Below are 111537 nucleotides of genomic sequence, written 5' to 3'. Positions count from 1 at the left end.
CGCCCCGAGCGCAGGGCCGCCTCGACGAGGGTCCGCTGGATCGCGTCGCGCTGGGCGTGGCTGCCGCCGAAGGTGTGCAGGCGGTGGCGGACGGGGAGCAGCAGGTCGACGGCCGCGGCGTGGTCCTGCCGGCCGTAGGCGATCAGTGCGCGGCACACCGGCAGGCCGATGTCCGCGGTCATCGCGCGGTTGCTGACGCGGGGCTGTCCGGCCAGCCACTTCTCCCGGTCCCCGACCAGGCGCTCGGCCTGCGCGAGGCGGCCGGCGCCGACGTACGCCATGACCGCGTGGGCGTCGTTGAAGGCGTAGTGCGGACCGTCCTGGCGGCGCTCCCAGGCGTCCGCGAGCCGGGCCCAGCGAGCGGTCTGGATGTCCTCCGCCAGGTACAGCCGCCACAACAGGGCGGCGGCGTCGAGGAGTTCCATCGCCACACCGGCGGAGCGGTCGTGGTGCAGTGCCGCGTCGTAGATGCCGAGGACGCGGGCGGTGTCGCCGGTCTCCAGGGTGAAGAGGGCGTAGTGCCACCAGTTGTGGACGGTGAGCAGGGTGCCGCTCGACCAGTCGTCGGTACGGGCGTCGAGGAACCGGATCCCGTCGGCGAACCGTCCGCGCATCTCGTAGGTGTGCACCACGCCGTGGATCCCCCACACATCGCGCGGGTGCCGCGCCAGGGCCGCCATTCCGACCTCCTCGGCGCGCTCGTAGTGACCCGACTCCTCCAGGCCGAACGCGTACATGCCCAGCAGCGGCCCGTGGTGCGGGTCCGCCTCGTCCCAGGCGTCCAGCGCCCCGCCGATGCGGTCGCGCAGGCGCTGGGCGTCGCCGGTGAGGAAGTCGTGCTGATGCCCGGCGAAGAGCGCCAGCGCGTCGCGCGGGAAGGCGACGGAGAGCTCGCCGAGGATGCTGCCGGCGCCGTGCAGGTCACCGTCCAGCCACGCCGTCGCGGCGGCGAGGTGCATCCGCTCCCGGGACGTCAGCTTCCCGGTGTCCAGGCCGGCGCGGAAGCCGGCGAAGGCGTCGCGGGCGGCCGCCGCGTCCTTCTCCTCGGTCCCCAGGACGCCCAGGTAGGCGGCCAGCGTCTGGACGGCCGCCGAGCGCGGCGCGGCGGCGAGCGCCGCCCGCGTCGTCTCCATCACTTGCGGGCGGAAGAAGAGCAGGTCGTCCAGGGCCTGTTCGTAGTGGGCGAGGGCCTCGGCGCCGGTGTCGGTCATCGGGTGTCCGTGCCGGTCAGTTGTCATGGGTACCTCCGGTGGGGCGGGCGGCGCATGCGCACGTCCAGCCATGGTCCCCGGCCGGGCAGCCGCCCGTGCGGCCCTTTCACACGACTGGCCGAACACCTTCCGCGACGCGGCCCGGCGCGGAGCCGAGGCACCCGTGGCGGGCCCGTCCGACGGGGGCCCGGGCCCGGGTGGCCCGGATACGGACCGCGCTCCCCCGCCCCGGCGGCGGCCCGGCTCGTACGGCGTTCCGGGCCTGCCCCGCCCTACTCCCCGGCGCCCCCGCCCGCACCGGCACCCGCTCCGGAGCGGCAGTCCGGGTGGCCCCAGCCGTCCGGGTTCTTGGCGATCGGCTCGCCCGCGCCGTAGGAGCGCCCGCAGCGGCAGCGGCCGGGGAACTTGGCCTTGAGGGTGCGTGTGGAGCCGTTCGCCGAGCCGGCGGTCCGCGAGGTGCCCTTCGCGGTGCGCCGCCGCGGCGAGGACGCGGAGTCCGCGCTCGCGCCGGTGGCGCCGCGACGGCTGCCGGCGGGCCGGGCGGTGTCCGGCGCGGCCGGCGGCTCCGGGGAACCGAGCGCGGTGCCGGCGGCCTCCTGCAGCAGCGCCGCCTGGCTCGCGGCCCGGTCGGCGAGGTCGTTGAGCCGGTCGCCGTCCACCTGGTGCGCGGGGACGTAGCGGAACTCCACCTCCCGGCCCGTGAGCAGCTCGTCGATGCGCATGACCAGGTCCTGGTTGGCGACCGGCTTGCCCGCGGCCGTCTTCCAGCCCTTGCGCTTCCAGCCGGGCAGCCAGGTCGTGACGGCCTTCATCGCGTACTGGGAGTCCATCCGGATCTCGATCGGCACGACCGGGTCGGTGGCCGCCAGCAGCCGCTCCAGTGCGGTGAGCTCGGCGACGTTGTTCGTCGCGGTGCCGAGCGGGCCGGCCTCCCAGCGGAGGACCGTCTCCCCGGCGTCGGCGAGCACCCATCCCCAGCCCGCGGGACCGGGGTTTCCCTTCGATGCACCGTCACATGCGGCGATCACGCGTTCAGCCATGGGCGGGATCATGCCAGGCGGCGCGGTGCCGGTCGAAGTCGCGTCGGTGGGCGGTAGGTGCTAGGAGCGTTTTCCCGTGGCGCGCACCCGGGCGCCCCTACGGCAAGGCCCGGCGCGGGCGGCGTCCGGCGTGCGCCGTCCCCGCGGCAGCTCCTACGCTGGAACGGAAGGCCCCGGCCTTTCTCCCCTCCGGCCGGGGCTGAGAGACGTCGGCCCGGCCGCGTCCGTACGGCGCGGGCCAGGAGGCGCCCACATGTACCGTTTCGTGGAGAACGACCAGTTCAACTACGAGATCCTGCTCGCGCTGGGTTCCGCCTGGCGGCAGGGCGCGGACGTGGGTGAGGTGCTGGCCGCCGCGTCCGCCGTGGCCCGGGCCCCCTCGCCGGACAGCGCATCGGACGGGGCAGCCGCACTCTGGGTGTCGACCTGGACCGCACTGGCGCGCACGGCGCATGCACAGGCCGAGAAGTGCGCGGCCGACGGGCACCCGGTGAGTGCCCGGCAGGCGTTCCTGCGGGCGGCCGGGTATTTCGGTACGGCTCTGGTGGCCGTCGACGGGGTCCCCGACACCGAGGCGCGGCTGCGGGAGCTCTTCACGGCACACCGCGACTGCTTCGACCGGTTCGCCGCCGTGGCGGACCCGCCCGCCGAGCGGGTCACGGTCCCGTACGAGGACCGCACGCTGCCCGGCTACCTCTTCGGTCCGCCCGGCGGCCCGGAACGGCTGCCGACCGTGATCGTCAACAACGGCAGCGACGGCCCGGTGTCCGCCGCCTGGACGCTGCTCGGCGCGCCGGCCGTGGCGCGGGGCTACCGCGCGCTGCTCTTCGACGGGCCCGGCCAGCAGTCGATGCTCTTCGAGCACGGGGTCACCTTCCGTCCCGACTGGGAGAACGTGATCACTCCGGTCGTGGACTTCCTGGTCGCGCGCCCGGACGTCGACGCCGAACGCCTGGTGCTGGCCGGTATCAGCCAGGCCGGCTACTGGGTTCCGCGCGCGCTCGCCTTCGAGCACCGCCTCGCCGCCGCCGTCGCCGATCCGGGCGTCGTCGAGGTCGCGGAGAGCTGGTGGCACCAGCTCGGCCCGGACCTGCGCGCGCTGTGGGAATCCGGCGACCGGGACACCTTCGACCGCGTCATGAACGAGGCCCTGGAGGAGTCGCCCGCGCTGGCCGCCACCTGGCGCTGGCGGGCCACGCCGTACGGGGTCGACTCGCCCTTCGACCTGCTCACCGAGGTGGCCGAGTACACCGTGGCACCCGTGGCACACCGGATCACCACCCCGCTGCTGATCACGGACCCCGAGGGCGAGCACTTCTGGCCCGGTGCCTCGCAGCGCCTGTACGACGCCCTGCCGGGCCCCAAGGAACTGGTGCGGTTCACCGAGGCCGAAGGCGCCGCCCTGCACTGCGAGCCGCTGGGCCGCGCGGTGTTCGAGCAGCGGGTCTTCGACTGGCTGGACGCGCGCCTGGGCCTGGGGGCGGACGGCTGACGCGGGGCGGCCCCCGGCGCCACGGTCAGTTGCCGGCGGCCTTCTCCGGGCGCAGCTCACTCGGCCGTACGATCACGAAACCCTCGCCGTCGAGGCGGAGTTGGACGGCCTCTCCGGAGCCGCCCCGCAGCATCGAACCGACGCTCTGCGAACGGTGCAGCGCGGTCTGCAGGCTGCTGCTCCAGCCGACCACGGCGTCGGTGTCGACGAAGACCGGCGCCTGCGGGGACACGGGTATGACGATGGGGGTGCCCTCGCACACGATGCCCAGCTTGCCCTGTCCGCTGAAGACGGAGTTGAAGAGCCCGCCGCCGACCATGCCGGCGCCCTTGACGACCTTGATCTCGTAGCTCAGGGACGGGTCGAAGCACAGCACGTTGCGGCCGTTGACGGAGAGGCCGTCGCCCGGCTCGATGTCCACGATGAAGCAGTTGGCCGCCTCGTGCGCGAACCACACCTCGCCGCGCCCCCGTACGGCCATCAGCGCCAGCCCCTCGCCGGTGACCGCGCGCTTGAGGAACTTGCCGACACCCTGCCCCTGCTTCTCGAACCGAAGCTCACCGCGGAAGGCGACCATCGAGCCCTGCCGGGCGTAACACTCCCCGTCCAGCGCGTACTTGATCGACTTGGCGTTCTGCTGCGTCATGCCGGGGGCGGCGGCCTGTGTGGCCATGTTCTCGGAGGCGAAAAGCTCACTCTTCATGGCCGGAATACTAGGCCGCCGCCCCCGGAACCACGGGCCGGGTCACGCCCGGGCCACCGGCCCCTCGGCAGAGGAATCAGTAGAAGAAGAGGTGCAGGTCCTCAAGCGATCCGGGACCGGTGAAGAAGGCTTCCGCGTCGGCCAAGTCCCGCTCGAATCCCGGATGCAGGTCGTTGAGTCTCTCCTCCAGGCTCTGCTCCGGGAGGGACCCGCCGGCCCGGTCGGCGGCGTGCCGCTGCTGCACGGCGGTGCGTATCAGCGCCTTCCACCGTTCGCCCTGTTCGGCGAGGGCGTAGATCCCCGACAGCAGGTCAGCCATGCCGACGGGCCCGGTGGCGGCCGAGGCGTCCGTGCCGGCAACGGGAAACAGCTCCCACCCGCCGGCCCGCGCGGCCAGCCGGCACACCCCGGCCCAGTTGGCGAGGCGACCCACCCTTACGTGCACGGGCTCGCGGGTGTGTGGCGGCAGGTGCCCGCCGTGCAGGGCATTGGTCGCTGCCCGTACGTCGGCCAGCACCTGCCACTCCACCTCGTCGAGCACCCACGCGCCGTCCTGCTGGGCGTCGATGGCCCTGGACAGCCAGTTCCAGGCGGCGGCCGAGCGGGACGCGTAGGCGGCGGGATCGTGGGTCTGCGGCTGAGCGGTTTCGGACATGTGCTTCCTGGTCGGGCCGCCCGGCCGGTGTGCGGGGCGGAAGTGAGGGGGTGTGACGCATGGGGCCACGGCTGCGGCCGATTCGTACGGCAGACCGTCAACTCCGCATGCACTATCACCTAGAAGTCTGATCTTCGCGTCGTACGGAGCTGGAGCGGCGGTCGGCGGGGAAGCAACTTCCCCGTACACAAAGGCGGCTCGGACGGCTCGCAGCCGTCCAGTGCGTTCCCGCGGACCTGAGGCTGCCCCGGGCCGCTTCCACCACCAGTAAGGAGACCGACCGATGGCTCACCGGATCAAGAGTGTTCTCGTGACCGCCGGCGCCTGCGCTGCCCTCCTCGGCGGTGCCGGTCTGGCCACCGCCGACAGCGGGGCACAGGGCGCAGCAGTCAACTCGCCCGGTGTCGTGTCCGGCAACGTCGTGCAGATCCCCGTCCAGGTGCCGGTCAACGTCTGCGGCAACTCCATCAACATCGTCGGGCTGCTCAACCCCACGTTCGGCAACACCTGCGTCAACGACTGACACCCCTCCCGCACAGCGCGCCGGGCCACCGGCCCGCTCGCGTGGTGCCGGCCCGGGCGGGCCTCCGGAATGCTCATTCCGGAGGCCCGCCCTCGTTGCTGGGGTCCGGACCGGCATCCTTCCCGTCCCCTACCGCTCTGTTTCACCCGTGAATTTTTGCCCCGGGCAGCCCGGACCCGGGCAGGCATCGTGCATCGACGCAACCCGCGGTCGCCCCCGCCCCCTACGGTGCCACCCGTCCGCACGGCGGCACCGGACCCGTTCGACCCCCTAGGCAAGAGCGCTCTCAAGTAGCACGATCGACTGTAAGGCGCAAGCCTCGTCCCGACGTGGTGGGTCCCGGGATGCCCCCGCCGCGCGGGTACGGCCCGCACACCACGAGATCTCTCCACCCTGAGCGCACCGGCGCCGGTGATTCGACACCGCGGCCACCCGACGCGCCGGTGCGGGAAGCGACATCGTCATGAAACTGCTCGCCGAGCGGCGGTCGGAGGCAGACACCCGGCCCCACGACCTCCGCTCTCCCCCACTCGCCACCGACCTCGGCCTGCTTCTCCTACGGCTGTCCGTAGGACTGCTCCTGGCCGGCCACGGCGCCCAGAAACTCTTCGGCCTCTTCGGCGGCTCAGGGCTCGCCGCCACCGGCAAGGGATTCGCCGCCCTCGGCTACCGGCCCGGTGAGGTCTACGCCGGCGTCGCCGGAGCCTCCGAGCTCCTCGGCGGTCTCGGCCTCGCCCTCGGATTCCTCACCCCCCTCGCGGCTGCCGCACTGATCGGCGTGATGATCAACGCAATGGTCCTGGCCGTCCCCAAGGGCGTCTGGGTGGTCACCGGCGGTCTGGAATATCCGCTCTGCATCGCCGCCGTGGCCCTCTCGATCGCCGCCATCGGGCCCGGCCGCTTCGCTCTCGACCGGTTCTTCCGCTGGCGGGACGGCGGACTGATCTGCGCGGCCGTCGCCCTCGGGGCCGGGGGCCTCGGCGCGGCGATCGTGCTGCTCGCGACCTGACCGCGCATGGCCGCACACTGCGCTCACACGGGGCGCACTGCCCGCCAGGGCCCTGCCGCCGCCCGAAATCCCGGTGCGGTGCGGCGGGCGCCGGACTATCGTCGGCGCCCATGACGCCTTCTCGTAATCGCCCGCCTTTCGATGCGGATGAACGGACGCAGCTCGTGGGTTGGCTCGACATGCAGCGCGCGATCATTCAGTGGAAATGCGAGGGGCTGTCGGAAGCGGACGCCCACCGTGCCGTGCTGCCGTCCTCGCCCCGTATGACGATGGCGGGCCTGGTCTCCCACATGAGGTGGGTCGAACACCTCTGGTTCGAGGTGCTGTTTCTCGGCCGCCCGGCCGTCGGCCCGCTGCTCGACGACGTGACCGAGGACGCCGAGATGGACGTCGACGGGATCCCGCTTCCGCGGCTCCTCGACGAGTACGCGGCGCAGTGTGCGGTATCGAACGAGATCATCGCGGCGCATGCGCTGGAGGACGCGGGCAAGCACCCGGAGTACCGTTCCGCCGCCGCGTCACTGCGGTGGATGCTGCTCCACATGATCGAGGAAACCGCCCGGCACGCCGGGCACATGGACAGCATCCGGGAACTGCTCGACGGGGAAAAGGGCTACTACTGACACTGCCGCAGGAACGTCGCGTTGTCCGGCGTGCGCCGCATCTTCTCCAGCAACGCTTCCAGGTTGGCCGAGCTGTCCCCGCCGTGCAGAGCGCGCCGCAGCCGGCGCGTGGCGGTCAACTCGGCCGGTGAGCAGAGCAGTTCCTCGCGGCGGGTGCCGGACGTCGTGACATGGACCGCCGGGTAGAGCCGCTTGCCCGCGAGCCCGCGGTCGAGGCGCAGCTCCATGTTGCCGGTGCTCTTCAATTCCTCGAAGAAGTAGTCGTCGGCCCGGGAGCCGGTCTCCACCAGGGCCGTGGCGAGGATGGTCAGCGAGCCGCCCTCCTCCGCGAGACGCGCCGCGCCGAACAGCCGCTTGGGGCCGTACAGCGCGGCGGCGTCGACACCGCCGCTCAGGGTCCGGCCGCGGCCGTCCGAGCCGGCGGCGTTGTTGTGCGCCCGGCACAGCCGGGTCAGGGAGTCGAGCAGAATGACCACGTCCTGGCCCTGCTCGACGAGCCGTTTCGCCCGTTCCACGGCCAGGTCGGCCAGCGCGATGTGTTCCTTCGCCGGCCGGTCGAAGGTGGCGGCCAGCACCTCACCGCGTACGCGACGGCGCATGTCCGTGACTTCTTCCGGGCGTTCGTCGATCAGCACCACCATCAGCAGGCATTCCGGGTGGTTCTCGGCGATGGCCGCGGCGAGTTGCTGCAGCAACACCGTCTTTCCGGTCTTGGGCGGGGCGACGATCAGTCCGCGCTGCCCCTTGCCGACGGGCGCGACCAGGTCGACGAGTCGCGGCGTCAGCCCGCCCGTCGGGGTTTCCATGCGCAGACGCTCGCGCGGGTGCAGCGGCGTGAGGTCACGGAAATGCGGTCGGCCGCGGGCTGCTTCCGGCGCACGGCCGTTGACCGATGCGATGCGGGTGAGGGTACGGGGCCGTTCGTACTCGCCGACGACGAAATCGCCTTTGCGCAGGCCGTTCTGGCGGATCAGCGCGGCGGACACCCGGACGTCTCCGGATGCGGCGGGGCACTCCTGCGTCCGCAGCACGCCCCCGCCCTGGCCGGCGTTCGCGACATCCAGCACACCGGAGACGGTGCGGGAGGACGCCGGCGCGGCAACGGGATCCGGGGCCACGGCCGTTGCGGTCGAGCGGTCCTTTTCGATGGTCATGGTGGTCATGGGTGGTTTCCGTGTCCTTTCAGGACGTGGGTTCCTGGAACGTCAGGTGAGGGAAGGAAGCCGGCGGAGAGAAGCCGGGGCGGTGAATGCACGCCCCGCAGGCGGGCAAGGAAGGCCCGCGGCCGGCGAGAGTGGTGAGCGAATTGCGCGGCATGCCCTGCACGGGCCTTGCCTGCGTCATGAAGGAGCGCGAAAGAGAAACGCGCGAAGGGGAGCCAGACAGTAGTGGCGCGCCAGTTACGGCGAACGTACGTACGCTCCACTCGCACTGTACCACTACCACGGCCGGCGAGCTTCGGTCCTATGCTGAGGCGCCATGTTCACACCTCAGGGCCCCACGTTCCGTGAACTCGCCGTCCAGGCGCTGTCCTCCGTCGAGCACGGCTACGACCTGCTCGCGCCGAAATTCGACCACACCCCGTTCCGGACGCCGGACTCGGTACTGGGCCCCGTCGCGCGGGTGCTGCGCGGGCTCGGGCCGTTCGACAGCGGCCTCGACCTGTGCTGCGGCACCGGCGCGGGCATGGACGTGCTGCGGCAGGTGTGCCGGGAGCGGGTCACCGGTGTCGACATCAGCGCGGGGATGCTGACCGTGGGCCGCGCCCGCGCCGAGGCCCGTGAGCGTGGCGGTGACCGCACCGGTGGACCTGTGCCCACCGCCCACGAGGCGCCCGGACGGGCGGCCACGCCGCCGCGCGAGGAGTGGGTGCGGGCCGATGCCCGGGCGCTCCCCTTCGGGCCGGCCTTCGACCTCGCGGTGAGCTTCGGCGCGTTCGGGCACTTCCTGCCCCGTGAGCGGCCGGGGCTGTTCGCGCAGGTCCATTCGGCGCTGCGCCCCGGCGGCCGGTTCGTCTTCCCGATCGCGGCGCCTTCCCGGCCGGGCTCACTCGCGTACGGGACCCTGCTGGCCTTCGACGTGGCGATGCGGGTCCGCAACGCACTGTGGCGTCCACCCTTCGTCATGTACTACCGCGTGTTCCGTCTGGGCGACGTACGGGCGGAGCTGGTGCGAGCCGGGTTCGAGGTGGAGCTGTACGCGCTGCCGGAGCTCGGCCGCCGACCGGACGGGAGCCCCCGCTGCCGCTTGGTGGCGGCCACCAAGGCCCGGTGAGCCGGGTCGCTCGGGGAAAGAAGCCCGTGCGACGGAACCAAGGGCAACGGCCCCTGGACCGGAACTCGTGGCCAGGGGCTCGTGCGGAGCGGCGTGGTACGGGCCGGCAGCTCAGTCGGCCGCCTCGCAGGCCGCGGCCAGGCGTCGCAGGGTCAGCCGCATGCCGGCACGGTTGCGCGCGGCGCGCTGCACGGCCGGCGTGCCGGTGAACACCAGGCCCAGCAGCTCGGCGAGGTGACGGCGCCAGCCGTGGCGCCGGTGGTCGATCCAGTATTCGGTGACCTGCGTGCCGTGCCGGGTCGGCGTCAGCCGGTATCCCCAACGCGCCACGGGCAGGCCGAACGTGGTGACGTCGAAGGCGAACTCCCGGCCGGGGTCGGCGGCGACGACGTGGCAGACGGTGAACCAGACCCACAGGGCTCTGCGGTTGAAGCCCACGAAGCGGTCGCCGCGGGACCACACCCGCCAGACCTCGGGGCTCCACTCGGCCATCCGCCGGCTGTCGGCGAGCGCCGCGTACACGGCGTCCGGCGGGCAGCGCATCTCCAGGGATTCCGTCACGTCCCACTCCCGTGCACGTACGGTCATCGTGTCCCCTCCGGTGACGTGGTGTGGTGCGTGGGCACCGAAGTGCCGCCGGTCCGGGCCGCGGTGACGACCGCCGCGGCATCCCGCACCTGCCGGGCGAGTGCCTCGGTATCGGCGAGGCTGCTGACGTGTCCGCAGCCGGGCCGGACGATGAGGCGGCCGTCGCGGCAGGCGCGGAGGAAGCGCCGCTCGTCGCGGCGGAAGTGGTCGCGTTCGCCGTTCACCAGCCATACGGGGCCCGGGTACGCCGCGAGCGCGGCGAGCGGGTCCATCGCGCTGACGGCCCTGACGATGTCGGGCACGGCCCCGCAGGTCAGGCCGCCGGACACCATGGCGCGGGCCTGGCGTCCCGGGAGGGCGCGGCGGAATGCGAACGCGCTGAGGCGGTTGGCCTCGTGCGGATACCGGGCCGAGGCGCGCGCCGCTCCCCGGTAGACGGCGCCGAGCAGTCCGCGGGGTGTGGCGGTGCAGCCCATCGCGACCAGGCCGAGCACCCGGTCCGGATGGCTGCCGGCCGTCGCCACGGCGACGTAGCCGCCCAGCGACAGGCCGACGACCAGTGCACGGCCGCCGAGCGCGTCGATGGCATCGGTGACGGCCGCCACCGCGCCGGGCAGGGTGAACGGCTCGCCGCGCCGGCTTCCGTGGCCCGGCAGGTCGGGCGCCGCCGTGGGATGGCGCGTTCCGAGGGTGTCGATGACGGGTTGCCACATCGTGCCGCTGACGCGCATGCCGTGCACGAAAACGAGGGGCAGCCCTGTTGTGTCGGTCTTCATGGCCGGCACGCTACCTCAAATGCAACGCAACGTTGCGTTGTTTTTCGATGCTAGTCTCTCCGCATGAACGAGGAGCGAGGGCAGGACGGGACGCGGCGCAGCGGCGGGCCACGGAAGGCGCAGGAGATCTTCGATGCCACGTTGGACCTGCTCGCGACGAAGGGCTACGAGGGCCTGACGATCGAGGGCGTCGCCCAGCGGTCCGGGGTCAACAAGACGACGCTCTACCGGTGGTGGCCCTCCAAGGGGGCGCTGCTGGGGGCCGCGCTCATCGGGACGCGGCGGCTCGGCCTCGAACCGCCCGACACCGGGAGCCTCCAGGGCGACCTGGAGGCGCTGCTGCGGACCGTGGTGACCCTGCTGACCGTCCCGCCCGGTTCAGGAATCGCCGTCGCCACCTTGGGCGCCGTCACCCAGAGCCCCGAACTCGCGGTGCACGTAAGGGAGTTCTTCACCGATCGACTCGCCCGGGAGCGACCCCTCTTCGATCGCGCCGTGGCGCGCGGCGAACTCCCTGCGGACACCGATCCGATGCTCCTGGTGGACCTGCTGGCCGGGGCGGCCTGGCTCCGCGTCGTACTCCGGCAGCTGCCCGTGGAGGGGGACTTCGTTTCCCGCGCGGTGCGCACGGTCCTCAAGGGGGCTTCCACGGGCGCGTGATGCCCTCTTCCCCCTTACACCGGCGCGGAGTTACCGCTTCCCGCCCGGCACCCCCTACCTGACGCCGCCTCCGTTTCGATTGCCCTTAAAGGGACTGTTTCACCATCAACTACAACTTTACCGAATCTTGGTGTAGTTGAATCAGATTTCACTCCAGTCTCAAACGCAACAGCGGCGAATGCAACATTCCGGCGCCCGCCGCGGCACCGCCACGCGCCGCGGGCACCGCCATGCCGTGCGAACGAATCTGGGCGAAGGCACGAGAGGCAACGCAAGATGGCAAAGAGGAAGAACAGCAGAGTGATCCGGCAGGGAAGCCGGCTGATGGCGCTGTCCGCGGCGTCGTTGGGGCTGGTCGCCGCGATGGCCGTACCGGCCGCCGCGGAGGACGGGCCCACGCGGGCGCAGCTGATAGCCGACTGCGCTTCCGGCGAGGGGAAGTGCAGCTTCAACGAGCCGACGCTCGGCAAGGCGTACCTGGGAGACTTCCACCAGGTCTCCGACTCGCTCTACAACTGCAGCACTTCGGACGCCACGCAGTCCATGGGCTGGTCGGACACGGTGGGCTCGACGGACTCCGCGGGCGTGTCGGTCACCGCCGGCGGAAAGATCGCCGGCCTCATCGACCTGAGCGTGACCGCGACGTACAGCCACACATGGTCGAGCTCGCACACCGAGAACAGCTCGCTGGGCATGACGGTGAAGCCCGGCGAGGTGGGCTGGATCTCCCGCGCCCAGGTCATGCAGACCGTCTCGGGCACCTGGCAGACGCATTACGACAGCCCGAAGTGGGGGCACTACTTCTGGTTCGTTCCGGACACCGTCACCGGCCCCGCGCCCAACGGTACGGACGGACGGAGCAATGCGGTGACGGTCAAGTCCCGCAAGATGACGGCCTCGGAGAAGGCTTCCTGCTCATCCGGCGCCAAGAAGGGCCGGTCGTTCGTGGTGCAGCACTGACCTCCGGTGCCGTGACCGGCTGACGAGGCCGGTGGCGCCGAGTCGCCGAGTCGCCGCGAGCGTGTTTCCTGGCCGGTCCCGGGTCCCGGGGCGGGCCGGGAAGCACCCGGCGGGTGAGTACGGGGGTACTCCCGTACGGGGGCCCGCCTCTGCTATTTGACCAGCACCTCCACCGTACGGCCGTCCGGGTCGGTCACGATCTGCCGGCCCGCCGGCCGCGCGGGCCGCGCCGCGGCGGCGTCCTTCGCGCTCACCACGAGCCCCAGCCTGAGGGAGCCCGTCGCGAGACGTGCCGAGGACGCCGGGTACAGCTCAAGGACCACGCCCTCGCCCAGGACGGCTGCGTAGTGCTCGGGCCCCTCGCCGTGCCGCTCCCGTTGGAAGGTGAGGCCGAGGCCGGCGTAGAAGTCACGGCACGCCTCCAGGCGTTCGGTGTAGAGGACGACAAGGCCGATGCACACGAGAAGCTCCTTGGAGGTGGGCCGGGTCCCTTATCTTCGGGCACCGGCGAGGACTTTCGGGGACGGCCGGGAAGGTGGCCACCCGGGGGCGCGCCCGGGGCCGGCCGAGGAGCCCGGGGCCGGGGCTTCCGGGGCTGACGTTTCCGGGGCCGACGGCAGCGCCACATTTGGCCGTCCGTGGCGTTACGGAGACCTGAAGGGCCGTCATTTCGGCCATCTCGCCCGGTTGCCGCTCCGCGTCGACGGGTGCTGTCCCTACAGTCCCGCCATGACGCATGGGCATGACACGACCGGCGGCCGGTGCCGGGGCGTACTCGGTCGATCTCGTGCTCCGGGAGTGCGTGCGTTTCTCCCGGACGGGGCCGGGACGGGAGCGCCCGGACGGCGGAACGCTCGCCGCACGAGGGGGACGGGACCATGACGACCATGGCGGCGCGGGTACCGGGCGAGCAGGGCGCGTCGAAGCCTACGGACGCGGGAGCGGGCGGTGCCGCCGGCGCCGGCGGCACCGTCAAAGTGCTGGTCACCGACCTGGACGGCACCCTGCTCGGCGGTGACGACACGGACCGACGGCGGCTGCGGGCGGCGCTCGACCGCCATCCGGAGGTGACGGTGGTGTTCGCCACCGGCCGCTCACTGCCGTCGGTCGAGCAGATCCTGCGCACCGATCCGCTGGTGCCCCGCCCCCGGTGGATCATCGCGGACGTCGGCGCGAGCGTGATCGACGGGGCCGACCGGAGCCGGGTCACCGCACTGGAGAACCGGCTGCGCCGCGGCTGGCCCGGACAGCGGCGCGTACGGGCCCGGTTGGCGCGCTTTTCCGAGCTCGTCCACCAGGACGGGATCGTGCAGGAGGGCCGCTGCTCGTTCTTCCTCCGTCCCGAGCGGTTCTCCGACGAGATCACCGACGCGGTGCGGGAGCTGGGCTGCGGCTGGACGTATTCGGCGGACCGCTACTTCGACGTCCTGCCGGAGGCGGCGAGCAAGGGCCACGCGCTCGCCCTGCTCGCCCGGGAGCACCAATGGCCCCTGGCATCGGTGCTGGTGGCCGGGGACTCGCTCAACGACCTGTCGCTGTTCGAGCTGGGGGCGCACGGCGTCGTCATGAGCGATGCGGAGCCCGCGCTGCGGGAGCGGGTCGCCGACCGCGACGGCGTCCACCTGGCCGACCGTCCGGGGACGGCCGGCATCCTGGCCGCTTTGGAAAGCCTGGGCTGGGTCGAACGTCCGCGCCCGGTCGTCGTGGGGTACCATCGTCCGCCGGTCCGCTGGGCCGACGGGCAGTGGCGCCAGCCGCTCAGTCCGAACGGCGTACTGCCCACCCTGCAGTGCCTGTTCCGCCCCGGCGGGCCGGACGCGGTCTGGGCCACCGCGCTGGTCGAGGACGGCGATACGCCCCACGAGGGAGCGGCGCGCCCGCTGCACCCGACCGGCTTCCCGCTGGCGTTCCTCCCGGTGGCCGCCGCCGACTGGACCGCGTACTTCCACCGCGCCTGCAAGGAGACGCTGTGGCCGGCGCTGATGTCCCAGCCCGAGCGGATGCGGTTCAGCCCCTCGGCCTGGCGCCACTACGAACGCTTCAACGCCCGGTTCGCCGATCACCTCAGCGCTCACGCGGCGCGCGGCGCCACCGTCTGGCTGCACGACTACAACCTCTGGCTGGTGCCCGGCTTCCTGCGCGCCGCGCGGCCGGATCTGCACCTGGGGCTGTTCCACCACACGCCGTTCCCGCCCCCGGACGCCTTCGCCCGTATCCCCACCGCCGGGCAGTTGAGGGCCTCTCTGCGCTGCCTGGACTGGGCCGGTTTCCACACCGCCGCGTTCGCCGGCCACTTCCGGCAGGTGCTCGGCGGCGACCGTGGGACGCCCCGTACGGGAGTACACCCCCTGGGCATCGACCGGCCGGCCGTCGAGGAGCTGGCCCGCGCGCGGCCCGCCCGGCCCGCGGCGCCGCCGTACCGGCCCGGGTCGTCCCGGCCCGCGCTGGTCCTGTCAGTGGAACGCCTCGACTACGCCAAGGCCCCGCTCCAGAAGGTCCGTGCGGTGGCGGCTCTGCTGGCCCAACGGCCCGAACTGCGGGGGACGTTCACCTTCCGTCTCGTCTGTCCGCCGCCCGAGCCGGGAATCCGCGTCCATGACACCACCCGCGCGGCCCTCGAACGCGCCGTGGCGGAGGTCAACGGCCGCTGGAGCACCGGCGGCTGGGAGCCCGTCGTGCACCTTCCCCGGGCGCTGTCCTTCGGCGAGGTGGTCGACCACTATCTCGCGGCGGACGTGTTCTGGGTGACGTCCTTGCAGGACGGGATGAACCTCACCGCCAAGGAGTTCATCGCCAGTCACGCCGCCACCGGACGGTCCGGGGTGCTGATCCTCTCCCGGCACACCGGAGCGGCCTGCCAACTCGGCGCCGCGGCCCTGCTCACCGACCCGCGTTCCGCCCAGGACCTCGTCGACACCCTGCGCCGTGCGCTGGCGATGTCGCCCGGGGAACGCGCCGCGCACCTGGCCCACTTGGCCAGGCTCCTCGACGACCCACCACCGCTCCGGTGGGCCCAGGAGATCATCGCCGCCATCCGGCGGCCGGCGGTGACGACGCAACCGGAGGAGGCCGGGGCCGTGGTCCACTGATCCGCTCCCGACATTCCGCCGGGACAGACTCCCCGCTCCACGGTGCGCAGGCGTCAACAGCGGGTATCACCACCGGGAATCCGCATTTTGCGCTCCCGGGAGCTGCTCATGAAGCACACCCATCCCCTGCCCGGCGACATCGGACTCACACAAATCTCAGGCGTCTCCGGCCGGTTGATCCGCTTCGGACAGTGGATCAACGGTGACGGTTTCGCCGACTACGAACACGCCTTCCTGGTACTGCCCGACGACCAGATACTGGAGGCCGAACCCGGCGGTGCCCGTATCCGCCCGCTCACCGACTACGGCGGCGCCAACGTGCTCTACGTGTGCCCGGAAGGGCTCACGGAGCGGCAACGCGCCGGCATCTGCACGGCGGCGACCCGCTACGTCGGGGTGCCCTACAGCTTCCTCGACTACGGCGCGATCGCCACGCACCGCTTCCACATCCCCGTGCCGGGGCTGCGGCGCTACATCGCCAACACCCGGCACATGATCTGCTCCCAGCTCGTCGACCAGTGCTATCTGGACGCGGGTGTCCATCTGTTCGCGGACGGCCGCTGGCCGGGCTATGTGACGCCGATGGCGCTGTACCAGCTGCTGGCCCGCTGACACCGGCCGGCAGGCACCACGGCACGTGCCACGACAGTCACCGGCGCGCTCCGGAAGGCCCTCGCTGTGCGTGGGGCCCCAACGGGGCGCGCCATCTGATGTCGCCGTCCTGGCGGTGCCCGGTGGGAGCGAGTCCGGCGGCGGTGGCGACGGCCGCGGACGCGTGATGCCCGGGGTGGATGTGGGCGATGACGTCGTCCACGGGCCGCTTCCGGAGCCAGCCGACCAGTGCGCGGGCGGCTTCCCCGGCGATGCCGCGCCGCTGCCACGGGGACCCCACCACCCAGGCGAGTTCCGCGACCGTTCGCCGGCCTTCGGTGGTCACCGTCGCCTGGACCGTGCCCACGAGGCAGTCCGGGCCGCGGAGTTGGATCACCCAGTTGCACCAGGAGACGGCGGGGTCGGGCGCTCCGGCGACCAGGCGGGTGTAGCGGGAGCGCAGGGCGTCCGGCGTGGCCGGGGTGCCTCCGATGAAGGTGTGCAGGGCGGGGTCGGACAGCACCGCGGCCATCTCGTCGGCGTGCCCGGTCCGCAGCGGGAGCAGGGTCAGCCGGTCGGTGTGGATGATCTCGGCTTCGGTCGTCATGCGGTGCGGTGTCCCCGGTCGTGCGGAAAGCGGAGAGCGGCGCGGGGTGCCGCGGAGGACGCCGGAGCCGCGGGCTTCCGGCCGCTGCTCCGGCGTTCCCGCCCCGGTGGCCGGGTCAGGTTCCGGCCTTGCGGCCGTAGACGTACACGTCGTCGCCGGTCTTCAGCAGGGACCAGTACTTCTTGGCGTCGCCGCTGCGCATGTTGACGCAGCCGTGCGAGCCGGGGGCCGACCAGACGCTGCCGCTGATGGAGTGGAACGCCTGTCCCCCGTCGAAGAACTGGCTGTACGGCATGGCCACGTTGTACAGGTTCGACACGTGGTGCAGATGGCGCCAGTAGATCTTCTTGGCGCCGGTACGGGTCTCGTAGCCGTCCCGGCCGCTGCGGATCGGCACCGGGCCGAAGACGAGCCGCGAACCGTCCTGGATCCAGCTGAGCTGGCGGGTCAGATCGACGCAGGCGATGCGCCCCTTGTTCGTGGGGCACTTGTGGGCCTTGTTCGGGTTGTTGCCTGCGGCCTTCTGCTGTGCGACGAGGCTCATCACGCCCCAGGTGACCGGGCCGGCATAGCCGATGTTGGGGGTGATGCCGTGGCTGGTCTGGAAGGCGCGGATGGCCCGGCAGTCGGACGCCGACTGCCGACCGTCCACCGGCAGACCGAGGAACTTCTCGGCCTGCTTCTGGTACGGGCCGCGGGCCGCCGTGCAGGAGGACGTGGTGGCGGCCTCGGCGGTGGAGCCGAGGGCCACCGTCAGCGGCACGGTCAGCGCCGTGAGGGCGAGTGCCGCGCCCGCTCGGCGGCCGGCGCGGGTCCGCCGCCCTATTCGCAGGTTCAGTCGTCGTTTCATGCACCGTATGACTGTTTGCCCGACCCGTCGGTTGCAGGCGTGACCGACCCGATATCTCTCGTTCGCGGCAGCCGGTGGCGCCGCCGGAGCCGCCTCCCACCATTCGCCACCGGGGCTTGCGACCATGGGCGGGCCGCCGGGGGCTGCCGCGCCCTCCCGCCGCCGTTAAGGAGCCCTGATGACCGCCAGCACGGACCTGCTCGTCGACGCCTTCGGCCGTATCCGGGAGGCCGTGGAGGAGGCCGTGGACGGACTCGACCCCGACGAGATCGCCAGCCGGCCGGCCGAGGAAGCCAACTCCGTGGGCTGGCTGGTCTGGCATCTGACCAGGATCCAGGACGACCACGTCGCGGGGGTGGCCGGAACCGAGCAGGTGTGGACGGCGGACGGCTGGTACGAACGCTTCGGGCTGCCGTTCGCGGCCGACGACACCGGGTACGGCCACTCCCCGGAAGAGGTCGCGGCGGTGCGGGACCTGAGCGCCGAGCTGTTGACCGACTACCACGAGGCCGTCCACGACGCCACGGTGCAGTACCTCGCCGGGGTCGAGGACAAGGACTACAAGCGCGTCGTCGACCGCGCCTGGTCCCCGCCCGTCACCCTGGGCGTCCGGCTTGTCAGCGTCATCGCCGACGATCTTCAGCACGCCGGACAGGCCGCCTACGTGCGCGGGCTGCTCGGCCGCTGAGACGCCGGCCGCCGCCCTCTCATGTCGCGCGCGGCAGGCGGTGCAGGTCGACCGCGGCCAGCCGGCCCCCGCGCACCTCGGCGGTCATGTAGGTGCAGTACGGCTGGCGACGGCGGTCGGTCGGCGAACCGGGGTTGAGCAGGCGCAGCCGGTCGTCGGCCAGGGAGTCCCAGGGGATGTGGCTGTGGCCGAAGACCAGCACGTCCAGCTCGGGGAACCGTTCGGCGCACCGGCGCTCCCGCCCCTGTGCGGGGCCGGTCTCGTGCACCACGCCGAGCCGTACGCCGTCCAGTTCCGCGTACGCCACCTCCGGCAGCCGCGCCCGCAGTTCCGGGCCGTCGTTGTTGCCGTACACCCCGATGAGCCGCTGGACACGGGCCTCCAGCAGGTCGAGGGTGGCGGTGTCGACCCAGTCGCCGGCGTGGACGACGACGTCGGCGCGCGGCAGGTCGTCGAGCAGCTGCGGGGGCAGCGCCTTGGCGCGCTTGGGGAGATGGGTGTCGGAGAGGAGCAGGAGGCGCACAGGGCCGACGGTAGCCGTCCGGGGGGGGCGGGGTGCCACGGCGCGCGGTCAGCGTTCCTGCGCGGTCGGCCGCACGGCGATCTCGTTGATCGCCGCGTGCGCGGGCCGAGTGACCATGAAGATGACGCAGCGGGCGACGTCCTCGGCGCGCAGCCAGGCGTCCTGCGGCAGTCCGTGCGCCGAGGCGGCCTGGCTGCCGCCGACGGTCAGCTCGGTCGCCGTCATGCCCGGTTCGACCAGCCCGACCCGCACGCCCCGGGCGGTCACCTCCTGGCGCAGCGCTTCGCTGAAGGAGCACACCGCGTGCTTGGTGGCCGAGTAGACGCTGTTGTCCTTCCGGGGTACCCGGCCGGCCACCGAGCTGACGTTCACCAGATCGGCGACGCCGCGGGAGCCCTCGCGCGCGGCGCGCAGCAGATGCGGCAGCGCGGCGTGCGACATCCGCAGCACCGCCTTGAGGTTGAGGTCCACCATCCGGTCCCAGTCCGCCGGGTCGCTGTCCAGCGCGGAACCGCGGACGCCGAAGCCCGCGTTGTTCACCAGGACGTCGAGCCGCCCGTAGCGGTCCACGGTCTTCTCGACCACGCGGAGCGGCTGCTCGGTGTCGCTCAGGTCGGCGGGTACCGCGAAGGGCGTGCCGCTCCCCTGCTCGGCGAGCGTCGCCGTGAGGTCCGCGAGCCGGTCGGCGCGCCGGGCCACCAGGGCGACCGAGCAGCCCTCCCGGGCGAGCGCGAGGGCGGTGGCGGCGCCGATGCCGCTGGAGGCGCCGGTGACCAGCGCCACGCTGCCGGCGAGCGGTGCCGCGCCGCCGGCCGGGTCCGCCGGGCGGTCGGGTGCGCCGGGTTCGGTGGCCATCCGGTCACTCCTCACGATCGGCGTCCGGTCAGCCTGCGCCGCACGCCGGGTGCCACCGTGGCGTGCGCTTCTCCCAATGCACCACGGGAGGGTCGGCCTGTCCATTTCGTCCGGAAGCGCCACGGCCACGCGGCCGCCCGCCGCCGCGCGGCGGGATGCCGTGCGACGGCGGGCGGCGCGCCCGGTCGTGCCCCGGGCGGTACGCCGGTCATTGCCCCGGGCGGGGCGGCCGGTCACTGCGTGGCGAGCTCCCTCGGCAGGTGGTGGTGCTGGAGGAAGCTCTGCAGGCTCCGGTCCCAGGTGCGGGCGAAGCCCTGGGCCAGTTCCGAGGTTCCGCGGACCGGAACGGGCAGGTGGAGTTCCGGGGCGAAGCCCATCATGCGGGCAACGGTCCGCCAGAGCCGGGCATCGGTCGTGCGGCCGACGGCGGCGTGGTGCACGGCGAGCAGATGCGCGGCGAGTTCGTCGCCGGCGCCGGCCGCGAAGCGCCACCAGAACAGGGCGCTGTCCCACCTGTCGAGGGTGTAGAGGAGGCAGGCGAAGGTGCGTGCGCCGGCTGCGTCGTAGTCGGCGGCGAAGGCGCCCAGGGTGTCGATGTCCTCGGACCGGAGCACGACGTTGCACAGCCTCCGGGCCTCCGCGAGGACGGCCGCGGCCGGGATCGCGGGGGCGAGGATGGGGGTGGGGCGGCGGCGCCGGCGGCCGCGGGCGGGCGCGGGGCGTACGGGCAGGGGGCGGATGTCGCCCACCGCACCGCGGGTGACAGGTTCGGGGTCCTTTCCCGTCCCGTCGGCGATGCGGGCGGCCAGGCGCCGGGTGAAGGCCACCGGGTCGTGATCGGCGAACTCCCGGTGGAACGCCTCGGCTTGGCGTCGTAGCAGGTCTTCGAGCATCACGCGTCCTCTCCGGTTCCGCAGGAACCGTTCGTCATGATCTCTTTGAGCCGTTGCAGTCCGATGCTGGTGCTGGCCTTCGCGGCACCGGGCGTGGTGCCCAGCCGCTCGGCGATCTGGTCGTACGACAGGCCCGCCAGGTGGCGCAGGCGTACGGAGTTGGCCTGCAGGGGCGCGGTGGACTCCAGCGCGTCCAGCGCGAGGTCGAGTGCTTCGCAACTGCGCAGCTCCTGGAGGTAGGCGGTGTCGGGCGGGTCGGCGTAGGGCTGCACGCGGCTGTTGCGGATCTCGCGGCGGTAGAAGTCGGAGACGACGCCGTTGAGGATGGTGTACGTCATGGCCTTCGGATTGACGTGGGCGAGGATGCGCTCCCACTTGGCGTACATGCGCCGGCCGGCCTCCAGGGTGGCCTCTTCCGCGTCCCGGCGATCGCGGAGGCGGGAGGCGGCGACGGCGAGCAGGGCTTTCTGTTCCCGCTGGAAGAAGACCTCGAAGTCCAGCGGCAGGTCGGTCGGACTGGCCAGGGGGGACTGCTCGTTCACCGGCCCTCCTCGCAGCCACGGCCCGTCGTCGGCGCCGTTGGCGAGGACGGAACGGCGGCGTCCGGAAAGTCGGCACGGCGGGCGCCGGCCTGGAGGACGGCGCCGCGCGGCAGCGGTACGACGGCGAGACGGGCGGTGGCACGGTGCTCGGCACGGGCCTGCGAGGCGGTGCGCACCACGCGCCGGACAAGGGCGTCGAGTCCTGTGGCGGTCAACCGGTAGACGCCGACCAGTGCCAGCGCGTACCAGGGCCATGAATGCCGCAAGTGCTCCACGAGCCCTCCCTTCTTGAGAGTTGCTGCCCCCGCGTCGTTGCGGAGGCCGGAACGCGGACGGCGTTCCTGCCCCTCTCACCGATGGGAGGGGCCCTCAGGGTTAATCAGGCTGCATACATAATCAGCACAAAGTGATCGATCAATTGCACACTGTGCTTCCGACCTGCACTTTCCTTTTCAGAGAGTGATCAACGCCACATTGACGGACGGTTTAATCACCGGTAACTCCCGTTCGAAAAACGGGGGTTCGCCCTCGCAACGAAGGCGACGGGGTGTCAGCAGCGCACGGTGCGCGGTCACGGCACGGACGACCGGCCACGGCCGGGAACGCCCCCGGCCCGGACGAACCGTTGCACTGCCCGGAGGCCCGTGCGCGGTGCATGCGGACCTGCGCAGCGCATGCATCAAGCGCCCCGGATGCGCTCGGCGGACACCCCCGCCACGGGTGAGTGATCGCCCCGCACCGGGCCGGCATGCACCCGCGGGGTGCCGGGTGCGCCCCCGCCGGTCGCAGCGGGCGCGCCACCGGCAGGCATGCCCGCGCTCCGGGAACAAGGGGGCAGGCCGGGCCGCGGCGGCGCTCCCGCGCGCTCTGCCGATGCGATCTCGGTGCGTGGTTGTCTCGTCCCGGTCGATTTCATGACGTCACCCGGAAATCGCGGTAGGGCACTGCTCGAACGCGATTTCCGAGAGGGCGTCACGTTTCCTGAATAGCCGCCAGGGAACTGCGCGGCGAGCGACGGGAGCACACGCATGGAATTTCCTCAGGTATCGGAATCGAGTGCCCGCAGCGAATTCCGGGGGTACGGGGTCCGGGGCCTCACGGCGGCCGCCGTACTGCTGGCGGCCGGCGCGCTGAACGTGGCCGCCGAGCAGCCGGCCGAGGCCGTGACGAGCGGCACCTGGGACCGGCTGGCCGGATGCGAGAGCGGAGGGAACTGGCGGATCGATACCGGGAACGGCTTCTCCGGGGGACTGCAGCTGGCCCACTCCACCTGGCACTCGTTCGGCGGCCGGGCGTACGGGGCGCGAGCCGCGCACGCCAGCCGGTCACAGCAGATCCGCGTGGCGGAGCGGGTGTTGGCACGGCAGGGCTGGCACGCGTGGCCGGCCTGCTCGGCCCGGCTCGGGCTCAACGGCATCCCCCGGCACACCGCCCCCCGGGCCGCCGCTCCGCGTCCGGCCCCGCACCGGCACTCCCCCGCACCGGACCGTGAGCGGCTGCGGCACCCGCAGTTCCACGAGAAGCGGTACAAGGCACCCCGCCACCGGAGCGCCGGCGGCACGATCGTCGTGAACGCCGGGGACACCGTGAGCGGAATCGCCAGCGCCCACGGATTCCGCTGGCAGGATTTCTACCGGGCCAACCGCAAGTTGATCGGCGGAAATCCTGACCTGATTTTCCCCGGCACGCGACTGGCCGTACCACGCACCGACGGAAACTGAATGCCGGAGTGACGCCGGCCGCGCATCCGAGGGAATTCCCGGGCATTGCGTGAACGAGGGGTAGCAGGCCGTCCGTGGCGCCGCGGACGGCCTGCCCGCATGCCTCACGCGGGGGCGCGGCGCCTAGGCCGTCGCGTACACGCGGGTCGCGAACTCCGCGATCTGCCGGTCGCTCAGGTTCTTGGCAAGGTTGGCCTCGGTGATCATGCCGACCAGGCGGTGGCCGTTCTTCACGTCGATCACCGGCAGGCGCTTGATGTGGTGGTTCTCCATCGTTTCCAGAACATCCGCGGCGTCCGCCTCGGCGTCGATCCAGTGCAGTTCCCCGCCCAGGGAACCGGCCTGGACGGTCGCCGGATCCACACCTTCGGCACAGCAGGTGATGACGATGTCGCGATCGGTGATCAGCCCCATGAGCTTGTTGTTGTCACCGCAAATGGGGAGGGCTCCCACATCGAGATCGCGCATCATCCTGGCCGCGTCCTGAAGCGATTCATGGGCACCCACGCAGCGCACTCCGCCGGTCATGATGTCGCGGGCTTGCAGTTTGCCGGCCATGGTTCCTCCCATATCAGGAGCGTTGTTGCCTCGCCTTCGATGACATCACGAATGGGTCCACGACGCTTCCCGAGACCCACCCGGACCAGCCATGTTCGACGACCGCCGGACCCGGCGCGGCCCGCGGGCGTAGGGTCGGCCACCGTGATGGCGAATCCCTTCTTCGAGCCGAGCGATCTGCCCTACGCGCTGCCGCCCTTCGCACGGATCCGGCACGAGCACTATCTGCCGGCTTTCGAGCGCGGGATGGCCGAGCAGCGGGAGGAGATCGCGGCGATCGGCAGCCGTACCGCGCCCCCCACGTTCGAGAACACCGTGGAGGCGCTGGAGCGCAGCGGCGCGGTGCTGGGCCGGGTGAGCCGGGTGTTCTTCAACAAGGCCGGGTCGGACACCGACGACGCGCTCCAGGCGCTGGAGGCGGAACTCGCTCCCCGGCTGGCCGCGCACGACGACGCGCTGCTGCTCGACCCGGCGCTGTTCGCCCGGCTCGACGCGCTGTACGAGGCGCGCGAGGACCTCGCCCTCGACCCGGAGCAGGTACGGGTGCTGGAACGGCACCACACCTTGCGGGTGCGGGCCGGGGCCCGGCTCGCACCCGACCAGCAGCGGCGGCTGCGCGAGCTGAACGCCGAGATCGCCGCGCGGTGCGCCGAGTTCCGGCGGAACCTGCGCGCCGCCACGGCGGAGGCCGCGCTGGTGCTGGAGCGCGCCGAGGAACTGGCCGGACTGCCGAGCGACCAGGTGGCGGCGGCCGCCGAGAACGCGCGGGCGCTCGGCCGCCCCGACGGGTTCGTGCTGAGTCTGAAGAACTTCACCAGCCAGACCGAGCTCGCCACGCTCGACGATCCCGCGCTGCGCGAGCGGCTGCTCGCCGCGTCGCTCGGGCGGGGCACGGAGTGCAACGGCCCGGTCGCCGTCGCGCTGGCGCGGCTGCGCGCCGAGCGTGCCGCGCTGCTCGGGTACCCCAGCCATGCCGCCTGGGAGGTCGCCGACCGCACCGCGGGCACGACCGAGGCCGTGGAGGAGATGTTCGGCCGGCTGGCCGGCCCCGCCGTCGCCAACGCCGTGCGCGAGGGAGCGGTTCTGTCGAAGGCGGCGGGCGTCGCGGAGATCGGCGCGGCCGACTGGCAGTACTACGCCGAGCGGGTCCGCAAGGAGCGCTTCGACCTCGACGCGGCCGCGCTGCGGCCGTACCTGGAGCTGGAGACCGTCCTGCGCGACGGGGTCTTCCACGCCGCCAACCTCGTCTACGGGCTCACCTTCACCGAGCGGCCCGACCTGGTGGCGTACCACCCGGACGCCCGGGTCTTCGAGGTGTGCGAGGAGGACGGCAGCGCGCTCGGCCTCTATATCGGCGACTTCCACGCCCGGCCGTCCAAGCGCGGCGGCGCCTGGGAGAACGAGCTGGTGCAGCAGTCGCATCTGCTCGGCCACCGGCCGGTGGTGGTCAACAACCTGAACGTCGCCCGGCCGCCTGCGGGCGAGCCGGTCCTGCTGACCTGGCGCGAGGTCGGCACGCTGTTCCACGAGTTCGGGCATGCGCTGCACGCCCTGTTCTCGGACGTCCGCTATCCGCTGCTGGCCGGCACCCAGGTGCCGCGCGATTTCGTGGAATTCCCCTCCCAGGTCAACGAGATGTGGGCGGAGCAGCCCGAGATCCTCGCGCACTACGCGCGGCACCACGTCACCGGTGAGCCGATGCCCCCGGACCTGCCGGGCAGGCTGCGCGAGGCGGAGAGCTTCGGGGCCGGCTTCCGGGTGGTGGAGCACCAGGCCGCCGCCGTACTGGACTGGTCCTGGCACTCGCTGCCCGCGGACGGCGACCTGCCGGACGAGGGGGACGCCGAGGCGTTCGAGGCCGCCGCGCTGGAGCGGTGGGGCCTCGCCCTGCCCGCGATCCCGCCGCGCTACCGCACCGGCTACTTCGCCCACGTCTTCGGCGGCGGCTACGCGGCCGGGTACTACGGCTACCGGTGGGCGGAGGTCCTGGACGCCGACACCGTGCGGTGGTTCCGCGAGAACGGCCGGACGGTCCGCGAGAGCGGGGAGATCTTCCGCCGGGAGCTGCTCGGCCGGGGCGGCAGCGTCGACCCCATGGCGGCGTTCCGCGCGGTGGTGGGCCACGATCCGGAGCTCGGTCCGCTGCTCGCCCGGCACGGCCTCGACGGCTGAGGCCGGGCGGCCGCCCCCCCTGGCTAGCAGGCGACGAACCGGTCCTGCGGCTCGCCGTGGAGGCGCCCGGCCGGCAGCTTGCGGCCGAAGGCGACCAGCAGCAGGTCCGCTCCGGCGCCGGTCAGCGGGGTGCCGGTGCCGAAGGACCAGTCGAGGTCGGTGGCACGGAGCTGGATGCCGGCGAGGTCGGCGCCGAAGAAGCGGGCGGACCTGGCGGTGACGTGGTCCAGGAGGACGCGCAGCCGGTCCTCGGGGACGCGGCGGTCGTGGCCGAGCGCCACGGTGATGTCGAGGCCGTGGACCACGTCGTGGCCGAGCGCGGAGGCGAGCCCGCCGACCGGTGGCGTCCACGGGTGGTGGGCGTTGTCCCGGAGGAAAGCGGCGAGTTGGCGCGGTGACGCGGCGGCGGCGTCCCTGCGGGCGAGCCGGTCGGTCATCCTGTGCAGGCTGCCGCCCGCCCGGACGAGTTCGGCGGCCACCTTGGGGAACGAGTAGCGGAAGCCCATCGACATATGGGCCGCCACCTCCCGCACCCGCCAGCCCGCGCAGAGCGTCGGGGCGTCCCACTGCTCGTCGGGGAGGCCGTCCAACAGGTCGGCCAGTTCCCGGCGTTCGGCCGCGATCACCGTTGTGAGGTCCATGGCTCCCATGATCTTGTCCCCGTTGCCATAAGTCCAAGAGCGGGTTGTTCTCCTCCCCAGAAGCCATGGTTATGGGCGCGTCTAGAATCCCCGTCATGGAACTCCGGCAACTGCGGTACTTCGTCACGGTGGTGGAGGAGGCGAGCTTCACCCGTGCCGCGGCCCGGCTGCATCTGGCCCAGCCGGGGGTGAGCGCCCAGATCCGGCAGCTGGAACGGGAGCTCGGCCAGTCGTTGCTGGACCGCTCCGGCCGCTCGGTGACGGTGACGGAGGTGGGCGAGGCCGTGCTCGCGTACGCCCGGACCGCGCTCGCCGCCGTCGAGGGAATCCGGCAGACCGTGGACGAGTTCACCGGACTGCTCCGCGGCCGGGTCGCGCTCGGGCTGGTCTCGGGGGCGTCCATCGGGGCCTTCGACGTGCCCGCCCTGCTGGCCGATTTCCACGACGACCACCCCCGGGTGGAGATCTCGCTCACCGAGGACACCTCGGAGCGGATGCTCGCCGCGCTGTGCGACGGCGCGCTCGACATCGCCGTGATCGGTCTGGCGGAGGAGGAGCCCCTGCCGGGCGTCTCACTGCAGATCCTGATCGACGTACCGCTCGTCGCCGCGGTCGCACCGGATGATCCCCTGCTCGCTCCCCCGGGCCGCACGAGCGTTCCGCTGGCCGCGCTCGGCGACCGCCCGCTGATCAGCCTGCCGCGCGGGACCGGCCTGCGCGGGGTGCTCGAACGCGCCTGTGCCCAGGCCGGCATCCGGCCCCGGATCGCCTTCGAGGCGGCCGCCCCGCCGGTCCTCGCGCAGCTCGCCGCGCGCGGTCTGGGCGTCGCGGTGCTACCGGCGCTTCCGGAGGAGGCGGCGGCCGGCCTCGGGCTGCGGACGCTGACGCTCACCGGGCCGGAGCCGCGCGGCCGGATCGCGCTGGCGTGGCGGACGGAGGGGCCGGCCGGCCCGGCGGCCAGGGCGCTGCTCGACCGGCTGCGGGCCGCGCTTCCCGCGCCGGGTGGCCGCGGGCCGCGGGGTCACCAGGCCGCGGGGGCGTAGTCCTTCAGGAAGCAGCCGTGGAGGTCCTCGCCGAGTTCGCCGCGGACGATCGGGTCGTAGACCCGGGCGGCGCCGTCGACCAGGTCGAGCGGGGCGTGGAAGCCGTCCTCGGCCAGCCGCATCTTCTCGGGGTGCGGGCGCTCGTCGGTGATCCAGCCGGTGTCCACGGCGGTCATCAGGATGCCGTCCGTCTCCAGCATCTCGCGGGCGCTGGTGCGGGTCAGCATGTTGAGGGCGGCCTTGGCCATGTTGGTGTGCGGGTGGCCGGCGCCCTTGTAGCCGCGGCTGAACTGGCCCTCCATCGCGGAGACGTTCACCACGTACTTACGGCGCGCTGCGGACGCGGCCATGGCCGGGCGCAACTTGCTGACCAGCAGGAACGGCGCGGTCATATTGCACAGCTGGACCTCCAGGAGCTCGACCGGGTCGACCTCGTCGACCTTCTGGATCCAGCTGTTGGTCGCGTGCAGGTCCGGGACCAGCCCGCCGGCGTCGATCGCGGTACCCGCCTCGATCCGGGCCGGCGAGGCGGACCCCGTGGTCAGGGCGAGCGCGGTGACATCCTCGGCGCTGAGCGCCCCGCCGGCGGCGGTCGTGGCGGCGGGCAGGGCCGGGGCTCCGCTGCCGAAGTGGCCGAGGACGAGGGAGGCGGGCAGTTCGCCGGCGGGCAGCGGCGCGGACTCGGCGGCCAGCAGCTGGCCGTACGCCTCGGGTGAGCGACGGACGGTCTGCGCGGCGTTGTTGATCAGGATGTCGAGCGGGCCTTCCGCGCTCACCGAGTCGGCGAGGGCGAGGACCTGGGCCGGGTCCCGCAGGTCGATTCCGACGATCTTCAGCCGGTGCAGCCACTCCGGGCTGTCCGGCATCGCCGTGAAGCGGCGGATCGCGTCGTGGGGGAAGCGGGTGGTGATGGTGGTGTGCGCGCCGTCGCGCAGCAGCCGGAGCGCGATATACATGCCGATCTTCGCCCGGCCGCCGGTGAGCAGCGCCCGCCTCCCCGTGAGGTCGGTGCGGGCGTCGCGGCGGGCCCGGTTCTCCTTGGCGCAGGTCCGGCACAGCTGGTGGTAGAAGGCGTCGACCTCGGTGTAGCGGCTCTTGCAGACGTAGCAGGACCGGGGGCGCTGGAGGATCCCGGCGATCTCGGAGGTCGCGGAGCTGGTGAGGGCCCGGCCCTGGGTCTCGTCGTCGATCCGGTCGGCCGCCCCGGTGGCAGTCGCCTCGGTCACGGCCTTGTCGTTGGCGGTCTTCGCGGCCCGGCGTTCGTGCCGCCTGCGCGCCTTGACCTTGCGGTAGATGCCGGCGGTGGCGCGCCGTATGGTGACCGCGTCGGGGTGGTCGAGCGGCAGCGCGTCCAGCTCTTCGAGCACGCTCAGGCAGACCGCCATCCGCTCCGAGTCGATACCCGTGCCCTCGGCCCGGCCTGTTTCGGTCACCGTCATCGCCGCTGCCGCTTTCCTGGTTTCGTGCCCGTCGCACTGTCGTACGAGCTTCGGCGGAACTGTACGTAAACGGTGGCGGGTCAGCCAAACCGGGGCGGGGCCCGGTGCTCTCCGCACCGGGCCCCGCCGCCTGCTGTGGCAACCGCCGTCAGTCCACCGCGTCGTGGCGGAGTTCGAGGTCGAACTCGGTCCGCCCCTCGGCGCCGAGGTGCAGCGGGGTGGCCACCGGCGGGTAGCCGCTGGCGATCAGCGTGTACGCGCCGCTGTCGAGGTCGGTGAAGACGTACGCGCCGTCCTGGCCGCTGGTGGCGGTGCCGACCACGTTGCCCGCCGGGTCCAGCAGGGTCACCCGGGCGTCGTCCACCGGCCCGCCGTCCGTGGTGCGGACGGTGCCCTGCACCTGGGCGCCGAACGTCAGCCGGACCTCGTACCAGTTCCGGCTGCCGGACGTGACCTCCACCTGGAGGGCGGAGGGGCGGTGCTGCGCGGCGCTGACGGCCAGGGTGTAGCTGCCCGGGGTCAGTTCCGCGAAGGCGAAGCTGCCGTCCTGGCCCGCCACGCCGGACGCGACGACCTCGCCGCGGATGTCGGTGGCCACGACGAGCGCGCCGGGCACCGGATCGTCGCCCTTCTCCTCACGGACCTCACCGGCCAGGCCGGCCGCGCCGCTGAGGGTCAGGTTGTGGGTGAGCGGCTCCTCGCCCACGACGACGGTCATCGCCTGCGGCTGCCGGGCCCCGGCGGAGCCGATCAGCACGTAGGTGCCGGGTCCGGTGGTGGGCAGGGCGAAAGCGCCGTCGGCCGTGGTCGAGGTCCGGCCGAGCTGCCGGCCGCCGACGCTGATCAGGGTGACGGCGGCGTCCGCGACGGGCCGGCCGGAGCCGTCCCGGACGGTGCCCCGGACGGCGGGGCCGGTCGCCGCGGCCGGCGCGCTCGCCGGGGTCTTGGTGAGGTCGGGTGCCGGGTCGGTGGCCGGCGCAGCGGCCGGTGCGTCCTGCGCCGCGGGGGTCCGTTCGCCGTCGGCGGCGCCGGCCGTGCCGTCCGCCTCGGCCTCCGCCTGCGCGCGGGCCTGGAGCCCGGAGATCTGCCGCAGCGGCACCTCCTTGATGAACCACATCAGCAGGAAGGCCAGGGCGACGACGATCGCGCCCATCAGGAAGACGGTGTGCATCGAGTCGGCGAAGCCGCGCTTGAACGGCTCGGCGAGCCGCGGGTCGAGGTGCTGGATGAACGAGGAGTCGCTGAGCACGCCGGAGGAACTGCCGTTTCCGGTGTGCTTGAGCATGTCCAGTACGGGCTTGTTGGCCGGGTCGCGCAGGACCGCGGGGTCGTGCAGCGCGGCCTGGAAGCGCTCGGTGGACGCCGCGCTCCGGAACGCCGAGGAGATCTTGTCCCCGACGGTGCTGAAGAGCACGGACAGGAAGATGGCGGTGCCGGCGGTGGCGCCCATCTGCCGGAAGAAGGTGGAGGAGGCGGTGGCCACGCCCATGTCCCGCGGCGGCACGGCGTTCTGCACGGCCAGCACCAGGGTCTGCATACAGCCGCCCAGGCCGAGGCCGAAGACCAGCATGTAGACCATGGTCTGCCACAGCGGGGTGTCCCACTGCACGCGGAAGTGGAAGAGCAGCATCGCCGCGATCATCAGTGCGGTGCCGATGATCGGGAAGATCTTGTAGCGGCCGGTCTTGGCGGTGATCTGGCCCGACGCGATCGAGGCGATCATCATGCCCGCCATCAGCGGGAGCATCTCCAGGCCCGACTTGGTGGGGCTGGCGCCCTTCACGATCTGGAGGTACTGCGGGATCATCAGCATCCCGCCGAACATGCCCATGCCGATCAGCACGGACAGCAGGCTGGTCTTGCTGAAGGTGCCGTTGCGGAACAGCCGCATCGGAATCAGCGCGTCGTCGCCGATCCACCGCTCGACGAAGATCCAGGCGATGATGCCGACGGCGCCGATCGCGTAACAGGCGATCGAACGGGAGGAGTCCCAGCCCCACTCCCGGCCCTGCTCGGCGACGAGCAGCAGCGGTACGACGCCGAGCGAGATGGTCAGCGCGCCCCACCAGTCGATGCGGTGGTCGCGCCGGGTGTGCGGGATGTTGAGGACCTTGGCGACGACGAACAGCGCGATGATGCCGATCGGGACGTTGACCAGGAACACCCAGCGCCAGCCGGTGATGCCCAGCAGGTGGGCCTGTCCGGCCAGGGCCCCGCCGATCAGCGGCCCGGCCACGCTGGAGGTGGCGAAGGTGCCCAGCATGTAGCCCTGGTAGCGGGCGCGTTCGCGGGGCGGGACGATGTCACCGATGATCGCCAGCGCGAGGGACATCAGACCGCCGGCGCCCAGGCCCTGGACCGCGCGGAACGCGGCGAGTTCGGTCATCGAGGTGGAGAAGGTGCACAGCACCGAGCCCGCGACGAAGATGCTGATCGCGGCGAGGTAGTAGGGCTTGCGGCCGTGCAGGTCGGACAGCTTGCCGTACAGCGGGGTGGCGATCGTCGAGGTGATCAGGTAGGCGGTGGTCGCCCACGCCTGCTGGCTGAGGCCGTGCAGGTCGTCGGCGATGGTCCGGATCGAGGTGCTGACGATGGTCTGGTCGAGCGCGGCCAGGAACATGCCCAGCATCAGGCCGCTGAGGATGGTGAGGATCTGACGGTGGCTCAGGGTTCCTGGTGCGGGTATCGCCTTGGCTTCCGCCCCGGGCGGAGAGGTGGCGGTGCTCATGTACGTGACTCTCCCTGCTCCACGGCGGCACCCTGGTCTCCCCCGGGACCCAGCCGTGTGTGTTGTCGTTCTGCCATGTCCTCGTTGAGGCGGCCCAGCAATCGGATCAGGTCGGCCCGGTCCTGGGGCGACCACGGTTCGAGGAGGGCGGCCAGTTCGGTGTCGCGCTGGCGGCGGTAGTGCTCGAAGGCGGCACGGCCGGCCTCGGTCGCGGTCAGCAGCGACCCGCGACGGTCCTCCGGGTCGGGGCGGCGCGCGACCAGGCCCCGTTCGACCAGCGAACGCACCTGCCGGCTGACGGTGGACAGGTCGAGGAACGCGTCGGCCGCCAGATCGGTGGCCCGCTTGTCCCCGCCGACCACCAGCCGGGCCAGCAGCACCCGGTCGGCGGCGCCTCCGTCGGTCTTGGCGCGCTGTTTCCACGCCGCGATCAGCCGGGAGAAGCGGACGATCTCCGTCCCCAGCCCGGCGGCCGCCTCCTGAAGCCCGGACGAGGCGGTGACCTGCGGGACCGCCCGGCCACAGTCCGGGGCCGTGCCCATACTCATCGTGATGATCCTTCGCGGTGCGGTCTCGTCCGCCGAATACCTTGCTTGCTTGTACCTAGCAAGCTTAGCGGCCGCGGTGGAGTGCCGCGCACCCGGCCGGGGCGCGGGGCGCCCGGCGGGGGGTGCGCGGCGGGCGTTTATGCTCCGGAGTGAACCGACGGCCAGGAGACCGCTGTGCACCTTCCCCCCGAACTCCTCGCGCTGCTGCGCGGGGCGAGTACCTGCTACCTGGCCACGTCCATGCCCGACGGCTCGCCGCAGCTGACCCAGACCTGGGTCGACACCGACGGCGAGCACGTGCTGGTCAACAGCGTCCGTACGCACGTGAAGACCAGGAACATCGAGCGGGACGCCCGCGTGGCGGTCGCCGTCTCCGACCCCGCCGATCCCTCCCGGTACTTCCAGGTCCGGGGCAGGGTCGTCAGGGTGACCACCGACGGCGCGGTCGACCACATCGAGAAGCTGTCGCAGAAGTACCTCGGCCGCCCCTACCCGTGGTTCGGGGGCCGGGACGAGGAGCGAGTGCTCTTCGTCATCGCCCCGGAGCGGATCAGCGGGACGGCGTAGGGCGTCGCTCCCCGGCCGGGGAGGGCGGACTCAGGTCTCGGGGAAGGTGCCGGGCACGCCGAGCGTCCCCGCGACGGCCCGTCAGATGGCCGCCTGGGCGGACGCCAGGTCGATCCGGGGATCGTCCGGCATCAGCCGGATGCCGAAGCCGTCGCTCAGCGCCATCAGCAGCGTGGCGACCTCGTCGGCCTCGCAGTCGGTGAACTCGCCCGCGTCGATGCCCCGTCGGATCGCCCCGCCGATCCAGCTGTGCAGCTGGTCGTAGAGGTCGACGGCGAGCCGCTGTGTGAGCCGGGTCAGGAGGACGGCGTCCCGGGCTCCACGCCGGCGCCGTCCCCGGCCACGGCCGGCCGTTGCTCGAGGCCGGCCAGGTCCCGGGTGAGGGCGACCCGGGAGAGCAGTTCGGCACCCCACAGGACCAGTCCGATGCCCAGCGCCTCGGGGACCAGCCACCAGCCGGTCCGGACCCGTTCGTCGAACAGGGTGACCCCCAGCGACAGGCTCACCAGCGCGTCGCCGAGGGTGAGCACCGGCTGGGAGGCGGTCAGCGGGCCGGACTGCATGGCGTTCTCGAAGAGGAACAGCGCCAGTACGCCGACCAGCGCGAAGCCGTAGGTCGGCCAGGACGCGAAGAACACGGCGGCGCCGCCGGTCTGCCAGGCGTGGGTGGCGTCCTTCATCAGGGCCGCGGTGAGGGCGTAGGCGACGGCCGCGGACGCGGCAAAGCACGCGGCACGTACCCCGCCCGCCCCGTGGCGCAGCGCGCCGCCGACCGCCGTGGCGATCACCCCGGCGCACACCGCGAGGGCCAGGATCCAGCGGCTGAAGGGTGCGTGGTCGGTGCCGATGGTGGGCGCGGCGGCCGCCAGGGCGGAGCCGAGCCCGACGACGATCAGCGTCACGCCCACCCAGCCGCCGCGCGGGATCCGGCCGCCGAGGACCAGCCGGCCGATGAGCAGGGCCAGCGGGAGTTCCAGGACGAAGAGGGGCTGGACCACCGACAGCGCGCCCTGGGAGAGCGCCAGCGCCTGGAAGCAGGCGGCGGCGATGACCGCGAGCATCCCGCCGAGCCAGGCGACGCGGTGCAGCAGATCGACCAACAGGCCCAGCCGCAGGCCGGGGGCGAGCGGGACGGTGCGTGCCGCACGCCGCTGCAGCACCGTGGCCAGTGCGTTGCTGGCCGCCGCGAGCAGTGCGAACAGCACGGCCGGCCATGTGGCCATGCCTCCACCTCCTGCGCTGGTGTCCGCCGCCGACGCTATCCGGAGCGGGCCGCGACCGGTGGGCGACACGGGCGCCGACGGGCCGCAATCGCTGCACCGGAGGGCGTTGCCGGGTGCGTACGGTGACCGCGCGCAAGTGGCAGATCTTCCTCCCGGGACGCGCAGAACCCCAGGTCACCGCCGCTGTGGGCGTGGCCGCAAGTGGCGCAATGTTGCGGCAACACCACGGGTCGGAACCCGTCGGTATGGTCCACCGCATGCAAGCCGAACGCACCCGCCAGCACACGACCCCGGTAGCGGCCGCGCGCCGCCGCCGGCTCCGCGCTGACCGCGCCCGGCAGCTCGCCGACCTGCTGCGCCACCAGATCCTCGGCGGGCGCTTCCCGGACGGCGTACTGCCGCACGAGGAGGTGATCGGCGCCGACTACGGAGCCACCCGCAACACCGTCCGCCAGGCCCTCGGCCTGCTGCGCGCCGAGCAGATCGTGGAACGGCAGCCGGGGGTGGGCACGGTGGTGGTGTGTCAGAAGTTCCCGCACGGGCTGGACCGGCTGATGGGGCTGGCCGAGACGCTGCTCCCGCACGGCCGGGTCACCAACGAGGTCCGCACCATCAGCCCGGTGACCGCCCCGGCCCCGGTGGCGGACCGGCTGAGGATCCCGCCGCGCAGCGAGGTGCTCTACATCGAGCGGCTGCGCCGGCTGGACGGCGCGCCGCTGTCGCTGGACCTCACCTACCTCCCGATGCACCTCGGGCCGGCGCTGCTCGACGCCGATCTGGAGAACAACGACGTGTTCCGGCTGATCGAGGAGGCCGCCGGGCAGCCGCTGGGCACCGCCGAGATCACCCTTGAGGCCGTCAACGCCGACGCGCACTCGGCCGCCGTGCTGGAGGCGCCGCGCGGAACGGCGGTGCTGATGCTCGAACGGCTCACCCATCTCGCCGACGGCACGCCCGTCGACCTGGAGTTCATCCGCTTCCGCGGCGACCGGATCACCATGCGGGGCCTGCTGCACCGCACGGTCTGAGCCCCGCGCCGCCCTCCCCGCCTACCCCCGCTCCCCCTTGCCTTTCCCCTGTCCTGGAGACCGCCATGCCTCTCACCCCCCAACGGGCGGACGTGCCCGTGACCATCGACGAGTCCAAGTGCATCGACGGCTGCACGCTCTGCGTCGACATGTGCCCGCTGGACTCCCTCGCCATCGATCCGGTCGGCAACAAGGCGTACATGCACGTCGACGAGTGCTGGTACTGCGGCCCGTGCGCCGCCCGCTGTCCCACCGGAGCGGTCACGGTCAACATGCCCTACTTGTTGCGATGAGAGGCACCACCCCATGCCACGCACTCCGATCCGACGCACCGCACCGCCGGCGGCCGCGGTCCTGCTCCTCCCCCTCGCCCTGACCGGCTGCGGCGGCGACGCGCAGGCCGGCGACGGCAAGCACGTCACCGTGACCGTCGGCTACCAGTCCAAGACCATCAACACCGTCACCGCCGGGACCCTGCTGCGCTCCCTCGGCTACTTCGAACGGGAGTTGCGGGCGCAGGGCCGGCGCGACGGCACGACGTACAAGGTGGCCTGGCAGGACTACGCGACCGGGGCGCCGATCACCGCGCAGATGGTCGCCGGGAAGGTCGACATCGGCTCGATGGGCGACTTCCCGCTGCTCCTCAACGCCGCCCGCGGCAAGCAGCTGCGGGCCCCGACCCGGCTGGTCTCGGTCACCGGCTACAACCTGCGCGGGGCGCTCAACACCATCGTCACCAAGCCCGGTTCCGGGCTGCGCTCGCTGCCCGACCTGCGGGGCAAGAACGTCTCCAGCAGTGTCGGCTCGGCCTCCGACGGCACGCTCGTCCGGGCCCTGCGCGGGGCCGGGATCGATCCGGAACACGGCATCCACAAGCTCAACCAGCAGCCGGCCGTGGGGGCTTCGGCGCTGCAGTCGGGCAGCGCGGACGCGCTCTCGCAATTCGTGGCCTGGCCGGGCCTGCTCGCCTTCCAGGGCAAGGCGCAGGCGCTCTACGACGGCGGTGCGCTGAACCTGCCCACCTTCCACGGCGTGACCGTGCGGGACGCCTTCGCCGGGCGACGTCCCGGTGTGGTCAAGGCGTTCCTCGCCGCGCAGCGGGACGCGACCCGCTATCTCCAGGCTCATCCGGTCGCCGCCGCCCAGCAGGTCGCCCGGGCGACCGGGCTGCCGCCCGAGGTGGTCTACCTCTACAACGGCGCCGGCGGTGTCGCCACCTTCGACCCCACCCTCAAGCCGCAGCTGATCGCCGCGCTGAAGAAGGACGTACCGGTGCTGCGGGCGGCACGGCTGACCGGGCCGGTCGACGTCGACTCCTTTGTCAACGACCGCTATCTCAAGGCGAGTTACGGCCGCACGTACGCCGCGGCGGTGCGCTCCACGGCACATCCGGCGGCCGACGAGGTGTGGCTGCGCGGCGAGGACCACACGCACTCCTTCACCGGCCCGGCCGGCGTGCTGCGGTTCGTCGCCGCGCACCGCGGCACGGTACGGGCCGCGTATGTGGCCGACGCGACGACCGGCAGCCGCTGGTTCGCCGACAAGTCGATCTGGGTGCGCGACGGCGCGCGGCTGCTGCCCTTCCTCACCCGGGCGACCGCCGACGCCTGGCTCCGGCGGCACCCGGGCGCCCGCCCCGTCAGCTACGCCGCCGCGCTGGAGCGGGCCCGGTGAGCGCGCCCTGGACGCGGCGCGCCCGGCGCGCCGCGGCGGTCCTCGGGGCGCTCGCCCTGTGGCAGGTGCTCGCCCAGTTCCACGTGGACCTGTGGCTGCGGTTCGCGCAGTTCCCGACGGTCACCGAAACGGCCCGCGCGTTCGCCCGGCGGCTCGGCACGGCCACGTACTGGCAGGACGTCACCGAGAGCCTGACCCGGATCGTCACCGGCTTCGCGCTCGCGGCCGTGCTGGGCGTGGCGGTCGGCACCGCCGTCGCCCGCTCGCCCCTGGTGTCCGACCTGTGCGGACCGCTGCTCGAAGTGCTCCGGCCGATCCCGGCGATCGCGCTGGTGCCGGTGGCGATCCTGCTGTTCCCGAGCAATGAGCAGGGCATCGTCTTCATCACCTTCGCCGCGGCGTTCTTCCCCGTCACGGTCGCCACCCGGCACGCGGTGCGGGCGGTGACGCCGGTCTGGGAGGAGGCGGTGCTGACGATGGGCGGCGGCCGGTGGCGCGTCCTGCGGTCGGTGGTGCTGCCGGGCGCGCTGCCCGGGATCCTCGGCGGGCTGTCGGTCGGCATCGGGGTCTCGTGGATCTGTGTGATCTCCGCCGAGATGATCTCCGGTGAGTACGGCGTCGGCTACCGCACCTGGCAGGACTACACGGTGGTCGACTACCCGGGCGTCTTCGTCGGGATGGCCACCATCGGCCTCCTCGGTCGGCTCACCGCGACGGCGGTGGAGCTGACCGGGCGGCGGCTGACGCACTGGGTGCCGCGTACCGCGCACGGTCCCGGCCCGGCTCCGGCCGGCCGGCTGCGGACGCCGGCGGGCCGGGCGACGAGTGGCGGGCCGTCATGACCGGCACCGGGCTCACCACGGCGGCGCCCGCCGGGGCGCCCGCGCAGGGGCTGCGGCTGACGGTGGCCGGCGCCGTGCTCGGCCGGCCCGGCGCCCCCGTCCTGCACGGCCTGGACCTCGAAGTGGCCCCGGGCGAGATCCTCACCGTCGTCGGGCCCTCCGGCTGCGGCAAATCCACCCTGCTGCGCACCCTGGCCGGTCTGCTGCCCCCGCTCGGTGGCCGGCTGAGCCAGGACGGCGCGCCGCTCGGCGGGCCGTCCGCCGACCGTGCGCTGGTCTTCCAGGAGGACGCCCTGCTGCCCTGGCGCAGCCTCCGCGCGAACATCGAACTCCCCCTCGCCATACGGGGGTTGCCGCGCGCGGAGCGCCGGGCGCGGGCCGACGGCTGGCTGGCCCGGGTCGGACTCACCGAGCACGCCGGCCGGCTGCCGCACCGGGTGTCCGGCGGCCAGCGGCAACGCACCCAGCTGGCGCGTGCGCTGGCCGGGCGGCCGCGCGCGGTCCTGATGGACGAGCCGTTCGGCTCGCTCGACGCGCGGACCCGGGCCGGGATGCAGGAGTTGCTGGTCGAGGCGTTGCGCGGCACCCGGGCCACCGTCGTCTTCGTCACCCATGACGTCGACGAGGCGGTGTTCCTGGGCGACCGGGTCGCGCTGCTGGGCACCGGCCGGGTGCTGGACGTACCGCACCCGCGCGAGCGGTCCGCGCACGACGCGCCGGCGACGGTCGCGCTGCGGCACGAGGTCCTCGCGTCGCTCGCCGACGCCCCCACCCCCGAAATCCTCTGAAAGGCCAAGGCATGGAGATCCCCGCACTCGCCGATGCCGAGGAGCGCTCCTGCGACGTCCTCGTCATCGGCGGCGGCACCGCCGGCACCATGGCGGCGCTCACCGCAGCCGAACGCGGCGCGTCCGTCCTGCTGTTGGAGAAGGCGCACGTCCGCCACTCCGGCGCGCTGGCGATGGGCATGGACGGCGTCAACAACGCCGTCGTGCCCGGGCGGGCGGAGCCGGACGACTACGTCGCCGAGATCACCCGCGCCAACGACGGCATCGTCGACCAGTCCACCGTCCGCCAGACCGCGACCCGCGGCTTCGCGATGGTGCAGCGGCTGGAGTCGTACGGCGTGAAGTTCGAGAAGGACGAGCACGGCGCGTACGCGGTACGGCAGGTGCACCGGTCCGGGTCGTACGTGCTGCCGATGCCGGAGGGCAAGGACGTCAAGAAGGTCCTCTACCGGCAGCTGCGGCGCCGCGAGATGCGCGAGCGGATCCGGATCGAGAACCGGGTGATGCCGGTGCGGGTGCTGACCGGCCCGGACGGCCGGGCGGTCGGGGCGGCCGGCTTCCACACCCGCACCGGCCGCTTCGTGACCGTCCGGGCGGGGGCGGTGATCCTCGCCACCGGGGCCTGCGGCCGGCTCGGCCTGCCCGCCTCCGGCTACCTCTACGGCACGTACGAGAACCCCACCAACGCGGGCGACGGCTACGCCATGGCGTATCACGCGGGCGCCGAGCTGACCGGTATCGAGTGCTTCCAGATCAACCCGCTGATCAAGGACTACAACGGCCCGGCCTGCGCCTACGTCGCCAACCCGTTCGGCGGTTACCAGGTCAACCGGCACGGCGAGCGGTTCGTGGAGTCGGACTACTGGTCGGGGCAGATGATGGCCGAGTTCGCGGCCGAGGTCGCGTCCGAGCGCGGACCGGTCTACCTGAAGCTCAGTCACCTGCCCGAGGAGTCCGTCGCCGCGCTGGAGACGATCCTGCACACCACCGAGCGCCCCACCCGCGGCACCTTCCACGCCGGGCGCGGGCACGACTACCGCACCCACGACGTGGAGATGCACATCTCCGAGATCGGGCTGTGCGGCGGCCACTCGGCGTCCGGCGTCCGGGTGGACGAGCACGCCCGGACGACCGTGCCGCGGCTGTACGCGGCCGGCGACCTGGCCTGCGTCCCGCACAACTACATGATCGGCGCGTTCGTCTTCGGTGACCTGGCGGGCGCCGACGCCGCTCAATTCACCGCGTACGAGGGCGAGTTGCCGGCAGATCAACTGCGGGCGGCCCATGAGCTGGTCTACCGGCCGCTGCGCCGGCCCGACGGCCCGCCCCAGCCGCAGGTCGAGTACAAACTGCGGCGCTTCGTCAACGACTACGTCGCCCCGCCCAAGAGCGGCGCCCGGCTGTCGCTGGCCGTCGAGCACTTCGAGCGGATGCGCGCCGACCTCGACGGCATGGGCGCCCGCACCCCGCACGAGCTGATGCGCTGCGCCGAGGTCAGCTTCATCCGCGACTGCGCCGAGATGGCCGCCCGGTCGTCGCTGGCCCGGACCGAGTCCCGCTGGGGCCTGTACCACCAGCGCACCGACCATCCGCAGACCGACGACGACACCTGGCTGCACCATCTGGACCTGCGCAAATCCGCCGAGGGGAGGATGGAGTTCACCGCCCGCCCGGTGGCGCCGTACCTGGTACCGGTCGCGGAGTACACCCCGGTGGGTGGCGCTTCCCGGTTCCTCGGTGAGGTGCATCCCGAGCAGGTCGCGACGGCGGGGCGGCGGGACACCCCTCCGGTGGGCTCGGCGGCGTCCGGGGCGCGGCCCGGAGCCGCGGCGGCGTCCCGTACCGAGGCGCCCGGCGCCCCCTCGCCGCGCCTCCTCGGGCTCCTCGCCCTCGCCGAGGACCAGCCGGACCTCACCGCGCTGCGTCCGTACCTCACCGACGCCGACCCCGCCGTACGCCGCGCCGCCGTCGACGCGCTCACCGAGAGCGTGCCGGCCGGCACCGGCCCGGCGCTGGCCGCCGCGCTCGCCGATCCCGATCCCGCCGTGCGGGCGGCGGCCGGGGCCTCGCTGCGGGAACTGGTCGAGGTGCTCACCCCGGAGCCGGCGTTGCGCGAACCCCTGGCCGCCGCCGTGCACGGCCCCGACCCCGTCGTCCGTGCCGCGGCCCTGGACGTCCTGCGGGCCCTCCGTCTCGGCGACCCGGCCCTGTTCGGCGAGGCGCTCGCCGACCCGGTCGTGGAGGTCCGCATCCAGGCCGTCCGGGCCCTGGTCTCCGTGGACGCCGCCGACGCGCTGCGGCGGGCCGCGCAGGACCCCTCGCGGGAGGTCCGGGTGGCCGCGGCCCACGGCCTGGGCACGGCCGGCGGCCCGGACGGGCCGGCGGCGCTGGTGCACGACGCGGACCCCCTCGTACGGGCCGCGGCCCTCGGCGCGCTGGCCACCACCGGCTGCCCGCCGCCGTACGACGCGCAGGCCGTCACGGCGCTGGGCGACCCGGCCTGGCAGGTCCGGGCCGGCGCCGCCAGGGCCCTGGCCGCCGCCGACCCCGGGCTCGCGGTCCCCGCGCTGCGCGCCGCCCTGTCCGACGCGCACGCGGACGTCCGCAAGGCGGGGGTGCTGGCGCTGCGCGCCCACGCGGGGCACGAGGCCGCCGCCCGGGCGCTGGCCTCGGTCGCCGACGACCCGGACGCCGACGTCCGCGCCTACGCCCGGCTTCCGGCAAAGGGGTGACACACGTTCGGGCCGTACGGGTGGCGTCCGGGGCGGGGCGGTCGGAGGCTGGGGCCGAGGGTGCGTCCGTACCGCGCGAGGAGTTCCCGATGGCCCCCAGCTACCGCAACGACGACCTGAGCGCCCCGCTCGCCGGCGGCGTACTCGGGCGGTCCCCGGGGACGCACGGCACCGAGGGCCGCTGAGCGCCCGGCACGGGCCGCCGGGCAGCACGATGACCGCTCCCTCGTCCGCCTACCCCGCCAGGTGGCCCCGGTACGTCGAGGTCGCTCCGGGGGTCCTGGTGACCGCCGGCCTCATCTGGAACGCACTGTCGCCGCAGGACTATTGGGGCGATCCGATGCTGACCGCGGCCAGCGTGACGGCCGGTGCGCTGCTCACCCTGCGGCACACCCTCGTGATCGGCATCGTCATCGTCGTCGGAGTCTTCGCGCTGACCGTGAAGGACGGTACCGCGCACGACGTCGTGGGCCATCTGGAGCTCCTCAACACCGTGTTCGCCGCGCTCATGGGCCTAGGCGTCAACCGGGTGATCGCCTACCACGGACGGCATCTGGACGTCGTACGGATGGTCGCGGAGGCGGCGCAGCTCGCCGTGCTGCCCGAGCCGCCGCGGCGCATCGGTCCGCTGGCCGTCGCGGCCCGCTACCAGGCCGCGCAGAGCCAGGCCCGGATCGGCGGCGACGCCTACGCCGTGCAGCGGACGGCCTTCGGGGTGCGGCTGCTGATCGCGGACGTCCGCGGGAAGGGAATGGGCGCGGTGAGCGCGGTGTCGGTGCTGCTGGGCGCCTTCCGCGAGGCGGCCGAGGAGGAGGCGGAGCTGCCCGCGCTGGCCGGACGGATGGAGCGCGCGCTGCTGCGGGAGAGCGAGCAGATTCCCCCCCCGGGCGCCACCCTGCTGCTGGTCACCGACGGCGTGACCGAGGCCCGCGACCACACCGGGACGTTCTTCGACCCCTCGGCGCGGCTCGCGGGACACGGCCCCTTCGGGGACCCGCAGGAGGTCATCGACCTCCTGGTGCGGGAGGTCGAGGAGTGGACGGGCGGGCCGCGCGACGACGACATGGCGGTGCTCGCGGTCACCCGCCGGCCGGCCGCCTGAGCGGGGTCGATCCGCGAAACTCCTCGTGGGTTACCGGCTGTAGGGGCCCGGGGATGAGATGATCGGCCAGAGCATCAGCATCCGCCCCGAGCGATCCTCGCTCCCGCGCAGATCGGAGTTGATGTGTCCGAGAACAGATCAGCACTGCTGAGCCAGCGCGCCGCCGTCATCCTTCTCCTCGGCGCCCTCACCGCCCTCGGCGCCGGCGTGCTCACCTGCGTCAACGGCGGCACCCTGGCGTCCGCGACCCTCGTCGGCGGCGCCGCCTTCGGCGCCGGTGTCACCTTCTTCCATACCGTCATCGACTGATTCCACGGTCAACGACCGTGTGCTGTCGGGGCGTTGCGTCCTACAGGAACGCCCCGGTCCGCGAGGTGGCCGCCTGCGCGATCTCCTTGGGCGTGCCCTCGGCCACCACCGTGCCGCCCGCCGCGCCGCCCACGGGGCCGAGGTCGACGACCCAGTCGGCGGCGCGGATGACGTCGAGGTTGTGCTCGATGGTGACCACGGTGTGGCCGGCGTCGACCAGCCGCTGCAGCACGCCGAGCAGACGGGCGGTGTCGGCGGCGTGCAGTCCGGTGGTCGGCTCGTCGAGGAGGTAGAGGGTGCGGCCGGCGATCCGGCGCCCGAGTTCCCTGGCGAGCTTGATGCGTTGGGCCTCGCCGCCGGACAGCGTGGTGGCGGGCTGGCCCAGTTGCAGATAGCCCAGGCCCACATCGGCCAGCCGCTGCAGCCGGTTCGCGACCGCGGGCAGGTCCGCGAAGAGGGCCAGCGCCTCGTCGACGGTCGCGTTCAGCACCTGGGCGATGTCGTGCCCGCCGTAGCGCACCTCGCACACCTCGGGCCGGAAGCGGCGGCCCCGGCAGGCGGGGCAGCGGACCTCGACGGCGGGCAGGAAGTGCATCGGTACGGCCAGCACGCCCGCGCCCTCGCAGCGCTCGCAGCGGCCGCCGGGGACGTTCGCGGAGAAGTGGCCCGGGGTCAGGCCGCGTTCGCGGGCGGCCGCGGTGCGGGCGAACGCGTCGCGGATCGGGGTGAAGGCGTCCGAGTAGGTCGCCGCGTTCGAGCGGGGCAGCCGGCTGATCGGCTGCTGATCGATCGTCACGACCTTGTCCAGGTGCTCCCAGCCGTCGATCCCGTCGTGCTCCGCGGGCGGTTCACTCGCGCCGTGGAAGCGCCGGCGGGCCGCGCGGCCCAGGATGTCGAGCAGCAGTGACGACTTTCCGGAGCCCGAGGGGCCGGTCACCGCGACGAGTTGGCCGAGCGGCAGCCGGACGGTCAGGTCCTTGAGGTGGTGCGCCCGCGCCCCGCGGATGACCAGAGCCCGGCCGTCGCCGGGCCGGGGCGTCTCGGGGACGGGCACGGCCAGCCGGCCGGCGAGGTAGGCGCCGGTGACCGACGCCGGGTTCGCGGCGACCTCGGCGGGGGTGCCCTGTGCCACGATGCGGCCGCCGTCGCGGCCCGCGCCCGGGCCGACGTCCACGACGTGGTCGGCCGCGCGCAGCACGTCGAGGTCGTGCTCGATGACGAGCACCGTGTTGCCCAAGTCCCGTAGCCGGCACAGTACTTCGATCAGTCGGGCGGAGTCGGCGGGGTGCAGGCCGATGGTGGGTTCGTCGAGGACGTAGAGCACTCCGGTGAGCCCGGAGCCGAGCAGCGCGGCGAGCCGCAGCCGCTGGGCCTCACCGGCCGAGAGGCTCGGCGTCGGCTGTTCCGCGGTCAGGTACCCGACCCCGACGTCCACCAGGCGGCGCACCCGCTCGTGCAGGTCGGCGACGACGGGTTCGGTGAGCAGCCACTCCTCGGCGGTGACCCGCCCGCGGAGCGCGTCGAGCCAGCCGGCGAGCGCGACGAGCGGCAGCCGTGCGGCGTCGACGAGGGTCACCCCGGCGACGGTGACGCCCCGGCTCTCGGGGCGCAGCCGGGTGCCCCGGCAGTCCTGGCAGGTCTCCTGGAGCAGCGACCGTTCGGCCTTCTCCCGGTAGGTGGCGTCGTCGATGCGCTGGGCGTAGCGCCGCATCGCGGCCGTGACCACGCCCTCGAAGCGACCGCGGGCGACCGTGACGGGTGGTGCGGTGTCGGGGAAGTGGCGGCGGAACTGCGGACTGTCGGCGCCGTACAGCAGCAGAGCGCGCGGGGCGTCGGGGAGGTCGCGGACCGGCTGCCGGACGTCGAAGGTGAAGCCGTAGTGCCGGGCGGCGGCGTGCAGGGTGGGCAGGGCGCGTTCGGTGAGGGCGGGGTGCCAGCCGAGGACGGCGCCGTCGGCGACACCGCGGTCGTGGTCGACCAGCCGGTGCACATCGGCCCGGACGGTGACGCCGAGGCCGGTGCAGGCCGGGCAGGCGCCGGCGGGTTTGTTGAAGGAGAAGTCGCCCATCACCAGCTCGGGCACGGGCGTCGCGCAGTGCGGACAGGGCAGGGCGGGGCCGGTGGCGTCGGCGTCGTCGTCCTGGATCTGCTCCCCGTCGACGCGGTACGAGGGCGGCAGGAGGTGGCCGCAGCCGGGGCACGGCCGGTGGCCGATCCGCGCCCACAGCACCCGGAGGTAGGTGAAGACCTCGGTGGCCGTGCCGACGGTCGAGCGGGGGCTGCGGTTGGTCAGGTGCTGGTCCACGCTGATCGACGGCGAGAGGCCGGTGATCACGTCGACGGCGGGCTTGCTGACGTAGCCGGTGACCATGCCGAGCGATTCGAGGTACTGCCGCTGGCCCTCCCTGTGGAGGGTGTCGAGGGCGAGCGTGGACTTGCCCGAGCCGGAGAGGCCGGTGATCACGACGAGCTTGTTCTTGGGGAGGTCGAGGGTGACGTTCTTGAGGTTGTGCAGACGTGCGCCCTTGATGTGGATCGAAGCAACCATGGCTTCAAGCGTGTCATTGAACCGTCCATTGAAGGTTCTGAGCCGCTCGCATCGAGGGAGGGGCGCCACGATGTGGCATGAACAGGCAATTCGGTGCGGGGCGCGTGCGTTGTGGCCGGCCAACCTTCAAACCGGGGCGGAGGCCCCATGAGCGCGGGACGCACCGGGGGCAGTCCCGCGCGCCCGTGCGGGTCCGTGAGGCCCGTCGGCCTGCTGACTCCGCAGGGTGACCGAAACACCCGTTTCCGCAGCCGCGGCTGCGGCGACGCCCTGCGGCCCGGCCTGGTGCGGGGCGATCCCGGGTCGGGCGGAATTCCCGGCGCCGCATGCGGTGCGCCGCCGCACCGGTGGTGCCAGACTTGAGACAGCGCGCCCGGCCGCCGGCCGGAGCCCTTGTCGCCGAGGGGAACATCATGACCTGGGCATCTTGGACCACCGTCGGGATCCACTCGCTGCCCAACGCGGTGCGCACCGAAGAGATCGGCGTGATCAACGGTGACCTGACCATCCATACGACCTGGTCGGAAGATCTTGCGCACGTCGCCGTGCAGCACACCGGGTCCTCGGACTGGTACACCATGGCCGGCAGTCCCGTCCCCTGCCCCTCCGAGGAAGCCAGCCGTTCCTTCCACCAAGCGGTCGTCGAAGCCGTACGGGGCGGGGAACGGGCCGAGGCGTCCCTGGAGGAACTGCTCGGCCCGCAGAGCACGGCCGCGTCGGCGGACCGGCCGGCGCCCCAGCACCGTGACTCCTAGCGGCACCTCCCCCCAGCACCCGTGCGTCCCTGCTCCGTGGGCGGTGTCGGCCCACTCCGGGTGAGCACCGGTGGGGGCCGGGCCGGGATGACCACCGGGTAGGCGCCGGATTCCCGGCGCATGCGGTGCCGGAGTCCGGAATGGCACCCGCGGATATCTTCCTGCCGTGAACCGCCACCGCGTGGTCGCCCTGCTCAATCCGCCGCAGTCGCTCAATCCGCCGCAGTCGCCCTTCGAACTCGCCTGTGCCTCCGAGGTCTTCGGCACCGTCCGGCCCGGCCTCGCGATGCCCCATGCGTTCCGCGTCTGTGCCGCGCACCCCGGGCCGCTGCCCACCACCGTCGGCTACTCGATGCTCGTCGACTGCCGGTGGATGCCGTCGCCACCCGGGTCGGGCTCTCCTCCGCGGTCAATCTGCGCCGCCACTTCCGTGCCGCCCTCGGCGCCACGCCGGGCACCTACCGCCGGACCTTCGGTACCGGGCGAACAGACCGGACGAACTCCCCCTTTTAGGGCGTCTCCTGCCCTGACACGCGAAGGCCGGGGCGGGATCCGGTAGCCGCCGGCATTTCTTTCCGGCGCCGAGCAACCATTTCGCGCCGTCCCATGTCTCCTGGGGCAGAGCACTTTTGGTCACCTTGCGGCTACCCAAAGGTGACCAATTGTCAAATTTGAACCACGAATTTTTAATTCCGATCATTTCGCTTTACATGCTCATGCCAGGCCATAGAGGGTTTGCGCGGGGCCACCCGGTCCCCGCGGTGCACAACAGCTCCGCGTGTACGGGCGGTTGGCCAGTCGACCGCCCCCGCAGCGCTAAGGACCCTCAGTAGTGCGTAGACCCCACATACGCAGGCACCGCCTGGCGATAGCCGTCGCGGTGACGACGGCGGCGACCCTCACGGCCGGCGTGGCCACCGCCGCCTCCGCCCCCACCTCGGTGGCTCCGGCCGCCGCACCCGCCGCCGCGCCCTCCCTCTCCAAGGTCGTCGACGCCGCCCGCACCGCCGCGTTCGCCCACGCCTCGGCCACCGGGGTCGGCAAGAAGGACACCCTCAAGGCCGTCGACACGATGGTGGACCGGGACGGCCGCAAGCACGTCCGTTTCGTCCGTACGCACCGTGGGCTGCCGGTGCTCGGCGGCGACCTCGTCGTCCACCTGACCGCCAAGTCCGCCTACGAGGGCGTGACCCGCGCATACCGCCACCAGCTCGACATGTCCGCCACCGACCCGAAGCTGTCGGCAGGTCAGGCCCGCTCCAAGGCCGCCGCGGTGGCCGAGGGCCAGGCCGGCGAGGCCGAGCTGGTCGTGGACGCCCGGGACGACCGGACCACCCTGGCCTACCAGGTGCAGGTCAGCGACAGCCGTACCGACGAGGCCGGCGGTATCCGTACCGTCGTCCTCGACGCGTTCACCGGAGCGGTGCTCAGCAACACCCCGGCCAACGACTCGTTCCTGTCGCCGGCTCTCCAGAAGAAGCTGCGCAAGCGCGGGGAGCGGCTCAACCCCGCCACCCGGCTGCTCGCCCCCGAGCCGCCCGCCACCGGCACGGCCGCGGCGACCGCCGGCTACCCCGCCGCGGCCAAGGGCTCCGGCGCGTCCTTCTTCGTCGGCAGCGTGCCGCTGACCACCACCCGGACCGCGGCGAAGTCCTACACCCTCAAGGACCCCACGCGCGGCAACACCGAGACGCGGGACGCCGGCGACAAGGAGCTGGAGAAGTTCACCAGCGGCAAGGCGTTCACCAGCACCACCAACCGCTGGGGCAACGGCACCACCAGCAGCCGGACCACCGCCGCGGTCGACGCCCAGTACGGCATCACCAGCACCCTGGACTTCTACAAGAAGACCTTCGGCCGCAAGGGCATCAAGAACGACGGCCGCGGGGCGCACGCCCTGGTGCACTTCGGCAAGAAGATAGGCAACGCCTTCTGGTCCTCGGAGTGCGGCTGCATGCTCTACGGCGACGGCGACGGCCAGACGTTCGCCAAGCCGCTGGTCGTCCTGGACGTCACCGGCCATGAGCTGACCCACGGCGTCGTCGACGCGACCGCCAACCTCCAGCCCACGCGCGTCGACGAGGAGGGCAACCAGTTCGGTGAGCCCGGCTCCCTCAACGAGTCGCTGGCGGACATCTTCGGCAGCGCGGTGGAGTTCTCCACCAACAACCCGAAGAACCCGCCGAACTACCTGATGGGCGAGAAGCTCGGCCTGGCGCAGAAGTTCCTGCGCCGGCTGGACAAGCCGTCCCTCGACAAGCTGGAGGGCACCGTCGACTACTGGTCGAAGGCGTCCTACGACACCGAGGTGCACGCCGGCTCCGGCGTCTCCTCGCACGCCTTCTACCTGCTCGCCGAGGGCAGCGGGAAGAAGACGATCGGCGGCGTCGCCTACGACTCCCCCACCTACGACAGCTCGACGGTCACCGGCATCGGCCGGAGCAAGGCGACCGCGATCTTCTACCAGGCACTCACCCGGTACATGGTCTCCACGACCGACTTCCACGACGCCCGGAGCGCGACGCTGCGTGCGGCGAAGGACCTGTACGGCGCCGGGAGCGCCGAGTACAAGGCGGTCGACAAGTCCTGGGCCGCGGTGAACGTGACGGCGGCCAACAAGCCGTCGGCCAAGCACTGAGCGGGCTTCGCCCCCAGTGGTGCCCCCGCCTCCGGGCGGGGGCACCGTGCGTTCCCGCCCCGCCGGTCCGTCCGGTGAACCTCGACGGCACGGCCGCCCCCGCCTACGTTTGACGCCATGATCACCGATCGCGACGACGGACATCCCCTCGAGACCGGCGCGGGCCGCGGCGGACGGCGTCCCGGCTACCCCGTGGCGGCGGGCGTGTTCGCCATCGGCATGGCCGGTACGACGCTGCCCACTCCGCTCTACGGGCTCTACCGCGAGCAGCTCGGGTTCTCCGAACTGATGGTGACCGTGGTCTTCGCGGTCTACGCGCTCGGCGTGATCACCGTGCTGCTCCTCGCGGGCAACGTCTCCGACACGGTGGGCCGGCGCCCGGTGCTGTTCTGCGCCCTGGGGCTGTCCGCGGCGAGCGCGCTGTGCTTCCTCTTCGAGGGCGGGCTGCCGATGCTGCTGCTCGGGCGGGTGCTGTCCGGCTTCGCGGCCGGGCTGTTCAGCGGGGCCGCCACCGCGGCCGTGCTGGAGCTGGCGAAGCCGGGCCAGGAGGCGCACGCCGGGTTCGCCGCGACCGCCGCGAACATGGGCGGCCTCGGCTGCGGTCCGCTGCTGTCCGGCCTGCTGGCGCAGTACGCGCCGTGGCCGCTGAAACTGCCGTTCCTGGTGCACCTGGGCCTGGTGGCGCTCGCGACCGGGGCGACCTGGCTGCTGCCGGAGACCGTCCGCCGTCCGCGCCGCCCCCGCTCGCTCCGGCCGCAGCGTCTGCACCTGCCGCACGAGGTGCGGGGCGTCTTCGCCCCCTCCGCCATCGCCGCGTTCGCCGGCTTCGCGCTCCTGGGCCTGTTCACCGCCATCGCGCCGAGCTTCGTCGGCCAGACCCTGGGCGTGCACAACCTGGCGGTCGCCGGTGCGGTCGTCTTCACGGTGTTCCTGGGCTCGACCGTCGGGCAGTCGCTGTCCGGCCGGATCGGCGTCCGCACAGCGCTGCCGGCCGGCTGCCTGGTGCTGGTGGCCGGACTCGTGCTGGTGGCCACGTCGCTGGCCGTGACCTCGCTGCCCGTGCTGGTCACCGGGGCGGTCTGCGGCGGCATCGGCCAGGGGCTGGCCTTCCGCGCCGGTCTGACCGCCGTGGGCCACGCCGCGCCGCCCGAGCACCGCGGCGGCACCATCTCCGCCTTCTTCCTCGTCGCCTACCTCGGCATCTCGCTGCCGGTCGTCGGCGTCGGGGCGCTCACCATGGAACTCGGCCTGCGCGGCGCCGGCCTGACCTTCTCCGCCTGCGTGATCGCGGTGGCCGTCGCCGTCGGCCTGTACGTGCTGCGCCGGCCGCCGACGGACGACGACTGACGGCCCGGCCACGACGCCGGCGCCGGTGGCACGGGCCGCGCCCGCGGGCTCAGACCGCCCCCGCGGCCCCCGACCGCGCCACGTCCCGCCCGAGGCGTAGCCGCAGGGCTCGCGGACCACGGGTGAAGACCCCGTCATCGCCCGGCGCCGTACCGTCCGCGAACTCCATGACCGGGAAGGCGTCGAGGAGTTGGCCGACGCCGGTCTCCACCTCGGTCCGGGCCAGCAGCGCGCCCACGCAGAAGTGCCGGCCGAGGCCGAAGGCGACGTGCTCGGCCGCGGCGGAGTAGGCGCCCACCGGGTTGAGGTCGGTGCGGAAGATGTCGAAGCTGTCGGGCCGGGCGTACTGGCTGTCGTCGCGGTTGGCGGCGCCGATCAGGCAGATGACCGTGGCGCCCGCGGGGACGGTGCCGCCGCTGAGCGTGACGTCCGCCGCGGGCTGACGCATGATCATCTGGACCGGCGGGGTGTACCGCAACGTCTCGGCGAAGGCCGCGGGGATCAGCGACCGGTCGGCGCGCACCGCGGCGAGCTGGTCGGGGTGCGCCAGCAGGTTGCGGAAGAGCAGGGCGAGGGCCTTGTCCGTGGTCTCGCCGCCCGCGGACAACAGCAGGCTGACGAACGCGGTGATGTCCTGATCGTCCATCCGGACCCCGTCGACCTCCGCGGTGCACAGCCTGGAGAGCAGATCGTCGCCGGGCGCCGCGCGCCGTGCCCGGAGGACCGGGCGCAGATACGCGGCGAGTTCCTCGCCCGCGCGCCGGCCCGCCGCCGCGACGCCGGGATCCTGGGCGAGGTTCGACAGGAAGGCGACGACCGCGCCGTACCAGCCGTGGAAGCGGTCGTGGTCGGCCCGGTCCAGGCCCAGCATGTCGACGATCACGTTGATCGGGAAGCGGGTCGCGAACTGCTCGACCAGGTCGGCCTCCTCGGCGTCCCGGAAGGCGTCGATCAGCTCGCGGGCGTTGCGCTCGATGACCGGCAGGAACGTTTCGCGCAGCTCCCGGCCGCGGAAGGCGGGGGCCACCAGGGCGCGTCGTACGGCGTGTTCGCGGCCGCTCATCTGCGGCAGGGTGCGGCCGCCGTGTGCCGGTTCCATCTGCCAGGCGTAGTTGTCGGTGGTGAACACCGGGTCGCGGAAGGCCCGTGCTACGTCCTCGTACCGGGAGAGCAGATAGCTGTCGGTGCCCTTGTGGTGGAGCAGCGGGTGGTGCTCGCGCAGGATGCGGTATGCGGGGTAGGGGTCCGCCGCGAACTCGGGTGACAGGATGTCCGGAGCCTCAGGGATGGTGGTCACACCGCGCGACGCTAGGGACCGGTGCGCGACCGGTACAGGGTGCACGGCCGGTGTGCCGGGGCGCCGGGGGCGCACCGCCGCGCTGCCGGCGCAGCCCGCGCGGCCGTGGACATGTGCCCTGCCCGCCCGCCTCACCCGGTCGGTGGACCCTCTTCACTCTCCTGCCCTCCCCGGCACGCCCCTTCGGCGGAGGCCGGAAACGCTGGAGCCGGCGGCCGTCCGATCCGGCCGCCCCGCACACGATGCCGCGCCGGCCGCCGCGCCCGGCCGGCCTCCTCCTGGCGAACGGAAAGAGTGAGATGCGCATGGCCACACCGGCTTCAACTGCCCGGCCGAGCCGCCTCGGCCGCGGGTGCGTCCTCGTGGCGGCGCTCCTCACGGTGTGGTGCACCGTCGCCGTACCCGCCGTCGCCGCGCCGGCCGCGAAGCCCGACCGGGCTGCGGTGACCAAGCCCCTGGTGTTCATGGGCGTCGGCACCCTCGCCGGACTGACGGTGCTCGCGGGCGCGGGCCTGGTCGCCGGCGCCCGCAGACGACGGGGCACCGCCCCGCCGTCGGACCCCTGCTGACGAAAGGACCCGACGCCCCATGGCCACGTTCACCACCACCGACGGCACCGAGATCTTCTACAAGGACTGGGGCTCCGGCCGGCCCGTCGTGTTCAGCCACGGCTGGCCGCTCAACGCGGATGCCTGGGACGACCAGATGAAGCTGGTCGCCGCCGCCGGGTTCCGCGCCGTCGCCCACGACCGCCGCGGCCACGGGCGTTCCGGCCAGCCCTGGCAGGGCAACGACATGGACACCTACGCGGACGATCTCGCGCAGCTGATGACGTTCCTGGACCTGCGGGACGCGGCCCTGGTAGGGCACTCCACGGGCGGGGGCGAGGTGACCCGCTACATCGGCCGCCACGGCACGGACCGGGTCGCCAAGGTCCTCCTGCTCGGGGCCGTCCCGCCGCTGATGCTCAAGACGGACGCCAACCCGGAGGGGCTGCCGATCGACGTGTTCGACGGTATCCGCGCCGGCGTCGCCGCCGACCGCTCGCAGTTCTACAAGGACCTCAGCGAGACCTTCTACGGCGCCAACCGGGCCGGCTCCACCGTCTCGCAGGGGATCCGTGACGCGTTCTGGTTCTGGAGCATGCAGGTCGGCCTGAAGGGTGCCTTCGACTGCGTCAAGCAGTTCTCCGAGACCGACTTCACCGAGGACCTCAAGCGGTTCGACGTCCCGACCTTGATCATCCACGGCGACGACGACCAGATCGTGCCGTTCGTCGCCGCCGGGAAGAAGTCCGCGAAGCTGGTGCGGGACTCCACGCTGCGGGTCTATCCGGGCGCGCCGCACGGCCTGTTCGCGGTCGCCCCGTACAAGGACGAATTCCACGCCGATCTGCTGGCGTTCCTCAACGGCTGAACGGTGCTCAGCCGTTGTCGGCCTTCCGCAGCCGGGCAGCCTCCCGGGGGGAGTTCTCGTTGAGCTGCCCGGCGCGCGAACCGGCCAGCTTTTCCGCGAGGTGCCGGCCGACCGTGGTGGGCGGGTACCGCGGCTCGGTGCCCACCGGGACGCAGCCGGGCAGCGCGGTGATCTCGGCGTCCCAGTTGCCGTCGTGGAAGTACGCGGCGGAGCGGCGCCGGACGAGCCGCCCCTCGCCGTCGATCGGGGGCAGCACCCGGTGCAGGGTGGACCGCCAGCGGTCGTTGGTCCAGCGGGCCAGCAGGTCACCGAGGTTGACCAGCAGGCAGCCGGGTTCCGGCACCACGTCGTGCCAGCCGCCGCGGTCGTCGAGGATCTGCAGCCCCGCCACGCGGTCGGCCCACAGCACGGTCACGATGCCGTAGTCGGTGTGCGCGCCCATGCCCATCCGGCCGCGGTCGGGGACGTGGTCCGCTTCCGGCGGCGGGTAGTGGTTCATCCGCAGGACGTCGAGGGAGTGATCGGTGAACGGGACGAAGTAGTGCTCCGCCAGCCCCAGCGCGCAGGCGAAGATCCCGGTCAGCCGCCGGGCGAGGGCGCCGGCCCGGCCGCACCACTCCTCCACCGCCCGCCGGAAGCCCGGCACCGGTGGCCAGATGTTGGCCGGGTAGTGCGCCTCGGGGAGTCGCAGGCCGGGGAAGGAGGTCGCCTCGGAGCCGACGTTGAAGGCTTCGAAGAGGTCCTCGGCGGCCGCCGCCACGCCCAGGCTCAGGCTGAGTTGCTCGGTGCGCGGCGGGGTGTATCCGCGGTTGACGCCGGGGGACGGCGGACGCAGCCGCTTCTTCTCCTCCAGGGGAAGCGCGAAGAACGCGTCCAGTGCGGCCGCGAAGTCCCGCACCACGCCGTCGGGGATCCCGTGCCCGCGGACCTGAAAGAAGCCGACGGTGCTCGCCGCCCGGTCGACGTCTGCCGCGATCAGCGCGCGTCCGGCCGCGGTGCCTCCGCTCCAGCCGGAGATGTCGACGACGGGCACGGCGAACCGTCCGCCGACGGCGGCGCCTGTGGTCCCGCTCATCGCATGAGGTCCTTCCTCGCCGGCACCCGCTCCGGGGCGTCGTGCAGCATTGTCCTGCCGGGCCGCGGCCGCCGGAAGACGGCCGGGGCCGTCACGGCAGGGGTGTGGGCCAGTCCGGGGAGCGGCCGAGGGCGGTCAGGATCTGTTCCAGGGGCGCCGCGTGGGCGGCGGCAGCCAGGGCGGGCCGGAAGGCGCTGCCCGGGGTGCGGCGGGAGTCGTCGTCCGGGACGGCGTACGCGATCGGGAGGGCGGCCTCCACAAGTGCCGGGCCGGGTGCGTAATCGAGGCCCAGGGTCCGGGCGACGTCCCAGCTGTGCACCAGGTAGTCGATGAGGTGGAAGCCGATCGCCCGGTGGGCGGGGAAGGTCCGCGCGGTGGTGAACTCGGGGAGGGTGAAGGGCTGGTCGGGAGTGCCGACGGCGGCAAAGGCGGCCATGACCTCGTCGGCCGCCGCGGCGTACCGCGCGACGGGGTCGGCACCGAGGGGGTGGACCGCCCAGTGGGCCGGATCCCGGCCGTCGCCGCGCGCCGCCGCCGCGAACCCGTGGTGCTGGGCCGTCATATGGGCGAGCAGACCGGCCAGCGTCCACGCCGAGCAGGGCGTGGGCCGGGGCAGGTCGTCGGGGGTCACCCGGCGGACGAGGGTGACGCTGTCCCGGACCGCGCGGGCGTGCAGCGAGGTGAGGTGCGCGAGGTCCGGGCGGGGTGCGGTGGCGGGCGGCGCGGTGGCGTCGACGGCGCCCGCGTCCGGAGCGGCACGCGGAGTCGACGGCGCGGCAGAATTCATAGGCATGCGCTTACGATCTGCTCCAGCACATCAATTGTCAACGGGTATTTTCTTGGCCATGGCCGAGAACGCAGCCGACGACGGCGCCACCTCCGAAGGACGGCCGGCCCGTCCCGACCTGGCAGCGATGATCGTGCCGTTGGGGCGCGCGCTGATGGCCGCCGAGCAGCCGGTCCTGGACGCCCACGGGCTGACGATGTGGGCGTACACGGTGCTGCTGCACCTGGAGGAGACCCCGATCCGCACCCAGGCCGCGCTGGCCGGCGCCATCCGCGCGGACAAGACCCGCATCATCGCCGTCCTCGACGACCTGGAGGCCCGGGGGCTGATCCACCGCCAGCCCGACCCCGAGGACCGCCGGGCCCGGCTGCTGTCGCTCACCACCGAGGGCCGGCGGCTGCGGGACGCCGCGCAGTCGGCGATCCAGCAGGGCGAGGAACGGCTGCTCGCCCGGCTCCCGGCCGCGGACCGGTCCGGTTTCCTCAGGTCCCTGGAGACACTGTCCGCCCTGCCGGAACTGGCGCCGGGAAAGCCGGAACGCACCACGGGCCGGAAGGGCCCGCACTGACCCGCTCACACAGCTGCCGGTGCCGGCCGGCGACCCGTGGTCGTCCGGCCGGCACCGGCGGGATGGCTGCGCGACTTACTTGTAGTCGCGGTCGCCCCAACCCATGCCGCCGCGCTCGCAGCCCTCGCTGAAGGCCGGGCCGACGTGCTCGTAGACGCCCGCGGACAGCCAGCACGCGCCGTAGTGGCCGTGGCCGTGGCCGCGGTGGTGGTTGTAGTGCTTGTGGTGGCCGTGGTGGCGGTCCTTGCCGTTCGCCAGGGCGGCGCTCGCACCGCCCATGACGATGGTGGTGGCCAGGGCGCTGGCGGCGATCGCGGCGCGGATGCGCATGTTTGCTCCTCAGGAGACTCAAAGGGGTATATCGACCTTTTCAGGGATCACCTTCACAGAATCGTCTAAAACCTGACTCATCATTAATTGCGCGACTCGGAGTAACGCACCGTCGGTTTGTCCTTCGGGCCCCGGCCGGTCAGGCGGACAGCGAGCGGGCCCGAGGGTCGGCGCGGCCGCCCGCAGCAGGGCAGCCGCACGCCCAACGCGTAGCGGCGGAGGGCCTGTTCACCGCTGGTGCGGTCGTCCGGGGCGAGGGACCGCAACCTCACCGTCCCGGCCGCTCTGCGATGCTCCTCGCATGGCAGCGGACAGCAGGGACGACAGCGGCAGGGACGACGCCGGGGAGGGCTACCTCCTCGACAACCGGCAGACGGAGGCGGGTGAGCGGTTCGACGCCCTGGCCGAGCTGTTCGACCCGGTGACCTTCCGGCACATCGACGCGCTGGGCATCGGCCCGGGCATGCGGTGCTGGGAGGTCGGCGCCGGCGGCCCGTCCGTACCCGCCGGACTCGCCGAGCGGGTCGGTCCGTCCGGGAAGGTGGTGGCCACGGACCTCGACGTGTCCTGGACCCGGGGGCTCGCCAGTGACGTGATCGAGGTCCGGCAGCACGACGTGGCCGCCGATCCCCCGCCGCCCGACGGCTTCGACCTCGTGCACGCCCGGCTGGTCCTGGTCCACGTCAGCGACCGGGCCGAGGCGCTGCGCCGGATGGTGCGGGCGCTGCGCCCCGGCGGCCGGCTGCTGCTGGAGGACGCCGACCCCGGTCTGCAGCCGCTGCTGTGCCCGGACGAATCGGGCCCCGCGCAACGGCTCGCCAACCGGCTGCGGTCCGGCTTCCGGCAGTTGATGGCGGAGCGCGGCGCGGACCTCGCCTACGGGCGGACGCTGCCCCGGCTGCTGCGCGAGGCGGGTCTGGCGGACGTCCGGGCCGATGCGTACTTCCCGATCACCTCGCCGGCCTGCACCGTCCTCGAATCGGCCACCGTTCGGCAGATCCGGGGCCGGCTGGTGGCGGCCGGCCTCGCCACGGACGAGGAGATCGAGCGCCATCTGGCGAATGTCGCCAGTGGGACGCTCGATCTGACCACCGCGCCGATGGTCTCGGCGTGGGGACGCCGCCCGTGACGGGCCGGGCCGCCGGCTGACGCAACAACCTGAGTCGACGGGACGGGCCGCCGGCTGACGGTGCGTGAGCCGACGGCCCCGCTCAGGCCCCTTCCTCCGCCGTCAGCACGGCCGGCCGGCGTTCCGTACGGGTGACCGGCCGCAGTCCGAGGGCCACCAGGACGACGGCCACTGCGAGGAAGGCGGACAGCACGGCGAAGCCGGTCACGCTGGAGCCGGTGGCGTCGGTCAGCCAGCCGACCAGGTAGGGCCCGGCGAAGCCGCCGAGATTGCCGAGGGCGTTGATCAGGCCCATGGCGACGGCCACCACCTCGAAGCGGAGCAGTTCGCCGGGGATCGCCCAGAAGGGCCCGTAGGGCGCGTAGAGCGCGGCGGCCGTCAGGCACAGCAGCAGCATCCGGGGCAGCGCGCCGTCCACGGCCTGGCCCAGCAGCAGGGCGGCGATGCCCACGACGAGCGGCACGGCCACCGCCTGCCGCCGCCTGCCGGTCCGGTCGGACCAGACGGCGTTGGCGATCATGACGATCAGCGCGACGGTGAAGGGGAGGGCGGTGAGCAGCCCCACCTCAGTGGCGGATCCGTCGTGGGTCAGCTCCTTGATTACCGACGGCAGCCACAGGTTGAAGCCGTAGAAACCGGTGATCCAGAAGAAGTAGACGCCGATCAGCACCAGGACCGGCCGCTGCTTGACCGCGTCCAGGTAGGAGCCGCTGCCCGACGGCGGCTTGGCGGCCTCGTCGGCGGCGAGGGCGCGCTCCAGGTGGCCGGCCTCGGTGCGGGAGATCCACCGGGCCTGCGCCGGCCGGTCGGCGACCGTGAACCACCAGACCACCGCCCACAGCAGGGGCGGCAGGCCCTGGAACACCAGGACCCACCGCCAGCTCGCGTGGTCGAGCATCCAGCCGGACAGCGGTGCCATCAGTACGGAGGACAGCGGCAGGCAGGCCATCCACAGGGCGTTGGCGCGGGCGCGCTCGCGCAGCGGGAACCAGGAGGCGAGCAGGATGAGCACGGCGGGCCAGACGCCGCCCTCGAAGAGCCCCAGGACGAAGCGGGCCACGTAGAACTGCGACTTGGTCTGGACGAGCCCGGACAGCGAGGCCGCCAGCCCCCACGCGAGCATGAGGATCAGCACGGTCTTCCGGGCGCTCCAGCGCTGGGCGAGGATCGCGGCCGGGATCTGCAGGAAGACGTAGCCGATGAAGAAGACGCCGCCGACCAGCCCCTTGTCGGCGTTGGACAGCGCCAGATCGCCGTGCATGTAGGGGAGGATGACGGAGACGTTGTTCCGGTCGAGGTACGCCAGCATGTACATGATGGCGGCGACGGGGATGACGTACGCCCAGCGCTTGGCGGGGACGGGGTGCGGGAGGGCGTCCGTCATCGGGCGGCTGCCGTTCCGTAGGCGGCCCGGATCCGGTCGGTGAAACGGCTGAAGCCAGCGGCGGCGCGGAAGGCGGCGGCCATCGTGCCGTGCGAGGCGCGGCCGCTGCCCGCGATGTCGAACGCGGTGCCGTGGTCGACGGAGGTGCGCAGGATCGGCAGGCCCACGGTGACCGAGACGGTGCCGTCGAAGTCGACGGTCTTGGCGGGGATGTGGCCCTGGTCGTGGAAGTGGGACAGCACCCCGTCGAAGCGGCCTTCGAGGCCCTGGTGGAAGACCGAGTCGGCGGGGAGGGGGCCCACGACGCCCAGCCCCTCTGCTGCGGCCTTCTCCACGGCGGGCCGCAGCACGGTGATCTCCTCGTCGCCGAAGTGGCCGCCCTCGCCGCCGTGCGGGTTGATCGCGGCGACCGCGAGGCGGGGCGTGTCATGGCCGAAGACGCGCAGGGCGGTGACGGCGTGCCGGATGCTCGCGGCGACCCGCTCCTCGGTGATCTGGTCGAGGGCCTTGCGCAGGGCGAGGTGGCGGGTGGTGAAGAAGATCTTCAGGCCGCGGACCACGAACATGGTGTCGAAGTGGGCGGCGCCGGTCAGTTCGCCGAGCATCTCGGTGTGGCCGAGGTGCTGCGAACCGGCCGCCCAGATGGCCTCCTTGTTGATCGGTGAGGTGACGATGCCGTCGACCTCGCCCGCCAGCGCGGCGCGGGTGGCGGCCTCGATCGCGGCCACCGCGGAGCGGCCGGCGACCGCGTCGACGGTGCCCCAGGGGAGGTCGGCGGGGGCGACACCGAGGTCGAGCACATCGATGGTGCCGGGCTCGAACCGCGCCTCACCGGGCGCGCCGACCGCGCGGACCTCGACGTCGAGCCCGCAGACGTCGACGGCGCGGCGCAGTACGGCGGCGTCGCCGACGGCGAGTCCGCGGCCGAGCGCGGTGCTCGCCGGGTCCGCGAGCGTGCGGGCGGTGATCTCGGGGCCGATGCCGACGGGGTCGCCGAGGGTCACGGCGAGGACCGGCAACGGGCGGTCGGGGGCCGGCTGAGGGGCAGTCATGACGTCGCCTTTCGGGGTGCGGTGGCTACGGTGCGCTCGGGGACGGGGAGGGCGGGCCCGCGCGTACGGCGGGCGGACGAGGCGCGGGCGTGCGGCGTACGGGGCGAGGGTTCCGTGCGCGTGCGTACGGTGGGCGGTGGGGCGCCGGGGCGGTTCATCGGCTGCTCACGGTGGTGCGGAGGGTGTGCCGGGTGCAGGCCGCGCGCAGGTGCTCCAGGCAGTCGCGGGTGGCGTCGGGCCCGCCGATCAGGCCGCCCTTGGTGGCGAAGAGCAGTCCGTCGTGCGGGCCGCCCACCAGGTGGCCGGCGATGGCGAGCGGCAGCACCTCGGCCTCGATGGCGAAGCCGTCGGCGCCCAGCGCCGACGTGACGGCCGCCGCGACATCGCCGCCGGACGCGTACAGCCCGCCGGGGCTCAGCTCGGCGACCGCGCGGCGGGTCACCTCGGCGAGGCAGCGCAGGAGGCGCGCGGCGGTGTCGGGATCGGGTGCGGGGAGCGGTCCGCCGGGCGCCGTCGGTGGCGGCGGGGCCACCCGGACGCCGAGCACCGTGGCGCCCTCCCCCGCCGCCTGGCGCAGCGCCGCGAGCACCCGGTCGGCGTCCGGGGCGGCGGGGTCGAGGTCGGCCCACCGGGCGCCGAGCGTGGTTTCCGTACGGGCGAGTTGGGTGCGGGTGCGGTCGGTGACGCTGCCGACGACGGCCAGGAGCCGGGCGGGAGCGCCGTCTTGGGGCCGCAGGCCCAGCTCGGCGGCGAGCGCGGCGCCGAACGGGCCGGAGTCCAGGGCGACCCAGCGGACGGCGTCCTCGGCGGTGAGGCGGGCGGCGGCCACCGCGAGGGTGTGCAGATGGTCGTTCTCGGTGGCGTCGCAGACCACGATCTCGGCCGGGTCCGCCCGGAGCGCCGCGGCCACCGCATCCGAGCCGCGTTCGACCACGTCCAGGGTCAGCTCACCCGTGGTCCGCCGGGTCTGCGTGCCCAGCACGGTGGCCACCCGCGAGTGCCGTACGGGGTCGAAGGGGTCGCGGGCGACGGCCGTACGGGTCAGCGGTACGCCGTCGACGAGGTGCAGGCCGCCGACCGTGCTGCGGCCGGCGTCGGGGAAGGCTGGGACGGCCAGTGTGCGGATCCGGGCCGAGGGGTCTCGGGTGGCTGCGAGGTCGAGCACCGCGTCGAGCTCGCTGCCGGGGTTGCCGCGCAGGGTGGTGTCGACGCGTTTGACGATCAGGGGTGCCCGGCCCGCCGTCTCGGCGACGGCGCGGACGGCGGCGTAGGCGCGGGCGGAAGGCCAGTGGCGGGAGGCGGTGTTGACGACGAGCACGTCCACCCGGTCCACCCAGCGCTCGACTTGGGGAAGTGCGCTGACGGTGACGGCCCGCAGGCCGAGCCGCGCGTAGAGCGCGCCGGTCGCGTTGGCGCCGGTGAGGTCGTCTCCGATGACGAGCACCTGGGCCACGAGGGCTCCTCCCGTCGGCTCGGTGCCGGCACGGCCCCGATATCCTTGATGAGTGAACCGCGCATTTTTGATTGCGCGATCCACGCAACTCGTGGCCTCAGACTGGCTACTCGCCGAGCGGGCTGTCAAGAGGTGTGCGGGGCCCGGCTCCGGCGGCGCGGACCGACCACCCCGCGTCCGCGAACGCGCCCAGCCGCCGGTCGTCGCCACCGGAGATCAGGCCGGTGCCGGCCGGCATCGCCGCCCAGTGGGGAAAGCCTCCGTCCCCGCCGAGCTTGGAGTGGTCGGCGAGCACCCAGGCCGCCCGGGCGCAGCCGGCCATCGTCTCCTTGAGAGCGGCCTGGTCGGCGTCCGGGCAGTTGATGCCTCTGCGGGGGTCGAGCCCGTCGACCCCCAGGAAGGCGAGGTCCGGGGTGAGCCGGCGCAGCGCCTGTTCGGTGCGGATGCCCAGCAGCGACTCGTTCGGGCGCCGCAGCCTGCCGCCCAGCACCACGACCTCCACCCGCGCGTCGGCCAACTCGACGAGTGTGGAGAGCCCGTTGGTGACGACGGTGATGTCGGTGCGGTCGCGCAGCTCGTGCGCCAGCCGGGCGACCGTGGTGCCCGCGTCCAGGAGCACCACGTCGCCGCTGCGGACCAGCGCGGCGGCGGCGCGGGCGATGGCGTCCTTCGCGGTGCGCTGCTCGCGCTCCTTGTCGTGCCAGGAGCGCTCCACCGCGCGGTGGTCGACCGCGCCGCCGTACGTGCGGGTGATCCGCCCGTCGGCGGCCAGCGTCGCCAGGTCGCGGCGCACGGTGGACAGCGAGACATCGAACTCGGCCGCCAGGTCGTGCACGCTGATGTCGCCCGCGCCCAGCAGCTCCACCATCCGCTCACGCCGGCGCCGGGTGGCCGAACGCTCCCCATTGGTCACGACTGTCCACCTCTCAAGTTGCGCGATTCACGCAACTTGAGACTAACAAGTCGACGGCTCCCCCGAGCGGTGACCCGTTACGGCGGTGGACCGTCAGGCGAGCACCTTGGCCTTGGCCTTCTGGAACTCCTCCTCGGTGATGTCCCCGTGTGACTTCAGATCGGCGAGCTTGGCCAGCGCCTCCGCGTGCCGGGCGGCCGCGTCGTCGGTCCCGGCGGTCTCCCGGAGGTAGCTCCGCAGTTGTTTCTGCTGCTGCTCGGCCCGGGCGACCTCGCGTTCGGTCATGCTGCGGCCCCGCGCGAGCACGTAGATGAAGACGCCGAGGAACGGCAGCACGAGCACCATGACCAGCCACCCCGTCTTGGCCCAGTTGTTGAGGTCCGAGCTGCGGAAGATGTCCCCGATGATCCTGAACAGCAGGAAGAACCACATCACCCAGAGGAAGACCAGGCACATCGTCCAGAACGCGTTGAGCAGCGGGTAGTCCATCACGGCCTCCTTCGGTCCGCGCCGTCACCCTCAAGCATCCTCGACGTCGGCCCCTCCCGCGACCACATCACGGTCGGGCAGCGTCTGCTCGGTCCAGATGACCTTGCCGCCGGAGGTGTACCGGGTGCCCCAGCGCTCGGCGAGCTGCGCGATCAGGAAGAGACCGCGTCCGCCCTCGTCCGTGGTGGCGGCCTGCCGCAGATGCGGCGAGGTGCTGCTGCGGTCGGACACCTCGCAGATCAGCGCGGTGTCGCGGATCAGCCGTACGCGGATCGGCCCGGAGGCGTAGCGGATGGAGTTGGTGACCAGCTCGCTGAGGATCAGCTCGGTGGTGAACGCCTCGTCCGCCAGGCCCCACTCGATCAGCTTGCGGACCGCGGCGGCCCGGACCTGGGCCACCGCGGAGGGGTCGGGCGGCACGTCCCAGTCGGCGACGTGCGCGGCGTCCAGCACCCGCGTACGGGCGACCAGCAGCGCGATGTCGTCGCTGGGGCGCTCCGGCAGCAGCGCGCCGAGCGCGGCCTCGCAGATCTCCTCCGGGGACTGTTCGGCGTGGCCGGAAAGGGTGCGGGTCAGCAGCGCCAGGCCCTCGTCGATGTCCCGGTCGCGGTCCTCGACGAGCCCGTCGGTGAAGAGGACCAGCCGGCTGTCCTCGGGCAGCGGCTGCTGCCAGGTCTCGAAGGGCAGCCCGCCGAGCCCGAGCGGTGGCCCGCCCGGTACGTCCGCCAGCTCGGCGGTGCCGTCCGGCCGCACGACCAGCGGCTGGACGTGCCCGGCGCGCGCCATGGTGCAGGTACCGGTCGCCGGGTCGTAGATGGCGTAGAGGCAGGTCGCGCCGGTGACCGGGGCCTCCGCCCCCTCGGCCCCCTCGTCCTGGTCGATGCGGGTGACGAGCTCGTCGAGGTGCCAGAGGATCTCGTCGGGCGGCAGGTCCAGGTTGGCGAAGTTGTGCACCGCGGTGCGCAGCCGGCCCATGGTGGCGGCGGCGTGCAGACCGTGCCCCACGACGTCCCCGACGACCAGCGCCACCCGCGCGCCGGGCAGCGGGATGATGTCGAACCAGTCACCACCGACGCCGCCGAGCCCGCCGCGCCCGGCCTGCGCGGGCAGGTAGCGGTAGGCGGCCTCGACGGCGTTCTGCTCCGGCAGGCCGCGCGGCAGCAGGCTGCGCTGCAGGGTGACCGCCATGTTGTGCTCGCGCGTGTAGCGGCGGGCGTTGTCGAGGCTCACCGCGGCGCGGGCGACCAGCTCCTCGGCGAGGGAAAGGTCCTCCTCCTCGAACGGCTGGGGGTTCTGCGAACGCCAGAAGAGGACCACGCCCAGGATGGCGCCGCGGGCCCGCAGCGGTACGGCGATCATGGAGTGGATCCCGCGCGAGACGATCTTCCTGGCGCGCTGGGGATGCTGCAGGTGCCAGCCCCGGAAGGCGGCCAGATCCGGTTCGAGCACCGGCTCGCCGCTGGTGAGCCCGGCACCGAGCGAGGTCGACAGATCAAAACGGATCAGTTCACCGACCGGATAGAGCCCGGTGTCCGGCGGCGCGCCGGACACCGCGGTACGCCGCATCGTGATGTCCGTGCCGGTGACGCGCGACGGCTCCTCGCCGGTCAGCACGTCCTCCACCAGGTCGACGGTGACGATGTCGGCGAACCGGGAGGAGGCGAACTCCGCCAGTTCCTCACAGGTACGGACGACATCGAGGGTCGTGCCGATCTCGGTACCGGCGTCGTAGAGCAGCTTCAGCCGCCCACGGGCGACGTCGGCCCGGCCGGTGAGCGCCCGCAGCTCGGTGGTGTCGCGCAGGGTCGTCACGCTGCCCGGCGGCCCGCCGGCCTCGTCCGTCGAGCGCTGGTTGACGGCCAGCAGCCGTTCGCCGACCGGGTGCACCTCGTCGGTGACCGCACGGCCGGAGGCGAGCAGCTGGGCGGTGGCGGGATCGAGGCCGAGCTCGGTGGCCTGGCGCCCTTCGACGTCCGCGGGCAGGTCGAGCAGCCGGCGCGCCTCGTCGTTGGCGAGCAGCACCCGGCCGTCGCCACCGACGATGATCACGCCTTCCCGTACGGCGTGCAGCACCGCGTCGTGGTGCTCGTACATCCGGGTCATCTCGGCCGGGCCGAGGCCGTGGGTCTGCCGGCGCAGCCGCCGGCCGACCAGGGCGGTACCGCCGAGGGCAAGCACGAGGACGCCCGCCGCGGCCCCGAAGAGCAGCGGGAACTGGTCGTCAACGACGCCACTGACCTTCTTGATGGTGATGCCGGCCGAGACCAGCCCGATGACCTTGCCGTCGCTGCCGAAGACCGGCACCACGGCCTGAACGAGGGGCCCGATGGTGCCGACGATCTTCTCGGTGACCACCCCGCCGGACAGCGCCGGCTGCAGGGTGCCGACGAACTTCTTGCCGATCCGGTTCTTCATCGGATGCGTGTAGCGGATCCCCTGCGTGTTCATCACGACGATGAAGTCGACGCCGGTGCTCTTACGGGCGGCCTCCGCGCGCGGCTGCAGCACCGCGGTCGGGTCGGGACTCTGCAACGCCGCCTGCATGCCCGGCGCGTTCGCGAACGACTGGGCGACCGCGAGCGAGCGGTGGCGGGCCTCGCGTTCCGAGTCGGACCGGGACTGCAGCACGAGCGCCGCCATGGCGGCGGCGACCAGCACCACCACGATCGCCACCTGCAGGAGAAAGACCTGACCTGCGACAGTTCGCATCCTGAGAACCGAACGCGGGCGGCCGTAGCGTCCGGCCATGTCCTCTTTCTACACCTCCCGCATACGGTGGGCGAGCCGCGCACTGCGGAGCGCAGCCTCCACTGGAGCCCGTGCCGTGCCGGACGGCCTCACGGGCTGTTCGAGGATCGTCCCGTGATCCGGGGCCGGACGCCAGAGGGCGGGAAGACCCCTGGGTAGGTTTTACTGCCGCACATATGCGAAGGTCTTCGACGAAGGGGACATAAGCGCCGGTCAACGGAGCGGTTCGGGCGGCCCGACCCCGCCCGGTTTCTGGACTGTGCATGTAACTCTCCCCACAGGTTTGAAGCCGTACAGGGCAGGGGAAAGGCCGCCGCGTGACCCGCGCTTCGGCACAACGTGCCTGGTCAGCGCGGCCCGGCGAGGCCCGGAAGCGGGCCGGGGGACGACGTGGGGGCCGATCTTGGCGTCGTGTACGCCGGTCCGGCGGTATGAGACGTTCGTGGGCATGCATGTTCCAGAGGAGATCCGTGCCGAGGCGGCCGCGCTCATCGACCACCACGCGCTCGGACTGTGGAAGCCCAACGACGCCGACCGGCGAGCCGCCGTGGCGCTGTTCCGCTTCCTCGAAACCGGGCAGCCCCTCACGGGCGAGCAGGTCCGGTCCGTCCTGGCACACGCAGAACCGGCCGACGGCGCCACCGAGCGGCTGCTGCAGCTGCTCCGGATGACCGCCGCGCTGCTCGACGACGCCCCGGCAGCCGAATCCCCGGTCGGCCGCGACGCCGTCGACCACGTATGCCTCCTGCTGGACGCCCTGGCACTCTCCCGGCCCGCGGAGCACTGAGGGCCCCGGAGACCACTGACGAAGCGGGGACGCCCGCCCACGGAGCGCGGAGGCCGCCAGCGGGCGGCGGGGGCGCCCGGCGAGCGCGGCCCCCTTCCCGCCCGCGGAGCGTCAGCGGCAAGACGCCGCAGCGCACCTCCGTGGCCCTTCCGACCCCTGGCTCTTGGCGACGGGCAGCCTCGCGCCTCTCTGCCGCCTCTCCCCAGGCCCTGGCTCGTCACTTGGCAGGCTCTCGCACTTCTGCCGCACCACAGCCACCAACTCGTCCCCGGGCCCGCCCACGCACCTCTGCCGCCCTCCCCCAGCCGTAGCTCGTCACCGGGCAGGCCCTCGTACCGCTGGCGCCCTCCCTCCCCCAGCCCCTGGCTCGCCACCGGGCAGACTCGGGCGCACTGCCGTCCTCCCGGCCGCAAGTCCTCAGCGGGCGGGCCCTCGTACCGCTGGCGCCCTCCAAGGCTCGGCCACGGGCGAGTGTGCCCGTACGGCCGCGCTTTCCCGGCCGCAGGCCAACCTCCCCGTCGACTCACATGGCCGCGGCTTCCAGCGCAGGCCCACCTCCGGACCGACGCAGCCGGCTGCCCTCCCTCGGTCTCCCGCGCCTCCTCCCCGCCCCGTTGCCCCCGCCTCCCCCACCCCGCCAGGGGTGGGCACCCGCGTCACTACACCCGCCCACCCCCCGAAGGGGGGTGGGCGGCGGGGAAAAACAGGAGCGGCAGGAATGCAGGAAACCAGGCAACCACCAACCGGTAGCCGCCACCCAACCGCCAACCGGAAGCCACACAGCGCCGACAAGGCTCCACGCAACCGCCAAGCCCGCCCGGCGCGTACGCACCGGGCGGGCTTGGTACTTCTCGGTGGGAGCCGCTGCCGCAAGGAACTCGGCAGGCATCTTCAGGCCCCTGCAAGGCCGGCGGCGGCACCCGCCCTCCGGCCAGGAGGGGCCGCGAGCCGGCCGGCGCTCCAGTCGCCGGCCGGTCGCGGCGCGGCCCTACGCGGGGGTGGACGCCGCAAGCGGCGCCTCGACCGGTGCCTGCTCGTCCTCGGGGACCGAGATCACCCAGTGCGTCTCCTGGCGGGGGCGGAGGTAGAAGGCCCAGTACAGCGCGGCGACGGCGACGATGACGCCGGTGATGACGAGGCTCTTGACGCTCTGCTGGTAGAGCACCCAGGCCAGCACCACGATCAGCAGCGCCGGGATCGTCGGCCACAGCGGCATCCGCCAGGCCATCCGGTGCTTGTGGTCGCCGCGGCGCGAGACCAGGGCGCCCAGGGCGACGAAGACGTACATCGCGGCGACCGCCACCCCGGTGACCTCACTGAGGGTGTCCAGGTTGACGAAGCACAGCGCCGCTCCGGGGACACCGACCGCGAGGGTGGCCGCCCACGGGGAGCCGAAGCGCCGTCCGACGTGCGAGAAGACGCGGTTGACCGGGGTCGGCCAGGCGGCGTCGCGGGCCGAGGAGAAGACCACCCGGGAGTTCTGGATCACCATCACGATGGCGGCATTGATGATCGCCAGGGCGATGCAGAGGCTGACGAAGGTACCGACACCGGAGTTGCTCCACTGCACCACCATCCCGGCCACGTCACCGGCGCCGAGGGTCTTCAGGTCGGGCGCGCCGAGAGTGATGGCGATCACCGGGATCAGTACGACGGCCGCGCCGATACCGAGGGTCCACAGCACGGTGCGGGAGACGTTGCGGCGCGGGTTCTCCATCTCCTCGGCGAGGTACACCGCGGTGGAGAAGCCCTGAAGGATGAAGAGCGCGGTGGCGAGTCCGGTCACGATCAGACCGGCGGTGACGGCCGTGGTGTGCCCGTGACCGGCGTCGATGACGGGGTGGACGAGCACGGAGGCCGAGCGATGGGTGTGGGTGAAGCCGAGGAAGGCGACGACCGCGCAGGCCACGACCTCGAGTACGAGGAAGATGCCGGTGATCCAGGCGTTGGCGCGCAGGTCGAGCAGGCCCATGGCGGTGGCCAGCAGCATCACGGCGGCGGCCGTCAACTGCGGATCGAGATGGATGATCGGTGCCAGATAGTCGGCCGTGCCCAGCGCGATGATGGGCGGCACGATCATGACGACGATCAGCGAGAGGATGAAAACCAGCCATCCGGCGAGGCGACCCATGAGGGTGCCGACCATGGCGTACTCGCCGCCGGAGCTGGGGATCAGCGTGCCGAGTTCGGAGTAGGTGAAGGCCACCCCGATACACAGCAGGCCCGCGATGGCGATGGTGAGCGCGGTGCCCGTGCCCAGGCTGGCGAACGAGTCCGGCACGATCACGAAGAGCGAGGACGCCGGCGTCAGGCACGAGAGCGTGAGCAGGGTTCCGCCCACCACGCCGATCGAGCGGGTGAGTTTGGGGGCGTTGGCAGCGTCCCCTTCCGCTGCACTACGGGTGTCCCGCGGCGATGCTGCGGTGGCAACAGGCGTGTAGGGCATATCGGTCATCCGTATCCCATCGGTGCTGGCGGCAGGAGGGCACTTACGGGGAAGTGCGCGGTGAAGCGGCGTGAACCCGGCTGCTCACAGGCGCCGCTTTGGTGACCGAATAAAACCCCCGCCGTCGACCGACGTCAAGGTCTTGTTAACAGGGTGAGACAACGAAATCCGTAGCTGTTGAGCAGGCAAATACCCGTATCCATGTCATGGACGCGGTGTGGAAGCGGATTTCGCGGCCGAGGTAAGCGCGTAAGGGATCCGGCCACCGTGTCCGGAAAGGCACCGTCGAATCCGTTGCGGTACAGCCGTACCGGGAGCGAACTTCAGGAAGGAAGGTGCGGTCCGAAGCCCAGGAGCGCACCGGGCCGTACTCCAGGAGTGCACCGGGCCGGGCTTCCGGAGCAGACCTCCGGTGGCGCGCTCATTCCTCCGGGCCGTGGACCCGGGCGATGAGCAGGGCGACGTCGTCGTGGCCGTGCTCGTCGCGCAGGTCGCCCAGCAGGCGGTCGCACAGCCGCTCCAGATCTTCCTCGGGCTCGGCGAGCAGGGTCAGCAGCTTCTCGAGGCGGACGTCGATGGCCTGCTCGCGGGTCTCGATCAGCCCGTCCGTATAGAGCACCAGCTGGTCGCCCTCGCGCAACGGGACCGTGATCTGTTCGAACGGGACGCCGCCGACGCCGAGCGGGGCGCCGGTGGGCAGATCGAGCAGCTCGGGCGGCCGGCCGGGACGTACCAGGACGGGCGGCAGGTGCCCGGCGACCGCGATCCGGCACAGGCTGCGGCGCGGGTCGTAGACGGCGTACAGGCAGGTGGCGAAGGCCGGGTCGAGGCCCCCCGCGATGTGGTCGAGATGGCTGAGCACCTCGGCGGGGTCGAGGTCGAGGTCGGCCAGCGCACGGGTGGTGGTGCGCAGCTGGCCCATGGTGGCGGCGGCGTTGATCCCGCTGCCCATCACATCGCCGACCACCAGGGCGGTCTTGTCGCCCGCCACCGGGATGGCGTCGAACCAGTCGCCGCCGACCTCGCTGGCGGCCTGGGCGGGCTGGTAGCGGTAGGCGATCTGCATCGCCTTGGGCTGCGGCGGCCGGTGGTTCATCAGGTGGCGCTGCAGGGTGAGCGCGGTGCGGCGTTCGCTCTGGTACGAGCGGGCGTTGTCGATGCAGACCGCGGCCCGCGCCGCCAGCTCGACGGCGAGCACCGCATCGTCCTCGTCGAACGGCTCGGCGTTGCGTGCGCGGTAGAGCGAGAGCGCGCCGAGCACCTCCCCGCGGGCGATCAGCGGCACCGCCAGATAGGAGTGGACTCCGGCCTCCGCCAGCAGGACGGCTCCCGCCTGGTCCGCGGCGATGCGTGACAGGTCCTTCTCGTCCACCTGGGCGACGCGGACCGGGCGGGCCTCGGTCACACAGCGGGTGATCAGCCGGTCGGCCTCGTAGGAGGCGATCTGGCCGGTGGGGTCGGCGGCACGTATCGCGTCGGTCTCGTACGCGGTGGCGACCGCGAGCGCACGGAAGCGGGCGGGGCCCCCGCGGGACAGCGCGGTGGGGCGCCGGCCGTCCAGGACGGCGTCGAGGACGTCGACCGCGGCCATGTCGGCCAGTTCGGGCACGATGACATCGGCCAGCTCGTGGGCCGTCTGGTCGACGTCGAGGGTGGTGCCGACGGTGGCCGAGGCGTCGGCGATCATGGCCAGCCGCCGGCGGGCGCGGGCGGCTTCGGTGGCGGACCGGTGCTGCTCGCTGACATCGACGACGGAGGTGGCCAGGCCCAGCACCCGGCCGTGGGCGTCCTCCAGCCGGTAGTAGGACACCGACCATGCCTGATCGGCCTGGGGGTCGACGGCGGTACAGCCGACGGTGTACTGGTCGAGCAGCGGCCGCCCGGTGGCGAGGACCTCCTCCATCCGGGAGACGATGACCTCGGCGTCGAGGAAGGACAGCGCGTCGCGGACATGGCGGCCGATGTGCTGTTCGGCGGGCAGGTCGTTGATGCGCTCCAGCGCCGGGTTGACCATGACGAAGCGCAGCGCGGTGTCCAGGACGGCCAGGCCGATCGGTGACTGGGCCACCAGCCGTACGGACAGCGCCAGGTCCCGTTCGACGCGGCGCAGCACGGCCTGGTCGGTGGCGATGCCCAACGCGTAGGACTTGCCGTGCTCGTCCGTCAGGCGCATGTTGCGAAATTCGACGAGCCGGGTGCTGCCGTCCTTGTGCCGGATCGGGAAGACCCCGGCCCAGCTCCCGCCCCCGGCCATGACCTCGGCGAACAGTCGCAGAACGAGCTCGAAGTGCTCGGGCTGGACGAGGAGCTGGGCGGCCGGTCGGCCGAGTGCTTCCGCCGCGGTCCAGCCGAAGAGCGCCTCGGCCTGCGGGCTCCACAGGGCGATCCGTCCCTCTGCGTCCAGCATCACGGCGGCGACGCCCAGCACGTCGAGCAGGCCGCCGGGCTGTCCCGGTGTGGCCCCGACCGGGGTGGCACCCTCGGGGAACGCGTCGGTCGCACCCATCCAGGCACTCCTTCCGCCGGTCACCGCTGACCGACAGCCGTGGCGCTCTCCGTACATCGGCCGATTCTCGCCGTACTCGTGTTGCCCTCCATCATCTCCCGACACGGGACGGCCCCGCAGGGAGAGCGAGAGCCGCAGGGCAAGGGCATCCCGTGCGCGAGGGAGCATTATCCGCCGCGGTCCGCAGGTCGGCGACCTTGTTGACGATATTCGGGGCGACGATTCCGGCCGGGCTGCGGGCGCGGGTGGAGCGGCCGGCGGCCTTGTGGGGCAAGGGCCGTGGCCGGGCACGGCCGGCAGGCGAGGTCCCCGCGGCAGCCTCCGACTTGGGAATGTTGATCTCCAGCGACTACGCTAGCTTTGTTGCCTCTAGCAACTAAATATCGTCATTGCGCTCCGGCGGCAGGGACCGCGTCCGCCGGTGTCAGGAGGAAGCCCGCCATCATGTCCATCACCGATCGGACGTTCCGTACCTACGTGGAGGAGAATCTCGATGCACTTAGCGCAGACCCGGCGCGTGAGGCCCTGGTCCACCAGGGACGCCGGGTAACGGCCGGCGAGTTCCGCTCCCTGGTCCACCGCCTGGCGCGGGCACTCAGCGCCCGCGGCGTCGGCCGCGCGGACACCGTCACCCTGCTCAGCGGCAACCTCCCGGAGACGCTCGCCGCCCGCTACGCGGCCAACCTCGTGGGCGCCCGGGTCAACCACCTCTACAACAAGCTCTCCGCCGAGTCCCAGGCCCACATCGTCCGCGATGTCGAGACCCGCGCGCTGATCGTCGACCCGCGGCTGAGCGAACGGGCGGCCGAGCTCATCGAGCTGGCGCCGGTGCCGGAGGTCCTGGTGCTCGGCCCCGCCAAGGTGGGCGCCGATCTGCTGGAGCTGGCGGCCGGCCAGTCCGACGAGCCGTTCGCCGGCCGGGCCGAGCCCGAGGACGTGTGCACCATCCGCCACACCGGCGGTACCACCGGCCACCCGAAGGGCATCTGCACCACCTTCGAGCAGACCCGCTGGTTCCACGGAGTGCTGCCGGAACAACCGGAGTTCGAGCGCCGCCAGCTGGTCTGCACGACCCTGGCGCACGCCGCCGGGCTGATGGCCGACAGCACGCTGCAATCGGGCGGGACGATCGTGCTGCTGGACGACTTCGAGCCCGGCACCGTGCTCGCCACCATCGCCCGCGAGCGCATCACCGACATGTTCCTGCTGCCGCCGCTGCTCTACCAGCTGATGGACCACCCGGACGCACCGCACACCGACACCTCCAGCCTGCGGATGCTGACGTACGGCGGCTGCCAGGCGTCGCCGGCCCGCATAGCCGACGCGGTGCGGGCGTTCGGCCCGGTCCTGCTCCAGGGGTACGGGCAGAACGAGGCCGGCGGCATCAGCGTTCTCACCCAGGAGGATCACGACGTCGACCGCCCCGACCGGCTGCGCTCCGCGGGGAAGGTGCTGCCCGACGTGGAGGTGGCGATCCGCGACGAGTCGGGCCGCGATCTGCCGCCCGGCGAGCACGGCGAGGTATGCGTGCGCTCGGCCATGATCATGAAGGGGTACTGGAAGCAGCCGGAGCTGACCGCCGAGGTGCTGCGGGACGGCTGGCTGCACACCGGCGACGTCGGATTCCTCGACGACGAGGGCTACTTGACCATCGTCGACCGGATCAAGGACATGATCGTCGTGGTCGGCGGCCATGTGTACACGACCGAGCTGGAGGACCTGCTGAACTCGCACCCGCAGGTACTCCAGAGCGCGGTCTTCGGTGTCCGTGACGCCGACCGCATGGAGCTGGTGCACGCCGCCGTCGTCCGGCGTCCGGGCAGCTCCGTCGACGCGCAGCAGCTGCGCGAGATGGTCTGCGCCGCGCGCGGGGCGATGTACGAGCCGGCCCGGATCACCTTCGTCGACGCGCTGCCGCTGACCGATGCCGGGAAGCCGGACAAGAAGGAACTGCGCCGGCGGGCCGAGCAGGAGGCCGCTGCCGCCGGCTGACGCAGTGGGGCCGCCGCAGCTGAACGCTGCGGCGGCCTCGCTGGACTGCTCCTGATCAGATCAGGCCGAACAGGCCACCGAACCCGAAGGGGCCGAAGCCGTTGCCGAAACCGTTGCCGTAGCCGAAGCCGTTGCCGTAGCCGCCGAAGCCGCCGTAGCCGAAACGGTCGTAGCCGAAGTGGTGGTGGTGGCAGCCGTGGTGGTGCCGGTGGTGGTTGCGACCGTGGTGGTCGTAGCTGGCCGACTGAGCGACCGGCTTCTCGGGGGCGGCCGAAGCCACACCGGCGAGCGGGACGACGGTGGCGGCGGCGATGGCCGCGGCGGCCACGGAACGGCCTATGATCTTGCGCATTTGCGTTCTCCTGTTTGGCAGGAAATCTGACATTGCGATGAATACCGCGCCGGGACGCAAACCCCGCAGACACGACGAACAGCCACTCCAACAGCCCCAAGAATTGCTCCAACCGAGGCAATGAAAAGGCAAAGTGATTCCGCGTTCGCCATGTTCAGAGCCGGATGACGACGAGCGCGGTGTCATCGGTGGCTCCGCCGGGCGGAAGCAGCTCGGCCAGCAGCGCGTCGGCCAGCGTCTCGGCATCGGCGCCCCGGTGCCGGGCCAGCGAACCGGCCAGCCGGGCCAGACCGACGTCGATGTCCTCGCGGCGGCGCTCGATCAGCCCGTCCGTGTACAGCACCAGCACCGCGTCGTCGGTGAAGGGGACCCGCGCCTCGGGGCGGTCCACATGCTCCGGCCGCGCCCCCAGCGGCGGGTCGGTCGCCCCGTCCAGCAGCTCGACGGTGCCGTCCGGGTGCAGCAGGGCCGGCGGCGGGTGCCCGGCGCTGCTGTACGCGATGGTGTGGGTGGTCCAGTCGATGATCGCCTGAGCCACCGTGGTCGATTCCGCGCCCTCCACGGAGCGCGCGTAGATGCCCAGCACCTCCAGCGCCCGGGCCGGGCCGTCGGCGACCTGGGTAGCGGCGCTCAGCGCGCTGCGGAGCTGCCCCATCACACAGGCGGCGTCCAGCCCGTGCCCGACGACGTCGCCGACCGCCACCGCCATCCGGTCGCCGGGCAGTTCGGCCAGGTCGTACCAATCACCGCAGACGTTCAGCGCGCCGATGGCCGGCCGGTAGCGGACCGCCGCCCGGTGGTGCCCCACCGGGCGCGGCCTGGGCAGCATCGCCTCCTGGAGGGCCAGCACCACCTGGCGCTCCCGGGCGTGCGAGGCCCGCAGCCGGTCGTTGACCTCCTGGAGCTCCTGGGCCCGGGCGTAGAGTTCGGCCGCCATCCGCTCCCGGTCGCCGTGTGCCCTGGCACCGGCCCGGACGATCTCGGTGACGTCCTCGACCCGGTGCACGACCAGCTGGACCCGGCCGGCGGCGTCGAGGACGGGCGAGTTGACCGGGCTCCAGTACCGCTCCGCGAACACCCCCGGCCGGCCGGGCGCCTCGATGTCGTACCGCTGCAACGCCATGGTGTCGCGCTCGCCGGTGGCCACCACGCGCTCCAGTGACGCCAGCAGATTGCGCATGCCGGACGCGTCGGGGTCGGCGGGGTTGTCGGGGAAGACGTCGAAGAGGTAGCGGCCGATCACCTGGCGGCGGTCCCGCCCGGCCCGGTGCAGCAGGGTCTCGTTGACGTCGAGGATGACGAACTCCGGGCTGAGCAGCAGCAATCCGCCCGGGAGCACCCGGAACACCGCCTCGTAGTCGATCGGTGTCCCGTTCACGTGCGGTCCGTGTCCGCCGGGGCGGCCCGCCGGGCCGGCGCGGGCCCGCCGCTCGCCGCCGGTGCGTTCCTGTCCTTCGCCACGTGCGAATGTTCCCGTCCGGACCCCGGACGCGCATGCCGGGCCGGGGCGGCCGCGCGCCGGCCGGCGGGCGAACGGCCAGGCCGGCCCGGGCGTGCGGCGATCACTGCCGGTGCCGCCGTTCGGGTCCGCCGGCACCGGACGCGCCGGCCGGCCTCAGCGCTTGCGGGCCCGGCTGGGCTGTACCCGGGCCGGCTCGCCGGGCATCTTCGGGTGGTCCGGCGGGTAGGGCAGATCGCCCAGGCCCTCGTCCGCCGCGTGCCGGTCCGCGAGCTCCAGGACGGAGTCCAGCCCGAAGGCGTGCTCCGCCATGTCCGCGTGCACATCGCCGAGTTCGGCGAAGCGCGGCGGTACGGTCCGCAGGTCGAAGTCCTCGGGCGCGGCGTCGGACAGCTCCTCCCAGCGCAGCGGGGTGGAGACGGTGGCGCGGGGCCGGGCGCGCAGCGAGTAGGCCGAGGCGATGGTGCGGTCCCTGGCCATCTGGTTGTAGTCGACGAAGACCTTCTCGCCGCGTTCCTCCTTCCACCAGGCCGAGGTCACCAGCTCCGGCATCCGGCGCTCCATCTCCCGGGCCAGGGTGATCGCGGCCCGTCTGACCTCGGTGAACGTCCAGCGGGGGCGGATCGGCACATAGACGTGCACGCCTCGGCCGCCGGAGGTCTTGGGCCAGCCGCGCAGCCCGTGTTCCGTCAGCAGGCCGCGCAGCTCGTGGGCGACCCGGACGGCGTCCGCGAAGTCCGTACCGGGCTGCGGGTCGAGGTCGATCCGCAGTTCGTCGGGGTGCTCGGTGTCGCCGCGCCGCACCGGCCACGGGTGGAAGGTCAGACAGCCCAGGTTGGCCGCCCAGACCACGGCGGCGGGCTCGGTGGGGCACATCTCGTCGGCGAACCGCCCGCTGGGGAAGGCGATGCGGGCGGTGGGCAGCCAGTCCGGCAGGCCCTTGGGCGCCCGCTTCTGGTAGAAGAACTCGCCCTGCACGCCGTCGGGGAAGCGCTGCATGGTGGTGGGCCGGTCGCGCAGGCCCCGCAGCACCCCGTCCGCGACGGCGAGGTAGTACTGCGCGACGTCCAGCTTGGTGAAGCCGCGCTCCGGGTAATACGTCTTGTCCGGGTTCGACACGCGCACCGTGCGTCCCGCGACGTCCAGCTCGACAGCTCCGCCTCCGGCCATGCCTCCACGCTAGGTTGCGGCTGTCGGTGGCGCGCGCCAGGAGCGTCCGCCCCCGGCCGGGTACGGCCGCCCGGCGCGCGGGACCCGGCCGCAGCCCTCAGGATCGGGACCATGCACCTGCCTGTCATGCCCCCGGTCTCCCCGATGCTCGCGAAGCTGGTGACGGACATCCCCGCCGGCATGCAGTACGAGGCCAAATGGGACGGCTTCCGGGTAATCGTCTTCCGGGACGGCGACGAGGTCGAGATCACCAGCCGGACCACGAAACCGCTCACCCGGTACTTCCCCGAGGTGGTCGCCGCGGCGCGGGAACAGCTGCCGTCGCGCTGTGTCGTCGACGGGGAGATCGTCATCGCCCATGACGGGCGGCTGCACTTCGAGGAACTGCTGGAGCGCATCCACCCCGCGGACTCCCGGGTCCGTACCCTCGCCGAACGCACCCCCGCCTCCCTCGTCGCCTTCGACCTGCTGGCCCTGGACACCCGGGCGCTGACCGCCGAACCGCAATCGGCGCGCCGGGAGGCGCTGGTCGAGGCGTTGCGGCCGGCCCGGCCGCCGGTGTACACGGCGCCCGCGACGACGGACCAGGAGCTGGCGCGCCGCTGGTTCACCCAGTTCGAGGGAGCGGGGCTGGACGGGGTGGTGGCCAAGCCGCTCCATCTGCCGTACCGGCCCGGCGACCGCGCCCTGTACAAGATCAAGCATGCCCGCACCGCGGACTGTGTCGTCGCCGGCTACCGGCTGCACAAGAGCGGGCCGGTGGTCGGCTCGCTGCTGCTGGGCCTGCACGACGCCGAGGGGCAGCTCCAGCACGTCGGGGTGTGCGCCTCCTTTCCGATGGCCAGGCGCCGCGCGCTCGTCGAGGAGCTGGAGCCGCTGCGGCTGGACGACGTCACGGAGCACCCGTGGGGGGCGTGGGCGGACGAGGCGGCGCACGCGTCGCGGCGGATGCCGGGCGGGCCCAGCCGGTGGAGCGGCGGCAAGGACCTGTCGTGGGTGCCGCTGCGCCCGGAGCGGGTGTGCGAGGTCGCCTACGACCACATGGAGGGCGACCGGTTCCGGCACACCGCGCAGTTCCGGCACTGGCGGCCCGACCGTACGCCGGAGAGCTGCACCTACGACCAGTTGGAGGAGCCGGTGGGCTACGACCTGGGGGAACTACTGCACGCCGACCGGTGAGGGCCGCGGCTCAGCGCGGGCCGTTCTCCGGCGGCCAGCGGCGCCGGCTCTCCCCCGGCGCGAGCCGGTCGACCACCTCGGCCAGCTCCCGGCAGGCCAGTTCGATCTTGCGCCGGATGGCGTTCTGCTCGGTGACGATCGCCGACAGCAGCAGCGCGGTGAGCGCGGCGGACGCGTTGAGCGCCTGGAGGTTGATCATCGCCGCCAGCAGGCTCCGGCCCTGGAACGGCCCGTTGCGGCCGATCGCCGACGAGATCGCCAGCACGGACACGATCAGCACGCACGGGGCCGCGCCGGCCAGCTGGAAGCGCAGCGCCGCCCACACGATCAGCGGAAAGACCAGGAAGAGCAGCGAGATGTCGCTCCTGACCACCACCAGGGAGACCACGACGGTGGCGGCCAGCAGTGCCGCCGCCTCCGCCCAGCGCACCGTGAGGACGTACCGGGGCCAGCGGATCCTCCGCAGGGCGAGCACCAGCGGGGTGATCACGAGGATGCCCATCGCGTCGCCCACCCACCACGCCGCCCAGGCCCGCCAGAAGTCCCCGGGTGGCAGCTGGCCGGCCAGCACCTGGGTGCCGCTGCCCAGCGTCGCGCTGATCACCATCCCGGCGAAGGCTCCGAGGGCGACCAGCGCCACCCCGTCGCGCAGCCGGTCAAGTTCGACGCGGAAACCGACGCTGCGCAGCATCAGGCAGGAGCAGACGGGGGCGAGCGTGTTGCCCGCGATGACGCCGAGGGCGGCGATGTCGGGGCGGGTGAGGGTGGCGATGACCAGGACGGTGCCGAGGGCGATGCCGGGCCAGGTCCACAGCCCCAGCAGGAGCAGGCTGCTCAGCGCGATGCCGGTGGGGGGCCACAACGGCGTGACCACGGTACCGGCGATCACCACCTGGTCGAGCAGGCCGATCCGTGCGGACGCCCAGTAGACGGCGGCGAGCGCGAGGATCGTCAGGATTGCCGGTGCGGGACGACGGAGTACCTCGGGGCGCACCACATCAGCCATCAGACAACGCGGGCGGCCGGGCGCCGGCCACGACACGCGCGCCCGCTCCGCGCTTCACCCGGTCCTGGCCGTCGCCGCCGTCGAAGCGCAGCACGATCACCGCCGCGTCGTCGGTGTGCCCGGTGAACTCCGCCACGCTCATCACCGCCCCGGCCACCGTGGCCGGGCTTTCCCCGGCATTGGCGCTGACCAGCCGGGTCACCTGGTTCAGCCCCGCTTCTATCGGGAACGACGGCCCCTCCACGACCCCGTCGGTGAGCAGGACCAGGGCGCCGGCGGTGGAGAGCCGGCGGTGGGCGACGGGGTAGCTCTCCCCCGGCACGATGCCCAGCGGCAGGCCGCCGGGGTCGTCGGCGAGGCCGAAGCGGCCGTCGGTGGTGGCCCAGACGCCGGGCACATGCCCGGCCCGGGCGCTGGAGAGCGTCCAGGCGACCGGGTCGAAGCGGACGAAGGTGCAGGTCGCGAAGAGCCCGCAGTCCACCGAGAGCAGCAGGTCGTTGGCCCGGCTCAGCACCTCTCCGGGGTCGGCGGCGTGCGCGGCGACCGCACGGAGGGCGAGCCGGATCTGTCCCATGAAGGCGGCCGCCTCCACGTCGTGGCCCTGGACGTCACCGATGGAGAAGGCGAGCGAGCCGTCGGGCAGCGGGAAGCCGTCGTACCAGTCCCCTCCGATGTCGAGCCCGTGGCGGGCGGGCGCGTAGGTGGCGGCGGTACGCAGCCCGGGCAGTTCCGGGAGCCGCTTCGGCAGCATCTCGCGCTGCAGGGCCTCGGCCAGTTCGACGCGGGCGCGCTGCTTCTCGGCGCCCTCCCGTGCCTGCGCGGTCAGCCGGCCGAGCGTCGTCAGCAGATCGTCGGCGCTCGCGGGCGGCGGGGGACGACGCCGAAGCATGGATCGCTCCCAGGTGCATCGGGACATGGGCCTCTGCGGGGGCGCGCCGTGCGGCAGTCCGCGTTGGCTTCCTGACCTGGCCTCATGGGGCTCTCGGGGGGAGAGCCCGCCTTTCCCGATTCATCATATTTGCGCGGTTTGGCTTCCGCTTGACGGCCGACGGGCCCGCCCCCCGGCTCACGCCGCCGCGGGGCGCTTCGCGAGCAGGTGACGGACGCCGGAGCGGACGGCCCAGAAGAAGACCGCGAGCGCCAGGACGGCCACCGTCAGCGAGTCGTACGGGGCGGGGAGCCGGCCGGAACCCTCGAAGGTGCCGAGCCAGGACAGCAGCGTCAGGGCGACGAGGTAGACCACGAGCCAGGCGCCGGTGCGCAGTTCGGCGGCCAGCGGGCGGCTGGGGCCGGCGCCGTCACTCTCGACGGCCGCGGTGCCGCCGCGGGCGCCGGGACGGCGCATGACCAGGAAGATCAGCACGCCGACGAGGACGAGCGGCAGGGCGAGGCGCAGGTCGTGCCAGCCGGACCAGTAGACGAACTCGCTCGCCACGACGAAGCTCAGCGGGGCGATCCAGCGCAGCCCGGGCACCCAGCCGGCGGTCTCGCCGCCCGGTTCGGCACGGAAGACCGCGACGGCGACGGCGGAGGCGGCGTAGATCAGCAGGTACATGTCGCCCATGACGCTCACGATGTCCTGCCAGCCGCCGAACGGCAGCAGGAAGACCACGATGACCAGCAGGTTGATGACCAGTGCCCGGCGCGGGATGCCGTAGCGCTCGTTGACCTTCATGAAGTAGCGGGGGATGGTGCCGTTCTTGGCGAGCGCGTAGGTGTGCCGCGCGTCGATGGCCACGCCCACATATGCCGAGCCGCCGGGCGAGATCACCGCGTCCGCGTAGAGCAGGCTGGACAGCCAGTGCAGGTTGAGGATGAGGGCGAGCTGGCCGAACGGCGAGTCGAAGGAGACGCCCTGCCAGCCGTGGCCGAGGAGGTTCTCGGGGACGGTGAAGAGGAAGGCCAGTTGCAGGGCGAGGTACATGGCCACGGCCAGGCCGATGCCGGTGAGGACGGCGCCCGGGATGGTGCGGCGGGGGTTGCGGGTCTCGCCGGAGAAGTCGAGCGGGGCCTGGAAGCCGTTGACGGAGTAGACGATGCCGCCGCCGGCCAGCGCGGTCAGACAGGCGACGTAGCCGTACGGGGCGAAGCCACCGTGGTCCGTCAGCCGGCCGGTGTGCCAGCCGGAGGCAATCAGCGCGCACACGGTGATCACCGGGACGGCGATCTTGAACACCGAGATCAGGTTGTTGAGCTTGGCGAACATCCGCACCGCGAACCAGTTCAGCACCGTCAGCAGCACGCTGAGCCCGGTGGCCAGGGCCAGTCCGGAGACGGTCAGGGTGTGGCCGTTGTAGATGCCGGGGATGTAGTGCGCGGCGTACTGCATGATCGCGCTGATCTCGGCCGCGGTACCGCCCACCGAGAGCAGCGTCGACCAGCCGATCACGGTGCCCACGAGCCGTCCGCTGGCGAACAGCGGCCAGCGGACCGTGCCGCCGCCCTCCGGCCGGGAGGCCCCCAGCTCGATCAGGACCAGGGCGATCAGACCGCACAGCAGGCCCGCCCCGACCCAGGACAGCAGCGCCGCCGGCCCGGCCACCTGCGCCGCGTACATCGCGGCGAACAGCCATCCGGAGCCGACGATGTTGGAGAAGCCGATGCCGGTCAGCCCCCAGAACCCCAGGTCCCGGTGCAATCGGCGCTCCTGCGCCTGCACTTCCGGTGCGCCGGCCCCGTCGGCCCCGTCTGATACCTGACGCTCTGACACGAAAACGTTCTCCTTGGATTCACTGTTCCGGCCCGCCGGACCCTACTCGACGATCACCGGACGGGAATCCAGCGTCCACGAACGCCCTCAGAAGATCTGGCCGACATCCACCCCGAAGGTCGTCGCGAGGCCCTCCCGGCCCCCGTCGGTGAGGTGTACGACCCGGCGGTACCGGCCGTGCCGGAGCCATTCCAGGGCGAACATCCGGGCGGTGAGCGCAGCGCCGAGCGCGCCCGCCAGGTGGTGGCGCTGTTCGGCCCAGTCGACGCAGTAGCGGACGCCGGTACGGCGGCGGGGCAGCCGGTCCGGGTCGACGCCGAAGGCGCTCAGTTCCTGGTGGCCGTGCGGGGTGACGGCGTAGGCGACGGCGGTGGCGCCGGCCGTACCGGTGTGCTCGGCGGTCAGGATGTCGTTCTCCTGGAGGGCGTCCATCACGGCGACGCCGAGCCGGCCGGCGAGGTGGTCGTAGCACAGGCGGGCCCGTAGCAGCGCCTTGGCGCGGGTGTCCGCGTTCAGGGAGCGCACCGGCAGCGGGCGGGCGATCAGGGCGAGCTGCTCCAGGGCGCGGGCGACGTCCGTGGTGGCCAGCCGGTAGTAGCGGTGTCTGCCGTCGTGCTCGACGGTGAGCAGCCGGGCGTCGAGGAGTTTGGCGAGATGGCCACTGATCGTGGAGTTGCTGACGCCGGCCTCGGCCGCGAGGGCGCTGGCCGGCAGCGCACCGCCCCCGGCGAGGGCCAGCAGCACCTTGGCGCGCGAGGGGTCCCCGATCGCTGCCGCGACATGGGCGACGTCCGTTTCGGTCCGGGCATCCATGAGGTCACGGTACGCCGCCCACGCTTCGGCAGACAGCGAATCGTCCTGGCTCGACGGCACCGCCGCCCGACCAGGACGTTTCGGCATTTGCCGAACCGATGCGGCCGGACACTGACCGTATGAGCCGTCTGCCAGCCCTCCACGCACCGACCGCGCCACCCGGGACCACGGACCGGTACTCAGCGCTGCCGCTGCTCGCCGTGTGTCTGGGCTACTTCATGGTCATCCTGGACGTCACCGTCGTCACGGTGGCCCTCCCGGTCATCGGGACCGGGCTGCACGCCGGGGTGACCGGCCTCCAGTGGGTGGTGGACGGCTACACCCTGGTGTTCGCGGGGCTGCTGCTCTTCTGCGGCGGGCTCGGCGACCGGCTGGGCGGTAAGACGGTGTTCCTGGGCGGCCTGGGCGTCTTCACGCTCGCCTCCGCCGGCTGCGCCCTGGCCCCGGCCGTGACCGTGCTGGTCCTGGCGCGGCTGGTGCAGGGCCTCGGGGCGGCGCTGATGGTGCCGTCCTCGCTGGCGCTGCTGCGGTCGGCGTACCCGGACCGGACGGCCCGCGCCCGGGCGTTCGGCGTCTGGGGCACGGTCGCCGGTCTCGCCGCGGGCACCGGGCCGGTGCTCGGCGGCCTCCTGGTCGCCGGGCCGGGCTGGCGGTCGGTCTTCTTCCTGAACCTGCCGGTCGGTGCGGCCGCGCTGCTGCTGACCGTGCGGCACGTGCCCCGCCCGGCCGCCGACCGCAGCCACCCCGGCCTGGACCTCCCGGCGCAGCTCGCGGCGGCCGGCTCGCTGGCCGGCCTGGCCGGCGGCTGCATCGAGGCCGGGGCGCTGGGCTGGACGCATCCGGCGGTCCTCGGCGCCTTCGCGCTCTGTGCCGCCGGCCTCGTCGCGTTCGTGTGGCTGGAGCGGCGCTCGCCGGCGCCGATGCTGCCGCCCGGCCTGTTCCGCGCACCGGCCTTCTCGGCGTCCGCGGTCATCGGCGTCCTGCTCAACGCCGGCTTCTACGGCCTGCTGTTCCTCGCCCCGCTGTACTTCCAGCGGCTCCACCACTACAGCGCGCTGCGCACGGGGTTCGCGCTGCTGCCGGCCGTCGGTGTGGTAGCCGTCGGCTCCGCGCTGGCCGGCCGGCTCACGGCCCGTACGGGGCCGCGGCTGCCGATGGTGGTGGGTCTGGTCGTGGGCGCGGCGGGGCTGTTCGGCTGGCTGCCGGCCGGCCCGGCCACACCGTACGCCGTGCTGGTGGCTCCGATGGCGGCCGCAGGCTTCGGTACGGCGCTGACCATGCCGGCCTCCACCGCGGCGGTGATGGAGGCCGCGCCCGGCGCGCGCAGCGGTGCCGCGGCCGCGGTGTTCAACGCCGGCCGGCAGATCGGCAGCGCCCTCGGTGTCGCGCTCTTCGGCACCCTGGTCGCCGGCGGGCTCGTCCCGGGTCTGCACGCCGCGGTGGTCCTCGGCGGTACGGGCTTCCTGCTCGCCGCCGTCCTCGCCGCCCGGTACATCCCGCGTGCCGGCAAACCCACCTGACGCCACGTCACCCGGATTCCGCCGGTTTTCCCTCCCTCCCCGGCATGCTTCGGCGGGAGCGGGTAGGGGACGGTGAGGAAGCCGCATCGTTCCGACGGGGATGCCGGCGCCGCCCCGCGGGGCGGATCGAGGCAAGGAGCAGGCCATGACACTGCCGTGGCGACAGGACGAGGGGTGGCGCCGCCGCTACCCGCAGCCCGGGCCCGACTGGACCCGAGGCATGCCGCAGGGGCCGACGGAGCCGCTGACGCCCATGGGGCGCGTCGACCAGTACGGCCGGATGGGGAGCGCGCTGCGCGGTGGGTATCTCGCGCCCTGGCAGCGGAAGGTGATCCTCGGCTTCGTCATCGGTGCCGTCGTGGTCACCGTGGCGGCGGTCCTGCTGGTGCTGTTCGGTTGATCGTCCGCCGAGCGGAGACGCCCGGCGTGCGACACCCGAGGTGAGACGTCCGGCGTCAACTACAGGTCCAGCACCCCGACCAGCAGGCCGACCGGCCGGCGCGGTGCCCCGGGGCGGGGCGCCGCGCGGCCGGGCGCTCCTCGCCCTGGCCACCGTCGGCGGGGGCGCGCGCCCCCGCGAGCTGGGCGCACAGGACGACGGTGAGCGCGGCGAGTTCCTCGGGCTCGGCGTGGCCCTTCTCGATCCGTAGGGAGAAGGCGGACAGGGCGACGGTGGGCTGACCCGCCTCGGCGCGGGCGGCCGCGTCGGCCGGGAGGTCCGCGCGGTCCGCGGTCTCCTCGCTCGGCGCGGTCTCCTCGGCCCGGGCGCTCTGCCCGGTGGCGCCGCTCTCGTCGGTGAATGCGTTCATGGCTGCGGGGTCCGTGGGCTCGGTGGCGGTGCAGGGCACGTGACGCGCCGCCCCGGCGGTGCACCGTCCAGGGTCGGGGTCGTGTTCGTGCAGGTCACAGGGGCGACGCTAAGAGCGTGCCGGGGCGCTGTCGCGCCGAGGGCGGCCCTGCTGCGCCATTCGGGCGGCCGGCCGGCGTCGCTCGCGTGATATCCGGCGCCAGGACCGTGTTGCTCCCCGTCCGCCGCGCCCCGGGCGGCGAGCATCCCGGACAGGTACGGGCAGGCACGCGGCTGCCGGAGGCCGCAGTCAGATGGGCGGGACGATGAGATGTGAACAGGCCGACAGCGGGCGTGCCCTGGCGCAGGACGACGGGCGCCGGGACTTCCTCAGGTGTGCGGCAGGGGTCGCCGGGGTGGCGGCCACCACGGGGCTGAGCGGGGAGGCAGCCGCTGCGGAGCGGCCGCACCTCCAGCGGCGCGACGGTGAACGGCCGCTGCCCGACAAGGTGCCCTTCCACGGCCGGCACCAGGCCGGTGTCGTGACCCCCCAGCAGCTCTTCGCCGGTTTCGTCGGCTTCGACGTGCTGGCCGAGGACCGCGACGGCCTGGTGAAACTCTTCCGGAAGATCACCCACCGGACGCGGGTGCTGACGGCCGGCGTGAAGCCCCGGGACGAGCAGGTCGCCGCTGAGCGGCCGACCCCCGACTCCCTCAGCATCACGGTCGGCGTGGGCGCTTCGCTCTTCGACGACCGGTTCGGCCTGTCCGGGCACAAGCCCCGGCACCTCAAGGCGATGCCGGCGTTCCCCGACGACCGGCTGGAGCCGTCCCGCTGCCACGGTGACCTCTCGCTGCAGATCTGCGCGGAGCACCCGGACGCCATCGTGCACGTGCTGCGGGATCTGGCGCGGGAGACGGACGGCCTGCTGCGGCCCCGCTGGCGCACGGACGCCTTCCTCAATCCGTCCCGGCCCTCGGGGGCGCGGCGCAATTTCCTGGGCTTCAAGGACGGGATCGTCAACCCGGACACCGAATCGTCCCGGGAGATGAACCGGCTGATGTGGGTGACCCCGTCGTGCGGTGAGCCGGACTGGGCGCTGGGCGGCTGCTACCAGGTGCTGCGGCTGATCCGGTTCCACGTCGAGAAGTGGGACAAGGTCCCGCTGGGGCGCCAGGAGCGGATCTTCGGCCGGCACAAGGCGAGCGGCGCGCCGCTGGACGGCCGGCACGAAACGGACGCGCCGCACTACCGCGACGATCCGCACGGCCGGCACATCGCCCTCAACTCCCACATCCGGCTGGCCAACCCCCGGACCGCCAAGACCGACGAGTCCCGTTTCCTGCGGCGGAGTTACAACTACAACGACGGCTTCGACAAGCAGGGCCGGATGAATCTCGGACTGGTCTTCTGCGGCTACCAGCAGGACCCTGAGCGGCAGTTCGCGACCGTGCAGCGGCGCCTCGAACACGAGCCGCTGGCGCACTTCATCACCCCCATCGGCGGCGGCTACTTCTTCGTCCTGCCAGGGGTGCGGGACTCCGACGACTGGTTCGGGTCGCGGCTGCTGAGGAAGCTCTGAGCGCCGGAGCCGGCTGATCGAGAGAAGCGAAGGGAGCGCGCGGCGGACCGATGTCCGCCGCGCGCTCCGTCGTACGGGGCGCCGCTCAGCCGCAGTTGCGGGTCGCCGGCGGGCGCTGAGCCCGGGTTCGTGTCGAGGACGCGCGGATGCGGCGTCGGCCCGCTCAGGGGCCGACGCCGTGTGTCCCGCCCGCCCGGCCGGGGCCGGGCGGGGTGTGACGTCTCCTCAGCAGATCCGCGGCAGCTGCTCGCCGAGCGGCAGGTCCACCACCCGGGTGCCGCCGAGCGGGGTGCGGGCGACGACCATTCCGGGGTGGGTTTCGACGGCCTCGCCGATGACGGCCGCGCCGGCGCCGAGCGGGTGGCTGCGCATCGCGGCGAGGACCGCGTCGGCGTGCTCCCGGGGGACGAACGCCACGAGCTTGCCCTCGTTGGCGACGTACATCGGGTCCAGGCCGAGGATGGCGCAGGCGTTGGCGACGGCCGGCGGGACGGGGATGGCGCGCTCCTGGATGACCACGCCGGTGCAGGAGGCGGTGGCGATCTCGCACAGGGCGGCGGCCAGCCCGCCACGGGTGGGGTCGCGCAGGACGTGCAGGTCGGGGGTGACGGCGAGCATGGTCTCGACGAGACCGCCGAGGGCCGCGCAGTCGCTCTCGATCTCGACGCCGAACTCCAGGCCCTCGCGTACGGACATGATCGCCACGCCGTGCACGCCGATGTCCCCGCTGATGATCACCACATCGCCGGGTACGACGCGCTGCGGGCGGAGGTCGACGCCGGCCGGGATGAGGCCGAGGCCCGCGGTGTTGATGTAGACGCCGTCGCCGTGGCCGGCCTCGACGACCTTGGTGTCGCCGGTGGCCACCTCGACGCCGGCGGCCCGCGCCGCCGCGCCCATGGCGTCCGCGACGCCGGCGACCACCGGCATCTCGACGCCCTCCTCCAGGATGAAGCCGCAGGAGAGGTAGGCGGCGCGGGCCCCGCTCATGGCGAGGTCGTTGACGGTGCCGTTGACGGCGAGGTCGCCGATGCTGCCGCCGGGGAAGAACAGCGGCCGGACCACGAAGGAGTCGGTGGAGAAGGCCAGGCGCGCGCCGCCGAGGGAGACCGCGGCGGAGTCGCCGAGCTGGGCGAGGACCTCGCCGCCGAAGGCCGGGACGAAGATCTGCTGGACGAGTTCGGCGGAGAGCGCGCCGCCCCCGCCGTGCCCCATGACCACGCGGGGCTGGTCGCGCAGCGGGGCGGGGCAGGTCCAGCCGGAGATGTCGACGGTGGGCAGACCGCGCTCGGCCGGGGTGGGGGCGCCGGACGCCGACGCCGTGCGGGGGGCCTGGGAGGTGTGCGGGGTGTCAGGCAACGGGGCTCGCCTCCTGCGGGGTGGGCGTGGTGCCGAGTCGGCGGTAGAGGTAGTAGGCGGCGCAGGCGCCCTCGCTGGAGACCATGGTGGCGCCGAGCGGGGTGCGGGGGGTGCAGGTGGTGCCGAACGCCTCGCATTCGTGCGGCTTGATGAGTCCTTGCAGGACCTCGCCGCTGCGGCAGGCGGCCGGTTCGCGGGTGGTGATGTTCTCGACCGAGAACCGGTGCTCGGCGTCGTACTCGCGGTAGCGCTCGGAGAGCCGCCAGCCGCTGGCGGGGATGACGCCGATGCCGCGCCAGGAGCGGTCGGTGACCTCGAAGACGTCGGCGAGCATGGCCTGCGCCGCCGGGTTGCCCTCGGCGCGTACGGCGCGCGGGTAGGCGTTCTCCACGGTGTGTTCGCCGCGCTCCAGCTGGCGTACCGTGCGGCGGATGCCCTCCAGGATGTCCAGGGGCTCGAAGCCGGTGACGACGATCGGGACCTGGAAGCGCTCGGCGAGGGCCGGGTACTCGGCCGTGCCCATCACGCTGCAGACGTGGCCGGCGGCGAGGAACGCCTGGACCCGGCAGCTGGGCGAGGTCATGATCGCCTCGATGGCGGGCGGCACCCGGACGTGCGAGACCAGCAGACTGAAGTTGCGAATGCCCAGCTTCCTTGCCTGATACACCGTCATGGCGTTGGGCGGCGCGGTGGTTTCGAAGCCGATGCCGAAGAACACCACCTCGCGGTCGGGGTTCTGCTGGGCGATCTTCAGGGCGTCGAGCGGGGAGTAGACGACCCGTACGTCGCCGCCCTCGCTGCGCACCCGGAACAGGTCGCGGTCGGTGCCGGGGACCCGGAGCATGTCGCCGAAGGAGCAGAAGATCACGCCCGGGCGGGCGGCGATCTCCAGCGCCTTGTCGATGACCTCCAGCGGCGTCACACAGACCGGACAGCCCGGTCCGTGGATCAACTCGACCTCATCCGGGAGGAGTTGGTCGATGCCGTGCCGGATGATGGTGTGGGTCTGGCCGCCGCAGACCTCCATCAGCGCCCAGGGCCGGGTCGCCGTGGCGTGGATGTCGTCCAGCAGCCGGCGGGCCAGCTCGGGGTCCTGGAACTCGTCGATGTACTTCACTGCCGCGCCTCCCGCGCCGTGGTGCCGACGGCGGCCGCCGGGGCGCCGTCCGCGCCGGGGACCGCTTGCTGACCGCCCTGGGCCGCGGCCGCTTCCCAGGGGTCGCCGAACTCCTCCTGGAGCAGCCCGAGTTCCTCGAAGAGGGCGAGGGTCTGCCGGGCGGACTCCTCGTCCAGGCGCTGCAGCGCGAAGCCGACGTGGACGATGGCGTACTCGCCGACCTTCAGGTCGGGGACGTACTCCAGGCACACCTCCTTGACCACGCCGCCGAAATCGACGGTGGCCATCCGGGTGCCGTCCCGTTCCTCGATGTCCAATACCTTGCCGGGTACCGCCAGGCACATGGGCCTCTCCTCGTCATGGATGCGTTGGGGCCGCCTCGGCCGTGATGCCGATGCCGGTCAGGGCAGCCCCACCCCGCCGTACAGGGGTGTGGTGCGCGCCGCCACGACGATCTGGCCGAGTGCCAGTCCCCCGTCGTTGGGCGGGACGCGGCGGTGGCGCAGGACGGTGAAGCCGTCCTGCCGCAGCAGGCGGGCGGTGGCCTCGGCCAGCAGGGTGTTGGCGAAGACCCCGCCGGTCAGTGCGACGGTGTCCAGCGCGGTGCGCTCCCGGGCCAGCGCGCAGCTGCGCCGTACGAGGTCGGCGACCGCGGTGTGGAAGCGGGCCGCGATCAGCGCCGGGGCGGTGCCGCGCCGCAGGTCGGCGATGACGGCGGCGAGCAGCGGCGCCGGGTCCGCGACGGTTTCGGCGGCCGCCGGGCGCCGCGGGTCCGCCGCCACCCGCAGGTCGAAGGGGTAGCTGCCGGCGTCCTCGCCGGCGGTCAGGGCCGCGGCTTCGAGCGCGACGGCGGCCTGGGCCTCGAATCCGGCGTGGTGGCAGATCCCGGCGAGCGAGGAGACCGCGTCGAAGAGGCGGCCCATGCTGGAGGTGGGCACGCAGTTGAGGTCGCGTTCCAGCTGCCGGGCCAGCAGCCGCCGTTCGTCGGGCGGGCAGGCCGCGACGCAGGGCAGGTCCTCGGCCCAGTCGAGGCCGGCGGCGCGCAGGTGGGACAGCGCCATCCGGTAGGGGCGCCGTACGGTGGTGTCGCCACCGGGGAGCGGGACGTAGGCGAGCTGCCCGAAGCGGTGGTAGCGGTCGTAGTCGGCGAGCAGGATCTCCCCGCCCCAGACGGCATGGTCGTCGCCGTATCCGGTGCCGTCGAAGGCGACGCCGATGACCGGCCGGCTGCCGTCGAGGCCGTGCTCGGCCATGGCGGCGGCGATGTGCGCGTGGTGGTGCTGGACGCGGACCAGCGGGCGGCCGTCGGTGTGGCGCTCGGCCCACCGGCCGGAGCGGTAGCCGGGATGCCGGTCGGCGGCGAGGAGCTGGGGCCGCACCCCGGTCACCTGCTCCAGGTGTGCCTCGGCCCGCTCGAAGGCGACCTGGGTGGCGAAGTCGTCCATGTCGCCGATGTGGGCGGACAGCCAGGCGCGCCGCCCCTCGGCCAGGCACAGCACGTTCTTCAGGTCGCCACCGGTCGCGAGCGCGGGCCGTACCGGCACCGGCAGCGGGACGGGGAGCGGCGCATGGCCGCGGGAGCGGCGGATGAAGAGTGGCTCCCCGTCGCTGAGCCGGACCACCGAGTCGTCGCACGGGATGCGGATCGGCCGGTCGTGGGTCAGCCAGGCGTCGGCGAGCCGGGCCAGCCGCCGCAGGGCCTCCTCGTCGTCGGTGACGATCGGTTCGCCAGCGAGATTGCCGCTGGTCATCACCAGCAGCCGGGGCCCATCGGGGTCCCCGGGCAGGCCGAGCAGCAGGTGGTGCAGCGGGGTGTAGGGGAGCATCACGCCGAGGTCGGGGCTGCCCGGCGCGACCGCCTCGGACAGCGCCGGTGCGCCCGGGGCCGGGGCGGGGTCGGGGATGCGGCGCAGCAGGACGATCGGGCGCTGCGGCCCGGTCAGCAGGGCGCGTTCACCGGCCCGTACGCGGACCAGGTGCTCGATGTCCGCGAGATGACGGGCCATCAGGGCGAACGGCTTGTCGCCGCGGGCCTTGCGGCGGCGCAGCAGGGTGACGGCGGCGTCGTCGGAGGCGTCGCAGACCAGGTGGTAGCCGCCGAGGCCCTTGACGGCGACGATCGCGCCGTCGACGAGCAGCCGGCGGGTGGCGGCGACCGGGTCGGGGCCGGGCGCGGGCCGTGGCGGCAGGCCGCGGTCGCCGGGATCGGCGGTCAGCAGGCGCAGCCGGGGGCCGCAGTCGTGGCAGGCGATGGGCTGGGCGTGGAACCGCCGGTCGGCCGGGTCCGCGTACTCCCGTGCGCACCGCCGGCACATCGGGAAGCGGTCCATGGTCGTCAGGGCACGGTCGTAAGGGAGCGCGTTGACGATGGTGAAGCGCGGGCCGCAGTGCGTACAGGACACGAAGGGGTGGCGGTGGCGACGGTCGGCCGGGTCGGCCAGCTCGGCGAGGCAGGCGTCGCAGGTGGCGGCGTCCGGCGAGACCAGGGTGCGGGACGGACCGTGGCCGTGGGAGGGGAGGATACGGAATCCGGGCTCGCCGACGACGGCGATGTCCTCGCCCTCGACGCCCTCCACGACGGCCAGCGGGGGCGCCTCGCCGCTGATCCGTTCGCCGAACCGGGCGAGTGCCTCGGGCCCGCCCTCGACCTCGGCGACCACGCCCTCGCCGGTGTTGGTGACGTGGCCGGTCAGGCCCAGCCCGGTGGCGAGGGTGTGCACGAACGGGCGGAAGCCGACGCCCTGGACGACACCGCGCACGGTGATCCGGCGGCGCGCGGTGGTCGCGGGGGCCGGCGCGGGGGTGCGGTCGACCTGCCCGGTGGTCATGAGCGGCTCGGCGCCACGGGACCCGGGTCGGCCCGGTGGGAGTGGCCGCCCGCCAACCGGGGGGCATGGGTGTGGTTCACGTCGCGCGGCTGGATCTCCTCGGCGTCGTGGGGGTGGTGGGACTTGCGGGTCATGACCGGGATGTGCACCGGCGCTCCGTCGCGCGCCGCCAGCGCCCGGTCCAGCAGCGCTCCGTCACCCTCGCCGTGCCGCGCCGAGGTGAGGACGACCTCGACGCCGGGGTTGATCCGTTCGACGTTGGCGCGGAACTCCTTCTCGTCGAAGGAGACCGCGTCGGCGATGTCGGTCTTGGTGACCACGACCAGATGGGCGAGCCCGAACGCGGTGGGGTACTTCAGCGGCTTGTCCTCGCCCTCGGTCACCGACGCCAGCACGACCCGCAGCGTCTCCCCCAGGTCGTAGGAGGCGGGGCAGACGAGGTTGCCGACGTTCTCGATGAACAGCAGCCGGGTCTCGGCGGGCAGCCAGCCGTGCAGGTGCCCGCCGAGCATCTCGGCCTCCAGGTGGCACAGCCCGTCGGTGAGGATCTGCTTGACGGGGACGCCGGAGCGGGCCAGCCGTACCGCGTCGTTCTCGGTGGCGAGGTCGGCGGTGAGGGCGGCGACGGGGATGTCGCGGCGGCGGGCGAGGGTGAGTTCGCGCTCCAGCAAGGCGGTCTTGCCGCTGCCGGGGCTGGAGAGCAGATTGATGACCGCGGTGCCTCGGGTCGCGAGGTCCTCGCGCAGGGTGTGGGCGCAGGCGTCGTTCTTGGCGAGGACCGCCTGCTGCAGGTCGACGACTCGGCACATGGTTTCAGCGCTCCTGGTGAATCGGTCGGTGTGCCGGGGCGTCGTCCCAGCACACGCTGGAGATCTGCAGTTCACGGCCGGACAGCAGCTCGGCCGTCGCGCCGCCGCAGGCCGGGCAGCTCAGCCGTGGCGGCATGCCCGTGGACCAGGTGCGGTCGCACGGGCCGCAGCGGGCGCGGGCCGGCACCGGGTCCAGCACGAGTTCCGCGCCCTCCAAGGCCGTTCCGGCGCAGGCGAGTTCGAAGGAGAAGGCCAGCGCGTCGGGGACCACTCCGGCCAGTTCGCCGACCTGGAGCCGGACGCTGTGCACCGCGCCGGCCCCGGCGGGCCGCGCTGCGCCTTCGACCTGCTCCACGACCGCGAGCGCGATGGACATCTCGTGCATGTGTCCCTCTCTGGTGCGGGGACGAACGGGTGCCGCTCGGCTTCATTAGACGGCGGCGCCGCGGGCCGGCCGGGGTGCCTCGCCGGGGCGGCGGGGTGCTGTACGTCGTTCGGTGCAGCGCGGTGGGGTCACATGGACCGCATGCGCAGGTACCGCTTGATGTCGGGGAGCATGGTCTTGAGGATGAGGGCGAACGCGGCGGCGGCCGCGCCGCTCAGCACGAACTTCAGCATGGCGTGGTGTTCCTCTCGGTGGGGTGGGATCCGGCGACGGCCGGGGCCGGCTCGTCGGCGGCTTCCGCTGCGGGGTCCTCGGCGGGTTCCTCGGAGGGTTCCTCGAAGGCGGCCGGTACGTCCGGGTCGGCGCCGACGAGTTGCCGGATCATGCGTACGGCCTCGTCGACCGCGGCCTCGACCGGCCGGCTGAGCCCGATGCCTTCGGCGAGGTCGGCGGGTTCGCAGCCGAGGACCATGACGCGCCGCGGGCGGCGGCCGCCGGTGCCCGCGCTGAGCGTGTCGAGCAGCGCGAGCACCGCGTCGGGGGTCATGTGGTGGCCGTCCAGCGCGGTGTCCCGGGGACGGGTGGCGGCCGGATCGGTGGCGTCGAGCAGGTGCAGGGTGCCGGGCTCGGTGCCGCGCGCGGTGGCGTCCACGAGCAGGACGGTGTGGTAGCCGTCCAGCATCTGGTAGGCGAGGTGGATGCCCCGTACGCCGGCGTCGACCACCTCGACGCCCTCGGGCAGGGGGTGTTCGCCGAGCCGGCGGACGGCCTCGACGCCGAACCCGTCGTCCCCGAGGAAGATGTTGCCGACCCCGGCGATCAGGGTCCTGCCGGGCGGCGCGGCGAAGGGTGCGGCGGCGTTCACGCGTCCTCCAGGGGGGCGATCTCATCGGGTTGGAAGTACAGGAACCGGCCCTGCTCCCGCCGGATGTCGGCACCCGGGTCGCCGTCGACCGTCACCGCGAGGTGCACCCCGCCGTCGACGTCGTGCAGGACCGCCTCGACCTGTGCCGTACGGCCCTGGAGGAAGAGGTCCTGGGCGTCGGTGCGGCGCAGGCCCGGCTTCAGCAGGACTCGGCTGCCGGCGCCGACCGACCGGCCGTCGACGGTGATCCGGTCGCGGACGGGGTCGACGCTGCGGTCGCTCTCCGGGTCCCACCAAGGGGTGCCCGGGCGGACGCCGGGGACGCCGGGGGCGGCCAACTCGTCCGGGGCGGCCGGGCCGGGGCCGGTGACCTCCCGCAGCGCCCGTACGGCGCCGTGCAGGCGTTCCAGCACCTCGGGCGGCATGGTGTCCGCGAGGTCGATGACCTCGGCGGCCCGCGGGTCGGTGCCGCGTGCCTCGCGCTTCTCCTCGTCGGTCAGGGCCGCGGTGCGCAGGGTGAGGATCTCATCGATCTCCAGCGCGTCGTAGAGCGCACCGGGGCTTTCGGGGGCGATGGCCGGGTGGTCCTCCAGGATGATCGGCGAGGAGAGCACCACATCGGCCCGGCCCGACTCCCCGGCCAGCACCGGCCAGGTGTGCTCGTTGCGGCAGGCGGCGACGGCGGCCCCGGCCCATTCGGGCGGGTCGGTCATGGACAGGAACGCGCCGGCGCTCAGGCCCAGGAAGAGGTGCGCGCCGACCAGGGAGTACGGCAGCGCCGCGTCCCGGTCGGTGCCGGCGGCGCCCGGCGTCCAGTCGCTGGTGTTCTCCACGGTCGCGGTCAGCCGCAACGTCCCGTAGGGCCCGTCGAGCTGACGCGCGGTCAGCCGCACCCGGCCGTCGATCCGGGCGCGGGTGCGCACCAGTCGGCCGACGGTCCGGCCGTCCGCGTCGAGCACCGGCTCGGTCTCCTCGCCCGCCGGCCGGGTGAAGGGGACGGTCAGGCCCTCGGTGGTCAGCTCGGCGACCTCGGCGTCCAGCGTGACGCGCTCCTCGGTGCCCTCGTCCCAGGGGACCAGCACCCGGTCGGGCAGTTCGAGCCGGTCGACGGGGTGGAACGCGCCGTCCGCGCCGAGGCGTTGGACGGTACGGCGCTGGGCGTGCAGGAACCGCACCTCGGCCGAGAGCCGGGCGCCGGGCCGGGGCTCCATGAGGCATTCGGTGCGCTGGAGGGAGTGCTCGGCGCTCGCGGCGCCCCAGTGCGGCGGTACGAGCACGCCGAACTGCCAGCGCAGCCGGTTCTTGGCCGCGGAAGCCCGGTACGGGTAGAGCACATAGCCCTCGAACAGCACCGCGTCCGCCACATGGCGGGCGGCGGCGAAGCGGTCCGCCGTCTCGTCGGGCAGGACGCTGGTCGTCACGGCACGGTCCTCTCGGTGACGGGGCGGGCGGCGGCGCCGGACAGCAGGCGGGCGTGCGGGGCGGGCGGTGGCTCGGGGTCCTCGGCGTCGGCGAGCAGCGCCTCGACGGCCGCCTGCCAGGAGGGCAGGGCGCGCCGGGAGCGGTAGGCGAGCAGCGCGTCGAGGGTTTCCCGGGGCAGCCGCAGCCAGCCGCAGCCGGGGAAGTGCGTCTCGGTCATCTCCTGCCAGACCGCCACCGGCATCCGTACGGACGCCTCCTTGCTCCAGGACACCGGCTGGACCTGGAAGCCGCCGGCGCCGGCGAAGACCGTGCCGGAGAAGAGCAGCAGCAGCGGGACCTCGCCGTCGCGCAGGGCGTGGAAATAGCGGCCGGCGGCGACGTCCAGGTCGTAGCTGCAGGGGACGGGGAGGTCGATCTCGGTCTCGCCGGTGAAGCCGGGGACGACGAGGGAGACCTGGGCGAACTGCAGGGCGTGCAGGGTGCCGCCCCAGCGGGACCGTTCGCCGAAGAGGTCGGCGAGCGCCGCGGCCTCGTCGTCCCGGTAGCCGCGCCGGGCCGGTTCGATGCGGAGCTGGCAGCGCAGGGCGATGGCGTGCACCCGGGTCGCGGGGTCGGGGGCGGTGATGCGGAGCCGGAAGAGGAGGGTGGGGGCGGCGGCGTAGCGGTCGGCGCGGACGCCGGTGCAGGCGAAGGAGACCTCGGTCACAGCGAGTCGTCCTCCTTCGGCGCGCGGGCCCGGCGGGCGACCGTGGTGAAGAAGTCGTTGAGTGCGGCGCGGGCCTCGGCGCCGCCGTCGAAGCCGTGCCACAGCAGCCGCATCCGGCCGACGAGTTCGTAGCAGGCGTCCACCGGCACCAGGTAGCAGTCGATGCGGCCTTCGGCGCGGCGCAGCAGCAGCGCCTCCACGTCCGGCCGGAGCAGGGCCGGCAGCCGGCTGCCGTCGAGCACGGTCTGCCAGGTGGCCGGGTCGAGTTCGCTCTCGGTGGCACCGGCCGGGCTGGGGTAGAGCGCGACCAGCCGGTCGAGTGCGGAGTTACGCAGGAAGAAGGCGACGCCGACCGGGATCTGCAGCAGGTCCCAGGCCGCCTCGTCGAGGCTGTGGCCGGCATCGACGAGGTAGCGGTCGGGGACCGTGCGGAACTGCCCGGTGCCGGCGCCGGGCCGGTCGAAGAGCAGCGCGCAGGGCGTGCAGGCGCAGGCCAGGGCACGGTTCCTGGTGTCGACGAGGTGGCGGTGGTTGTGTTCGGCGAGCACCACGCCGCACAGTTCGCAGCGCTCGGGGGTGGGCGGCTTCGGCGCGCGGAAGCGGCGCAGGCCGCGGTGGGCGGCGGACGGTCCCAGGCGGGTGTGCGCCGTCAGCGGGGCGGTCACGAGGCGGTGGCGGCGGTCGGTGGCCGGCGGGAGATCTGCAGCAGTGCCGGCTCGGGCCCGGTCGTGGCCGTCTCCCACCCCACCTCGGTCACCTCGGGGGCGAAGCAGCACACGGCGGCCTCCACGGCCTGCTGGGCGGCCTGGTCGGTGCTCGGACAGCCGCAGCCGCCGGAGTCCGCCGTCCGCAGGCGCAGCACTCCGGTGTCCGCGTCGAACCGGGCCACTTCGGCGGGGTGTTGGCGGCGGACGCTGTCGAGGGCACGGTCGATGCGGGCCGCGGTGCTCTCGGGGTGCAGGTCGTGCAGGACCAGCAGGCCGGTCACCAGCTCGTCGCCCAGCAGCGCCGCCCGCAGGGCGCCGTGGTCCGCGCCGCGCTCCAGGTGGTGCGCGATGCGGGCCAGTCCGGCGCCGTAGTAGTCCATCAGGACGCGGACGAGTTCCTCGGCGGCGGCGCTGACCTCGGGATCGTCGCGCCGGGCCAGCCGGTCGAGGACGTCCTCGACGCGGCGGCCGGCCTCCTCGGCGTGCGGCGCGGCGGCCGCTTCGCGCACGGTGCCGGCGCTCATCCGGCCAGTCCGCTCAGGCCGGTGGGCACGTGCATCTTCTGGACGGACCTGCCGTCGCCGACGTACATGTGGACGCCGCAGGGCAGACACGGGTCGAAGCTGCGCACGGCGCGCATGATGTCGATGCCCTTGAAGTTCTCCGGGGTGTTCTCCTCGAAGATGGGGGTGTTCTGGACGGCGTCCTCGTACGGGCCGGGGGTGCCGTAGCTGTCGCGGGTGCTGGCGTTCCAGGGCGTCGGCGGATACGGGTGGTAGTTGGCGATCTTGCCGTCCCGGATGACCATGTGGTGCGAGAGGACACCGCGGACCGCCTCGGTGAAGCCGACGCTGATGGACTCGTCGGGCACCTCGAACTTCTCCCAGGTGCGGGTGTTGCCGGCGCGCACCTCCTCCAGGCCCTGTTCGGCGAAGTGCAGGGCCATGGCGGCCGAGTACGCCTGGAAGTAGGTGCGGGCGCGGTTGCGCTCCAGGGCGTTGCTCCACTTCGGGATCTTCCACTCGAAGCGGGTCGCGGGCCGGGTCACCCCGCGCGGCAGGTCGATGACCACGCTCTGGCCGGTGGCCTTGACGTAGGGGGTGTCGACGAGGCCGGACAGCGCAGTGGACCACAGGCGGGCGAGCGGGCCGCCGCCGGTGTCCAGCGCCAGGTTCTCCTTGCCGTCGAACCAGCGCGGCGACATCACCCAGCTGTACTTGTCGTCGAAGTCCCGCTTCTGCGGGGCGGGGATGGTGTGCTGGTTCCAGGGGTGGCGCGGGTCGACGGGGTTGCCGAGCGGGTCGTGGGAGACGAACAGCTCCTGGTCCACCCAGTCCTGGTAGTAGGAGCTGCCCAGCAGGATGCGGATGCCGAGGTTGATCTCGGTGAGGTCGTTGGTGACCAGTTTGCCGTCGACGATGACGCCCGGGGTGACGAACATCTTCCGTCCCCAGTCCGTCATGTTGCGGTAGGTGAAGTCGCAGTACTCCGGGTCGTTGAAGGCACCCCAGCAGCCCAGCAGGACGCGGCGGCGGCCGACCTCCTCGTAGCCGGGCAGCGCCTCGTAGAAGAAGTCGAAGAGGTCGTCGTGCAGCGGCACGACGCGCTTCATGAACTCGACGTAGCGCATCAGCCGGCTCATGTAGTCGGTGAAGAGCTGAACGCTGGCGACGGTGCCCACGCCGCCCGGGTAGAGCGTGGAGGGGTGCACATGGCGACCCTCCATGAGGCAGAACATCTCCCGGGTGTAGCGGCTGACGTGCAGCGCCTCGCGGTAGAACTCGCCCTCCAGGGGGTTGAGGGCGGTCATGATGTCGGCGATGGTGCGGTAGCCGTGGTCGCCGGCGTGCGGCGCCTCGGTGCGCTGCGCGAGTTCCCACACCCCGGGGTTGGTCTCGCGGACCATCTTCTCGCAGTAGTCGACCCCGACCAGGTTCTCCTGGAAGATGTTGTGGTCGAACATGAACTCCGCGGACTCGCCGAGGTTGATGATCCACTCGCCGAGGTGCGGGGGCTTGACCCCGTAGGCCATGTTCTGGGCGTAGACCGAGCACGTGGCGTGGTTGTCGCCGCAGATGCCGCAGATCCGGCTGGTGATGAAGTGGGCGTCGCGGGGGTCCTTACCGCGCATGAAGACGCTGTACCCGCGGAAGACGGACGAGGTGCTGTAGCACTCCGCGACCCGCTTCTGCTTGAAGTCGATCTTCGTGTGGATGCCGAGGCTGCCCACGATCCGGGTGATCGGATCCCAGGCCATCTCCGTCAGACCGCTGCCGTCACCGGCCGTCTTCGTCGTGGGTGCCATCGTGTGTGCCGTTGCCCTTCTGTACGCGCGGGAAGTGGGGGTCGGACGGAGAGTCCGAGCGGTGCCGGGTCGCTGCGCGGTGTGCGGTCACCACGGTTTCCGGTAGCCGGTGGTCAGTTGGTCGCCGCGGTGCCGCCACTTGGGTTCCTGGTCGACGGTCTTGGCCGTGATGGTGCGCAGCCGGCGGATCACGCTGCCGTACGCGGCGCTGGCGGTGCTGGAGACCCTGCCGCCGGGCGGCTCGTCCATGAACGGCATGAACTTGTCGGGGAAGCCGGGCATGGTGCAGGCGATGCAGATGCCGCCGACGTTCGGGCAGCCGCCGATGCCGTCCATCCAGCCCCGCTTGGGGACATTGCATTTGACCACGGGGCCCCAGCATCCGAGCTTCACGGAGCACTTGGGCGAGTCGTACGTGGTGGCGAACTCCCCCTGTTCGTAGTAACCGGCCCGGTCACAGCCCTCGTGGACGGTGTGTCCGAAGAGCCAGGTCGGCCGCAGCTGGTCGTCCAGCGGGATCATCGGCGCGGCGCCGGCGGCCTGGTAGAGCAGATACGTCAGCGTCTCGGCGAAGTTGTCCGGCTTGATCGGGCAGCCGGGTACGCAGACGATCGGGATCCCGGCCTTGGAGGTCCAGTCCCAGCCCAGGTAGTCGGGCACGCCCATGGCGCCGGTGGGGTTACCCGCCATGGCGTGGATACCGCCGTACGTGGCACAGGTGCCGATGGCGACGACGGCCAGCGCGTGGGGGGCGAGGCGGTCGAGCCACTCACTGGTCGTGATCGGCTGGCCGGTCTCCGGGTCGTTGCCGAAACCGCACCAGTAGCCCTCCGGCTTGATCGCCTCATTGGGGATGGAGCCCTCGATGACCAGCACGAACGGGTCGATCTCGCCGCGCTCGCCCTTGAAGAACCACTCGATGAAGGTGTCCGCACCCTGTTCCGGGCCGCTCTCGAAGTCGATCAGCGGCCAGTGGATTGCGACCTTCGGCAGCCCCGGCAGGGCGCTGAGTGCGATCTCCTCGATGCTGGGCTGGGTGGCGGCGGTGAGCGCCACCGAGTCACCGTCGCAGCTCAGACCGGCATTGATCCAGAGGACGTGGATCGGGGACTCGTCCTCGGCGGACGGCTTTCCGTTCACCGCGGCCTCGGGGGCCGCGCTCGATGCTGCGGACATAGGCGTCTCCTCGGTGGATATGCAACGAAAGCGCACATTTCGAGGCTTCCGTCATCCTTGGTAACACCCGCGTCCGCGGCGGGCCCTTCGGTGAGGGCCGTTGCAGTGACGCGCCCCCTTCCGCGCCCAGCACGAAGGGCGCCCGAATCCTCGGGCGCCCTTCGTCGCGGTCCTGCTGCCGTCAGCCCAGTGCCCCGGCCTCCACCGCGGTCACGTCGAACCGGCCGCCGCAGACCCGCAGCCCACGGCTGCCGGTCGTCATCGACTCCTTGGAGCCGGGCGGGTAGACGTAGACGATCTGCGAACCGGCCCAGCACGGGGTGTCCGACACGCCTTCGTTGACGGTGTGCAGCACGGCGTGGGCGCTCTGCCCCGGCTGGAGCCGGACGAGGCCGCCGGGGCCGCCCTCACGGGTGGCCGGCTTGCCGACCGGCGAACCGTCACGCAGGATCAGCGAGACTCCGGGGAAGCCGCGCAGCGTGCAGGCTTTCTTGCCCTTGTTGGTGAAGACGAGGGGGTAGTGGATGTTGCCCGCGCCGATGTCGGAGGCGCCCAGACGCAGCGACATGTTGGCGGCGGTGCAGCGGTCCGACGCCGTCATGGCCGAGGCGTGCGACTCCGCGGCGTGCCCGCCGCCGGACGCCTTGCCGCCGGCGGAGGCCGCCGCGTGCGCCGACGGGCGCGCGGCGCCGGCCGAGGACGGCTGCTTGGCGGCGGTCGGCTTCGCACCGCTGCCGCTCTCCTGCTGCGTGGCGGATGCGGCGGCCGACGAGGGACGGGATGCGGCGCCGGTTCCGTCCTGGCATGCGGTGAGCGCGAGCGCCGCAACGGCGATCAGCGACCCGGCGGCGACACGACGTCCGCGGCCGACCGTCTTGATGGTGAGCGACATGAGTGTCCCCCTCGTCTGGTAGGTGCGAGCTCTCGTTTGGGTGCGTGCGGTCCGTCCGTTGCTCTTCCAGCGTGACTCCGGGTACTGCCGGACCGCTAACGAGGCACTAACACACCACTAACGAGCCGGCGCACCCGGCACGCCGGTCACCCCGGCACCTGTGGTGACCAGCCGGGATTCCGGGTGCGCCGCTCAGGCTCGCAGATAATTCCCGAGTTGCGGACGCGGCACCACGAGGTTCGGCCTACTTCCCCCGTCCTTGGTCGGCGCCGAGGTTCGGCGGGTCGGGCACGGGATTGCCGTAGAAGTCCCGGTCGCCGCCGCCCGGGACCGGTACGCCGGCGCCCAGGGCGGGCGATCCGGCCCGCAGCCGCACGTCGTACGGGGCGAGGAATCGCGGGTCACCGCGCACCGTGCCGGCGTCGGTGGCGGGCACCGGGGAGATCCGGGCGTAGAGGTTGTGGTCGTAGGTGTTGCGTGCATCGGCAAGCGGTGAGCCGGCCGCGGCGCCGGCGAAGATGTTGTCACGGAAGGTGACGCCCCCGGGGCCGTTGCTGCTGACCACGGCCGTGCCGGGGGCGTTCGTGGTGACGGTGTTGTGGTGCACCAGGGTGCGGGTGGCGGGCGCACAGACGACCGAAATGACGCCGTAGGGCGCGGTGGTGTTGCGATCGTTGACGCTGACGTTGTAGCGGACGCTGTTGCGGTCCGAGATCATGCCGGCGCCGTTGCAGATCAGCAGGAAGCCGCCCTCGTTGTCCGCGTTCTGCACGACGGTCCCGTCTCCCCCGGCGTCGCGCACGGTGTTGTGGTGCACCGACAGCCCGGTGATCGGTGCGAAGGAGGTGCCCGGCCCGTTCGGGTGCGCGGGCCGCCGGCCCCAGGTCGGGGAGGTCCCGATGCCGGTGCGGTCGGTGTGCGCCACGCTGGAGTTCCGGATCGTGACCCCGTCGAAGCGGGTGGGCTTCGCCGACCCCTGTACGGCGAAGAGGATGCTGCCCGACGGGTCCGGGTCCTTGAAGTCGGCGCCGTTGACGTCGTGCACCGACACGCCGTCCACCAGGTAGTGCCGGCCGGTTCCGGCGTCGTGCAGCCGCACGAGGATCCCGGCGCGCCGCTCGGTGGTGGTGGCCGGCCCGGTGTTGGTCACGTCGAGGTCGCGCAGCTCCCAGTACTGGGCGTTGTCGAGGAGGATCGCCGCCCGGGCTCCACCGCCCGCGAGGCGCGGCTCGGCGCCGCCGCCGTAGGCGCCCGCGGCGAGCGGCGCGCCCGCGGCACCGGACGCGGTGGGCGCGAAGGTACCTGTGCACGTGGTGCCGCGCCGGAAGAGGACCCGGTCACCGGGCCGGTAGGCGGCGCCGCTCGCCTGAGTGAGCGTGCGCCAGGCGGTCGCCGGGCCGGTACCCGACGCACTGTCCGAGCCGGCGGCGCAATCGACGTAGTACGTGGTCACGGAGAGCGGGGGCCGCGGAGGCCGGAGGCCGGGGCCGCCCGGTCCGGTGCTGCGGCCAGAGCCGCGGTCGCCGCCAGGGCGGCGGCGAGTCGAGGGACAGCGCTCATCTCTCCCCTTTCGGTACACCGGCGTGTCGCAGGACCGGACGCCGGACCGTACGACACGCCGGTGACGAGGTGCCGGTGGCGGCCACATCGTTGAGCACCCGCCGACGGGAGGCAAGGCACGCTGGACGAAAGTGCAAGCGTTGCCTCGGAAAGTGCAACGCATGGCGGGGCGGCTGGTGGGTGGGGCTGCCGGGGCGCCGTCCGAGGCTGGCCGGGGGGCGGGCGCCGTCCGGGGGAAGCCGTACGGGGTCTGGCCGGCGCGGGGCTGGGGTGCAGCCGCGCCGGCCAGGGCGCCGGGGTCTTCGTGAGCGCCGCCGAGCCGGCCGAGGAGCGGCCAACCCGCCTGCGGCGCACGGCCGCCGCCCATGCCGACGACGCGACGGTCGTGGACGCCGCCCCGATGCGTGCCGCGATGATCGACGCCACCCACCGCCCTGAACTCACCGACCGTGTCCCGGAGTTCACCTCGGTGCCTGCGCCTCCTGCGCCCGGGCCTGCTCGACGAGATGTTGGGGCAGTGGACGGAGGGGCGACGGGCGGGCGGGCCGCCGGGCGTGTCAGCCGGGCACGCCGCTCGGCTGTTCGAGGTCCAGGTCGAGGGTCTCGGCGGCGCCCGCGGTGAGGGATATCGGGGTGGCGTGCGGCGGATAACCGGCCGCGGTGAGCGTGTAGTGGCTGCCGCCCAGGTCGTCGAAGGCGAAGGCGCCGTCCTGACCGGTGAGCGTGTGCCCGGCCACCGTGCCGTCCTCGACCAGGGTCACGGCGGCGTCGGCCAACGGCCTCCCCTTCGGGTCCCGGACGGTGCCGCGGACGGCGGCGGTGGGCCGCAGCCGGGCATCGTGCCGGGCGGGCTCACCGCCGGACAGTTCGACGGCTTGGGCGTGCGGCCGGTGGCCGGGGGCGCTGAGGACCAGGGTGTACTCGCCGGGCGGCAGCGTGGTGAGTTCCCAGTGCCCGTGCGCGTCCGTGGCCGTACGGGCCACCACGTCGCCGCCGGCGTCGGTGACGACGACGCTCCCGTCGGCCAGCGGTGCGTCCCCCGCACCTGCACCGCGCAGGGTGCCGCCCAGGCGGCCTCCGCCGCCAAGTATCAGGTCCACCTCGACCGGGGTTCCCTCGCCGCGGTAGGTGGCGGAGGCCGCGTGCGGGGTGTGGCCGGGCGCGACGGCCGTGAGGAGGTAGCTGCCGGCGGTCGGGGCGGCCACCGCGTAACTGCCGTCGGGGCCGGCCGTGGTGATGCCCGCCTGCCGTCCCTGCCGGTCGATCAGCGTCACGCTCGCGCCCGCGACCGGCGCGCCCGAGGCGTACCGTACGCGGCCCCGGAATCCGGTGGCGCGACCTTGCGCGAGGGACCCGGCGACGGGGTCCACGTCAGCCGGGGTCGCGGCGGCGGCCTGGGGCCCCGCGGTCGGCGCCGGAGCAGCCGGGGCAGGGGTGGAGGACGCCTGGAGGCGCTCCCCCTCGGGCACCGCTCCCGCGTCCTCCGTGCTCTGCGCGACCAGGGTCGGCCGGGAGACCTTGCGCTGCGACGGCAGGAACGACGCCAGGACGACGCCGGCCAGGACCGCGGCGGCGGCGATCAGGAAGGCGACCCGGAAGCCGGCCAGCGTGGGGACCGTGACCGGTCCCATGCTCTGCGACATATGGGCCAGCACCATGCCGATCACCGCGCTGGAGACGGAGGTGCCGATCGAGCGCATGAGGGTGTTGAGGCCGTTGGCCGCGCCGGTCTCGGAGGGGTCGACAGCGCCGATGATCAGTGCGGGCAGCGAGGAGTACGCGAGGCCGATGCCGGCGCCGACGACCACCGCGATGATGACGGTCTGCCAGGGGGCGTTCATCAGGCCGATGCCCGCGCCGTAGCCGATCCCTATGACGAGCATGCCGAGCAGCAGTGAGACCTTGGGGCCGCGCCGCGCGGCGATCCGCGCGTACAGCGGGGCGACGAACATCATCGTCAGGCCGAGCGGTGCCACGCACAGACCGGCCGTCACCATCGACTGGCCGAGACCGTAGCCGGTCGACTTCGGCAGCTGCAGCAGCTGCGGAAGCACCAGCGAGATGGCGTAGAACGCCACCCCGACCGTGATCGAGGCGAGGTTGGTCAGCAGCACCTCGCGGCGGGCGGTGGTCCGCAGATCGACCAGCGGGTCGCGGATGCGCAGCTCCATGACGCCCCACAGCACCAGGATGAGGGCCGCGATGCCGAAGAGGCCGAGCGTGGTGGGCGAACTCCACCCCCAGTCACTGCCCTTGGTGATGGGCAGCAGCAGGGCCACCAGCCCGGCGGACAGTCCCAGGGCCCCGGCCACGTCGAAGCGCCCCACGGCGCGTACGGAGGTCTCGGGGACGACGAGGAGGGTGAGCAGGATCGACAGCACACCGAGACCGGCGGCGCCGAAGAACAGGGCGTGCCAGTCGGCGTGTTGGGCCACCAGCGCCGCGGCCGGCAGGGCGAGACCGCCACCGACGCCGATCGACGAGCTCATCAGGCCCATGGCCGAGCCGAGCCGCTCACGCGGCAGCTCGTCACGCATGATGCCGATGCCGAGCGGGATGGCACCCATGGCGAAGCCCTGCAGCGCCCGGCCCACGATCATGACGATCAGATCGCTGGTGACTCCGCAGATCAGCGAGCCGACGACCATGATCGCGAGGCTCGTCAGCAGCATCCGCCGCTTGCCGTAGAGGTCGCCGAGCCGCCCCATGATGGGCGTCGAGACGGCCCCCGCGAGCAGGGTGGCCGTCATGACCCAGGTGGCGTTGCTGGGGGCGGTGTTGAGCAGCACCGGCAGGTCCTTGATGACCGGCACGAGCAGCGTCTGCATGACCGCGACGACGATGCCGGAGAAGGCCAGGACCGGGACGATGCCCCCGCGGGCTCTGCGGTGGCCGCCCGCACCCGGGTCGGGCACGGGGGGCGCTGCGGCGGTGCTCGCCGTCCTTCCGGGCAGCTGGTCCGTCGTCGTCTGTGTCATACGTGCGGCCTCCAGGGCGGCAGGAGTGGGTGCGGCAGGCGCCATTGATACGTGCATGGCGAACGTGTTTTCCCGGCGCCCTATTCCGCGGTTCGGTAGGCGCCGCACGCCCTTGACGGTGATCTGCCTCACGCCGCCCCCGGCCCCGGCTTCCGAGCCGCCCCTCGTCGGACCGGCCAACTCCAGTGAAGCGCAGGCCACTGACAATCCGGCCGGCACCGGCGGCCCCACAAACAGGAGGGGCGCCGCGGTCCACCGCGGCGCCCTCACCCCCTGGCCGAGCCGTCTCGTACGAGCCGCTCGCCTCTGCCCTGCTCAGCGATCAACACCGCGTGCGCGGTATGTTTACCGCCCCCAAAACCCCCTGAACCACGCAAATCCCCCGGGTCCCCTCAGGTCCGTACAGTCCGGCACTCAGCCGACAGCGACGCTCTCCCCGGCCTCGGCTGCCACCGACATCTTCCGCTGGAGCGCGGCCTCCAATTTCTCCCCGCGCTCGGGATCCAGATTGAGTTTGGCGAGCACCGCGGGCACCGCGATGCTGGGGAGGGTGTGCTCGAAGAAGACCGTCAACCGGTGACTCAGGTCGGCCTGGTTGCTCATCGCGTGCGACATCATCTGGAGCCCGGCGAACGCGCCGACGAACAGCTCGGCGGTGTCGCGTACGACAATGCTCTCCAGGATTTCGCCGCGGGCCCGCGCCTCGTTCAGCAGCCCCTCGACGAACCGCGTCCACGAGATCATCGACTGCTTGCGGTCAAGGTGGTTCGACCCCTGCTCGACCGCCAACCGGGCCGCCCCACGCTGGATCGGGTCCCGTCGCAGGCGATAGGCCAGCACCTGCCCGGCGTCGACGAACTCCTGCAACTTGATCTTCTGCGGCTCGACGGCGATGTCGACGACCTGCTCTTCGAGTACGGCGAGCGCGAGCTGCTCCTTGGAGGCGAAGTGGAAGTACAGGGCGCCCTTCGTCACCCCGGCGCGTTCCAGGACTTCGGCGATCGTCGCGCGGTCGTAGCCCTGCTCGTCGAAAACCGACGCGGCCGCCTCCAAGATCACTCGGCGGGTCCGGATCGCGCGGTCCTGTTGTGCCACAGGACGCCTCCTGTCTCTCGAATCTTCAAGTTCCGCAACTGTTCGCTACAGCTCAAGTCGCCGCTCGACCAGCCTATTTCCCCTTTCCCCCGGCCCGGCATTGAAAATAAAACCGGATGGTACGTATCTTAACAGCGATGGACCTCATTCCGTAGAGATGCCTGGGGGCAGTCATGAGCGAAACGATGCACGTCAGCGGCACAGTTCAGCCCAAGGCACCGCATCGGACGCGCCTGATCGAAAAGCCCTGCGGCACCCCACAGGTCCCCCGCGAATTTGTGCACCGGCCGATTGTCGATGACATTCTGGTCACATCTTGGCGCCGACAGGACGACTCCCACTTCTCCGTGACCGCCCAGTGGCCCGAGGAGCACGGGTACTTCGCCTCCCAGGACGGCCGGCACCACCTCATCCTCACCGGCGAGACCATCCGCCAGGCCGGGTTGCTGCTGTCGCACACCGAACTCGGCGTCCCGGTCGGCCACCACTTCATCCTCGGGGACCTCGACTACACCACGTATCCCGAACACCTCGACGCCGGCAGCGGGCCCATCGGGCTCTCGATCGACGTCGCCTGCAGCAAGATGCGGATGCGGGCCGGCACGCTGGCGGGTGCCCGCTTCGACATGACGCTGCGCGCCGCGGACCGGATCGTGGCCACGGGCCACTCCCACGTCACCGTCGCCTCGCCGGCCGTCTACCGCCGGATCCGCGGCGAACAGCTCACCGCCCGCCGCACCCTCGGCCCGCTGCCGACCTGCGTCCCGCCCCGGCTGACCGGCAGCACCAGCGAGCACGACGTACTGCTCTCCCCCACCGACCGGCCCGACAGCTGGCTGCTGCGCATCGCGCCCGGACACGCCGCGGTCGTGAACCCGGCCAACGACCACGTCCCCGGCATGGTGCTGCTCGACGCGGCACAGCAGGCCGCGCACGCCCTGACCGCACCCGGCACGTTCGTGCCGTACGCCTTCGGCACCACGTTCCACCGCTACGCCGAGCACGGCACCCCGTGCGCGATCGAGGCCCGCCGGGTCCCGTCCCCCCTGCCCCGCACCACAGCGGTCCGGGTCACCGGCTCGCAGGACGGCCACCCGGTGTTCGTGTCGACGCTGACGGCCCGGGATTCCCGCGGCTGACCGGACACCTCGCCCGCGGCGCCGCAGACCTGGCGCGCCGCCCGCGTCACGCAACCTTTCCGTTGCTTCGGCACGCGCGTGCCGCCCTTCGCACCGCAATCGACAACCAACGCGGCAGCATGCCGCGACAGTTCACGGAAGGCCGGAAATAAATATGGGTGACCTCAACGGAAAGACCGCGCTGGTGACCGGGTCCAGCCGGGGCATCGGCCGGGGCATCGCCCAACGCCTCGCCCAGGACGGCGCGCTGGTCGCCGTCCACTACGGCAACAACGACGCGGCAGCCAAGGAGACGGCGGAGACCATCATCGGCGCCGGTGGGCGGGCCTTCATAATCGGCGCGGAGCTTGGGGTGCCGGGCGACGCCGAGACTCTCTTCGCCGCCTTCGACGACGGGCTCGCGGCCTGCGGCGCGGAGCCGGGCCTCGACATCCTCGTCAACAACGCCGCCATCAGTCTGCCGGGACACATCAACGAGGTGACGCCGGAGGAGTTCGACCGCACCCTCGCGGTCAACACCAAGGCGCCGTTCTTCCTCATCCAGCACGGTCTGCGCCGGATGCGCGACGGCGGCCGCATCATCAACATCTCGTCGGCGGTGACGACCACGGCGTTCCCGTCGACCATCGCGTACGGCGTCTCCAAGGGCGCGGTCGACACCCTCACCCTCACCCTCGCCAAGGACCTCGGCGCGCGCGGAATCACCGTGAACACCATCGCGCCGGGCTTCGTCGCCACCGACATGAACGCCGCGATGCGGGCGACGCCGGAGGCCGAGGCCGCGCTGGCCTCCATCTCCGTGTTCAACCGCATGGGCCGGCCCGCGGACATCGCCGATGTCGCCGCGTTCCTCGCCTCGGACGACTCCCGCTGGATCACCGGCCAGCGCTTCGACGTCACCGGCGGCTCGATGCTCTGAGCGCCACGCATCCCTGGGCCCGGCGTGGGCGGAGTCGTCAGGCATCGCGCAGACCTCGTCAGGCGTCGTGGAAGACCAGGCCCAGGGAGTGCCGCCGGCCCGCGCGGACGGTGCTCACGCCGTGGCGTACGGCGCCTGCCGACCAGCCCCATGCGGAGCGCACGGGGCGGTCGCGGGTGGTGAAGACCAGGCCGTGCCCCTGGGGCAGGACGGTGGTGGTGCCGCGGGACTGGGCGCGCGGCCGCTGTTCGACGAGCAGGAACTCCCCGCCCTCGTAATCGGTGCCCTGCTCGTCCAGGCCGATGACGACCTGGAGCGGGAAGACTCGCTCGCCGAAGAGGTCACGGTGCAGCGCGTTCCAGTCGCCCGCCCCGTAACGCAGCAGGATCTGCGCGGACTTGGTCTGCCCGGCCGCGTGGCACATCCGGAGCCACTCCTCCAGGGTGTCCGGCCAGGGCGCCGACCTGCCGAGCTTGTCCGCCCAGGCCCGGGCGACGGTCAGCAGGCGCGGGTAGAACGCCTCGCGCAGGGCCCGGACCGGTTCGGGCAGCGGCTCGGCGAAGTAGCGGTACTGGCCCGAACCGAAGCGGTGGCGCGCCATGTCGATGGTCGACCGGAAGCGCTCTGCCTCGTCGTAGAGGGCGATCAGCGCGCGACAGTCGGCCGGGGTGAGCAGACGCGGGGTCAACGCGCAGCCCACCGCGTCGAGTTCCTCGCTCAGCGCCGCCCAGTCGGTGGCCGCGACGCGTGCCGCCAGCGCGGCGGAGCGGCCGGCCGGGCCGGGGGCCGTGCGCGTCCCGGCGCGGTTCTTCGCGGTGGTGGCGGTCATGGCGTGCTCCCGTTCGGTACGACCCCCTCCAGGCCGAGGAGCTGCCGCTTGCGCGCCGGTCCGCCCGCGTAGCCCGAGAGCGCCCCGTTAGCGGCGATCACCCGGTGGCAGGGCCTGACGACGAGCAGCGGATTGGCGCCGATCGCCGTTCCGACCGCACGGACCGCACCGCGCGCCGCCCCGATGTCGGCGGCGATCCGCCCGTAGGTGGTGGTCGTCCCGTACGGAATCGACTCCAGCGCCTGCCACACGCGCTGCTGGAAGCCGGTGCCCCGGGTGCGCACGGTGTTCGCGTACTCGATGCTGAAGCGGGTCAGCGTCCCGTCGAAGTAGGACCGCAGCTGGCGGGTGATCTCGGTGAACGCCCCGGGGGCGTGCTGCCAGCCGTCCTGGACGGTGACCCCGCCCTTCTGGTCCGGCACGGAGAGCGAGACGAGTGCCGTGCCGCCCGGCGCGGTGGCCGATTCCTCACCCACCAGGAGGAGTTCGCCCAGCGGGCTGTCGAGTGGGGTGTAGAGCGTCATGGTCGTGTTCTTTCCGTGGTGTCGGGGCCGGGTGCCTGTGGGGGCGGGGGCTGTACCTGCTGCGGTTCAGCAGGCGTCCCCTGCGGCGCACGGCCTCGTACCTGCCTTTTCTCGTCCTTCACACGTCCACTCTGCGGCAGGCCGAAGAGCCACGCTGGCGGAAATCGGACGGCGCGCTGACGGCCGTGCACACCCGGGACGGGCGGGGCTGCGAAACGTCCGCCCGGCACTGGGCAATTACCGCGACTTGCGCCCGTGCCCTTGGCAAGACCCCAAGACCCACGGAGGGGGATCGGCGTCGGAGCAGCCCACGGGCCTACGGGCCTGCGGCCCTTCCGAGCCGCCGAGCCGTCCCTGCCGTCCGGTCCGGGGTGCTGGTGGTGCGGCGGCCTCCCGGCGTCAGGAGGCCAGCGCCGCGAGCACCACCAGAAACACCAGCAAGGCCAGGGTCTCCCAGCGCATCGCCCTGCACAGCACGTCCCAGCTCGGGGACCCGCTTCCCCTGCTGTGCCCCGCGCTGGCGTCGTTGTAGTCGCCGCTGTCGCCGCTGTCGCCGCTGTTGCCGCTGTCGCCGTCGCTCATGCCCGTCCCTCGGTCTCCGGCATCCTGCCCCTCCCACGTGTCGGCTCACCGCCGTCGCTCTTACCCCTCCATTGATACCTGCTGCCACTGACATCGCGTTCGGCGCCCCTGTGCGCAACCCGTGCCGCCCCGCGCCGGGCCCCGTCACCCCTGTGGCACCACCGTTCGCCGCCCCGGCGCTACCGGGGTATCGGTCTCACCAGTCATGCCGGCGGCACCGGTCGCGTTCCTCACGCCGGCGGCATCGGCCAGTCGTCCAGCGAACCGCCCCGCCATTCGACGAGGCGCGGGTCGTCCAGGCGGATGTCCTCCGCCGGCCCGGCGACTCCCGCGCGGCGCAGGAATTCGGCCACATCGCCGCGGCCGTGGGCCAGCCCGACGATCTGCCCACGCACGGTCACCCGTCGGCCACCGGAGGGGGTCGGCGGGTGCACGATGACAGGCGGATGCTCGGTCATGCCTCCAGCCTGCGCCGCGCTCCGCGCTCGCGCACCTCGACAGCCGCCACCAGCGCGATCCTTGCGCCCGCAACCACTCGCTACGCTGGCCGGATGGCACCCAACCCCCTGGAATCGGCCGGGTTCTCCCGGGACCCGTATCCGCTGCTCGCCGCCCTGCGGTCGCAGGGCCCCGTCCAGCGGATGCCGACCGGTAACGGCCGTACGACATGGGTCGTCACGGGGTGGGCCGAGGCGCGGACCGCGCTGGCCGACGCGCGGCTGTCGAAGGACACCGCACGCTACTTCGCCGACCGGCCGAGCAACCGCCGGCTGGCCCCCGCGGTCAGCCGGTCCATGCTCGCCACCGACCCGCCACACCACGGAAGACTGCGGAAGCTGGCGATGACGGCGTTCACCCCGGCGGCCGTTGCGCGGCTCGCGCCCCGTATCCGCGCGCTCGCCGAGGAACTGGCCGACGCGCTGGCCGCGCGCGGGTCCGGGGACCTCATCGAGGAGTTCGCGGTGCCGCTGCCGATCGCGGTGATCAGCGAGCTGCTCGGGGTGCCGGAGGCCGAGCGCGCGGCGGTACGCACGTGGTCCAACGACCTGTTCGCCGCGGCGGCCCCGGAAACCGTCGACCGCGCCTCGCACGCGCTCAGCGACTACATGACGAGGCTGATCGCGTCCCGGCGCGCGGCCCCGGGCGACGATGTGCTGAGCGGTCTGATCGCCGCCCGCGACGAGGCCGACCAGCTGTCCGAGGCCGAACTGGTGTCGCTGGCCGTGCTGTTGGTCGTCGCGGGCCACGAGACGACCACCCACCTCATCGGCAACGGCATGCTGGCCCTGCTCAAGGACGACGCGCTGCGCGCCCGGCTGCGGGCCGAGCCCGCGCTGCTGCCCGCCGCGGTCGAGGAGTTCCTGCGCCACGACGCGCCCCTCACCCTCGCGACGTTCCGCTACGCCACCGAGCCGGTCGAGCTGGGCGGGGCGCGGATCGCGGCGGGCGAGGTGGTCCTGGTCTCCCCCGGCGCGGCCAACCGCGATCCGGCGCGTTTCGCGGCGCCCGACGAGGTACGGCTGGACCGCCCCGACCAGGCCGGCCGGCACCTCTCCTTCGGGCACGGCCCCCATCACTGCCTCGGCGCACCCCTGGCCCGTCTGGAGGCCCGGATCGCGTTCGAGGTGCTGCTGACACGTTTCGCCGACGTCCGGCCGGCGTCCGCGGGTTGGGGCGAGCTGGAGTGGCGGCGGACGCGCCTGATGCGGGGGCTGGTGCGCCTGCCGGTGCACATCGACCGGTGATCCGTCGTGCGCGACAATCAAGGCCATGACGATGGATGATCTTGTGATGCCGGAGACCCGGGTCTGCCGCGCCGCGCTGGAGGTGGCGAGCGCCTACTGCTCCCCCGCACTGCTCAACCACTCCGTACGGGCCTACCTGTGGGCGGCGGCCTACGCGTCGCTGCACGACATCGCCTTCGACCCGGAGCTGCTGTACGTGTCGGCGATGCTGCACGACGTCGGGCTGGTCAAGGAGTTCGACAGCCACACCGTGCCGTTCGAGGAGGCGGGCGGCCATGTGGCGTGGGTGTTCGGTGCGGGCGCCGGGTGGCCCGTGGAGCGGCGGGTGCGGGCGTCCGAGGTGATCGTCCGGCACATGTGGGACGACGTACCGGTGGATCGGGATCCGGAGGCCCATCTGCTGGTGTTCTCCACCTCGTTTGACATCTCCGGGCGGCGTCCCGACGCGCTGCCGGCTGACCTGCGCGCCGAGGTGCTGGAACGGTATCCGCGGCTCGGCCTCGGCGAGGAGTTCCTCGCCTGCTTCCGGGACCAGGCGGAACGCAAGCCGGACAGCTCCGCCGCGGGCGCGGTACGCAGCGGCATCGCCACGCGCATCGGCGCCAATCCGCTGGATGCGCAAGGGGCTTAGCGCGGGATGCGGGACGCCAGGCGGCCGGGGGCCGGTGGGCCAGCCCGGGGGCCGGTGGGCCAAGAGGAAGCCCCGGCCAGACGGGGGGAACCGGCCGGGGCAGCTTGGGGCGGGACGCGTCAGCGATGCCCCGCACTCCTTTGAACGGTAAACAGCACATGGCCGTTCCGTGAAGAGAACGTGACGACCGTCACGTCGGCCGCCGCCCCCGGGGCCGTTGACGGAACACGAAACCGGCGTCGCGACCGCAGTGCGGCAGTCGCGACGCCGGCCGTACGAGGACGCTCGCGGGGCGCAGCCGCGAGCGTCCTCAGCCTTCGGTGGCGAGGAGTGATCCTCAGTTTTCGGTGGTGTGTCCCGAGAGGCGTTCGACGCCGCGCAGGAGGGCGGAGTGGTCCAGGCCGCCGTCGCCTTGTGCGCGCAGGGAGGCGACGAGGGAGGCGACGAGGGTGCCCACG

General features: G+C 72.9%; 104 protein-coding genes and 2 pseudogenes (1 of these 106 only partly in view). 40 read left to right on the top strand and 66 right to left on the bottom strand.

From position 1 onward, the window contains the following. Window positions 1-1238: the 5' portion of a tetratricopeptide repeat protein gene (locus tag OO62_RS13065; RefSeq protein ID WP_033267513.1), read on the bottom strand. 157 nt of this gene lie to the left of the window's left edge; the window shows 1238 of its 1395 coding nt (coding positions 1-1238); the start codon lies at window positions 1236-1238; the stop codon falls past the left edge of the window. Between the two features lie 245 nt (window positions 1239-1483). After that, complete coding sequence (locus OO62_RS13060) at window positions 1484-2263, bottom strand: ribonuclease H family protein (protein WP_078617145.1); 780 nt, start codon at window positions 2261-2263, stop codon at window positions 1484-1486. A gap of 241 nt (window positions 2264-2504) precedes the next feature. Between OO62_RS13060 and OO62_RS13055 the strand changes: the two genes are divergently transcribed. Then, entirely contained in the window at window positions 2505-3743 is a 1239-nt protein-coding gene (locus OO62_RS13055; RefSeq protein ID WP_033267511.1) for an alpha/beta hydrolase family protein, read from the top strand. Between the two features lie 25 nt (window positions 3744-3768). Here OO62_RS13055 and OO62_RS13050 read toward each other — a convergent pair whose 3' ends face one another. Then, window positions 3769-4446, bottom strand: coding sequence for an AIM24 family protein (locus OO62_RS13050; RefSeq protein ID WP_033267510.1), 678 nt, complete (start codon window positions 4444-4446; stop codon window positions 3769-3771). 76 nt (window positions 4447-4522) lie between these two features. Then, window positions 4523-5101 (bottom strand): hypothetical protein, encoded by a 579-nt coding sequence (locus OO62_RS13045; RefSeq protein WP_051733088.1) that lies wholly within the window; start codon window positions 5099-5101, stop codon window positions 4523-4525. Window positions 5102-5384: 283 nt separating this feature from the next. Between OO62_RS13045 and OO62_RS13040 the strand changes: the two genes are divergently transcribed. The 3 genes from OO62_RS13040 to OO62_RS13030 all read left to right on the top strand — a co-directional run bounded on the left by OO62_RS13040 (window position 5385) and on the right by OO62_RS13030 (window position 7256). After that, window positions 5385-5624: a chaplin gene (locus tag OO62_RS13040; protein WP_033267509.1), complete on the top strand. Its 240-nt coding sequence runs from the start codon at window positions 5385-5387 to the stop codon at window positions 5622-5624. A gap of 463 nt (window positions 5625-6087) precedes the next feature. After that, window positions 6088-6633 (top strand): DoxX family protein, encoded by a 546-nt coding sequence (locus OO62_RS13035; RefSeq protein WP_033267508.1) that lies wholly within the window; start codon window positions 6088-6090, stop codon window positions 6631-6633. Between the two features lie 110 nt (window positions 6634-6743). After that, entirely contained in the window at window positions 6744-7256 is a 513-nt protein-coding gene (locus OO62_RS13030) for a DinB family protein (protein WP_033267507.1), read from the top strand. Here OO62_RS13030 and rho read toward each other — a convergent pair. Then, a complete protein-coding gene (gene rho / locus OO62_RS13025) occupies window positions 7250-8419 on the bottom strand; it encodes a transcription termination factor Rho (RefSeq protein ID WP_033267506.1) in 1170 nt (389 codons plus the stop codon). The genes OO62_RS13030 and rho overlap by 7 nt on opposite strands. 316 nt (window positions 8420-8735) lie before the next feature. On the opposite strand from rho, the gene OO62_RS13020 reads away from it, so the two are divergent. Beyond that, window positions 8736-9530, top strand: coding sequence for a class I SAM-dependent methyltransferase (locus OO62_RS13020; RefSeq protein ID WP_033267505.1), 795 nt, complete (start codon window positions 8736-8738; stop codon window positions 9528-9530). Window positions 9531-9641: 111 nt separating this feature from the next. Here the strand turns inward: OO62_RS13020 and OO62_RS13015 are convergent, their stop codons facing one another. Both OO62_RS13015 and OO62_RS13010 read right to left on the bottom strand, forming a co-directional pair. Beyond that, on the bottom strand, window positions 9642-10118 hold the full coding sequence (locus OO62_RS13015; RefSeq protein WP_033267504.1) for an SRPBCC family protein: 477 nt from the start codon (window positions 10116-10118) through the stop codon (window positions 9642-9644). Next, on the bottom strand, window positions 10115-10894 hold the full coding sequence (locus OO62_RS13010) for an alpha/beta fold hydrolase (RefSeq protein WP_051733086.1): 780 nt from the start codon (window positions 10892-10894) through the stop codon (window positions 10115-10117). The genes OO62_RS13015 and OO62_RS13010 overlap by 4 nt, the downstream gene beginning before the upstream one ends. 63 nt (window positions 10895-10957) lie before the next feature. On the opposite strand from OO62_RS13010, the gene OO62_RS13005 reads away from it, so the two are divergent. Continuing rightward, window positions 10958-11554, top strand: coding sequence for a TetR/AcrR family transcriptional regulator (locus OO62_RS13005; protein ID WP_033267503.1), 597 nt, complete (start codon window positions 10958-10960; stop codon window positions 11552-11554). A gap of 300 nt (window positions 11555-11854) precedes the next feature. Continuing rightward, window positions 11855-12514, top strand: coding sequence for a hypothetical protein (locus tag OO62_RS13000; RefSeq protein ID WP_078617144.1), 660 nt, complete (start codon window positions 11855-11857; stop codon window positions 12512-12514). Between the two features lie 152 nt (window positions 12515-12666). Here OO62_RS13000 and OO62_RS12995 read toward each other — a convergent pair whose 3' ends face one another. Then, window positions 12667-12975 carry a VOC family protein gene (locus OO62_RS12995; RefSeq protein WP_033267501.1) on the bottom strand — a complete coding sequence of 103 codons (309 nt, stop codon included), beginning with the start codon at window positions 12973-12975 and terminating at the stop codon, window positions 12667-12669. 417 nt (window positions 12976-13392) lie between these two features. On the opposite strand from OO62_RS12995, the gene OO62_RS12990 reads away from it, so the two are divergent. Together OO62_RS12990 and OO62_RS12985 are read left to right on the top strand one after the other, a co-directional pair. Next, window positions 13393-15603, top strand: a complete 2211-nt coding sequence (locus OO62_RS12990; protein ID WP_248782277.1) for an HAD-IIB family hydrolase — start codon at window positions 13393-13395, stop codon at window positions 15601-15603. Between the two features lie 108 nt (window positions 15604-15711). After that, the gene (locus tag OO62_RS12985; RefSeq protein ID WP_033267703.1) at window positions 15712-16215 is read left to right on the top strand and encodes a C40 family peptidase; all 504 of its coding nucleotides are present in this window, start codon (window positions 15712-15714) and stop codon (window positions 16213-16215) included. A gap of 37 nt (window positions 16216-16252) precedes the next feature. Here OO62_RS12985 and OO62_RS12980 read toward each other — a convergent pair whose 3' ends face one another. Beyond that, window positions 16253-16801, bottom strand: a complete 549-nt coding sequence (locus tag OO62_RS12980) for a GNAT family N-acetyltransferase (RefSeq protein WP_051733083.1) — start codon at window positions 16799-16801, stop codon at window positions 16253-16255. A gap of 115 nt (window positions 16802-16916) precedes the next feature. Then, the gene (locus OO62_RS12975; protein WP_051733081.1) at window positions 16917-17651 is read right to left on the bottom strand and encodes a L,D-transpeptidase family protein; all 735 of its coding nucleotides are present in this window, start codon (window positions 17649-17651) and stop codon (window positions 16917-16919) included. A 178-nt stretch (window positions 17652-17829) separates the two neighbouring features. Between OO62_RS12975 and OO62_RS12970 the strand changes: the two genes are divergently transcribed. Then, window positions 17830-18339 (top strand): mycothiol transferase, encoded by a 510-nt coding sequence (locus tag OO62_RS12970; RefSeq protein ID WP_033267500.1) that lies wholly within the window; start codon window positions 17830-17832, stop codon window positions 18337-18339. A gap of 19 nt (window positions 18340-18358) precedes the next feature. Here the strand turns inward: OO62_RS12970 and OO62_RS12965 are convergent, their stop codons facing one another. The 5 genes from OO62_RS12965 to OO62_RS36945 all read right to left on the bottom strand — a co-directional run bounded on the left by OO62_RS12965 (window position 18359) and on the right by OO62_RS36945 (window position 21427). Continuing rightward, window positions 18359-18862: a metallophosphoesterase family protein gene (locus OO62_RS12965; RefSeq protein ID WP_033267499.1), complete on the bottom strand. Its 504-nt coding sequence runs from the start codon at window positions 18860-18862 to the stop codon at window positions 18359-18361. 48 nt (window positions 18863-18910) lie between these two features. Then, the gene (locus OO62_RS12960; protein ID WP_051733079.1) at window positions 18911-19717 is read right to left on the bottom strand and encodes an SDR family oxidoreductase; all 807 of its coding nucleotides are present in this window, start codon (window positions 19715-19717) and stop codon (window positions 18911-18913) included. A 233-nt stretch (window positions 19718-19950) separates the two neighbouring features. Next, window positions 19951-20610, bottom strand: coding sequence for a hypothetical protein (locus OO62_RS12955; RefSeq protein ID WP_234386238.1), 660 nt, complete (start codon window positions 20608-20610; stop codon window positions 19951-19953). Continuing rightward, the gene (locus OO62_RS12950; protein WP_051733077.1) at window positions 20610-21152 is read right to left on the bottom strand and encodes an RNA polymerase sigma factor; all 543 of its coding nucleotides are present in this window, start codon (window positions 21150-21152) and stop codon (window positions 20610-20612) included. Before OO62_RS12950 ends, OO62_RS12955 begins: the two co-directional genes overlap by 1 nt. Next, window positions 21149-21427, bottom strand: coding sequence for a hypothetical protein (locus tag OO62_RS36945; RefSeq protein ID WP_051733074.1), 279 nt, complete (start codon window positions 21425-21427; stop codon window positions 21149-21151). The genes OO62_RS12950 and OO62_RS36945 overlap by 4 nt, the downstream gene beginning before the upstream one ends. 753 nt (window positions 21428-22180) lie before the next feature. Here OO62_RS36945 and OO62_RS41310 point away from each other — a divergent pair. Then, on the top strand, window positions 22181-22873 hold the full coding sequence (locus OO62_RS41310) for a LysM peptidoglycan-binding domain-containing protein (RefSeq protein ID WP_033267497.1): 693 nt from the start codon (window positions 22181-22183) through the stop codon (window positions 22871-22873). 123 nt (window positions 22874-22996) lie between these two features. Here OO62_RS41310 and OO62_RS12935 read toward each other — a convergent pair whose 3' ends face one another. Continuing rightward, complete coding sequence (locus OO62_RS12935) at window positions 22997-23431, bottom strand: CBS domain-containing protein (RefSeq protein WP_033267496.1); 435 nt, start codon at window positions 23429-23431, stop codon at window positions 22997-22999. 147 nt (window positions 23432-23578) lie between these two features. Between OO62_RS12935 and OO62_RS12930 the strand changes: the two genes are divergently transcribed. Further along, on the top strand, window positions 23579-25603 hold the full coding sequence (locus OO62_RS12930; protein ID WP_033267697.1) for a M3 family metallopeptidase: 2025 nt from the start codon (window positions 23579-23581) through the stop codon (window positions 25601-25603). A 23-nt stretch (window positions 25604-25626) separates the two neighbouring features. On the opposite strand, the gene OO62_RS12925 is transcribed toward OO62_RS12930, so the two are convergent. Continuing rightward, window positions 25627-26244: a maleylpyruvate isomerase family mycothiol-dependent enzyme gene (locus OO62_RS12925; RefSeq protein WP_033267495.1), complete on the bottom strand. Its 618-nt coding sequence runs from the start codon at window positions 26242-26244 to the stop codon at window positions 25627-25629. 95 nt (window positions 26245-26339) lie between these two features. Between OO62_RS12925 and OO62_RS12920 the strand changes: the two genes are divergently transcribed. After that, window positions 26340-27287, top strand: coding sequence for a LysR family transcriptional regulator (locus OO62_RS12920; protein WP_033267494.1), 948 nt, complete (start codon window positions 26340-26342; stop codon window positions 27285-27287). On the opposite strand, the gene OO62_RS12915 is transcribed toward OO62_RS12920, so the two are convergent. The 3 genes from OO62_RS12915 to OO62_RS12905 form a co-directional block, all read right to left on the bottom strand. Then, window positions 27266-28726 (bottom strand): SDR family oxidoreductase, encoded by a 1461-nt coding sequence (locus OO62_RS12915; protein ID WP_033267493.1) that lies wholly within the window; start codon window positions 28724-28726, stop codon window positions 27266-27268. The two genes, OO62_RS12920 and OO62_RS12915, sit on opposite strands and share 22 nt — an antisense overlap. A 148-nt stretch (window positions 28727-28874) precedes the next feature. Further along, window positions 28875-31454 (bottom strand): MFS transporter, encoded by a 2580-nt coding sequence (locus tag OO62_RS12910; protein ID WP_033267492.1) that lies wholly within the window; start codon window positions 31452-31454, stop codon window positions 28875-28877. After that, on the bottom strand, window positions 31451-32002 hold the full coding sequence (locus OO62_RS12905; RefSeq protein ID WP_033267491.1) for a MarR family winged helix-turn-helix transcriptional regulator: 552 nt from the start codon (window positions 32000-32002) through the stop codon (window positions 31451-31453). Before OO62_RS12905 ends, OO62_RS12910 begins: the two co-directional genes overlap by 4 nt. A gap of 174 nt (window positions 32003-32176) precedes the next feature. Between OO62_RS12905 and OO62_RS12900 the strand changes: the two genes are divergently transcribed. Beyond that, window positions 32177-32569, top strand: coding sequence for a PPOX class F420-dependent oxidoreductase (locus OO62_RS12900; RefSeq protein WP_033267490.1), 393 nt, complete (start codon window positions 32177-32179; stop codon window positions 32567-32569). An 81-nt stretch (window positions 32570-32650) separates the two neighbouring features. On the opposite strand, the gene OO62_RS37835 is transcribed toward OO62_RS12900, so the two are convergent. Next, entirely contained in the window at window positions 32651-32983 is a 333-nt protein-coding gene (locus OO62_RS37835) for a TetR family transcriptional regulator C-terminal domain-containing protein (RefSeq protein WP_078617143.1), read from the bottom strand. Beyond that, entirely contained in the window at window positions 32866-33792 is a 927-nt protein-coding gene (locus OO62_RS12890) for a DMT family transporter (protein ID WP_033267489.1), read from the bottom strand. Before OO62_RS12890 ends, OO62_RS37835 begins: the two co-directional genes overlap by 118 nt. A gap of 257 nt (window positions 33793-34049) precedes the next feature. Between OO62_RS12890 and OO62_RS12885 the strand changes: the two genes are divergently transcribed. The 8 genes from OO62_RS12885 to OO62_RS12850 all read left to right on the top strand — a co-directional run bounded on the left by OO62_RS12885 (window position 34050) and on the right by OO62_RS12850 (window position 42267). Then, entirely contained in the window at window positions 34050-34820 is a 771-nt protein-coding gene (locus tag OO62_RS12885; protein ID WP_033267696.1) for a GntR family transcriptional regulator, read from the top strand. A gap of 65 nt (window positions 34821-34885) precedes the next feature. Then, entirely contained in the window at window positions 34886-35113 is a 228-nt protein-coding gene (locus OO62_RS12880; RefSeq protein ID WP_033267488.1) for a 4Fe-4S dicluster domain-containing protein, read from the top strand. 13 nt (window positions 35114-35126) lie between these two features. Further along, the gene (locus OO62_RS12875) at window positions 35127-36494 is read left to right on the top strand and encodes an ABC transporter substrate-binding protein (RefSeq protein WP_211267950.1); all 1368 of its coding nucleotides are present in this window, start codon (window positions 35127-35129) and stop codon (window positions 36492-36494) included. Continuing rightward, window positions 36491-37336, top strand: coding sequence for an ABC transporter permease (locus OO62_RS12870; protein WP_033267487.1), 846 nt, complete (start codon window positions 36491-36493; stop codon window positions 37334-37336). The genes OO62_RS12875 and OO62_RS12870 overlap by 4 nt, the downstream gene beginning before the upstream one ends. Continuing rightward, window positions 37333-38124 carry an ABC transporter ATP-binding protein gene (locus OO62_RS12865; protein ID WP_033267486.1) on the top strand — a complete coding sequence of 264 codons (792 nt, stop codon included), beginning with the start codon at window positions 37333-37335 and terminating at the stop codon, window positions 38122-38124. The genes OO62_RS12870 and OO62_RS12865 overlap by 4 nt, the downstream gene beginning before the upstream one ends. Before the next feature lie 11 nt (window positions 38125-38135). Then, a complete protein-coding gene (locus tag OO62_RS12860; RefSeq protein WP_033267485.1) occupies window positions 38136-40856 on the top strand; it encodes a fumarate reductase/succinate dehydrogenase flavoprotein subunit in 2721 nt (906 codons plus the stop codon). A 214-nt stretch (window positions 40857-41070) separates the two neighbouring features. After that, on the top strand, window positions 41071-41958 hold the full coding sequence (locus OO62_RS12855) for a PP2C family protein-serine/threonine phosphatase (RefSeq protein ID WP_033267484.1): 888 nt from the start codon (window positions 41071-41073) through the stop codon (window positions 41956-41958). Between the two features lie 123 nt (window positions 41959-42081). Then, window positions 42082-42267, top strand: a complete 186-nt coding sequence (locus tag OO62_RS12850; protein ID WP_234386233.1) for a hypothetical protein — start codon at window positions 42082-42084, stop codon at window positions 42265-42267. A 40-nt stretch (window positions 42268-42307) separates the two neighbouring features. Here the strand turns inward: OO62_RS12850 and uvrA are convergent, their stop codons facing one another. Further along, entirely contained in the window at window positions 42308-44815 is a 2508-nt protein-coding gene (gene uvrA, locus OO62_RS12845) for an excinuclease ABC subunit UvrA (RefSeq protein ID WP_033267482.1), read from the bottom strand. Window positions 44816-45228: 413 nt separating this feature from the next. Between uvrA and OO62_RS12840 the strand changes: the two genes are divergently transcribed. The 4 genes and pseudogenes from OO62_RS12840 (at window position 45229) to OO62_RS12830 (ending at window position 49555) form a co-directional block, all read left to right on the top strand. Continuing rightward, the gene (locus OO62_RS12840) at window positions 45229-45570 is read left to right on the top strand and encodes a hypothetical protein (RefSeq protein WP_033267481.1); all 342 of its coding nucleotides are present in this window, start codon (window positions 45229-45231) and stop codon (window positions 45568-45570) included. 166 nt (window positions 45571-45736) lie between these two features. Then, window positions 45737-45991 (top strand): annotated as a pseudogene (locus tag OO62_RS41705) (AraC family transcriptional regulator); the annotation flags it as partial. A gap of 411 nt (window positions 45992-46402) precedes the next feature. Further along, the gene (locus tag OO62_RS12835; protein ID WP_033267480.1) at window positions 46403-48208 is read left to right on the top strand and encodes a M4 family metallopeptidase; all 1806 of its coding nucleotides are present in this window, start codon (window positions 46403-46405) and stop codon (window positions 48206-48208) included. Window positions 48209-48325: 117 nt separating this feature from the next. Then, window positions 48326-49555 carry an MFS transporter gene (locus tag OO62_RS12830; RefSeq protein WP_051733070.1) on the top strand — a complete coding sequence of 410 codons (1230 nt, stop codon included), beginning with the start codon at window positions 48326-48328 and terminating at the stop codon, window positions 49553-49555. A gap of 49 nt (window positions 49556-49604) precedes the next feature. Here OO62_RS12830 and OO62_RS12825 read toward each other — a convergent pair whose 3' ends face one another. Beyond that, window positions 49605-50852, bottom strand: coding sequence for a cytochrome P450 (locus OO62_RS12825; RefSeq protein WP_033267479.1), 1248 nt, complete (start codon window positions 50850-50852; stop codon window positions 49605-49607). A 305-nt stretch (window positions 50853-51157) separates the two neighbouring features. Between OO62_RS12825 and OO62_RS12820 the strand changes: the two genes are divergently transcribed. Beyond that, a complete protein-coding gene (locus OO62_RS12820; protein WP_157850138.1) occupies window positions 51158-51421 on the top strand; it encodes a hypothetical protein in 264 nt (87 codons plus the stop codon). A gap of 19 nt (window positions 51422-51440) precedes the next feature. Further along, window positions 51441-52268 carry an alpha/beta fold hydrolase gene (locus tag OO62_RS12815; protein WP_033267477.1) on the top strand — a complete coding sequence of 276 codons (828 nt, stop codon included), beginning with the start codon at window positions 51441-51443 and terminating at the stop codon, window positions 52266-52268. 7 nt (window positions 52269-52275) lie between these two features. On the opposite strand, the gene OO62_RS12810 is transcribed toward OO62_RS12815, so the two are convergent. After that, complete coding sequence (locus OO62_RS12810) at window positions 52276-53343, bottom strand: isopenicillin N synthase family dioxygenase (protein ID WP_033267476.1); 1068 nt, start codon at window positions 53341-53343, stop codon at window positions 52276-52278. Window positions 53344-53434: 91 nt separating this feature from the next. Beyond that, the gene (locus OO62_RS12805) at window positions 53435-54136 is read right to left on the bottom strand and encodes a TIGR03086 family metal-binding protein (protein WP_248782275.1); all 702 of its coding nucleotides are present in this window, start codon (window positions 54134-54136) and stop codon (window positions 53435-53437) included. 52 nt (window positions 54137-54188) lie between these two features. Here OO62_RS12805 and OO62_RS12800 point away from each other — a divergent pair, with 52 nt between their 5' ends. Continuing rightward, window positions 54189-54698, top strand: coding sequence for a MarR family winged helix-turn-helix transcriptional regulator (locus OO62_RS12800; RefSeq protein WP_033267475.1), 510 nt, complete (start codon window positions 54189-54191; stop codon window positions 54696-54698). A 75-nt stretch (window positions 54699-54773) separates the two neighbouring features. On the opposite strand, the gene OO62_RS12795 is transcribed toward OO62_RS12800, so the two are convergent. Then, window positions 54774-55028 (bottom strand): hypothetical protein, encoded by a 255-nt coding sequence (locus OO62_RS12795; RefSeq protein ID WP_033267474.1) that lies wholly within the window; start codon window positions 55026-55028, stop codon window positions 54774-54776. A 301-nt stretch (window positions 55029-55329) separates the two neighbouring features. Here OO62_RS12795 and OO62_RS12790 point away from each other — a divergent pair, with 301 nt between their 5' ends. Beyond that, window positions 55330-56157, top strand: coding sequence for a methyltransferase domain-containing protein (locus tag OO62_RS12790; RefSeq protein ID WP_033267473.1), 828 nt, complete (start codon window positions 55330-55332; stop codon window positions 56155-56157). Between the two features lie 82 nt (window positions 56158-56239). Here OO62_RS12790 and OO62_RS12785 read toward each other — a convergent pair whose 3' ends face one another. The 6 genes from OO62_RS12785 to OO62_RS12760 all read right to left on the bottom strand — a co-directional run bounded on the left by OO62_RS12785 (window position 56240) and on the right by OO62_RS12760 (window position 64196). After that, window positions 56240-57541, bottom strand: a complete 1302-nt coding sequence (locus tag OO62_RS12785) for an MFS transporter (RefSeq protein ID WP_033267472.1) — start codon at window positions 57539-57541, stop codon at window positions 56240-56242. Beyond that, window positions 57538-58593 carry a 4-hydroxythreonine-4-phosphate dehydrogenase PdxA gene (gene pdxA, locus OO62_RS12780; RefSeq protein WP_033267471.1) on the bottom strand — a complete coding sequence of 352 codons (1056 nt, stop codon included), beginning with the start codon at window positions 58591-58593 and terminating at the stop codon, window positions 57538-57540. The genes OO62_RS12785 and pdxA overlap by 4 nt, the downstream gene beginning before the upstream one ends. A gap of 154 nt (window positions 58594-58747) precedes the next feature. Next, entirely contained in the window at window positions 58748-60046 is a 1299-nt protein-coding gene (locus OO62_RS12775; RefSeq protein ID WP_033267470.1) for a four-carbon acid sugar kinase family protein, read from the bottom strand. 106 nt (window positions 60047-60152) lie between these two features. After that, complete coding sequence (locus OO62_RS12770; protein ID WP_033267469.1) at window positions 60153-60959, bottom strand: DeoR/GlpR family DNA-binding transcription regulator; 807 nt, start codon at window positions 60957-60959, stop codon at window positions 60153-60155. 93 nt (window positions 60960-61052) lie between these two features. Beyond that, on the bottom strand, window positions 61053-61448 hold the full coding sequence (locus OO62_RS12765) for an SHOCT domain-containing protein (protein ID WP_033267468.1): 396 nt from the start codon (window positions 61446-61448) through the stop codon (window positions 61053-61055). A gap of 30 nt (window positions 61449-61478) precedes the next feature. Beyond that, complete coding sequence (locus tag OO62_RS12760; RefSeq protein ID WP_033267467.1) at window positions 61479-64196, bottom strand: SpoIIE family protein phosphatase/ATP-binding protein; 2718 nt, start codon at window positions 64194-64196, stop codon at window positions 61479-61481. 448 nt (window positions 64197-64644) lie between these two features. Here OO62_RS12760 and OO62_RS12755 point away from each other — a divergent pair, with 448 nt between their 5' ends. Further along, a complete protein-coding gene (locus tag OO62_RS12755; RefSeq protein WP_033267692.1) occupies window positions 64645-64983 on the top strand; it encodes a hypothetical protein in 339 nt (112 codons plus the stop codon). A 988-nt stretch (window positions 64984-65971) separates the two neighbouring features. On the opposite strand, the gene OO62_RS12750 is transcribed toward OO62_RS12755, so the two are convergent. Continuing rightward, window positions 65972-67438, bottom strand: a complete 1467-nt coding sequence (locus OO62_RS12750) for an APC family permease (protein ID WP_051733067.1) — start codon at window positions 67436-67438, stop codon at window positions 65972-65974. A gap of 412 nt (window positions 67439-67850) precedes the next feature. Next, window positions 67851-69935, bottom strand: coding sequence for a SpoIIE family protein phosphatase (locus OO62_RS12745; protein WP_033267466.1), 2085 nt, complete (start codon window positions 69933-69935; stop codon window positions 67851-67853). A gap of 444 nt (window positions 69936-70379) precedes the next feature. Between OO62_RS12745 and OO62_RS12740 the strand changes: the two genes are divergently transcribed. Beyond that, window positions 70380-71927 carry an AMP-binding protein gene (locus tag OO62_RS12740; protein WP_033267465.1) on the top strand — a complete coding sequence of 516 codons (1548 nt, stop codon included), beginning with the start codon at window positions 70380-70382 and terminating at the stop codon, window positions 71925-71927. Between the two features lie 55 nt (window positions 71928-71982). Here the strand turns inward: OO62_RS12740 and OO62_RS12735 are convergent, their stop codons facing one another. The 3 genes from OO62_RS12735 to ligD form a co-directional block, all read right to left on the bottom strand. After that, complete coding sequence (locus OO62_RS12735; RefSeq protein ID WP_051733065.1) at window positions 71983-72279, bottom strand: hypothetical protein; 297 nt, start codon at window positions 72277-72279, stop codon at window positions 71983-71985. A 154-nt stretch (window positions 72280-72433) separates the two neighbouring features. Then, entirely contained in the window at window positions 72434-73657 is a 1224-nt protein-coding gene (locus OO62_RS12730; RefSeq protein ID WP_033267689.1) for a PP2C family protein-serine/threonine phosphatase, read from the bottom strand. A gap of 237 nt (window positions 73658-73894) precedes the next feature. Beyond that, complete coding sequence (ligD, locus tag OO62_RS12725) at window positions 73895-74908, bottom strand: non-homologous end-joining DNA ligase (RefSeq protein WP_033267464.1); 1014 nt, start codon at window positions 74906-74908, stop codon at window positions 73895-73897. A 111-nt stretch (window positions 74909-75019) separates the two neighbouring features. Between ligD and OO62_RS12720 the strand changes: the two genes are divergently transcribed. Next, complete coding sequence (locus OO62_RS12720) at window positions 75020-76087, top strand: ATP-dependent DNA ligase (RefSeq protein WP_033267463.1); 1068 nt, start codon at window positions 75020-75022, stop codon at window positions 76085-76087. A 10-nt stretch (window positions 76088-76097) separates the two neighbouring features. Here the strand turns inward: OO62_RS12720 and OO62_RS12715 are convergent, their stop codons facing one another. The 4 genes from OO62_RS12715 to OO62_RS12700 form a co-directional block, all read right to left on the bottom strand. Beyond that, window positions 76098-77084 carry an MASE1 domain-containing protein gene (locus OO62_RS12715; protein ID WP_033267462.1) on the bottom strand — a complete coding sequence of 329 codons (987 nt, stop codon included), beginning with the start codon at window positions 77082-77084 and terminating at the stop codon, window positions 76098-76100. Between the two features lies 1 nt (window position 77085). Continuing rightward, window positions 77086-77982 carry a PP2C family protein-serine/threonine phosphatase gene (locus OO62_RS12710; protein WP_051733061.1) on the bottom strand — a complete coding sequence of 299 codons (897 nt, stop codon included), beginning with the start codon at window positions 77980-77982 and terminating at the stop codon, window positions 77086-77088. Window positions 77983-78159: 177 nt separating this feature from the next. After that, window positions 78160-79731: an APC family permease gene (locus OO62_RS12705; RefSeq protein ID WP_033267461.1), complete on the bottom strand. Its 1572-nt coding sequence runs from the start codon at window positions 79729-79731 to the stop codon at window positions 78160-78162. A 159-nt stretch (window positions 79732-79890) separates the two neighbouring features. After that, on the bottom strand, window positions 79891-80616 hold the full coding sequence (locus tag OO62_RS12700) for an ArsR/SmtB family transcription factor (protein ID WP_033267460.1): 726 nt from the start codon (window positions 80614-80616) through the stop codon (window positions 79891-79893). Between the two features lie 119 nt (window positions 80617-80735). Here OO62_RS12700 and OO62_RS12695 point away from each other — a divergent pair, with 119 nt between their 5' ends. Together OO62_RS12695 and OO62_RS12690 are read left to right on the top strand one after the other, a co-directional pair. Next, window positions 80736-82136, top strand: coding sequence for an MFS transporter (locus tag OO62_RS12695; RefSeq protein WP_078617140.1), 1401 nt, complete (start codon window positions 80736-80738; stop codon window positions 82134-82136). Window positions 82137-82281: 145 nt separating this feature from the next. After that, entirely contained in the window at window positions 82282-82536 is a 255-nt protein-coding gene (locus tag OO62_RS12690) for a hypothetical protein (RefSeq protein ID WP_033267459.1), read from the top strand. A 55-nt stretch (window positions 82537-82591) separates the two neighbouring features. On the opposite strand, the gene OO62_RS37825 is transcribed toward OO62_RS12690, so the two are convergent. Further along, a complete protein-coding gene (locus tag OO62_RS37825) occupies window positions 82592-82945 on the bottom strand; it encodes an acyl-CoA carboxylase subunit epsilon (protein ID WP_078617139.1) in 354 nt (117 codons plus the stop codon). Window positions 82946-83249: 304 nt separating this feature from the next. Between OO62_RS37825 and efeB the strand changes: the two genes are divergently transcribed. Further along, window positions 83250-84506, top strand: coding sequence for an iron uptake transporter deferrochelatase/peroxidase subunit (efeB, locus tag OO62_RS12680; RefSeq protein ID WP_051733153.1), 1257 nt, complete (start codon window positions 83250-83252; stop codon window positions 84504-84506). Between the two features lie 225 nt (window positions 84507-84731). Here efeB and hypE read toward each other — a convergent pair whose 3' ends face one another. From hypE to OO62_RS12595, 18 genes are all read right to left on the bottom strand, one after another. Further along, a complete protein-coding gene (hypE, locus tag OO62_RS12675) occupies window positions 84732-85787 on the bottom strand; it encodes a hydrogenase expression/formation protein HypE (RefSeq protein WP_033267684.1) in 1056 nt (351 codons plus the stop codon). Between the two features lie 70 nt (window positions 85788-85857). Then, the gene (gene hypD, locus OO62_RS12670) at window positions 85858-86982 is read right to left on the bottom strand and encodes a hydrogenase formation protein HypD (RefSeq protein ID WP_033267458.1); all 1125 of its coding nucleotides are present in this window, start codon (window positions 86980-86982) and stop codon (window positions 85858-85860) included. Beyond that, on the bottom strand, window positions 86979-87326 hold the full coding sequence (locus tag OO62_RS12665; RefSeq protein WP_033267457.1) for a HypC/HybG/HupF family hydrogenase formation chaperone: 348 nt from the start codon (window positions 87324-87326) through the stop codon (window positions 86979-86981). The genes hypD and OO62_RS12665 overlap by 4 nt, the downstream gene beginning before the upstream one ends. A gap of 57 nt (window positions 87327-87383) precedes the next feature. Next, window positions 87384-89810 (bottom strand): carbamoyltransferase HypF, encoded by a 2427-nt coding sequence (hypF, locus tag OO62_RS12660; RefSeq protein WP_033267456.1) that lies wholly within the window; start codon window positions 89808-89810, stop codon window positions 87384-87386. Next, window positions 89807-90619 (bottom strand): hydrogenase nickel incorporation protein HypB, encoded by an 813-nt coding sequence (gene hypB, locus OO62_RS12655; protein ID WP_033267455.1) that lies wholly within the window; start codon window positions 90617-90619, stop codon window positions 89807-89809. Before hypB ends, hypF begins: the two co-directional genes overlap by 4 nt. Before the next feature lie 4 nt (window positions 90620-90623). Beyond that, window positions 90624-91004 carry a hydrogenase maturation nickel metallochaperone HypA gene (gene hypA / locus OO62_RS12650; RefSeq protein WP_033267454.1) on the bottom strand — a complete coding sequence of 127 codons (381 nt, stop codon included), beginning with the start codon at window positions 91002-91004 and terminating at the stop codon, window positions 90624-90626. A 128-nt stretch (window positions 91005-91132) separates the two neighbouring features. After that, the gene (locus OO62_RS41695; protein WP_381574056.1) at window positions 91133-91237 is read right to left on the bottom strand and encodes a DUF6893 family small protein; all 105 of its coding nucleotides are present in this window, start codon (window positions 91235-91237) and stop codon (window positions 91133-91135) included. Further along, complete coding sequence (locus OO62_RS12645) at window positions 91231-91869, bottom strand: hydrogenase maturation protease (RefSeq protein WP_033267453.1); 639 nt, start codon at window positions 91867-91869, stop codon at window positions 91231-91233. The genes OO62_RS41695 and OO62_RS12645 overlap by 7 nt, the downstream gene beginning before the upstream one ends. Further along, on the bottom strand, window positions 91866-93290 hold the full coding sequence (locus tag OO62_RS12640; RefSeq protein WP_033267452.1) for a hypothetical protein: 1425 nt from the start codon (window positions 93288-93290) through the stop codon (window positions 91866-91868). The genes OO62_RS12645 and OO62_RS12640 overlap by 4 nt, the downstream gene beginning before the upstream one ends. Then, window positions 93287-93997 (bottom strand): DUF6084 family protein, encoded by a 711-nt coding sequence (locus tag OO62_RS12635; protein WP_033267451.1) that lies wholly within the window; start codon window positions 93995-93997, stop codon window positions 93287-93289. The genes OO62_RS12640 and OO62_RS12635 overlap by 4 nt, the downstream gene beginning before the upstream one ends. Beyond that, window positions 93994-94662 carry a DUF5947 family protein gene (locus tag OO62_RS12630; RefSeq protein ID WP_228332336.1) on the bottom strand — a complete coding sequence of 223 codons (669 nt, stop codon included), beginning with the start codon at window positions 94660-94662 and terminating at the stop codon, window positions 93994-93996. Before OO62_RS12630 ends, OO62_RS12635 begins: the two co-directional genes overlap by 4 nt. Next, window positions 94659-95228 (bottom strand): hypothetical protein, encoded by a 570-nt coding sequence (locus tag OO62_RS12625; RefSeq protein ID WP_051733056.1) that lies wholly within the window; start codon window positions 95226-95228, stop codon window positions 94659-94661. The genes OO62_RS12630 and OO62_RS12625 overlap by 4 nt, the downstream gene beginning before the upstream one ends. Further along, complete coding sequence (locus tag OO62_RS12620; RefSeq protein WP_033267450.1) at window positions 95225-97009, bottom strand: nickel-dependent hydrogenase large subunit; 1785 nt, start codon at window positions 97007-97009, stop codon at window positions 95225-95227. The genes OO62_RS12625 and OO62_RS12620 overlap by 4 nt, the downstream gene beginning before the upstream one ends. Before the next feature lie 87 nt (window positions 97010-97096). After that, window positions 97097-98185, bottom strand: coding sequence for an NADH-quinone oxidoreductase subunit B family protein (locus tag OO62_RS12615; RefSeq protein WP_033267449.1), 1089 nt, complete (start codon window positions 98183-98185; stop codon window positions 97097-97099). 181 nt (window positions 98186-98366) lie between these two features. Further along, entirely contained in the window at window positions 98367-99077 is a 711-nt protein-coding gene (locus tag OO62_RS12610) for a DUF4232 domain-containing protein (protein WP_033267448.1), read from the bottom strand. 244 nt (window positions 99078-99321) lie between these two features. Then, window positions 99322-100530 carry a right-handed parallel beta-helix repeat-containing protein gene (locus OO62_RS12605; RefSeq protein ID WP_033267447.1) on the bottom strand — a complete coding sequence of 403 codons (1209 nt, stop codon included), beginning with the start codon at window positions 100528-100530 and terminating at the stop codon, window positions 99322-99324. A 664-nt stretch (window positions 100531-101194) separates the two neighbouring features. Beyond that, window positions 101195-103615 (bottom strand): MFS transporter, encoded by a 2421-nt coding sequence (locus OO62_RS12600; RefSeq protein WP_033267446.1) that lies wholly within the window; start codon window positions 103613-103615, stop codon window positions 101195-101197. A gap of 414 nt (window positions 103616-104029) precedes the next feature. Then, on the bottom strand, window positions 104030-104710 hold the full coding sequence (locus tag OO62_RS12595) for a ScbR family autoregulator-binding transcription factor (RefSeq protein WP_033267445.1): 681 nt from the start codon (window positions 104708-104710) through the stop codon (window positions 104030-104032). Window positions 104711-104883: 173 nt separating this feature from the next. Between OO62_RS12595 and OO62_RS12590 the strand changes: the two genes are divergently transcribed. Together OO62_RS12590 and OO62_RS12585 are read left to right on the top strand one after the other, a co-directional pair. Then, on the top strand, window positions 104884-105849 hold the full coding sequence (locus OO62_RS12590; protein WP_078617138.1) for a ScbA/BarX family gamma-butyrolactone biosynthesis protein: 966 nt from the start codon (window positions 104884-104886) through the stop codon (window positions 105847-105849). Window positions 105850-106003: 154 nt separating this feature from the next. Next, entirely contained in the window at window positions 106004-106768 is a 765-nt protein-coding gene (locus OO62_RS12585) for an SDR family oxidoreductase (protein ID WP_033267443.1), read from the top strand. Window positions 106769-106826: 58 nt separating this feature from the next. Here the strand turns inward: OO62_RS12585 and OO62_RS12580 are convergent, their stop codons facing one another. The 4 genes from OO62_RS12580 to OO62_RS12565 form a co-directional block, all read right to left on the bottom strand. Then, entirely contained in the window at window positions 106827-107597 is a 771-nt protein-coding gene (locus tag OO62_RS12580) for a 2OG-Fe(II) oxygenase (RefSeq protein ID WP_033267442.1), read from the bottom strand. Further along, window positions 107594-108121: a methylated-DNA--[protein]-cysteine S-methyltransferase gene (locus OO62_RS12575; RefSeq protein WP_033267441.1), complete on the bottom strand. Its 528-nt coding sequence runs from the start codon at window positions 108119-108121 to the stop codon at window positions 107594-107596. Before OO62_RS12575 ends, OO62_RS12580 begins: the two co-directional genes overlap by 4 nt. Window positions 108122-108520: 399 nt before the next feature. After that, window positions 108521-108703 carry a hypothetical protein gene (locus tag OO62_RS12570; protein ID WP_033267440.1) on the bottom strand — a complete coding sequence of 61 codons (183 nt, stop codon included), beginning with the start codon at window positions 108701-108703 and terminating at the stop codon, window positions 108521-108523. 230 nt (window positions 108704-108933) lie between these two features. Next, a complete protein-coding gene (locus OO62_RS12565) occupies window positions 108934-109161 on the bottom strand; it encodes a hypothetical protein (RefSeq protein WP_033267439.1) in 228 nt (75 codons plus the stop codon). Window positions 109162-109254: 93 nt separating this feature from the next. Here OO62_RS12565 and OO62_RS12560 point away from each other — a divergent pair, with 93 nt between their 5' ends. Together OO62_RS12560 and OO62_RS12555 are read left to right on the top strand one after the other, a co-directional pair. After that, window positions 109255-110448, top strand: coding sequence for a cytochrome P450 family protein (locus OO62_RS12560; RefSeq protein ID WP_033267438.1), 1194 nt, complete (start codon window positions 109255-109257; stop codon window positions 110446-110448). 25 nt (window positions 110449-110473) lie between these two features. Beyond that, window positions 110474-111079 (top strand): HD domain-containing protein, encoded by a 606-nt coding sequence (locus OO62_RS12555; protein ID WP_033267437.1) that lies wholly within the window; start codon window positions 110474-110476, stop codon window positions 111077-111079. A gap of 337 nt (window positions 111080-111416) precedes the next feature. Here the strand turns inward: OO62_RS12555 and OO62_RS38895 are convergent. Beyond that, window positions 111417-111537: pseudogene (locus tag OO62_RS38895) on the bottom strand (2-hydroxy-3-oxopropionate reductase); the annotation flags it as partial.

The organism is Streptomyces lydicus (genome assembly GCF_000717345.1).
Classification (GTDB): domain Bacteria; phylum Actinomycetota; class Actinomycetes; order Streptomycetales; family Streptomycetaceae; genus Streptomyces; species Streptomyces lydicus.
Note: the sequence above shows the minus strand (reverse complement) of the source record. Positions and strands in the feature narration are given on the sequence as shown.

What these genes read in the sequence shown, in the direction of transcription:
- OO62_RS13035 (WP_033267508.1), top strand. Translation starts at nt 6,088, where the DNA reads ATGAAACTGCTCGCCGAGCGGCGGTCGGAGGCAGACACCCGGCCCCAC.
- hypA (WP_033267454.1), bottom strand. Translation starts at nt 91,004, where the DNA reads ATGCACGAGATGTCCATCGCGCTCGCGGTCGTGGAGCAGGTCGAAGGC.
- OO62_RS12890 (WP_033267489.1), bottom strand. Translation starts at nt 33,792, where the DNA reads ATGGCCACATGGCCGGCCGTGCTGTTCGCACTGCTCGCGGCGGCCAGC.
- hypF (WP_033267456.1), bottom strand. Translation starts at nt 89,810, where the DNA reads ATGACCACCGGGCAGGTCGACCGCACCCCCGCGCCGGCCCCCGCGACC.
- OO62_RS12765 (WP_033267468.1), bottom strand. Translation starts at nt 61,448, where the DNA reads ATGGACTACCCGCTGCTCAACGCGTTCTGGACGATGTGCCTGGTCTTC.
- OO62_RS12955 (WP_234386238.1), bottom strand. Translation starts at nt 20,610, where the DNA reads ATGCTCGAAGACCTGCTACGACGCCAAGCCGAGGCGTTCCACCGGGAG.
- OO62_RS37825 (WP_078617139.1), bottom strand. Translation starts at nt 82,945, where the DNA reads ATGAACGCATTCACCGACGAGAGCGGCGCCACCGGGCAGAGCGCCCGG.
- OO62_RS12700 (WP_033267460.1), bottom strand. Translation starts at nt 80,616, where the DNA reads ATGGATGCCCGGACCGAAACGGACGTCGCCCATGTCGCGGCAGCGATC.
- OO62_RS13060 (WP_078617145.1), bottom strand. Translation starts at nt 2,263, where the DNA reads ATGATCCCGCCCATGGCTGAACGCGTGATCGCCGCATGTGACGGTGCA.
- OO62_RS12985 (WP_033267703.1), top strand. Translation starts at nt 15,712, where the DNA reads ATGAAGCACACCCATCCCCTGCCCGGCGACATCGGACTCACACAAATC.
- OO62_RS12760 (WP_033267467.1), bottom strand. Translation starts at nt 64,196, where the DNA reads ATGGCCGGACGCTACGGCCGCCCGCGTTCGGTTCTCAGGATGCGAACT.
- OO62_RS12970 (WP_033267500.1), top strand. Translation starts at nt 17,830, where the DNA reads ATGACCGCCAGCACGGACCTGCTCGTCGACGCCTTCGGCCGTATCCGG.
- OO62_RS12580 (WP_033267442.1), bottom strand. Translation starts at nt 107,597, where the DNA reads ATGACCGCCACCACCGCGAAGAACCGCGCCGGGACGCGCACGGCCCCC.
- OO62_RS13020 (WP_033267505.1), top strand. Translation starts at nt 8,736, where the DNA reads ATGTTCACACCTCAGGGCCCCACGTTCCGTGAACTCGCCGTCCAGGCG.
- OO62_RS12855 (WP_033267484.1), top strand. Translation starts at nt 41,071, where the DNA reads ATGACCGCTCCCTCGTCCGCCTACCCCGCCAGGTGGCCCCGGTACGTC.
- OO62_RS12975 (WP_051733081.1), bottom strand. Translation starts at nt 17,651, where the DNA reads ATGAAACGACGACTGAACCTGCGAATAGGGCGGCGGACCCGCGCCGGC.
- OO62_RS12810 (WP_033267476.1), bottom strand. Translation starts at nt 53,343, where the DNA reads ATGAGCGGGACCACAGGCGCCGCCGTCGGCGGACGGTTCGCCGTGCCC.
- OO62_RS12585 (WP_033267443.1), top strand. Translation starts at nt 106,004, where the DNA reads ATGGGTGACCTCAACGGAAAGACCGCGCTGGTGACCGGGTCCAGCCGG.
- OO62_RS12910 (WP_033267492.1), bottom strand. Translation starts at nt 31,454, where the DNA reads ATGAGCACCGCCACCTCTCCGCCCGGGGCGGAAGCCAAGGCGATACCC.
- OO62_RS13040 (WP_033267509.1), top strand. Translation starts at nt 5,385, where the DNA reads ATGGCTCACCGGATCAAGAGTGTTCTCGTGACCGCCGGCGCCTGCGCT.
- OO62_RS13010 (WP_051733086.1), bottom strand. Translation starts at nt 10,894, where the DNA reads ATGAAGACCGACACAACAGGGCTGCCCCTCGTTTTCGTGCACGGCATG.
- hypB (WP_033267455.1), bottom strand. Translation starts at nt 90,619, where the DNA reads ATGTGCCGAGTCGTCGACCTGCAGCAGGCGGTCCTCGCCAAGAACGAC.
- OO62_RS12690 (WP_033267459.1), top strand. Translation starts at nt 82,282, where the DNA reads ATGACACTGCCGTGGCGACAGGACGAGGGGTGGCGCCGCCGCTACCCG.
- efeB (WP_051733153.1), top strand. Translation starts at nt 83,250, where the DNA reads ATGAGATGTGAACAGGCCGACAGCGGGCGTGCCCTGGCGCAGGACGAC.
- OO62_RS12885 (WP_033267696.1), top strand. Translation starts at nt 34,050, where the DNA reads ATGCAAGCCGAACGCACCCGCCAGCACACGACCCCGGTAGCGGCCGCG.
- OO62_RS12625 (WP_051733056.1), bottom strand. Translation starts at nt 95,228, where the DNA reads ATGAGCGCCGGCACCGTGCGCGAAGCGGCCGCCGCGCCGCACGCCGAG.
- OO62_RS12560 (WP_033267438.1), top strand. Translation starts at nt 109,255, where the DNA reads ATGGCACCCAACCCCCTGGAATCGGCCGGGTTCTCCCGGGACCCGTAT.
- OO62_RS12790 (WP_033267473.1), top strand. Translation starts at nt 55,330, where the DNA reads ATGGCAGCGGACAGCAGGGACGACAGCGGCAGGGACGACGCCGGGGAG.
- OO62_RS12935 (WP_033267496.1), bottom strand. Translation starts at nt 23,431, where the DNA reads ATGGCCGGCAAACTGCAAGCCCGCGACATCATGACCGGCGGAGTGCGC.
- OO62_RS12920 (WP_033267494.1), top strand. Translation starts at nt 26,340, where the DNA reads ATGGAACTCCGGCAACTGCGGTACTTCGTCACGGTGGTGGAGGAGGCG.
- OO62_RS13030 (WP_033267507.1), top strand. Translation starts at nt 6,744, where the DNA reads ATGACGCCTTCTCGTAATCGCCCGCCTTTCGATGCGGATGAACGGACG.
- OO62_RS12755 (WP_033267692.1), top strand. Translation starts at nt 64,645, where the DNA reads ATGCATGTTCCAGAGGAGATCCGTGCCGAGGCGGCCGCGCTCATCGAC.
- OO62_RS12925 (WP_033267495.1), bottom strand. Translation starts at nt 26,244, where the DNA reads ATGGACCTCACAACGGTGATCGCGGCCGAACGCCGGGAACTGGCCGAC.
- OO62_RS12860 (WP_033267485.1), top strand. Translation starts at nt 38,136, where the DNA reads ATGGAGATCCCCGCACTCGCCGATGCCGAGGAGCGCTCCTGCGACGTC.
- OO62_RS12990 (WP_248782277.1), top strand. Translation starts at nt 13,393, where the DNA reads ATGACGACCATGGCGGCGCGGGTACCGGGCGAGCAGGGCGCGTCGAAG.
- OO62_RS12795 (WP_033267474.1), bottom strand. Translation starts at nt 55,028, where the DNA reads ATGCGCATCCGCGCCGCGATCGCCGCCAGCGCCCTGGCCACCACCATC.
- OO62_RS12880 (WP_033267488.1), top strand. Translation starts at nt 34,886, where the DNA reads ATGCCTCTCACCCCCCAACGGGCGGACGTGCCCGTGACCATCGACGAG.
- OO62_RS12865 (WP_033267486.1), top strand. Translation starts at nt 37,333, where the DNA reads ATGACCGGCACCGGGCTCACCACGGCGGCGCCCGCCGGGGCGCCCGCG.
- OO62_RS12905 (WP_033267491.1), bottom strand. Translation starts at nt 32,002, where the DNA reads ATGAGTATGGGCACGGCCCCGGACTGTGGCCGGGCGGTCCCGCAGGTC.
- OO62_RS12840 (WP_033267481.1), top strand. Translation starts at nt 45,229, where the DNA reads ATGACCTGGGCATCTTGGACCACCGTCGGGATCCACTCGCTGCCCAAC.
- rho (WP_033267506.1), bottom strand. Translation starts at nt 8,419, where the DNA reads ATGACCACCATGACCATCGAAAAGGACCGCTCGACCGCAACGGCCGTG.
- OO62_RS12740 (WP_033267465.1), top strand. Translation starts at nt 70,380, where the DNA reads ATGTCCATCACCGATCGGACGTTCCGTACCTACGTGGAGGAGAATCTC.
- OO62_RS12565 (WP_033267439.1), bottom strand. Translation starts at nt 109,161, where the DNA reads ATGACCGAGCATCCGCCTGTCATCGTGCACCCGCCGACCCCCTCCGGT.
- OO62_RS12800 (WP_033267475.1), top strand. Translation starts at nt 54,189, where the DNA reads ATGGCCGAGAACGCAGCCGACGACGGCGCCACCTCCGAAGGACGGCCG.
- OO62_RS12720 (WP_033267463.1), top strand. Translation starts at nt 75,020, where the DNA reads ATGCACCTGCCTGTCATGCCCCCGGTCTCCCCGATGCTCGCGAAGCTG.
- OO62_RS12815 (WP_033267477.1), top strand. Translation starts at nt 51,441, where the DNA reads ATGGCCACGTTCACCACCACCGACGGCACCGAGATCTTCTACAAGGAC.
- OO62_RS13055 (WP_033267511.1), top strand. Translation starts at nt 2,505, where the DNA reads ATGTACCGTTTCGTGGAGAACGACCAGTTCAACTACGAGATCCTGCTC.
- OO62_RS12960 (WP_051733079.1), bottom strand. Translation starts at nt 19,717, where the DNA reads ATGGCCACCGAACCCGGCGCACCCGACCGCCCGGCGGACCCGGCCGGC.
- OO62_RS12980 (WP_051733083.1), bottom strand. Translation starts at nt 16,801, where the DNA reads ATGACGACCGAAGCCGAGATCATCCACACCGACCGGCTGACCCTGCTC.
- OO62_RS41310 (WP_033267497.1), top strand. Translation starts at nt 22,181, where the DNA reads ATGGAATTTCCTCAGGTATCGGAATCGAGTGCCCGCAGCGAATTCCGG.
- OO62_RS12600 (WP_033267446.1), bottom strand. Translation starts at nt 103,615, where the DNA reads ATGACACAGACGACGACGGACCAGCTGCCCGGAAGGACGGCGAGCACC.
- OO62_RS12805 (WP_248782275.1), bottom strand. Translation starts at nt 54,136, where the DNA reads ATGCCTATGAATTCTGCCGCGCCGTCGACTCCGCGTGCCGCTCCGGAC.
- OO62_RS12610 (WP_033267448.1), bottom strand. Translation starts at nt 99,077, where the DNA reads ATGTCGCTCACCATCAAGACGGTCGGCCGCGGACGTCGTGTCGCCGCC.
- OO62_RS12570 (WP_033267440.1), bottom strand. Translation starts at nt 108,703, where the DNA reads ATGAGCGACGGCGACAGCGGCAACAGCGGCGACAGCGGCGACAGCGGC.
- OO62_RS12590 (WP_078617138.1), top strand. Translation starts at nt 104,884, where the DNA reads ATGAGCGAAACGATGCACGTCAGCGGCACAGTTCAGCCCAAGGCACCG.
- pdxA (WP_033267471.1), bottom strand. Translation starts at nt 58,593, where the DNA reads ATGACTGCCCCTCAGCCGGCCCCCGACCGCCCGTTGCCGGTCCTCGCC.
- OO62_RS12710 (WP_051733061.1), bottom strand. Translation starts at nt 77,982, where the DNA reads ATGCTTCGGCGTCGTCCCCCGCCGCCCGCGAGCGCCGACGATCTGCTG.
- OO62_RS13050 (WP_033267510.1), bottom strand. Translation starts at nt 4,446, where the DNA reads ATGAAGAGTGAGCTTTTCGCCTCCGAGAACATGGCCACACAGGCCGCC.
- OO62_RS12750 (WP_051733067.1), bottom strand. Translation starts at nt 67,438, where the DNA reads ATGACCGATATGCCCTACACGCCTGTTGCCACCGCAGCATCGCCGCGG.
- OO62_RS12665 (WP_033267457.1), bottom strand. Translation starts at nt 87,326, where the DNA reads ATGTGCCTGGCGGTACCCGGCAAGGTATTGGACATCGAGGAACGGGAC.
- OO62_RS12745 (WP_033267466.1), bottom strand. Translation starts at nt 69,935, where the DNA reads ATGGGTGCGACCGACGCGTTCCCCGAGGGTGCCACCCCGGTCGGGGCC.
- OO62_RS12620 (WP_033267450.1), bottom strand. Translation starts at nt 97,009, where the DNA reads ATGGCACCCACGACGAAGACGGCCGGTGACGGCAGCGGTCTGACGGAG.
- OO62_RS13005 (WP_033267503.1), top strand. Translation starts at nt 10,958, where the DNA reads ATGAACGAGGAGCGAGGGCAGGACGGGACGCGGCGCAGCGGCGGGCCA.
- OO62_RS12930 (WP_033267697.1), top strand. Translation starts at nt 23,579, where the DNA reads ATGGCGAATCCCTTCTTCGAGCCGAGCGATCTGCCCTACGCGCTGCCG.
- OO62_RS12555 (WP_033267437.1), top strand. Translation starts at nt 110,474, where the DNA reads ATGACGATGGATGATCTTGTGATGCCGGAGACCCGGGTCTGCCGCGCC.
- OO62_RS12915 (WP_033267493.1), bottom strand. Translation starts at nt 28,726, where the DNA reads ATGACGGTGACCGAAACAGGCCGGGCCGAGGGCACGGGTATCGACTCG.
- OO62_RS13015 (WP_033267504.1), bottom strand. Translation starts at nt 10,118, where the DNA reads ATGACCGTACGTGCACGGGAGTGGGACGTGACGGAATCCCTGGAGATG.
- OO62_RS12615 (WP_033267449.1), bottom strand. Translation starts at nt 98,185, where the DNA reads ATGTCCGCAGCATCGAGCGCGGCCCCCGAGGCCGCGGTGAACGGAAAG.
- OO62_RS13045 (WP_051733088.1), bottom strand. Translation starts at nt 5,101, where the DNA reads ATGTCCGAAACCGCTCAGCCGCAGACCCACGATCCCGCCGCCTACGCG.
- OO62_RS12830 (WP_051733070.1), top strand. Translation starts at nt 48,326, where the DNA reads ATGATCACCGATCGCGACGACGGACATCCCCTCGAGACCGGCGCGGGC.
- OO62_RS12875 (WP_211267950.1), top strand. Translation starts at nt 35,127, where the DNA reads ATGCCACGCACTCCGATCCGACGCACCGCACCGCCGGCGGCCGCGGTC.
- OO62_RS12735 (WP_051733065.1), bottom strand. Translation starts at nt 72,279, where the DNA reads ATGCGCAAGATCATAGGCCGTTCCGTGGCCGCCGCGGCCATCGCCGCC.
- OO62_RS41695 (WP_381574056.1), bottom strand. Translation starts at nt 91,237, where the DNA reads ATGCTGAAGTTCGTGCTGAGCGGCGCGGCCGCCGCCGCGTTCGCCCTC.
- OO62_RS12785 (WP_033267472.1), bottom strand. Translation starts at nt 57,541, where the DNA reads ATGACGGACGCCCTCCCGCACCCCGTCCCCGCCAAGCGCTGGGCGTAC.
- ligD (WP_033267464.1), bottom strand. Translation starts at nt 74,908, where the DNA reads ATGGCCGGAGGCGGAGCTGTCGAGCTGGACGTCGCGGGACGCACGGTG.
- OO62_RS12695 (WP_078617140.1), top strand. Translation starts at nt 80,736, where the DNA reads ATGAGCCGTCTGCCAGCCCTCCACGCACCGACCGCGCCACCCGGGACC.
- uvrA (WP_033267482.1), bottom strand. Translation starts at nt 44,815, where the DNA reads ATGGTTGCTTCGATCCACATCAAGGGCGCACGTCTGCACAACCTCAAG.
- OO62_RS12575 (WP_033267441.1), bottom strand. Translation starts at nt 108,121, where the DNA reads ATGACGCTCTACACCCCACTCGACAGCCCGCTGGGCGAACTCCTCCTG.
- OO62_RS12820 (WP_157850138.1), top strand. Translation starts at nt 51,158, where the DNA reads ATGGCCACACCGGCTTCAACTGCCCGGCCGAGCCGCCTCGGCCGCGGG.